This window comes from Flavobacterium sp. LC2016-12 (assembly GCF_015351595.1).
Taxonomy (GTDB): Bacteria; Bacteroidota; Bacteroidia; order Flavobacteriales; family Flavobacteriaceae; genus Flavobacterium.
Genome location: NZ_JADKPT010000012.1, coordinates 57,183 through 172,525, shown reverse-complemented (window position 1 = coordinate 172,525; position 115,343 = coordinate 57,183). Strand labels below are relative to the sequence as shown.

108 protein-coding genes, 4 tRNA genes and 1 riboswitch (1 of these 113 only partly in view) are annotated in these 115,343 nt (G+C 34.0%); of the genes, 66 read left to right on the top strand and 46 right to left on the bottom strand.

The genetic code is table 11. The features are described from left to right. The first annotated feature begins 439 nt into the window (after positions 1 to 439). The 11 genes from thrS to IRZ99_RS17540 all read left to right on the top strand — a co-directional run bounded on the left by thrS (position 440) and on the right by IRZ99_RS17540 (position 10,667). The gene (gene thrS, locus IRZ99_RS17590) at positions 440 to 2,386 is read left to right on the top strand and encodes a threonine--tRNA ligase (protein ID WP_194658490.1); all 1,947 of its coding nucleotides are present in this window, start codon (positions 440 to 442) and stop codon (positions 2,384 to 2,386) included. Between the two features lie 22 nt (positions 2,387 to 2,408). After that, a complete protein-coding gene (infC, locus tag IRZ99_RS17585) occupies positions 2,409 to 2,960 on the top strand; it encodes a translation initiation factor IF-3 (protein WP_072974136.1) in 552 nt (183 codons plus the stop codon). 115 nt (positions 2,961 to 3,075) lie between these two features. Further along, positions 3,076 to 3,273 carry a 50S ribosomal protein L35 gene (gene rpmI, locus IRZ99_RS17580; protein WP_007810722.1) on the top strand — a complete coding sequence of 66 codons (198 nt, stop codon included), beginning with the start codon at positions 3,076 to 3,078 and terminating at the stop codon, positions 3,271 to 3,273. 101 nt (positions 3,274 to 3,374) lie between these two features. Then, positions 3,375 to 3,719, top strand: coding sequence for a 50S ribosomal protein L20 (rplT, locus tag IRZ99_RS17575; protein WP_007810721.1), 345 nt, complete (start codon positions 3,375 to 3,377; stop codon positions 3,717 to 3,719). Positions 3,720 to 3,864: 145 nt separating this feature from the next. After that, positions 3,865 to 4,437, top strand: a complete 573-nt coding sequence (locus IRZ99_RS17570) for a Crp/Fnr family transcriptional regulator (RefSeq protein WP_194658489.1) — start codon at positions 3,865 to 3,867, stop codon at positions 4,435 to 4,437. A 79-nt stretch (positions 4,438 to 4,516) separates the two neighbouring features. Continuing rightward, the gene (locus IRZ99_RS17565; RefSeq protein ID WP_194658488.1) at positions 4,517 to 4,951 is read left to right on the top strand and encodes a carboxymuconolactone decarboxylase family protein; all 435 of its coding nucleotides are present in this window, start codon (positions 4,517 to 4,519) and stop codon (positions 4,949 to 4,951) included. Positions 4,952 to 5,119: 168 nt separating this feature from the next. Then, positions 5,120 to 6,844: a tetratricopeptide repeat-containing sensor histidine kinase gene (locus IRZ99_RS17560; protein WP_194658487.1), complete on the top strand. Its 1,725-nt coding sequence runs from the start codon at positions 5,120 to 5,122 to the stop codon at positions 6,842 to 6,844. Beyond that, complete coding sequence (locus IRZ99_RS17555; protein ID WP_194658486.1) at positions 6,845 to 8,611, top strand: tetratricopeptide repeat-containing sensor histidine kinase; 1,767 nt, start codon at positions 6,845 to 6,847, stop codon at positions 8,609 to 8,611. It begins immediately after the preceding gene. 8 nt (positions 8,612 to 8,619) lie between these two features. Continuing rightward, a complete protein-coding gene (locus tag IRZ99_RS17550) occupies positions 8,620 to 9,288 on the top strand; it encodes a response regulator transcription factor (protein ID WP_194658485.1) in 669 nt (222 codons plus the stop codon). Between the two features lie 143 nt (positions 9,289 to 9,431). After that, positions 9,432 to 9,599 (top strand): hypothetical protein, encoded by a 168-nt coding sequence (locus IRZ99_RS17545; RefSeq protein ID WP_157849277.1) that lies wholly within the window; start codon positions 9,432 to 9,434, stop codon positions 9,597 to 9,599. A gap of 264 nt (positions 9,600 to 9,863) precedes the next feature. Further along, a complete protein-coding gene (locus IRZ99_RS17540) occupies positions 9,864 to 10,667 on the top strand; it encodes an endonuclease/exonuclease/phosphatase family protein (protein WP_194658484.1) in 804 nt (267 codons plus the stop codon). A gap of 1 nt (position 10,668) precedes the next feature. Here IRZ99_RS17540 and IRZ99_RS17535 read toward each other — a convergent pair whose 3' ends face one another. The 10 genes from IRZ99_RS17535 to tgt all read right to left on the bottom strand — a co-directional run bounded on the left by IRZ99_RS17535 (position 10,669) and on the right by tgt (position 20,972). Continuing rightward, positions 10,669 to 11,928, bottom strand: a complete 1,260-nt coding sequence (locus IRZ99_RS17535) for an asparagine synthetase B (RefSeq protein WP_194658483.1) — start codon at positions 11,926 to 11,928, stop codon at positions 10,669 to 10,671. Positions 11,929 to 12,288: 360 nt separating this feature from the next. Continuing rightward, entirely contained in the window at positions 12,289 to 12,954 is a 666-nt protein-coding gene (locus IRZ99_RS17530; protein ID WP_194658496.1) for a response regulator transcription factor, read from the bottom strand. A 111-nt stretch (positions 12,955 to 13,065) separates the two neighbouring features. Continuing rightward, positions 13,066 to 13,857: a sensor histidine kinase gene (locus IRZ99_RS17525; protein ID WP_194658482.1), complete on the bottom strand. Its 792-nt coding sequence runs from the start codon at positions 13,855 to 13,857 to the stop codon at positions 13,066 to 13,068. Further along, entirely contained in the window at positions 13,854 to 14,492 is a 639-nt protein-coding gene (locus IRZ99_RS17520; RefSeq protein ID WP_194658481.1) for a hypothetical protein, read from the bottom strand. The genes IRZ99_RS17525 and IRZ99_RS17520 overlap by 4 nt, the downstream gene beginning before the upstream one ends. Then, positions 14,492 to 14,872: a hypothetical protein gene (locus tag IRZ99_RS17515; RefSeq protein ID WP_194658480.1), complete on the bottom strand. Its 381-nt coding sequence runs from the start codon at positions 14,870 to 14,872 to the stop codon at positions 14,492 to 14,494. Before IRZ99_RS17515 ends, IRZ99_RS17520 begins: the two co-directional genes overlap by 1 nt. A gap of 136 nt (positions 14,873 to 15,008) precedes the next feature. Further along, positions 15,009 to 16,553, bottom strand: coding sequence for a replicative DNA helicase (dnaB, locus tag IRZ99_RS17510; protein ID WP_072974159.1), 1,545 nt, complete (start codon positions 16,551 to 16,553; stop codon positions 15,009 to 15,011). 140 nt (positions 16,554 to 16,693) lie between these two features. Next, complete coding sequence (locus IRZ99_RS17505; RefSeq protein WP_026984040.1) at positions 16,694 to 17,647, bottom strand: acetyl-CoA carboxylase carboxyltransferase subunit alpha; 954 nt, start codon at positions 17,645 to 17,647, stop codon at positions 16,694 to 16,696. A 111-nt stretch (positions 17,648 to 17,758) separates the two neighbouring features. After that, positions 17,759 to 18,646: a DMT family transporter gene (locus tag IRZ99_RS17500; protein WP_194658479.1), complete on the bottom strand. Its 888-nt coding sequence runs from the start codon at positions 18,644 to 18,646 to the stop codon at positions 17,759 to 17,761. After that, positions 18,633 to 19,721, bottom strand: coding sequence for an LptF/LptG family permease (locus IRZ99_RS17495; protein WP_194658478.1), 1,089 nt, complete (start codon positions 19,719 to 19,721; stop codon positions 18,633 to 18,635). Before IRZ99_RS17495 ends, IRZ99_RS17500 begins: the two co-directional genes overlap by 14 nt. Before the next feature lie 120 nt (positions 19,722 to 19,841). Beyond that, a complete protein-coding gene (gene tgt / locus IRZ99_RS17490) occupies positions 19,842 to 20,972 on the bottom strand; it encodes a tRNA guanosine(34) transglycosylase Tgt (RefSeq protein ID WP_194658477.1) in 1,131 nt (376 codons plus the stop codon). 423 nt (positions 20,973 to 21,395) lie between these two features. Here tgt and IRZ99_RS17485 point away from each other — a divergent pair, with 423 nt between their 5' ends. The 3 genes from IRZ99_RS17485 (at position 21,396) to IRZ99_RS17475 (ending at position 23,824) form a co-directional block, all read left to right on the top strand. Then, the gene (locus tag IRZ99_RS17485) at positions 21,396 to 21,695 is read left to right on the top strand and encodes a hypothetical protein (RefSeq protein ID WP_194658476.1); all 300 of its coding nucleotides are present in this window, start codon (positions 21,396 to 21,398) and stop codon (positions 21,693 to 21,695) included. Between the two features lie 248 nt (positions 21,696 to 21,943). Further along, a complete protein-coding gene (locus tag IRZ99_RS17480; protein ID WP_072974172.1) occupies positions 21,944 to 22,795 on the top strand; it encodes a transketolase in 852 nt (283 codons plus the stop codon). A 75-nt stretch (positions 22,796 to 22,870) separates the two neighbouring features. Then, positions 22,871 to 23,824 (top strand): transketolase family protein, encoded by a 954-nt coding sequence (locus tag IRZ99_RS17475; RefSeq protein ID WP_194658475.1) that lies wholly within the window; start codon positions 22,871 to 22,873, stop codon positions 23,822 to 23,824. Between the two features lie 223 nt (positions 23,825 to 24,047). Here the strand turns inward: IRZ99_RS17475 and IRZ99_RS17470 are convergent, their stop codons facing one another. Continuing rightward, the gene (locus IRZ99_RS17470; protein WP_194658474.1) at positions 24,048 to 25,181 is read right to left on the bottom strand and encodes an FKBP-type peptidyl-prolyl cis-trans isomerase; all 1,134 of its coding nucleotides are present in this window, start codon (positions 25,179 to 25,181) and stop codon (positions 24,048 to 24,050) included. A gap of 79 nt (positions 25,182 to 25,260) precedes the next feature. Between IRZ99_RS17470 and IRZ99_RS17465 the strand changes: the two genes are divergently transcribed. Both IRZ99_RS17465 and IRZ99_RS17460 read left to right on the top strand, forming a co-directional pair. Next, positions 25,261 to 25,650: an RNA-binding S4 domain-containing protein gene (locus IRZ99_RS17465; RefSeq protein ID WP_099709257.1), complete on the top strand. Its 390-nt coding sequence runs from the start codon at positions 25,261 to 25,263 to the stop codon at positions 25,648 to 25,650. 76 nt (positions 25,651 to 25,726) lie between these two features. Next, complete coding sequence (locus tag IRZ99_RS17460; RefSeq protein WP_194658473.1) at positions 25,727 to 26,227, top strand: phosphoribosyltransferase domain-containing protein; 501 nt, start codon at positions 25,727 to 25,729, stop codon at positions 26,225 to 26,227. On the opposite strand, the gene IRZ99_RS17455 is transcribed toward IRZ99_RS17460, so the two are convergent. Next, positions 26,219 to 26,737, bottom strand: coding sequence for a shikimate kinase (locus IRZ99_RS17455; protein ID WP_194658472.1), 519 nt, complete (start codon positions 26,735 to 26,737; stop codon positions 26,219 to 26,221). The genes IRZ99_RS17460 and IRZ99_RS17455 overlap by 9 nt on opposite strands. A gap of 126 nt (positions 26,738 to 26,863) precedes the next feature. Between IRZ99_RS17455 and IRZ99_RS17450 the strand changes: the two genes are divergently transcribed. The 10 genes from IRZ99_RS17450 (at position 26,864) to IRZ99_RS17405 (ending at position 38,415) form a co-directional block, all read left to right on the top strand. After that, positions 26,864 to 26,936 (top strand) — tRNA-Lys (locus IRZ99_RS17450). A 40-nt stretch (positions 26,937 to 26,976) separates the two neighbouring features. Further along, positions 26,977 to 27,049: transfer RNA gene (locus IRZ99_RS17445), tRNA-Lys, on the top strand. A gap of 44 nt (positions 27,050 to 27,093) precedes the next feature. Beyond that, a tRNA-Leu gene (locus IRZ99_RS17440) sits at positions 27,094 to 27,176 on the top strand. A 1,009-nt stretch (positions 27,177 to 28,185) separates the two neighbouring features. Beyond that, positions 28,186 to 28,398 (top strand): hypothetical protein, encoded by a 213-nt coding sequence (locus tag IRZ99_RS17435; protein WP_194658471.1) that lies wholly within the window; start codon positions 28,186 to 28,188, stop codon positions 28,396 to 28,398. Then, the gene (locus IRZ99_RS17430; RefSeq protein WP_194658470.1) at positions 28,386 to 29,486 is read left to right on the top strand and encodes a phosphotransferase enzyme family protein; all 1,101 of its coding nucleotides are present in this window, start codon (positions 28,386 to 28,388) and stop codon (positions 29,484 to 29,486) included. The genes IRZ99_RS17435 and IRZ99_RS17430 overlap by 13 nt, the downstream gene beginning before the upstream one ends. A gap of 46 nt (positions 29,487 to 29,532) precedes the next feature. Beyond that, positions 29,533 to 31,398: a beta-galactosidase family protein gene (locus IRZ99_RS17425; RefSeq protein WP_194658469.1), complete on the top strand. Its 1,866-nt coding sequence runs from the start codon at positions 29,533 to 29,535 to the stop codon at positions 31,396 to 31,398. Between the two features lie 305 nt (positions 31,399 to 31,703). Next, on the top strand, positions 31,704 to 35,030 hold the full coding sequence (locus tag IRZ99_RS17420; RefSeq protein WP_194658468.1) for a SusC/RagA family TonB-linked outer membrane protein: 3,327 nt from the start codon (positions 31,704 to 31,706) through the stop codon (positions 35,028 to 35,030). A gap of 12 nt (positions 35,031 to 35,042) precedes the next feature. Next, on the top strand, positions 35,043 to 36,578 hold the full coding sequence (locus IRZ99_RS17415) for a RagB/SusD family nutrient uptake outer membrane protein (protein WP_194658467.1): 1,536 nt from the start codon (positions 35,043 to 35,045) through the stop codon (positions 36,576 to 36,578). Positions 36,579 to 36,604: 26 nt separating this feature from the next. Continuing rightward, positions 36,605 to 37,240, top strand: a complete 636-nt coding sequence (locus IRZ99_RS17410; RefSeq protein ID WP_194658466.1) for a fasciclin domain-containing protein — start codon at positions 36,605 to 36,607, stop codon at positions 37,238 to 37,240. 95 nt (positions 37,241 to 37,335) lie between these two features. After that, positions 37,336 to 38,415 (top strand): DUF5007 domain-containing protein, encoded by a 1,080-nt coding sequence (locus IRZ99_RS17405; RefSeq protein ID WP_194658465.1) that lies wholly within the window; start codon positions 37,336 to 37,338, stop codon positions 38,413 to 38,415. Positions 38,416 to 38,657: 242 nt separating this feature from the next. On the opposite strand, the gene IRZ99_RS17400 is transcribed toward IRZ99_RS17405, so the two are convergent. From IRZ99_RS17400 to IRZ99_RS17340, 13 genes are all read right to left on the bottom strand, one after another. Further along, the gene (locus tag IRZ99_RS17400; RefSeq protein WP_194658464.1) at positions 38,658 to 40,328 is read right to left on the bottom strand and encodes a RagB/SusD family nutrient uptake outer membrane protein; all 1,671 of its coding nucleotides are present in this window, start codon (positions 40,326 to 40,328) and stop codon (positions 38,658 to 38,660) included. A gap of 87 nt (positions 40,329 to 40,415) precedes the next feature. Continuing rightward, a complete protein-coding gene (locus IRZ99_RS17395) occupies positions 40,416 to 43,553 on the bottom strand; it encodes a TonB-dependent receptor (RefSeq protein WP_194658463.1) in 3,138 nt (1,045 codons plus the stop codon). 696 nt (positions 43,554 to 44,249) lie between these two features. Next, positions 44,250 to 45,902 (bottom strand): sodium:solute symporter family protein, encoded by a 1,653-nt coding sequence (locus IRZ99_RS17390; protein ID WP_194658462.1) that lies wholly within the window; start codon positions 45,900 to 45,902, stop codon positions 44,250 to 44,252. A 74-nt stretch (positions 45,903 to 45,976) separates the two neighbouring features. After that, positions 45,977 to 46,636 (bottom strand): bifunctional 4-hydroxy-2-oxoglutarate aldolase/2-dehydro-3-deoxy-phosphogluconate aldolase, encoded by a 660-nt coding sequence (locus IRZ99_RS17385; protein WP_194658461.1) that lies wholly within the window; start codon positions 46,634 to 46,636, stop codon positions 45,977 to 45,979. Between the two features lie 17 nt (positions 46,637 to 46,653). After that, the gene (locus IRZ99_RS17380; protein WP_194658460.1) at positions 46,654 to 47,652 is read right to left on the bottom strand and encodes a sugar kinase; all 999 of its coding nucleotides are present in this window, start codon (positions 47,650 to 47,652) and stop codon (positions 46,654 to 46,656) included. A gap of 10 nt (positions 47,653 to 47,662) precedes the next feature. After that, positions 47,663 to 48,553: an SMP-30/gluconolactonase/LRE family protein gene (locus tag IRZ99_RS17375; RefSeq protein WP_194658459.1), complete on the bottom strand. Its 891-nt coding sequence runs from the start codon at positions 48,551 to 48,553 to the stop codon at positions 47,663 to 47,665. Further along, a complete protein-coding gene (locus IRZ99_RS17370) occupies positions 48,554 to 49,327 on the bottom strand; it encodes an SDR family NAD(P)-dependent oxidoreductase (protein ID WP_194658458.1) in 774 nt (257 codons plus the stop codon). 18 nt (positions 49,328 to 49,345) lie between these two features. Then, complete coding sequence (locus IRZ99_RS17365; RefSeq protein ID WP_194658457.1) at positions 49,346 to 49,939, bottom strand: hypothetical protein; 594 nt, start codon at positions 49,937 to 49,939, stop codon at positions 49,346 to 49,348. A gap of 11 nt (positions 49,940 to 49,950) precedes the next feature. Next, on the bottom strand, positions 49,951 to 52,653 hold the full coding sequence (locus tag IRZ99_RS17360; protein ID WP_194658456.1) for a GH116 family glycosyl-hydrolase: 2,703 nt from the start codon (positions 52,651 to 52,653) through the stop codon (positions 49,951 to 49,953). A 40-nt stretch (positions 52,654 to 52,693) separates the two neighbouring features. Next, the gene (locus IRZ99_RS17355) at positions 52,694 to 53,860 is read right to left on the bottom strand and encodes a mandelate racemase/muconate lactonizing enzyme family protein (RefSeq protein WP_194658455.1); all 1,167 of its coding nucleotides are present in this window, start codon (positions 53,858 to 53,860) and stop codon (positions 52,694 to 52,696) included. A gap of 18 nt (positions 53,861 to 53,878) precedes the next feature. After that, a complete protein-coding gene (locus IRZ99_RS17350) occupies positions 53,879 to 56,188 on the bottom strand; it encodes a glycoside hydrolase family 95-like protein (protein WP_194658454.1) in 2,310 nt (769 codons plus the stop codon). A gap of 1 nt (position 56,189) precedes the next feature. Beyond that, on the bottom strand, positions 56,190 to 59,105 hold the full coding sequence (locus IRZ99_RS17345) for a glycoside hydrolase family 2 TIM barrel-domain containing protein (protein WP_194658453.1): 2,916 nt from the start codon (positions 59,103 to 59,105) through the stop codon (positions 56,190 to 56,192). A gap of 60 nt (positions 59,106 to 59,165) precedes the next feature. Further along, positions 59,166 to 59,858 (bottom strand): RraA family protein, encoded by a 693-nt coding sequence (locus IRZ99_RS17340; RefSeq protein WP_194658452.1) that lies wholly within the window; start codon positions 59,856 to 59,858, stop codon positions 59,166 to 59,168. Positions 59,859 to 60,043: 185 nt separating this feature from the next. Here IRZ99_RS17340 and IRZ99_RS17335 point away from each other — a divergent pair, with 185 nt between their 5' ends. From IRZ99_RS17335 to IRZ99_RS17250, 18 genes are all read left to right on the top strand, one after another. After that, complete coding sequence (locus IRZ99_RS17335) at positions 60,044 to 60,922, top strand: AraC family transcriptional regulator (RefSeq protein WP_072974362.1); 879 nt, start codon at positions 60,044 to 60,046, stop codon at positions 60,920 to 60,922. Between the two features lie 112 nt (positions 60,923 to 61,034). Beyond that, positions 61,035 to 61,107: transfer RNA gene (locus tag IRZ99_RS17330), tRNA-Lys, on the top strand. A gap of 227 nt (positions 61,108 to 61,334) precedes the next feature. Beyond that, positions 61,335 to 62,252 (top strand): hypothetical protein, encoded by a 918-nt coding sequence (locus tag IRZ99_RS17325; RefSeq protein ID WP_194658451.1) that lies wholly within the window; start codon positions 61,335 to 61,337, stop codon positions 62,250 to 62,252. A gap of 259 nt (positions 62,253 to 62,511) precedes the next feature. Beyond that, positions 62,512 to 62,835, top strand: a complete 324-nt coding sequence (locus tag IRZ99_RS17320) for a helix-turn-helix transcriptional regulator (protein WP_072974366.1) — start codon at positions 62,512 to 62,514, stop codon at positions 62,833 to 62,835. A 6-nt stretch (positions 62,836 to 62,841) separates the two neighbouring features. Then, complete coding sequence (locus IRZ99_RS17315; protein ID WP_194658450.1) at positions 62,842 to 63,309, top strand: SRPBCC domain-containing protein; 468 nt, start codon at positions 62,842 to 62,844, stop codon at positions 63,307 to 63,309. Positions 63,310 to 63,315: 6 nt separating this feature from the next. Then, on the top strand, positions 63,316 to 63,693 hold the full coding sequence (locus IRZ99_RS17310; protein ID WP_194658449.1) for a DoxX family protein: 378 nt from the start codon (positions 63,316 to 63,318) through the stop codon (positions 63,691 to 63,693). Between the two features lie 17 nt (positions 63,694 to 63,710). Next, a complete protein-coding gene (locus tag IRZ99_RS17305; protein WP_194658448.1) occupies positions 63,711 to 64,286 on the top strand; it encodes a YdeI family protein in 576 nt (191 codons plus the stop codon). Between the two features lie 29 nt (positions 64,287 to 64,315). Beyond that, positions 64,316 to 64,981 (top strand): DNA alkylation repair protein, encoded by a 666-nt coding sequence (locus tag IRZ99_RS17300; protein ID WP_194658447.1) that lies wholly within the window; start codon positions 64,316 to 64,318, stop codon positions 64,979 to 64,981. Between the two features lie 18 nt (positions 64,982 to 64,999). After that, positions 65,000 to 65,560, top strand: a complete 561-nt coding sequence (locus IRZ99_RS17295; RefSeq protein WP_194658446.1) for a DUF4256 domain-containing protein — start codon at positions 65,000 to 65,002, stop codon at positions 65,558 to 65,560. Between the two features lie 259 nt (positions 65,561 to 65,819). Then, positions 65,820 to 66,320 (top strand): tetratricopeptide repeat protein, encoded by a 501-nt coding sequence (locus IRZ99_RS17290; RefSeq protein ID WP_228519113.1) that lies wholly within the window; start codon positions 65,820 to 65,822, stop codon positions 66,318 to 66,320. 135 nt (positions 66,321 to 66,455) lie between these two features. Then, positions 66,456 to 68,525 (top strand): CotH kinase family protein, encoded by a 2,070-nt coding sequence (locus IRZ99_RS17285; RefSeq protein ID WP_194658445.1) that lies wholly within the window; start codon positions 66,456 to 66,458, stop codon positions 68,523 to 68,525. 15 nt (positions 68,526 to 68,540) lie between these two features. Next, the gene (locus tag IRZ99_RS17280) at positions 68,541 to 69,500 is read left to right on the top strand and encodes an ion channel (protein WP_194658444.1); all 960 of its coding nucleotides are present in this window, start codon (positions 68,541 to 68,543) and stop codon (positions 69,498 to 69,500) included. A gap of 75 nt (positions 69,501 to 69,575) precedes the next feature. Then, entirely contained in the window at positions 69,576 to 70,475 is a 900-nt protein-coding gene (locus IRZ99_RS17275) for a MerR family transcriptional regulator (protein ID WP_194658443.1), read from the top strand. Positions 70,476 to 70,511: 36 nt separating this feature from the next. Continuing rightward, entirely contained in the window at positions 70,512 to 71,978 is a 1,467-nt protein-coding gene (locus IRZ99_RS17270; RefSeq protein ID WP_194658442.1) for an NAD(P)/FAD-dependent oxidoreductase, read from the top strand. Between the two features lie 4 nt (positions 71,979 to 71,982). Beyond that, entirely contained in the window at positions 71,983 to 72,822 is an 840-nt protein-coding gene (locus IRZ99_RS17265; protein WP_194658441.1) for a phytoene/squalene synthase family protein, read from the top strand. An 85-nt stretch (positions 72,823 to 72,907) separates the two neighbouring features. Beyond that, entirely contained in the window at positions 72,908 to 73,348 is a 441-nt protein-coding gene (locus tag IRZ99_RS17260; protein ID WP_194658440.1) for a sterol desaturase family protein, read from the top strand. 9 nt (positions 73,349 to 73,357) lie between these two features. Then, entirely contained in the window at positions 73,358 to 73,834 is a 477-nt protein-coding gene (locus IRZ99_RS17255; protein ID WP_194658439.1) for an SRPBCC family protein, read from the top strand. Between the two features lie 47 nt (positions 73,835 to 73,881). Further along, positions 73,882 to 75,177 carry a deoxyribodipyrimidine photo-lyase gene (locus IRZ99_RS17250; RefSeq protein WP_194658438.1) on the top strand — a complete coding sequence of 432 codons (1,296 nt, stop codon included), beginning with the start codon at positions 73,882 to 73,884 and terminating at the stop codon, positions 75,175 to 75,177. 19 nt (positions 75,178 to 75,196) lie between these two features. Here the strand turns inward: IRZ99_RS17250 and IRZ99_RS17245 are convergent, their stop codons facing one another. The 4 genes from IRZ99_RS17245 to IRZ99_RS17230 are packed head-to-tail and all read right to left on the bottom strand — an operon-like array spanning position 75,197 to position 79,310. After that, positions 75,197 to 76,615: an SDR family oxidoreductase gene (locus tag IRZ99_RS17245; protein ID WP_194658437.1), complete on the bottom strand. Its 1,419-nt coding sequence runs from the start codon at positions 76,613 to 76,615 to the stop codon at positions 75,197 to 75,199. Between the two features lie 9 nt (positions 76,616 to 76,624). Beyond that, positions 76,625 to 77,308, bottom strand: a complete 684-nt coding sequence (locus IRZ99_RS17240) for an SDR family NAD(P)-dependent oxidoreductase (protein WP_194658436.1) — start codon at positions 77,306 to 77,308, stop codon at positions 76,625 to 76,627. Between the two features lie 38 nt (positions 77,309 to 77,346). After that, a complete protein-coding gene (locus IRZ99_RS17235) occupies positions 77,347 to 78,651 on the bottom strand; it encodes an AarF/ABC1/UbiB kinase family protein (RefSeq protein WP_194658435.1) in 1,305 nt (434 codons plus the stop codon). Continuing rightward, positions 78,648 to 79,310 carry a TetR family transcriptional regulator C-terminal domain-containing protein gene (locus IRZ99_RS17230; RefSeq protein WP_194658434.1) on the bottom strand — a complete coding sequence of 221 codons (663 nt, stop codon included), beginning with the start codon at positions 79,308 to 79,310 and terminating at the stop codon, positions 78,648 to 78,650. The genes IRZ99_RS17235 and IRZ99_RS17230 overlap by 4 nt, the downstream gene beginning before the upstream one ends. A 96-nt stretch (positions 79,311 to 79,406) precedes the next feature. On the opposite strand from IRZ99_RS17230, the gene IRZ99_RS17225 reads away from it, so the two are divergent. Beyond that, positions 79,407 to 80,318, top strand: a complete 912-nt coding sequence (locus IRZ99_RS17225; RefSeq protein ID WP_194658433.1) for a TIGR01777 family oxidoreductase — start codon at positions 79,407 to 79,409, stop codon at positions 80,316 to 80,318. Between the two features lie 2 nt (positions 80,319 to 80,320). Here IRZ99_RS17225 and IRZ99_RS17220 read toward each other — a convergent pair whose 3' ends face one another. The 4 genes from IRZ99_RS17220 to rmuC all read right to left on the bottom strand — a co-directional run bounded on the left by IRZ99_RS17220 (position 80,321) and on the right by rmuC (position 83,503). Continuing rightward, positions 80,321 to 80,890: a YceI family protein gene (locus IRZ99_RS17220; protein WP_194658432.1), complete on the bottom strand. Its 570-nt coding sequence runs from the start codon at positions 80,888 to 80,890 to the stop codon at positions 80,321 to 80,323. A gap of 235 nt (positions 80,891 to 81,125) precedes the next feature. After that, positions 81,126 to 81,518, bottom strand: coding sequence for a VOC family protein (locus IRZ99_RS17215; protein ID WP_194658431.1), 393 nt, complete (start codon positions 81,516 to 81,518; stop codon positions 81,126 to 81,128). 30 nt (positions 81,519 to 81,548) lie between these two features. Further along, entirely contained in the window at positions 81,549 to 82,097 is a 549-nt protein-coding gene (locus tag IRZ99_RS17210; RefSeq protein ID WP_026984070.1) for an acyl-CoA thioesterase, read from the bottom strand. Between the two features lie 32 nt (positions 82,098 to 82,129). Then, positions 82,130 to 83,503 carry a DNA recombination protein RmuC gene (gene rmuC, locus IRZ99_RS17205; RefSeq protein WP_194658430.1) on the bottom strand — a complete coding sequence of 458 codons (1,374 nt, stop codon included), beginning with the start codon at positions 83,501 to 83,503 and terminating at the stop codon, positions 82,130 to 82,132. A gap of 193 nt (positions 83,504 to 83,696) precedes the next feature. Here rmuC and IRZ99_RS17200 point away from each other — a divergent pair, with 193 nt between their 5' ends. The 4 genes from IRZ99_RS17200 to IRZ99_RS17185 all read left to right on the top strand — a co-directional run bounded on the left by IRZ99_RS17200 (position 83,697) and on the right by IRZ99_RS17185 (position 87,750). Then, positions 83,697 to 84,572 (top strand): protease complex subunit PrcB family protein, encoded by an 876-nt coding sequence (locus IRZ99_RS17200; protein WP_194658429.1) that lies wholly within the window; start codon positions 83,697 to 83,699, stop codon positions 84,570 to 84,572. 263 nt (positions 84,573 to 84,835) lie between these two features. After that, positions 84,836 to 85,390 carry an RNA polymerase sigma factor gene (locus IRZ99_RS17195; protein ID WP_194658428.1) on the top strand — a complete coding sequence of 185 codons (555 nt, stop codon included), beginning with the start codon at positions 84,836 to 84,838 and terminating at the stop codon, positions 85,388 to 85,390. Continuing rightward, entirely contained in the window at positions 85,387 to 87,129 is a 1,743-nt protein-coding gene (locus IRZ99_RS17190) for a hypothetical protein (protein ID WP_194658427.1), read from the top strand. The genes IRZ99_RS17195 and IRZ99_RS17190 overlap by 4 nt, the downstream gene beginning before the upstream one ends. 60 nt (positions 87,130 to 87,189) lie before the next feature. Continuing rightward, a complete protein-coding gene (locus IRZ99_RS17185) occupies positions 87,190 to 87,750 on the top strand; it encodes a MepB family protein (protein WP_370527670.1) in 561 nt (186 codons plus the stop codon). A 58-nt stretch (positions 87,751 to 87,808) separates the two neighbouring features. Here the strand turns inward: IRZ99_RS17185 and IRZ99_RS17180 are convergent, their stop codons facing one another. Next, the gene (locus IRZ99_RS17180) at positions 87,809 to 88,561 is read right to left on the bottom strand and encodes an SDR family NAD(P)-dependent oxidoreductase (protein WP_194658426.1); all 753 of its coding nucleotides are present in this window, start codon (positions 88,559 to 88,561) and stop codon (positions 87,809 to 87,811) included. A gap of 164 nt (positions 88,562 to 88,725) precedes the next feature. Next, positions 88,726 to 89,094, bottom strand: a complete 369-nt coding sequence (locus IRZ99_RS17175; protein ID WP_194658425.1) for a hypothetical protein — start codon at positions 89,092 to 89,094, stop codon at positions 88,726 to 88,728. A 206-nt stretch (positions 89,095 to 89,300) separates the two neighbouring features. Here IRZ99_RS17175 and IRZ99_RS17170 point away from each other — a divergent pair, with 206 nt between their 5' ends. From IRZ99_RS17170 to IRZ99_RS17160, 3 genes are all read left to right on the top strand, one after another. Then, positions 89,301 to 89,510, top strand: coding sequence for a hypothetical protein (locus IRZ99_RS17170; RefSeq protein ID WP_194658424.1), 210 nt, complete (start codon positions 89,301 to 89,303; stop codon positions 89,508 to 89,510). 47 nt (positions 89,511 to 89,557) lie between these two features. Beyond that, entirely contained in the window at positions 89,558 to 90,130 is a 573-nt protein-coding gene (locus IRZ99_RS17165; protein ID WP_194658423.1) for a pseudouridine synthase, read from the top strand. Between the two features lie 74 nt (positions 90,131 to 90,204). Continuing rightward, the gene (locus IRZ99_RS17160; protein WP_194658422.1) at positions 90,205 to 90,663 is read left to right on the top strand and encodes a tRNA (cytidine(34)-2'-O)-methyltransferase; all 459 of its coding nucleotides are present in this window, start codon (positions 90,205 to 90,207) and stop codon (positions 90,661 to 90,663) included. 186 nt (positions 90,664 to 90,849) lie between these two features. Here the strand turns inward: IRZ99_RS17160 and IRZ99_RS17155 are convergent, their stop codons facing one another. From IRZ99_RS17155 to IRZ99_RS17140, 4 genes are all read right to left on the bottom strand, one after another. Beyond that, positions 90,850 to 91,626, bottom strand: coding sequence for an ABC transporter ATP-binding protein (locus tag IRZ99_RS17155; RefSeq protein ID WP_194658421.1), 777 nt, complete (start codon positions 91,624 to 91,626; stop codon positions 90,850 to 90,852). 134 nt (positions 91,627 to 91,760) lie between these two features. Continuing rightward, entirely contained in the window at positions 91,761 to 92,141 is a 381-nt protein-coding gene (locus tag IRZ99_RS17150) for a GxxExxY protein (RefSeq protein ID WP_194658420.1), read from the bottom strand. A gap of 140 nt (positions 92,142 to 92,281) precedes the next feature. Further along, positions 92,282 to 93,310, bottom strand: coding sequence for an iron chelate uptake ABC transporter family permease subunit (locus tag IRZ99_RS17145; protein WP_370527669.1), 1,029 nt, complete (start codon positions 93,308 to 93,310; stop codon positions 92,282 to 92,284). Position 93,311: 1 nt separating this feature from the next. Beyond that, positions 93,312 to 94,454, bottom strand: coding sequence for an ABC transporter substrate-binding protein (locus IRZ99_RS17140; RefSeq protein ID WP_194658419.1), 1,143 nt, complete (start codon positions 94,452 to 94,454; stop codon positions 93,312 to 93,314). A 174-nt stretch (positions 94,455 to 94,628) separates the two neighbouring features. On the opposite strand from IRZ99_RS17140, the gene IRZ99_RS17135 reads away from it, so the two are divergent. The 7 genes from IRZ99_RS17135 to IRZ99_RS17105 all read left to right on the top strand — a co-directional run bounded on the left by IRZ99_RS17135 (position 94,629) and on the right by IRZ99_RS17105 (position 101,972). Then, positions 94,629 to 94,991 (top strand): DUF5522 domain-containing protein, encoded by a 363-nt coding sequence (locus IRZ99_RS17135; protein WP_194658418.1) that lies wholly within the window; start codon positions 94,629 to 94,631, stop codon positions 94,989 to 94,991. Positions 94,992 to 95,117: 126 nt separating this feature from the next. Further along, positions 95,118 to 95,624 (top strand): bifunctional adenosylcobinamide kinase/adenosylcobinamide-phosphate guanylyltransferase, encoded by a 507-nt coding sequence (gene cobU / locus IRZ99_RS17130; protein ID WP_194658417.1) that lies wholly within the window; start codon positions 95,118 to 95,120, stop codon positions 95,622 to 95,624. Positions 95,625 to 95,747: 123 nt separating this feature from the next. Continuing rightward, positions 95,748 to 97,427 carry a nicotinate-nucleotide--dimethylbenzimidazole phosphoribosyltransferase gene (gene cobT / locus IRZ99_RS17125; RefSeq protein WP_194658416.1) on the top strand — a complete coding sequence of 560 codons (1,680 nt, stop codon included), beginning with the start codon at positions 95,748 to 95,750 and terminating at the stop codon, positions 97,425 to 97,427. 51 nt (positions 97,428 to 97,478) lie between these two features. Beyond that, on the top strand, positions 97,479 to 98,276 hold the full coding sequence (locus IRZ99_RS17120) for an adenosylcobinamide-GDP ribazoletransferase (protein WP_194658415.1): 798 nt from the start codon (positions 97,479 to 97,481) through the stop codon (positions 98,274 to 98,276). Beyond that, complete coding sequence (gene cobC / locus IRZ99_RS17115) at positions 98,261 to 98,797, top strand: alpha-ribazole phosphatase (protein ID WP_194658414.1); 537 nt, start codon at positions 98,261 to 98,263, stop codon at positions 98,795 to 98,797. The genes IRZ99_RS17120 and cobC overlap by 16 nt, the downstream gene beginning before the upstream one ends. Positions 98,798 to 98,865: 68 nt before the next feature. Then, positions 98,866 to 99,072: riboswitch (cobalamin riboswitch) on the top strand. Between the two features lie 26 nt (positions 99,073 to 99,098). Further along, positions 99,099 to 100,934 carry a TonB-dependent siderophore receptor gene (locus IRZ99_RS17110; protein WP_194658413.1) on the top strand — a complete coding sequence of 612 codons (1,836 nt, stop codon included), beginning with the start codon at positions 99,099 to 99,101 and terminating at the stop codon, positions 100,932 to 100,934. A 3-nt stretch (positions 100,935 to 100,937) separates the two neighbouring features. Then, positions 100,938 to 101,972 carry a YncE family protein gene (locus IRZ99_RS17105; RefSeq protein ID WP_194658412.1) on the top strand — a complete coding sequence of 345 codons (1,035 nt, stop codon included), beginning with the start codon at positions 100,938 to 100,940 and terminating at the stop codon, positions 101,970 to 101,972. 73 nt (positions 101,973 to 102,045) lie between these two features. On the opposite strand, the gene IRZ99_RS17100 is transcribed toward IRZ99_RS17105, so the two are convergent. Further along, positions 102,046 to 103,518 carry a S41 family peptidase gene (locus tag IRZ99_RS17100; RefSeq protein ID WP_194658411.1) on the bottom strand — a complete coding sequence of 491 codons (1,473 nt, stop codon included), beginning with the start codon at positions 103,516 to 103,518 and terminating at the stop codon, positions 102,046 to 102,048. A gap of 219 nt (positions 103,519 to 103,737) precedes the next feature. On the opposite strand from IRZ99_RS17100, the gene IRZ99_RS17095 reads away from it, so the two are divergent. The 5 genes from IRZ99_RS17095 to yiaA all read left to right on the top strand — a co-directional run bounded on the left by IRZ99_RS17095 (position 103,738) and on the right by yiaA (position 106,338). After that, the gene (locus tag IRZ99_RS17095) at positions 103,738 to 104,247 is read left to right on the top strand and encodes an RNA polymerase sigma factor (RefSeq protein ID WP_072974436.1); all 510 of its coding nucleotides are present in this window, start codon (positions 103,738 to 103,740) and stop codon (positions 104,245 to 104,247) included. After that, the gene (locus tag IRZ99_RS17090) at positions 104,234 to 104,692 is read left to right on the top strand and encodes a hypothetical protein (RefSeq protein WP_194658410.1); all 459 of its coding nucleotides are present in this window, start codon (positions 104,234 to 104,236) and stop codon (positions 104,690 to 104,692) included. Before IRZ99_RS17095 ends, IRZ99_RS17090 begins: the two co-directional genes overlap by 14 nt. Before the next feature lie 26 nt (positions 104,693 to 104,718). Continuing rightward, positions 104,719 to 105,246 carry a DUF4252 domain-containing protein gene (locus IRZ99_RS17085; protein ID WP_194658409.1) on the top strand — a complete coding sequence of 176 codons (528 nt, stop codon included), beginning with the start codon at positions 104,719 to 104,721 and terminating at the stop codon, positions 105,244 to 105,246. Between the two features lie 2 nt (positions 105,247 to 105,248). Further along, entirely contained in the window at positions 105,249 to 105,794 is a 546-nt protein-coding gene (locus IRZ99_RS17080; RefSeq protein WP_194658408.1) for a DUF4252 domain-containing protein, read from the top strand. Between the two features lie 148 nt (positions 105,795 to 105,942). Further along, entirely contained in the window at positions 105,943 to 106,338 is a 396-nt protein-coding gene (gene yiaA / locus IRZ99_RS17075; RefSeq protein WP_059116403.1) for an inner membrane protein YiaA, read from the top strand. A 69-nt stretch (positions 106,339 to 106,407) separates the two neighbouring features. Here the strand turns inward: yiaA and carB are convergent, their stop codons facing one another. Then, positions 106,408 to 109,263, bottom strand: a complete 2,856-nt coding sequence (carB, locus tag IRZ99_RS17070; protein ID WP_194658407.1) for a carbamoyl-phosphate synthase large subunit — start codon at positions 109,261 to 109,263, stop codon at positions 106,408 to 106,410. A 147-nt stretch (positions 109,264 to 109,410) separates the two neighbouring features. Further along, positions 109,411 to 109,572, bottom strand: coding sequence for a 50S ribosomal protein L34 (gene rpmH, locus IRZ99_RS17065; protein ID WP_008464848.1), 162 nt, complete (start codon positions 109,570 to 109,572; stop codon positions 109,411 to 109,413). Positions 109,573 to 109,738: 166 nt separating this feature from the next. On the opposite strand from rpmH, the gene IRZ99_RS17060 reads away from it, so the two are divergent. After that, complete coding sequence (locus IRZ99_RS17060; RefSeq protein ID WP_194658406.1) at positions 109,739 to 110,254, top strand: DUF2892 domain-containing protein; 516 nt, start codon at positions 109,739 to 109,741, stop codon at positions 110,252 to 110,254. A 543-nt stretch (positions 110,255 to 110,797) separates the two neighbouring features. Here IRZ99_RS17060 and IRZ99_RS17055 read toward each other — a convergent pair. Then, entirely contained in the window at positions 110,798 to 111,457 is a 660-nt protein-coding gene (locus tag IRZ99_RS17055; RefSeq protein WP_194658405.1) for an alpha/beta hydrolase, read from the bottom strand. A 302-nt stretch (positions 111,458 to 111,759) separates the two neighbouring features. Between IRZ99_RS17055 and IRZ99_RS17050 the strand changes: the two genes are divergently transcribed. Further along, positions 111,760 to 112,044, top strand: coding sequence for a GNAT family N-acetyltransferase (locus tag IRZ99_RS17050; RefSeq protein ID WP_074659696.1), 285 nt, complete (start codon positions 111,760 to 111,762; stop codon positions 112,042 to 112,044). Between the two features lie 80 nt (positions 112,045 to 112,124). Here the strand turns inward: IRZ99_RS17050 and IRZ99_RS17045 are convergent, their stop codons facing one another. The 3 genes from IRZ99_RS17045 to IRZ99_RS17035 all read right to left on the bottom strand — a co-directional run. Continuing rightward, positions 112,125 to 113,759 carry an ABC-F family ATP-binding cassette domain-containing protein gene (locus IRZ99_RS17045; protein ID WP_194658404.1) on the bottom strand — a complete coding sequence of 545 codons (1,635 nt, stop codon included), beginning with the start codon at positions 113,757 to 113,759 and terminating at the stop codon, positions 112,125 to 112,127. A 228-nt stretch (positions 113,760 to 113,987) separates the two neighbouring features. After that, the gene (locus tag IRZ99_RS17040; RefSeq protein ID WP_194658403.1) at positions 113,988 to 115,163 is read right to left on the bottom strand and encodes a GlmU family protein; all 1,176 of its coding nucleotides are present in this window, start codon (positions 115,161 to 115,163) and stop codon (positions 113,988 to 113,990) included. Positions 115,164 to 115,336: 173 nt separating this feature from the next. After that, positions 115,337 to 115,343: the 3' end of a type B 50S ribosomal protein L31 gene (locus IRZ99_RS17035; RefSeq protein ID WP_026984106.1), read on the bottom strand. 248 nt of this gene lie beyond the right edge of the window; only the last 7 of its 255 coding nucleotides appear in the window; its start codon lies off the right edge, out of view; its stop codon occupies positions 115,337 to 115,339.

The following is a 115,343-nucleotide window of genomic DNA, read 5'->3' as shown; positions in this document are numbered from 1 at the left end:
TATCGCGTTACTCTTCTTTTTGACCTTTTACATCTGTATAAACCCTTTTTTGGTCTTTGCCACGAAGATTCTAAGACACAAAGTCTCTTTTCATGCCTTTGGTTACGTTATAAAATTTCATTCTATACTTATATATAAGAAACACCTCTCTTGAAAACGACTCCCCTAGCCCCGATAGAAGCGAAAATCCTTTTGTGGTGGGGTTCACCACAAAAGATTGTAGCGGATAGCGGGAAATAGCTCCTTATTAAAACACTAATTCTTCCCTAAAGAATCCTTGCTATATAATATAGTAGAAATTCCACCTCATATATATGTACAAAACAGCATCAGATTAAGAATCACATTTATTCCTAATACATATATAGTATAAACATTCATTTATATATTGTATGTATTTTAGTAATGCGCTATATTTGCATTCACAAAATTATAAACAATGATTAAGATTACTTTACCCGACGGGTCAATTAGAGAGTTTGCTTCAGGCGTAACTCCGATGGAGGTTGCTAAAAGCATTAGTGAAGGATTTGCAAGAAACGTGATTTCAGCATCCTTTAATGGTACAACAATAGAAACCGAAACTCCATTGACGACCGACGGTAGTCTTATTTTATATACTTGGAATGATGCGGAAGGTAAAAAAGCTTTTTGGCATTCTACTTCGCACGTAATGGCGCAAGCACTTGAAGAATTGTATCCAGGAATCAAATTAACTCTTGGACCTGCGATTGCTAATGGCTTCTATTATGATGTGGATTTTGAAGATCAAAAAATCGTAGAAGCTGACTTTAAAAAGATCGAAGATCGTGTTCTTGAGATTTCAAGAGAAAAACACGAATTTAAAATGCGTCCGGTTAGTAAGACTGATGCGCTAGAAATGTATAAAGATAACGTTTACAAGACTGAATTGATTTCGAATCTTGAAGACGGAACTATCACTTTTTGCGATCACGCTACTTTTACTGATTTATGTAGAGGTGGACATATTCCGAATACCGGAATCATCAAGGCTTTTAAAATCATGAGCGTTGCCGGAGCTTATTGGAGAGGTGACGAAAAGAATAAACAGTTGACTCGTGTTTACGGAACATCTTTCCCTAAACAAAAAGATTTGACTGAATATCTTGAACTTCTTGAAGAAGCAAAACGTCGTGATCACCGTAAATTAGGTAAAGAACTTGAATTGTTTGCTTTCTCACAGAAAGTCGGACAAGGCTTGCCTTTATGGTTACCAAAAGGTGCTGCACTTAGAGATCGTTTAGAGCAATTTTTAAAGAAAGCTCAGAAAAAAGCCGGATACGAACAAGTAGTTACTCCACATATTGGACAGAAAGAGCTTTATGTAACTTCTGGTCACTATGCGAAATATGGCGCAGATAGTTTTCAACCAATCAATACTCCAGCTGAAGGTGAAGAGTTTTTATTGAAACCTATGAACTGCCCTCACCACTGTGAGATCTACAACGTAAGACCTTGGTCATATAAAGATTTACCAAAGCGTTATGCTGAATTTGGCACAGTATACAGATATGAACAATCTGGTGAATTGCATGGTTTGACTCGTGTAAGAGGGTTTACTCAGGATGATGCGCATATTTTCTGTACTCCGGAACAATTGGATGAAGAGTTTAAAAAAGTAATTGACTTAGTACTTTATGTATTTGGTTCTTTAGGATTTGAAAACTTTACAGCTCAAATTTCGTTGAGAGATCAGGAAAACAGAGAAAAATATATCGGTTCTGATGAAAATTGGGAGAAAGCTGAAAATGCGATTATCAATGCTGCAGCAGACAAAGGATTGAATACTGTAGTAGAATATGGCGAGGCGGCTTTTTACGGTCCGAAGCTTGACTTTATGGTAAAAGATGCTTTAGGAAGACAATGGCAATTAGGAACTATTCAGGTGGATTACAACTTGCCTGAGCGTTTTGAATTGACATATAAAGGTGCTGATAATGAATTACATCGCCCAGTAATGATTCACAGAGCTCCTTTTGGATCTATGGAACGTTTTATAGCAATTTTACTAGAACACACAGCAGGAAATTTCCCACTTTGGTTAATGCCGGAACAGGCTATAATCTTGTCTTTGAGCGAGAAATACGAAATTTATGCTAAAAAAGTTTTAGATTTGCTAGAAAATCACGAAATTCGCGCCCTAATTGACAACAGAAGCGAGACAATTGGTAAGAAAATTAGAGATGCAGAAATGCAAAAAATACCATTTATGCTGATTGTTGGTGAGGAAGAAGAGAAAAACGGAACGATTTCTATTCGTCGTCACGGTCAGGAAGGAAAAGGGAATATTACAGTTACAATTGATGAATTTGTCGCAATTGTAGACGAAGAAATAAAAAAGACATTAAAAGTTTTTACAGTTTAACTTAAATTATAAAGTCATAGCAATAAGAAGCAACAGAGGTTATCAACCTCGAGTAGAAAAAAAGGATGCACACAGAATAAACAATAATATTCGTGGTGTACAAGAAGTAAGATTAGTAGGTGAAAACATCGAGCCAGGTGTATTTAAGCTTGCTGAAGCTTTACGTTTAGCAGATCAATTCGAATTGGATTTGGTTGAAATCTCGCCAAACGCTGAGCCGCCGGTTTGTAAAATCATGGATTACAAGAAATTTGTTTACGAACAAAAGAAACGTGATAAGGTTTTAAAAGCTAAGTCTACGCAAGTTGTAGTAAAAGAAATTCGTTTTGGTCCTCAAACTGATGAGCATGATTACGAATTTAAAAGAAAGAATGCCGAGAAATTCTTGAAAGAGGGTGCTAAATTAAAAGCATTCGTATTCTTTAAAGGACGTTCTATTATCTATAAAGATCAGGGACAGATTTTATTACTACGTTTGGCTACAGATTTAGAAGAACATGGTAAAGTGGAAGCTATGCCAGTTTTAGAAGGAAAGAGAATGATCATGTTCATTGCTCCGAAGAAAAAGAAATAAGTCTTAAAGTCGAAAGTCTTAAAATTGAAAGTCATAAAGTGACTTTCAATTTTTGACTTTTAAACTTTCAGACCAAGATATAAGTAAGTAAGAATAAATTAAAACACTAGGAAAAATGCCTAAAATGAAAACAAAATCTAGCGCCAAGAAACGTTTTAAAGTTACTGGTTCTGGAAAGATTAAAAGAAAGCATGCTTTTAAAAGTCACATCTTGACTAAAAAATCTAAAAAACGTAAATTAGCTTTGACTCACTCAGCGCTAGTTCACTCTACAGATATGAAAAGCATCAAACAACAATTAAGAATTATCTAATAATTCTTTAGGTTAAAAAATTATTTATATAACCTTGGAGTATGGCTTTTAAGTTCCTTTGATTCAATTCAGGACGCCTGCTACAAAAACACATTAAAATTATGCCAAGATCGGTAAATTCAGTTGCTAAAAGAGCAAGAAGAAAAAAAATAATGAAGCAAGCCAAAGGTTTCTTTGGTAGACGTAAAAACGTTTGGACAGTTGCTAAGAATGCAGTAGAGAAAGCAATGTGCTACGCTTACCGCGATAGAAAACAAAACAAAAGAAATTTCCGTGCATTATGGATTCAACGTATCAACGCTGGAGCTAGATTGGAAGGAATGTCTTATTCTCAATTCATGGGGAAAGTAAAAGCTAACGGAATCGAATTGAACCGTAAAGTTCTTGCAGATTTAGCTATGAACCACCCTGAAGCTTTCAAAGCAATACTTAATAAAGTAAAATAAACGTTTTATAAACTCAATTTAGATTACTTACTTATCATAGAAAAACCATTCGCATTGCGAGTGGTTTTTTGTTTTACAACAGCTTGTATTTTTTCATCTTTTATAAATTGAATTTTAAAGTACATTTGTATTAAATCAAATCCATATGCACGAAGCACTTTTTCGACATATTGAAAAATTCATCAACTTAGAACCTTCGGAGATCGATACTTTAGAATCGTGCTTACAACTTTCTAAAGTAAAAAAGAAAGAACATCTTTTAAAAGAAGGACAGGTTTGCAATACCATGTATTTTGTTGTCAAAGGCTGTATAAGACAATATATCATAAACACGAAAGGAAGTGAACAAACACTTCAATTTGCAATTGAGAACTGGTGGATTACTGATTTATTAAGTTATCATAATCACACGCCTTCTAATTTCTACATTCAGGCTGTGGAGAACTCAGAAATCATTGCAATAGAAAAACCTACATTGGAAGCCTTACTGATTCAAATTCCGAAATTAGAGCGTTACTTTAGAATCGTATCGCAAAAGTCATTTGGAGCTATGCAAATGCGAATTAAATTCTTGTTTACTATGTCAGCTGAGGAACGATACCATCATTTCAATGATCACTTTCCTGAATTTGTACAGCGTGTTCCACAATATATGATTGCATCTTACTTAGATTTTTCAGCCGAATTTATGAGTAAAATCAGAGCTGGAAAAGTATGACTTTGATTTCTTGAAGTAGTTCAAGTTTTTTTAAGCAGACATACAGGAACTTTGTATCAAACTTTTAAAAACACACAAAATGAAACCAAGAATCGTTATCCCAACAGTTGCCCCACAAGCTTATCAAGCAATGATGAATTTAGAAAAGTACATTTCTACAACTTCATTAACACCAGTCCATAAAGAATTAATTAAAATTCGTGCATCACAAATAAATGGTTGTGCCTATTGTATTAACATACATACAGCAGATGCCAGAAAATATGGTGTCAGTGAACAGCGTATTTATTTATTAAGTACCTGGCGTGAAGCTGATGTTTATTCTGAAGAAGAAAAAGCAATTTTAGCCTTAACAGAACAAGTAACAATGATCAGCAATCATGTTTCTGAAGAAGTTTATCAAAACGCCGCTAAATTATTTGATGAAAAATACCTTGCAGAAATCATTATGATGATCATTACCATTAACGCCTGGAATCAAATTGGAATTACCACAGGAATGCGAGCAGTATAATTTTATAAAGATAAATTTTACAACATTTTAGCTAATACATGTCCTCCTACCAGAGGACTTGTTTGTATCTACTTGTAAATGAGAGCCACAAAATCTTAATTCTTGCAATAATTTAAAATACCTTATTTATAGGTGTACGTAAGAACGAAAATTTTCTATTTTTGGTACATGACTACAAAAAGGCCTCAGATAAATCTATTTATTATACTACTATTTCTTATCTTATTTTCTTGTCAAAAAAGGAAAGAGACCTCTAATGCTGTACCTAAAAATACTAAGAGCCAAGTTATAAAACTTACTGTTATAGCTGACAGATTTTATGATGATAAAAAATTTGATAGCGCATTTTACTATTATAACAAAATAAAGTCAATATGTCATCCTATTACCGATTCTGAAAATTTTATCAGTACATTAAACAACATAGCCGAAATTCAGCGCTATCATGGAGATTATGACGGAAGTGAATTAACATTAACAGAGGCTATACCTTACTTAAAATATGTAAAAAAACAAAAACACATCTGGAACAATTATATAGAATTTGGAAACACTTACCTAAGTAAAGGTGATTATGGAAATGCCAATTTATATTATAATAAAGCTTTAGAATTAAAAACAAGCGAGTGGAGAAAATTAAGTGCAGAAAATAATATAGCCGTTGTTTTACTAGAACAACATAAATATAAGGAAGCACTTCAGATTTATCTTCGTTTAAGCAAGGAAAAGGAAATAATTGAAGTTACTGAAAACTATGCAAAAGTATTAGATAATATAGGTTTTTGCTATTTCAAAATTGGAGATATTCAGGCAGTTTCTTATTTCAACAAGGCTTTACAATTAACCAATAAAATAAACGATAATTGGGAGTCAGCAAAAGTTAATCTTCATCTTGCCAAATTTTACTATCCTAATAACGTTGACTCATCTACAAAATATGCCTTGGTCAGTTATGACAAATATACTTCTGTTCATGATGTTGATGGCAGAATGTCGGCACTAAAGCAATTAATAGCTAATACTAAAGATCATGAATTAAAAAAATACTCTCTTTTATACATTAAAGTAAACGATAGTATTACAGAAGTAAGACAAAAAGCAAAAAATCAGTTTGCAAAAATTAAGTATGACTCTAAAAAAGAAAAAGAAGAAAATTTAAAATTAAAAACCCATAAAGCTGAGAACGAATTACAGCTTGAAAGACAAAAAAATCGAAACATCATTTCTTACATTTTAATTGTTTTAAGTTTAAGTTTGATTGTTGTTCTATATTTCTACCTAACATCAAGAGGTAATAGAGAAAAAATTGAAGCCACTTATAAAAGTGAAACAAGAATAGCAAAGAAACTACATGATGAACTTGCAAATGATATATACCACACAATGGCTTTTGCCGAAAATAGAAATCTTTCGATAGTCGAGAATAAAGAACAGCTTTTAATTAATTTAGATGCAATTTATTCACGAACAAGAGATATTTCAAAGGAAAACAGTCCAGTAATAACCAATGAAAAATATACTTTCTACTTAAAAGAAATGATTTCTGGTTTCAATACTTCAAACATTAATTTTATCTTAAATGATATAGAATCTGTTCCATGGAACGAAATAGAAAAAAACAAAAAAATCACTATCTATCGAATTCTACAAGAGTTGCTTGTAAATATGAAAAAACATAGTAGTGCAACTTTAGTAGGTATCAATTTCAAAAAAACAGACAAAAGCGTTATTATAAATTATACTGATAATGGGAAAGGTATTGATATTAATAATATGATTTTCAAAAATGGCTTACATAATGTCGAGAACCGTATCCTTAGCATAAAAGGAGAGATCGACATTGATACTGAGCCCAATAAAGGATTCAAAGTTTTTATTAAATTTCCTCTATAGATGAGAGAACAATACTTAACTTTTTCTCATAAAAAAAAAATAAAATACCTAATAATAATACTTTCTCTATTATTAGTGTGCTTATTTATACATTTTTGTCAAAGCAAGACGATAACTAAATCTAAACCAGATCTCACCGAAAAAATAAAAAGATTAACTGACAGCGCTGATATCTATTTTGACAATAATAAACAAGATAGTGCTTTTTACCTTTATACTAAAGTTAAAGCACTTTGCGACCCTAAAACAAACACCACTGATTATGTATATGCTTTATCATGTATTGCTGAAATTCAGCAAGATCAATGCGATTACATAGCTAGCGAAGCAAGTGCAACTGAAGCTTTGCCTTATCTAAAAGAAATCAAAAATCCTCGTTATTCCTGGATTGTATACAATCTTTTAGGAATAAGTTATACTCATAGCTATGATAACAAAAATGCAATTTTATATTTCAAGAAAGCTATTAAGTTAAAGACGAGTACTTGGCGAAAAAGTCTTGCCATAAACAACTTAGTCGTCGTTTACATGGAGCAACACAAATACAGAGAAGCTGCAATTCTTCTTAATATTTTAGCATCTCAAAAAAGAATATCCAGTTATGATGCGGCAAATAATAATGACCATGCTTATATCATAGACAATCTGGGCTTTTGTTATTACAAACTTGGAGACTCAAAAAAAGCATTAGACTGCTATTATGAAGGATTGAAAATAAGATTACAATATAAAAACAACGACGGCTTATCGACCTCTTTAAAACATCTCTCTTTATTTTTTCAAAAAAGTAACCCAATCTTAGCAAAAGAATATGCCAAACAAGCATATAACAATGCTTTACAAATAAATAATGTAGGCGAAAAGATCAGTAGTTTAGCATTACTTGTAAAAACTAGTGATGGAAGTGATTTAAAAAAATATTCGTTAGAATATATACAACTTACAGATAACTTGCACATAGCGCAGAAAAAAACAAAAAATCAATTTTCTAACATTAAATATAATTTTAATAAAGACAAAGCAGAAAATTTACAGCTAAAAGCTTTAAAAACAGAAACTAAGATACAATTGGAAAGACAGAAAAACCGGATTATCATTTCCTATTTAATAATAGCATTTGTTTTAGGACTCTTTTTATTCCTCTATTTTTATTTAACCTCAAAAGGGAGAAAAGAAAAAAATGATGCCATTTTTAGCAGTGAGATACGAATATCAAAGAAATTACATGACGAACTTGCTAATGATGTTTATCAAACCATAGCTTTTGCCGAAACTAAAGATCTTGAACAAGATGAAAATAAAGAAAAATTACTAAACAATCTGGATACTATTTATTTCAAAACAAGAAATATTTCAAAAGAAAATAGCAATATCTGCACAGATAAAAATTACCCACAAGCAGTAAAGGAAATGATCCTGGGGCATAAAGCCGCAGAAATTAATATCTTGATAAATGGTTTTGATACTATTCGTTGGAATGAAATAGAAAAGAATAAAAAAATAATTCTTTACAGGGTTTTGCAAGAATTTTTTGTGAATATGAAAAAACACAGCGAAGCAACACTCGCTAGCATTTCCTTTAGCATAAAGAATAAAAATCTACACGTTACTTACATTGATAATGGAGTAGGAATTAAAAATAACACATTAATTTTAAAAAATGGCCTCCAAAATGTGGAAAGCCGTATTAAAACTATTAATGGAACTATTATTTTTGGTAATAATTCACAAAAAGGTTTTAAAATAAGTTTCACTTTCCCTTTATAAAATATAATATGTTTAAAAAAGTTTTAGTAGCCGAAGATTTAGATAGTATAAGTATTGCTGTTATTCAAGTACTTGAAGACTTAAAAATACCAACAATACATCATGTAAAATATTGTGATGATGGTATATTGCGCATAAAAAAAGCTCTTATTGAAGACGCTCCTTATGATCTATTGATAAGTGACTTATCTTTTAAATCAGATCATCGAAAAACGGATCTATCAAGTGGCGAAGAGCTTATTGAAGCAATTAACATTGTACAGCCTTCTTTAAAAAAGATTGTATTTTCAATTGAAGACAAATCCTACAGAATCAAATCATTGTTTCATGACTTGAAAATAAACGCATATGTTTCAAAAGGACGAAATAGTATAAATGAACTAAGAAAAGCGATTGAAGGAACTTTTAGAGGAGAAGAAAAAATTCTATCTTCAGATTTATCATTTAGTTTTAATGACAAAACATTGATTGAAATAGAATCTTACGACATTTCAATTCTGAAATTATTAGCTCAGGGATACATTTTAGAAAACATTTCAAGTGAGTTTAAATCCTCTTCTATTACTCCAAACGGAACAAGTAGCATCGAAAAAAGAATTAATAAATTAAAAATATATTTTAAAGCCAATAATAATGTCCATTTAATTGCTATTGCCAAAGACTTTGGCCTAGTATAAATTTTATTCGTATTTACGGGTTTCCGTAAGGAAATGTTTCTTTATCCTTATAAATTTGTTTTGAATCTATTAATCAACCAATGAGACCAAAATACAGAATTAATTTTATCTCAAAAATTAATACAACCAAAAACAAGATCATCATGAAAACTATGTTATTATGTATTTTTCTGTCCGTAAGTTTTGCTTTCGTTTCTGAGAAATCGGGTTGGCTTGAAGTAGACTGGAAAATTATTTTTATTCCGGCACTTCTTGTCTTGCAAATCATTATTATCTCTACTGCTTTAAAAAACAGATACAAAAAACATTAAATAGTTATTTTTCAGTCTTAAACTTCATTAGATATGAAAAGAAACGCCTTAATTATAGTGATTTGCATTCTTATTATATTGCATTGGTATAATTCAAGAACAGAAAGGATGGTTCTCAAGAAAGCTACCCAGGAAAATAATCAAAACAATACGACAAAAAAATTGTCTTAAAAAGATTTTGACTTAACCAGAATTTAAAACTTAGAGTGATTTAAGAATACCATCAAATTTTAAATTACTTATATTTGATTTTTTTAATTCTGCATGAAAAACATCATAAGTTTCCTTTTCTTATTTTTTAGTGTTCTCTCTTTTTCACAAACTAAAATTGTATCCTGGAATTTAGAAAATTTCGGGAAAACAAAATCTACGACTGAATTAAACTTTATTGCCAATATTATTCTTGATTACGACATAATTGCAATACAGGAAGTTGTTGCTGGCTACGGTGGCGCACAAGCTATTGCACAACTAAATAGAATATTGAACGAAAAAGGCTCAAAATGGGATTACATAATTAGCAATCCAACTAGCAGCAGCAGTTATAAAACGGAGCGTTATGCCTTTATTTGGAAAACGAAAAAGGCAAGATTAAAAGGGAGTCCCTGGCTAGAAAAAAAATACCATCTGGAAATTGATCGCGAACCTTATTTCGCAACTTTTGAAATTGATAAAAAGGCAATTACTTTAGTTAATTACCATGCCATTACTAAAAATAAACAACCAGAAACTGAAATTAAATACTTTAAATTTCTACCAGACGAATACCCTAATTTGAATTTAATTTTTATAGGCGATTTTAACTGCCCTCAATCACATTCAGTTTTTAATCCACTTAAAAAATCAGGCTATACTTCTGTTTTACAAAATCAAAAAACATCACTAAAACAAAAATGTAAAAACAACTATTGTCTGGCATCAGAGTTTGACAATATATTTTACAAAATAAATTCTCTGAATTATAAAAATTCAGGAGTCATCTCTTTCTACAAAACTTTTAATTCTTTGCAAGAGGCTCGAAAAATATCAGATCATATTCCGATTTGGTTTGAATTTTCGTTAAAGTAAATTATGTTTTAAGTTTTTTCTTCTTAGCCGCGGGAAATAATACATTATTTAAGATCAATCTATATCCCGGCGAATTTGGGTGCAGATCTAAAACTGTTGGCGGATCTCCAACCTGATGTTGAAAATCTTCGGGATCATGACCGCCAAAAAAGGTAAACATCCCCTTCCCTTTTTCTCCATGTATGTATCTGGCCTCTCCATTAAGCTCGCAAGAGCCCATGACTAATATATTTGATTTTATCAATGAGGAATCAAATGAAGTTGTTTGTCCCATAAAACCTTTCACCAATTGTGTATGATTTTGACACAGCATGCTAGGTATTGGATCCCATTTTGCAGAAAATTCCATCAAGGAAAAATAATCTTTTTCAACAGGAATTTTGCGTTTTAATGTCATGTCAATATCAGAAAACTCATATTGCTCCGGCCTTCTTTCCAGGGTGAAGTCTTTAAAAGCAAAGGAATTTCCGAAATTTAATTTTGACTGATAATTAGAATCACTCGCATCACCATCAAACATTGCCTCACAAATATCCACTCCATCGGCTGCCAGAGCAATATCAAAACTGTCCGTTGCAGAACACATGGCAAACATAAATCCTCCGCCAATAACAAAATCCCTAATTTTTTTAGCAACAGCACCTTTTTCCTGAGAAACTTTAGAATAGCCTAATTTTGCGGCTAAAGCTTCAGTATCTTTCTTCTGATCAATATACCAGGGTGTATTTTTATAAGCTGCATAAAATTTTCCGTACTGTCCCGTAAAATCTTCATGATGTAAATGCAACCAATCATAGAGTAATAATTGATCACTTAAGACTTCTTCATCATAAATTGGTGTAAAAGGAATCTCGGCATAAGTTAGTACAAGTGTTACCGCATCATCCCAAGGTTGTTTTCCTTTTGGAGTGTACACAGCAATTTTTGGTGCTTTTTCCAGAATAACAGATTCCATATTTTGAGAAGGACTCGAAATGTCGTTTAAAATAGAAGCTTCTTCACTATCTGATAGTATTTCAAAGCTAACCCCTCTAATTTGACATTCTTTACGAATCTCATCAGCATCAGGTAACAAAAATGATCCTCCACGATAATTAAGCAACCAACTTGCTTTATAATCCTTGCTTAAACACCAATATGTAATTCCGTATGCTTTCAGATGATTTTGCTGCGTCGTTTCATCCATCGGAAGTAAGATGAATGAAGCTTTTGCCGTAAAAGAAAGAAACAGTATGAAAATATAAACTAAACTCTTATACATTAGAAAATTATTTTAGTAAAGATATAAAGGAAGCTCTAAAAAACACAACAGATAAAGTTGTTTTATAAGAGAAAGAAATGTTAAACAAATAAACAGAGTATTTATCTAAATAAGTACAATTTATTTGGCAAAAAATTATTTGGCAAAAACAGGTAAAAACACCTATTCCACAAAACTAATTTCTACTTACATTTGGAAACCCAAATTATTGAACTATTAATCAAATGAAAACCACACCATGAAGTTTAATGAGAGCAATAACCAGCCAAAGGGGTTAAATTTAATACAGAAAATAGGTATCTGTTTACTTGTACTTACAATAATTTTGTATTACGTATTATCGATTCAATTTTTAACAAGTTAAATGCTTAAAAAAGCAATTTCGTTCTGAATCGCATACACTACAAGTCCCGCAATATTTCTTGATTCTGTTTTAAGTAATAAATTGTTGCGATGGCCTTCTACGGTTCTAGGACTTAAAAAAAGATGGTCAGCAATTTCAGAAGTTGTTTTTTGCTGACATATAAGCTGAAGGATTTCTATTTCTCTTGGAGAGAGAAAACTAGTTTCTAAATGCCCTTTTGAGTTTTTTGATGAAACAATAGTTTCCTGAATTGTTTTTAATACGTTCTCATTGTAATAAAATCCTTTTTTAGCTACTTCATTAATAGTATGAATTAAATCTTTAGGAGTTGTATTTTTTATTAAATAAGCAACTGCTCCTACCTGAATCATGTTTGCAATAAATGATTTAGAATCATAACTCGTTAAAGCAATTATTTTAATGTCGGGAAAAGATTTTCGGATAATTTTTGTAGCCTCTACACCATTTAAGACAGGCATTTTTAAATCCATGATAATAATATCAGGTTTTATCTCGTTAGCCTCTAAGTTCAAGAGAAGTTCTTCTCCGTTTGAAGCTTCAAAAATAATTTCGATATTATCTTCTCTTTGTAATAAAAAAGCAATTCCTTTTCGGAATAACACTTCATCATCGACTAAAGCAATTTTAATAGCGGGATTCATCATTTATTTGGTTTTGTCTTTGGTTTGCCGAAATTACAAAATATCAATTAAAAAACCGATCAAAATACTTTACTTAATGAGCTAAAAGCTTATTTATTCACGAAATTTAACTTAAAAAGTGAAAATCACAGAAATTCCTTTGTTGATCTGGGAGTTTACCCGGATGCTTCCGTTTAAAAAAGAAATCCGGCTGTCAATATTTTTCATCCCTAAACCTTTTTGATTTTCAGTATTTTTACTATCAAAACCAATACCGTTATCCTCATAATTACAAGTCGCAACATTTGAAATAGTATTAAAAGAAATCCAAATTTCGGTTGCTTTCCCGTGTCGTAATGAATTATTCATCAATTCTTGCAAAATTCTAAAAATATGTAAATGACGATCCATTTCACTTTCATCAAAATCAATTTCATTTTTATAATGAATTTTTACAGCTTTACTACTTTCAAACTCTTCGCATAATTCTTCAACTCCGGCATTAAGTCCAAATTTTTCAAAAACGGGCGGTAATAGATTATGTGCAATCTTTCTTGAATTATCTAGTGCTTTTCCAGTAAGACTGATGATGTTTTCGGTAATTTCTTTTGTTTCAGCTTCAGTCAAATTTGGAGCAGAAAGTAAATGGGCGTTTAAGGAAACAATATTTAGCTTAGAGCTTATATCATCATGTAAATCTTGCGCAATGCGCTTTCGTTCTTCTTCTTGTGTAAAAAGAATAGCATGCAATTGTTCTTTTTGATGTTGAATTTCCAGATTTTTCTTTTCAATTTCTTTTTGGATAATTTTCTTTCTTGAAAAATAAAAAAAGACCACTAGTGATACTGCAACAACCATTAGAAAACAGGAAGTGTATAAAATAATTGCAACTATTTCTTTTTCGTAATTTAGATTTTCACTCATACATCAGTTATACTATTCTTATTCGAAAAACTTTTTATCCATTCAAATAAAACAAAAAAGTAATATACTATAACTAAAACAGCGTTAATTCTCCAACTAATATATTTAAAGTCATCACTAAGCCCAGTAGTCAAATTACCGAGCAGCAATAAAACTGTAGCCCCAAACATATAGATAACGACTCCAACTGTAATATAGTAATATTGTTTTTTTTCTGTAAGGATATTATAAAAATGAATTAAGGCAAAAACTACAATTAATAGAGAAGTAACTGTAATTTGAGGTAAATTAAATTTAAATAGCAAATTTGGATCAAAAGCATTTTGCGCAATCAAAAGTACTAAAACAAGAGTTAGAGCTACCACAACAAATTTTTTCTGTACATCAAGGTTATACAATGACCTATAAAATAATCCCAAAATAACCATTTGACCAATAAAGAAAGAATTCATCACTAATAGATTGTTCTTTTTAAGATGATAAAGAAATTCCATTGTAAATTGCATGAGAAATGAAAATCCTAAATAAGCCACAAAAAAAACATTAGCTTTTCCCTTTTGGAAAAAGCTAAATGTATATAACACAAAATTGATTATCAAAATAAAATAACCAAAATATATTAAAAAATCATCCATTACGCCAATGGACTGTTTGGATCTCCATAAGGTGGGCAAGGACGGCTTGTATCATAAACGATTGGCCCATCAGTAACATTTTCTTTTCCTCCAACTGTTATTCCTTCTGGGAAAACATCTTCGAAAATTTTAGTTTCAGCATTGTATGTTGCTCCAACAAACATTAAAGTTTTTTCATTTTTATCATTAATACCAACGTAAGCACGCACCGCTTCTGTACCTAATTTTAAAACTCCTTCTAAAGCTGTACTGGGAATTAAATAAGCATTGATTCTGTTTTTAGGCTCTTCCACTGCCATGTGATCTCGATGCTTTTTAGCCCAAGTTTCTGCTGTTGATAATTCTATCCATACTTTTTCTGGGAATGTTTCATTTTCCATAATCTAAATTTGTTTTTGGTTAAAAGTTAATTTACACTTGCTTGATGCAATCGCTTTGCTAAACTACTGAATTTTATAAAAAAAATTAACAAATGTTCACAAAAAAAGCCTTACAAGAAGGCTTTTTAAATTTATATTAAAATGGAACATCGCTATCATCATCGTCATCATTCAGATTACTACCAAAAGCTTCATTCGGAGATGGAAGATTTTTAGTGATAAACGGATTATCATCATGATTCATTTTAGAAGGTAAATCATCATAACTACCAGAAAAATCGTCAAGATTATCAAATTTACCAAGGTGGCCCAAGAATTTCAAACGGACGTTTTCGATACCACCATTACGGTGTTTCGCGATCATAATTTCTGCCTGACCAGCAGTTGGCGAAGCCTCATCATCATCCCACTCATCAATTTTGTAATATTCCGGTCGGTACAAGAACGAAACAATATCAGCATCCTGCTCAATTGCTCCAGATTCACGAAGATCCGATAGCAAAGGACGTTTACTAGATCCACGTGTTTCAACCGCACGCGATAACTGAGAAAGTGCAATTACCGGAACATTTAACTCTTTTGCCAAAGCTTTTAAGTTTCGGGAAATTGTTGAGATCTCCTGCTCACGATTTCCTCCTCCTTTAGAATTTCCTCCAGCGGTCATTAATTGCAAATAATCGACAATTATAATTTTTATTCCGTGCTGCGAAACCAAACGACGGCATTTTGCTCTTAAATCGAAAATAGAAAGTGAAGGTGTATCATCAATAAACAAAGGCGCTTTTTCTAAGTTCTTAACTTTGGTACTCAACATGGTCCATTCGTGTGGTTCTAATTTACCAGTACGCAGTTTCTCTGATGATAATCCTGTTTCTGATGAAATTAACCTCGTAATTAACTGAACTGATGCCATCTCCAGAGAGAACAAAGCAACAGGATGTCCAAAATCGATGGCAATATTTCTGGCCATTGAAAGTACAAACGCAGTTTTACCCATCGCGGGCCTTGCTGCAATGATAATTAAATCACTCGGTTGCCATCCTGAAGTAAGTTTATCCAAATTAGTAAAACCGGTTTCAACACCACTTAAACCTTCTTGCTTTGAAATTTCTTCAATACGTTTCTTAGCCTGCAAAACTAAACTTTGTGCAGTTTCAGAACTACGTTTAATATTTCCTTGTGTTACTTCATATAATTTTGATTCGGCTTGGTCCAACAAATCAAATACATCTGTTGTTTCATCATAAGATGCTTCAATAATTTCAGATGAAATTCTAATCAAACTTCTCTGAATGAATTTCTGCAGAATAATACGTGAGTGAAATTCGATATGTGCCGAAGAAGCAATTTTTTGTGTAAGCTGGATTAAATAAAAATCTCCTCCTGCTAAATCTAATTTTCCATTTTTTTTCAGCTGAGCTGAAACAGTCAACAAGTCAATTGGCTGCGTATCTGTAAAAAGCTGAACAATTGCTTCAAAAATAAATTTGTGTGCATCTTTATAAAAAGCATCAGCTTGTAAAATATCAATTACATCATCTACCCCTTTTTTATCAATCATCATTGCCCCAAGTACAGCTTCTTCTAAATCAAGTACTTGCGGAGGTAATTTTCCTTTTTCTAAATTAATAATTGTGGTTTTATCTACCTTAACAGGGTTTATGTTTTTGAAATTTTCCATATAGCGAAAGTAACAAAATTTAAAAAAAAATTGCTATCGAGTTATAACTATTAATTGTTTATAAATAAGATTTTTTTGTTCATAACCAAAAAAAAATCCGAAACTGTAAGGCTTCGGATTTTAATTAATCTTGTAAGAATTTACTCTTTATACTCGCCCATATTACTGTATTTGTCCATTCTTTGGGCAATTAAGTCGGCTGTTGATAAGTCTTTCAATTCGTTATATCCTTTGGTAATGTATTCGGCAACTGTTTTGAAAGTAGTTTCGCGATCATAGTGCGCCCCTCCTAGTGGTTCCGGAATAACATCATCAACTAATTTTTGTCTTTTCATATCAGATGAAGTCAATTTTAAGGCATCTGCAGCACGTTCTTTGTACTCCCAGCTTTTCCATAAAATTGAAGAACATGATTCAGGAGAAATTACAGAATACCAAGTATTCTCTAACATATAAACTTTATCTCCAACACCAATTCCTAAAGCTCCTCCAGAAGCTCCTTCACCCACAATAATCGTGATAATTGGAACTTGCAAACGAACCATTTCAAAAATGTTTCTTGCAATAGCTTCTCCTTGTCCTCTTTCTTCAGCTTCAAGTCCTGGATATGCACCCGGAGTATCTACTAAAGTCAAAACCGGAATTCCGAACTTCTCTGCCATTTTCATCAAACGCAAAGCTTTACGGTATCCTTCAGGATTTGCCATACCAAAATTACGGTACTGACGTGTTTTTGTATTAAAACCTTTTTGCTGACCAACGATCATAAACGATTGCCCGTTTACTTTCCCTAGTCCACCAACCATTGCTTTATCGTCTTTAAAACCTCTGTCTCCATGAAGTTCTAAGAAAGTATCACCGCAGATCGCTCTGATGTAATCTAAAGTATACGGTCTGTTTGGATGTCTTGAAAGCTGAACACGTTGCCAAGCCGTAAGGTTTTTGTATATATCTTTTTTAGTTTGCTCTAATTTTTTGTTGATTTCCTTGCAGGTTGGTGTTACATCAACATCAGATTCTTTTCCAATTATAACACACTTTTCTAGCTGTTCTTCAAGTTCTTTGATTGGAAGCTCAAAATCTAAATATTCCATGGATTTTTGAATTTTGTTTGTAAATCGAACCGCAAATATAAAAATATTATATCATTGGCACAGTTAATTGTTAGTAAAGTATCAAATTGTGATTTAAAAATAAGTAAACTATTACACTTCTTTCTTATTTTTATAATGTTTAAAAACGCCATTTAAGATAACTGTAATTACAATTATAAGGGCACCAATATAAAATTCTGTACTCATTTTTTCTTTTCCTCCAAGTATAAAATAAGCTAACATAATTCCGTAAACTGGCTCTAAATTAGTCGTTAACATCACGGTATAAGGCGTTAATTTCTGCATTACTTTTACAGAAGCTGTAAAAGCATAAGCCGTACAAATAGAAGCCAAAATAAGTAGTAAAACCCAATTGTTTAATGACATTGTAAAGAAATCAGCATTGAATTTTCCCTGAACTAAAAAATAAATAGTAATAAAGAAAACTCCCGCACCAAATTCATAAAATGTAATTACAGATGGTTCATGATCTGAGATTAGTTTTCCGTTCATGAGCGTAAATAAAACTCCCAGAATAATTGCTGCTAATGCATAATAAACACCTGTGAGATATTTAATTTCAACTTGCAAAATAAGAGCAAGCCCTGCAATTATAACTAATCCGAAGAAAACTTCATACCATAATATTTTTCTTCCGTAAAAAAGCGGTTCTAATAAAGAGGCAAAAAATGCACCCAAAGAAAATATAGAAAGTGTAATTGAAACATTTGAAACATGAATGGCTTTAAAAAAGAAAATCCAATGCAGTGCAATAAGCAAACCAACAAAAATCAGTTTAAAAAGCTCTTTTATTGGAACTTGAAAAGATTGTTTTTTAAAAACAATAAATGCTCCTAAAAAAATCATCGCCAAAAGCATTCTGAACCAAACTAAATTTTCGGCATCAATTGTAATTAAAGCACCCAAAATGGCAGTAAAACCCCAGATAAAAACAATTAAATGAAGATTTAAGTAACTTTTTAAATTATCGTTTCGCATTACGTAATAGGTAAACTGCCAAAATTCCGAAAACCATATTCGGGAACCAGACAGCTAATAAAGGTGAGAAAGTAGATTTTTCGGCAAGTGTACCAAAGATTTTATCAAAAAACACAAAAGAGAAAGCAATTGCAATTCCAATGGCAAGATTCATCCCCATACCTCCGCGTCGTTTCATTGATGAAACCGCAACGGCAATAATAGTAAGGATAAAAGCAGAAACCGGTACACTATATTTTTTATAAAGAACAACCAAATAAGTATTAACGTTACCTGAACCTCTTTTTCTTTCCTTATCAATAAACTTATATAATTTACCAAGGCTCAAAGTCTCAGCTATATAAATTACAGGGGTCAGATCTTCTAATTCGAACTTAAAAGGAATGCTTTTTTCAGGATTCTTTTCGATTACATCGCCCAATTCGCCAACTGTTCTTTTTGTATAATCATACAAAATATAGGTTTTCTTTTTCGGATCCCATTTAATACGGCTGGCTGTAATTTTATATTTCAGTTTATCTTTTTCAAAATGTTCTAATGAAAAATTAAAAGCTGTTTTAGATTCTTCCTGAAAACTGTTTACAAAAATAAAATCGTTATCATTAATTTGTCTGTAGACGTTGGTATTTTCGCCCCGCATGAGCTCTTTCCCGTTTCCTTTTAAATAAGTATATCTAAAATTATTATACCCTTCACTGGCTGCTGGTACAATAAAAAATCCCATTAATGCCACAAAGATAGAAACGATTGTCGCTCCAATAATATAAGGCCTTAAAAACCTTGTAAACGAAATTCCAGAACTCAAAATAGCGATAATCTCTGTATTATTAGCCAATTTTGAAGTAAACCAAATTACCGATAAAAATAAAAATATCGGAAACAACGAATTAATAAAATAGATCGTAAAGTTGTAATAATAGAACGCAATATCCATAAACGGAATCTTGTTTTCCAACATTTTATTTACCTTTTCAGAAACGTCAATAACGATCCCAATCGGAGCAAATAGCAATAGCATCACCGAGAAAGTGGCTAAATATCTTTTTAAAATATACTTGTCTATTATCGTTAACATAGATTTCTTTTTGTTTTTTTTTGTTTGCTTCGCCAGTTCGGCTAAAGCCTTTTATCACGTTTCAAGTTTCAAGTTGCTAAAAGAACCTGAAACTTGAAACTAAAAAAACTTGAAACTTTTTTAAAGTCTTTGGCTCATATTTTTAACCATCACTTCTTTCCATGGTCTAAAATCGCCCGCTAAGATATGTTTTCTAGCTTCGCGAACCAACCACATATAGAAACCAAGATTATGAATAGTCGCAATTTGTTTTCCTAAATATTCATTGGCAGCAAATAAGTGGCGTAAATAAGCTTTTGTGTATTCTGTATCTACAAAAGTATGCCCCATTTCATCAATTGGAGAAAAATCAGCTTCCCACTTTTTATTCTTGATGTTGATGGTTCCGTTCGCTGTAAACAACATTCCGTTTCTTGCGTTACGTGTTGGCATCACGCAGTCAAACATATCAATACCTAACGCAATATTTTCTAATATATTTATTGGAGTTCCAACTCCCATCAAATAACGAGGTTTGTCTTCTGGCAAAATTTCGCAGACAACTTCCGTCATCGCATACATTTCTTCCGCTGGTTCCCCTACTGATAATCCACCAATAGCATTTCCTTGTTGCCCTGAATTTGCAATATATTCAGCCGATTGACGACGTAAATCCTTATAAGTACTTCCCTGAACAATCGGAAAAAATGTTTGCTCATACCCGTATTTATAAGGCACTTTATCTAAATGATTAATGCATCGATCCAACCAACGGTGTGTCATGTGCATCGAACGTTGTGCATATCTGTAATCACAAGGATAAGGCGTACATTCATCAAAAGCCATAATAATATCAGCACCAATTGTACGCTGAATTTCCATTACATTTTCTGGCGTAAAAAAGTGATATGAACCGTCAATATGCGATTTAAACTTCACTCCCTCTTCCTTAATTTTTCTATTATTGGAAAGAGAATATACCTGATATCCTCCAGAATCAGTCAAAATATTACGATCCCAGTTCATGAATTTATGTAATCCACCGGCCTTTTCAAGAATTTCAGTCTGTGGGCGTAAATATAAATGGTAAGTATTTCCAAGAATAATATCCGGATTAATATCGTCTTTCAATTCACGCTGATGCACTCCTTTTACCGAAGCAACTGTACCAACAGGCATAAAAATAGGCGTTTCAATTACGCCGTGATCTGTAGTAATACTCCCCGCTCTCGCTTTCGATTGCGGATCTTTTTGTAATAAATCAAACTTCATCTGTTTCTTTTTTCAGTCGGCAAAGATAAGCTAATTTCAGGGAAACTTAATTAGATAATTTGTCAATTAGAAAATTAGATAATGATTCTAACAAACTTGAAACCTGACACAAGACTTTGGTCAATAGATGAAATAAGTAAAATATGAAACTTCTAACTCATAACTTTATTTTGGGCGTTCCCTCCGGTCGGGCTATACGCTATATTCCCAATTAACAAAAACTACGGCTAAAAAGCCTTGTTTTTCTAAATCGGGAGATGCCGCTGCTATCCCTAACGCAAAGACCGAGAGGTTTTCATTAAACAATCAAATGTAAAAGTTACAACAAACCTCCTATTAATATATAACAAAGCGCCCGTATTGATTTCGTAATTTTAGTGAAATAGAAAAAAAGAAATTAAGATCAATTAAAATATAGAAATCATGATAAACTCAGAAGATAACAATCCAATAAAAGAAGATCAAATCGAAAGAAATCTTGAAAATTTAGATTACCCGGCAGATCAAGATATTTACAATCAGGGAGATAAACTAGAAGACATTGATCCGCAAGATATTTCTGGAGAACGAATCGTTAATCAAGACAATCATGAATGGAAACAAAACAGCGATAAACTCGGCAATGATCTTGATATTCCCGGCTCAGAACTAGATGACGAACAGGAAGAAATTGGTTCTGAAGATGAGGAAAACAACTTCTACAGCGAAAGCGACACCAACTAAATCCATTTTTAGATATGCTGCGAAAAGAAATTCAAGTCCCGAAAGGGGCTTTTTTATTTTAAATTTTCAATAAAAAAAGATCCGATTAGGTGGTCTCATTCAAGAAATCTAAAACATTTAAGTCTTTTTTTCAAGATCAATAAAAAAAGTGGTGGAATTTAACAATTCCGGCAAACTAAAGCAAAAAATCATTTGTCAGCCCGCAAAATAACAATTACTTTTGCGTCAGTTTAACTTTTACATATAAAATGAAGCCTAACACACAACAATTAAGCGATTTAACGATCCAAGTAAGAAGAGATATCCTTCGAATGGTACATGCTGTCAACTCAGGTCACCCAGGTGGCTCTTTAGGTTGCACTGAATTTTTGGTAACATTATACCAAAATATTATGGACCGCAAAGAAGGTTTTGATATGGACGGAATTGGAGAAGATATTTTCTTCCTTTCAAACGGTCATATTTCTCCTGTATTCTATAGCGTTTTAGCACGTAGCGGTTATTTCCCTATTTCAGAATTGGCAACTTTTAGATTATTAAATTCTCGTTTACAAGGTCACCCAACAACTCACGAAGGTTTACCTGGAGTTCGTATCGCTTCTGGATCATTAGGACAAGGTTTATCTGTAGCTCTTGGTGCTGCCCAGGCTAAAAAATTAAATGGAGACAATCATTTAATCTATACTTTACACGGTGATGGCGAATTACAAGAAGGTCAAAACTGGGAAGCAATTATGTATGCTTCTGCTAAAAAAGTAGACAACCTTATCGCAACTATCGACGTTAACGGAAAACAAATTGATGGAACAACTGACGAAGTTTTAGCAATGGGAAGTCTTCGCGCTAAATTCGAAGCTTTTGACTGGGACGTTCTTGAAATCAAAGAAGGAAACAGCATTGATGCTATCCTAGCCGGATTAACTGACGCTAAATCAAGAACAGGAAAAGGAAAACCAGTTTGTATTTTATTACACACTGAAATGGGTAATGGTGTTGACTTTATGATGCACACACATGCTTGGCATGGAAAAGCACCAAACAACGATCAGTTGGCAAGTGCTTTAGCTCAAAACTATTCTGCAGATCAAATCGATTACTAAAAAAAGCTATAAGCTTTAAGCAGTAAGCTTTATGCTTATTGCGTACAGCCTATTGCGTACAGCAAAAAGACAAAAATGAAAAAATATATAAATACAGGAAGTAAAGATACTCGTTCAGGTTTTGGAGCGGGAATGACTGAACTAGGTCAAAAAAATGAAAACGTTGTGGCATTATGTGCGGATTTAATTGGATCATTAAAATTTGATGATTTCAAAAAAAATCACCCGGAGCGTTTTTTCCAAATTGGAATTGCAGAAGCTAACATGATTGGTATCGCTGCGGGTTTAACAATTGGAGGAAAAATTCCATTCACTGGAACTTTCGCTAACTTTTCTACAGGAAGAGTTTACGATCAAATTCGCCAATCTGTTGCTTACTCTGATAAAAACGTAAAAATTTGTGCTTCTCACGCTGGTTTAACACTAGGTGAAGATGGAGCAACTCACCAAATCTTAGAAGATATTGGATTAATGAAAATGTTACCAGGAATGACAGTGATCAACACTTGTGATTACAATCAAACCAAAGCAGCTACTTTAGCATTGGCAGATCATCATGGTCCGGCTTATTTACGTTTCGGTCGTCCGGTTGTAGCTAACTTTACTCCTGCTGACGAGCCATTCGTAATTGGGAAAGCAATTTTATTAAACGAAGGAACTGACGTTACAATTGTAGCAACAGGACACTTAGTTTGGGAAGCGCTTATTGCTGCTGAAGCTTTAGAAGCAAAAGGAATTTCTGCTGAAGTAATCAACATTCATACAATCAAACCACTTGATGAAGAAGCTATTCTTAAATCATTGGCAAAAACTAAATGTGTGGTAACTGCAGAAGAACATAACATTCTTGGAGGTCTTGGAGAAAGCGTTTCAAGAGTATTAGCTTTAAATACTCCAGCTCCACAAGAATTTGTAGCTGTAAACGATAGTTTTGGTGAATCTGGAACACCGGAGCAATTAATGGAAAAATACAAACTAAACAATCAAGCGATTGTTGAAGCTGTAGAAAGAGTTATCAAAAGAAAATAATTTTTACATTTTCTTACTTTATAAAAAAAACCTCGAAATCACTTTCGAGGTTTTTTTATGCTTTGAAATGAGCTCTAATTATCAAGAAGAAACACAAAAATCAGATAGCTAGACCTGCTTAGATAATAAGGAAAAGTTACTAACAAGAGCGAACTCAGCTTTTTTAATCCAAAAAAAAACCTCGAAATGACTTTCGAGGTTGTATAATTTCATATAAATTAAATTAATTCTTTTGAAAAGGATATGCTTTATCTAAATGCATTCTTAAACGTGCAGGATCTGTGTAATCTGCCGGTATAAATGCTTTCGAATTCGTAATAGATTCAGGTTTTGTAGGATCCGCAAGCGCACCAGTTGGTCTTCTTGGAATACCCCAAATTTCAGATTCATCTGTGTTAGGTGTATTCGGATTATCTGCAATTGGATCATATGGATAATATTTACTTAAACCAGAATAGGTAGCATCCGTTGGTTTTGTAAGCTCAAATCTCGTTGTATAACCATCACCATCATCATCAAAATCTCTAAAATCAGCAATACCATCTCCATCAGTATCATCTATTAAATCAGCTGGAGGATTTGGATACCTTTGAGTATCTCTAAAATCATACATATAACCGTCTTTATTTTTACTGACATCTTCCTGATAATCTAAAACACCATCCTGATCGTGATCTAAGTGTTGTAAGTCATACAATTTAAAACTAAATGTAATACAAGTATAGGGTAAAATTTTACTACCTGATCCAGTAGCATAATATGCCAATCCAGAAGGCAGAAACATAACACCAGCACCAAAATCACTATATGTGATAGTTCCATCACCAGCAGTTGTATGAGTGCCTGTTTTAAATTTTGGAAAAATTTCTGACCAGCCTTCTATTACAGTACTTGCTTCTGTCGTGCTTGCATCATATGGAAATAACAATGCTGTAAATCTATTAGATGAATCAAAAACAGTATTATTTAATAGCGATCCTGAATAAGAAACAACCACTTTGTCTGTATTTGTAGGTGAAAGACCAACACCTTCGTTTAGAGTTAGATAATACACCTCATAAGTAATACCATTACTATAAACATCTCTGGTATCTAATTTATAAACATCTTGATCCCATATAGAAACCTGCGTGCCACCAGCAGGAATTTTCTCAATTACGATATCAAAATTAGCCGAAACACTTTTGATATAATTAGTCTTTAAATAGTTAACAATTGAATCATTGTCTGCTTTATATTGTTCGGCATAATCCCTTACAGGAACTACCACCGCATCGTCATCATCATCACTTTTATTACAAGAAACCAAAGATATACCGGCAAGCAATAAAATAAAATAATATTTAAATTTATTCATTATTGTTAATTTTTTAGGTGCGCAAGATACAATATTGATTTATTTTTGTAAAGAATTTAACTTTGATTTTAGAAAAATTATGAGAATAGATAAATACCTATGGTGCGTGCGTTATTACAAGACTAGAAACATGGTAACCGAGGCATGCAAAAAAAACCATATAACGGTAAACGGACAGGTTGCAAAACCATCTAAGGAAGTTTTTCCGACGGACAAAATTACTTTCAGAAAAGATCAGATTACTCAAATAATTACCGTACTTGACATACCCGAAAGTCGTGTGGGTGCAAAATTGGTTGATATATACAGAAAAAATGAAACACCAGCGGAAGCTTATGCACATTTAGAATTACTAAAGTTATCAAAAGAACATTACCGTAAAAGTGGAACAGGAAGACCAACCAAAAAAGACCGAAGAGATATCGATGAATATGGAAACGAGATTTTTGATGAGGATGAAACGGAGTAAAATTCCATTTCGAAAATCTGAAATGTAAAATATAAAATCTAAAATTCTTATTTGTACTTTAGCAAAAAAATAAATCATGAGCAAAAACATCATCTTAACCAATCAGGAAATCGAACACAAAATCAAACGTATCGCTTATCAAATATATGAGACTTTTGTTGACGAGGAAGAAGTTGTAATTGCAGGAATTGCTTCAAACGGATCTATTTTTGCCGAAAAAATTGCGATTGCATTGAGTACTATTTCGACACTTAAAGTTTCTACTTGCGAAGTTAAGGTTGATAAACAAAATCCACAATTGCCAATTCAGACTTCTTTAACTAAGGAAGAATACCAAAATAAAGGCTTAGTATTAGTTGACGATGTCTTAAACTCAGGCACGACATTAATCTATGCTGTTCGTCATTTCTTAGACGTTCCGCTTAAGAAATTCAAAACAGCAGTACTTGTAGACCGAAACCATAAAAAATACCCTGTAAAAGCCGATTTTAAAGGCATTTCACTTTCGACTTCTTTACTCGAGCATGTTCAGGTTGTTTTTGACAACAAAGAAGGAGATTACGCCTTTTTAAGCTAATAAAGCTGTAATATCCTCAACCGTTTCTTCGACCGTCTTATCATCAACCACAACTTTATATTGCGCATGGTTGTAATAAAAGCTACGATCGAATAAATGTTTTGCGATAAATTCTTTCATTTCTTCTTCATCCATATTCGCAATCAAAGGACGTTTACTTTTATTGTGCACTAATCTATTGTATAAAGTCTCTATTGAAGCCTTTAAATAAATCGACACAACGGCATCACTTTTTAATAATTCGTGATTATTGGCATAACAAGGTGTTCCTCCACCTAAACCTATTATACTATTTTCTGAAGATTGAAGTAATTCGACAAAAATTTCATGCTCTAATTTTCTAAAATAGATCTCCCCATGTTGTTCAAAAATTTCATTTATGGACAAATTTGCTCTTTTTTCGATGCATTTATCCAAATCTAAAAACGGAATATTTGTATTTTTTGAAAGATTTTGGGCAATAGTTGACTTTCCGCAACCCATATATCCTAATAAGATGATTTTTTTCATTCTAATAAAACCCTATAAACTAGGGCATTGTAAACATTGGTTAAAAAAAGACAAATTTATAATAAAAATGCTTGCAAATAATAAAATAAACTCCTTATATTTGCACCCGCATTCAAGAAACATAATGACTCGATAGCTCAGTCGGTAGAGCACATCACTTTTAATGATGGGGTCCTGGGTTCGAGCCCCAGTCGGGTCACAAAATATGTGATTAACAACATAAGTTTCTTGAAGGCAATGACTCGATAGCTCAGTCGGTAGAGCACATCACTTTTAATGATGGGGTCCTGGGTTCGAGCCCCAGTCGGGTCACAAAAGGTCGAGTAATTTTTATTACTTGACCTTTTTTCATTTTAGGCCATGTGGAGAAACGGTAGACTCGCCATCTTGAGGGGGTGGTGCTCGCAAGGGCGTGAGGGTTCAAATCCCTCCATGGTCACGATAAAAAAGAGAAAGCCTGAGAATCTATATTCTCAGGCTTTTTTTGTAGTTCGTAAACTCTTATGAGATATTTTCTATTTTGCAAGCTTTCGAAGTCGCGAAACAAAAAAACTACAGTTAAAGGCTCTGGCTTTGCAACACAAACATTACTCTTCCATCTGATAACACTTTAGCACATTATAAGCAATCGAAACCATTACATCTTTATTCTCACACTAAGTCATCACAAAACACAGTTAGATGTACCAAATCCTTTTTTTATCTCCTCTTACCTTTTAAATAGCTTTCTCGTCAGAATATCTTTTTTTTAATATCTAATACTCCTAACTACCCATAAAGATTTTCTCCTTCGTTCTGTAATTACTTACACAACAAAATTCGTTTTCAATAAATCAGCAAAAAAATAAGAAAAATCAACTTTTTTTTTCATTTCAATCAAACCTACTTCTTAGTTAATCTATTTCTTTTGAACTTTTCAACTCGAGTTAGATCTTTCAAGTGCAAAGAAAGTTTTTTCTTGTTATTTATAAAAAATCGTAAAACCATAAAAAAAAGCTAATAGTTGACATTTGGCGTGTTTAATGTGCTCGTGCACATAAATTTAATGTGTTCGAACACATTTTTTAAAATTTTCTTTTTTTATTTAAAAAAAATATATAGTTTAGTCATTGAATTACGAACAACCAACCCATATTTTTAATTTAAAAACAATTAAAATACCAATTCAGTAATATTTTTTAACTTTTTTATGAAAAGGCAACATTATTTAATAATGTCTTTTTGATCATTTTTTAAATCTTTGAAATAAACCTAAAAACGAGGTCTTTCCAAGAACTAATATTTGTTAAAAAAGGGTAAAAATTAGTATTAATTTGATTTACTTTTTTGAAGAATAATTTTCGGAATAAGCAAAGAGTAAACCTTTTAATAACAAGATTTTACTTCAAAAATATTCTACAGCTGAAAGAGCAATTGAGATTTATATTAATAAAGCATAACCAAAGTAGATGAAGCCAAAATTAGCAGAATTAGCCGTAGTTATTTTAACAAAACACGGTGCCTTTAAAAAGTTAAAGACTAGAAAATCAAATATTGAGATTTCAAAAAAACATTCCCAACTGGCTGAAATTAATTATACAACTTATATAGATTTGATTGAAATAGAGACGAAAAACACACATACTAACGACATTCATCAAATGATAGTATGGAAGAATTAATTCAAACAGTCTTTCAGGATTTTTATCCGGACAAATCTATAATTGCCTACACTGTCATCGATATTGGACTGATTAATAGTACTTATAAGATTAAGACTGCCGATGCCGACTATATTCTACAAAAGATAAACCAAACTGTGTTTCCAAACATAAAAGCTTTGTTGAACAATAAAATCAAAACAACTTGCTATCTGAATGCAAACGGTTTTTTTACATTGACATTTATTGAGAACAAAAATGGCCATTTTTATTCAGAACAAAATCAATCGATTTGGCAGCTTTCAACTTACATCCCTTCTTTGGTCCTGGACCGAATTGACTCGAATGTGGTTGCTAGTCAGGTGGGCGCTTATTTAGCAAAATTTCATACGGCATTGCTTAATTTTCCTGTTTCAGAATTAGAATACACTATCCCAGACTTTCATAATACTATAAAAAGATTCCACGATTTTAAGGAAAGTATTAAAAAAGCTTCACCGGAAAGGCTATTAGAAGCAAAAGAATCAATTGCGTTTATAGAATCTAATTTTAAGAATATTCAGGATGTCGCTATTGATATAAATACAGGAAAAATACCGCTGAGAGTAGTCCACAATGATACTAAAATAGGGAACATGCTTTTTGATGAAAACAAAAACATTCTATGCATAATTGATTTTGATACTATAATGCCAGGAAGTATTTTTCATGATATCGGTGATGCCTTAAGAACAGGGACTAACACCGCTACAGAAGAAGAAAAAGATCTATCAAAAGTATGTTTTGATATAGAAATTTATGAGGCCTTTATGAAAGCTTATTTTAATGTAGCCTCTTCTTTTATGTCTGAGAAAGAAGCTAAAAATATCCATCTAAGTTTACCCTTGATTCTTTTCGAACAAGCCTGTCGTTTCTTAGGAGATTACTTAAATAATGATCGTTATTATGCTACAACATATGAAAATCAGAATCTGGTAAGAGCAAAAACCCAAATTAAACTTATGGACAGTGCACAATCTTATTTGAAAACAAAAAAAACAGTTCCGTTTCAACACAAGACAATAACATTTCTCAAGGGAAAACTGTCTTTGATTCTAAATAAAAAATAAAAAACAAACAATGGTTCGTTGGTATCCATTAAAATTAAATAGTTACATGAAAAAAAATCTTTTTACTTTATTTCTCTTTCTTTTGCTGGCAGTAAACGCAAAAGGACAAACTAAACACAATTTTGCTATTACGGATGGCAATTTTGTTTTAGACGGAAAACCTATTCAGATTCATAGTGGAGAAATGCATTATGCGCGTATTCCCAAGCCTTATTGGCGTCATCGTTTACAAATGATGAAAGCGATGGGACTAAATGCCGTGGCAACCTATGTTTTTTGGAATTATCATGAAACAGCGCCTGGTGTTTGGGATTTTAAAACAGGGAATAAAGATATTGCCGAATATATAAAGATTGCTCAGGAAGAAGGATTGTATGTCATTTTACGTCCGGGACCGTATGTTTGCGCCGAATGGGAGTTTGGCGGATATCCGTGGTTTTTACGAAATGTTCCGGGAATGGTTATTCGTGGTAATAATCCTCAATATTTAGCTGCGACAAAATCTTACTTTACAGCACTTTATGGACAGGTTAAAAATTTATTGGTTAGTAATGGAGGCCCAATAATTATGGTTCAGGGTGAAAATGAGTTCGGTTCTTATGTAGCGCAGCGCAAAGATATCCCGTTAGAAGAGCATAAAAAATACAGTGCAGCAGTTTTTCAACAACTAAAAGATGTCGGTTTTAATGTTCCTTTCTTTACTTCGGATGGTAGCTGGTTATTTGAAGGCGGTGCCCTACCGGGAGCTTTGCCAACAGCAAATGGTGAAGATGACGTAGCTAAACTAAAAGAAATAGTCAATAAATACAACAACGGAAAAGGTCCGTATATGGTGGCTGAATTTTATCCGGGATGGTTAGATCACTGGGCTGAAGAATTCCCGAAAGTTTCTACCGAAAGTGTAGCAAAACAAACTCAAAAATATCTTGATGCAGGGGTTTCCTTCAACTATTATATGGTGCATGGAGGAACCAATTTCGGTTTTACCTCCGGGGCAAATTATGATGGAAATCACGACATTCAGCCAGATTTAACTACATATGATTATGATGCACCAATAAGCGAAGCAGGTTGGGGAACAGAAAAATATAATGCATTACGCGAGCTACTAAAAAATCCTAAAACACCAGCAGTTCCTGCAAAGATTCCGGTAATTTCTATTCCAAATATTAAATTAACAAAAGCCGTTAGTCTGGAATATTTAAAGAATAAAGTAAAACCAGTTAATGCAGATTCACCTTTAACTTTTGAGGATTTAAATCAAGGACATGGCTACGTTTGGTACAGTAAAAAATTCAAACAGCCTATTAGTGGAACACTTGAGTTAAAAGGGCTTCGTGATTATGCAATTGTATATGTGAATGGAGTAAAAGTAGCTGAACTGAATCGTTACTACAAAAAATACGATTGTACGATCGATGTTCCTTTTAATGCCACTTTGGATATTATAGTTGAAAATATGGGACGTATTAATTACGGAGCAGACATTATAAATAGTACAAAAGGAATTATTTCACCTGTAATCATCAACGGACAAACAATTACGGGCGATTGGAATATGTACCAGCTACCAATGGATGTCGTTCCTAATTTAACCGATGCTAAAAATAACGCAAAAGTTGGAGCGCCAGCAGTATACCAGGGGACATTTAACCTGAGTGCAGTTGGTGACACTTTCCTTGATATGCGCGATTGGGGTAAAGGAATCGTTTTTGTAAACGGAATCAACATCGGGCGTTACTGGAGTGTTGGACCTCAACAAACCTTATATCTTCCCGGATGCTGGTTGAAAAAAGGTGCTAATGATATTGTAATTTTTGAACAGAAAAATGACAAAGTACAAACTTCAGTAGGAACTTTAGAAACGCCAATATTAGAAAGTTTACAGCCCGAGAAGGGAGAACCTAAGTAAAAAAGATAGGTTTTCCATGAGAAAAATTAGGGCAATGAAAATTAAGAACGAGCCTAAATAGCCATCTCTATTTACTGTCTAATTTTAAGTAAGTTAAACCGAAAACCGGTTTACTTATTGTCCTTCCTATGCCTTGTTTTAAAATAATTAAACAAATAAATATCAAAAAATAGCAGTACTCACCATGCTTCTATTTTTTGATTTCAACCAAATTAAAATCGCCAACAACGAGCCAAGAGGGCGAACTGTTATTACATCAACCATTTAATTAAACCATATTTATAAACCACTTAAACAACCAATTTATGAGAAACCAATTTGACCCGGCTCCGGCTGGGCTATTAACCAAGCAAAAAAAAATATTTCTTTTGATGAAAAAGAAAGCGATATTCTTTTTTGCATTCTTATTTACTATTTCTTCATTTGGAAATACATTAAAATTCTCTCCTGATTCAAAGAAAGATATTTTAATGAAACTTCCTGAGAGATCAAAACCCGAAGGAAAACTAATCACATCCAAAATTGACAATCCCATCACTGGAAAAATTTTAGGTGAATTAGGCGAAAATTTATCAGGAGCAACCGTTAAAGTAAAAGGCACTACTACACAAGCTATTACTGATGTAGACGGAAGTTTTTCTATAGCCGCAAAAGAAGGAGATATTTTACTTATCTCATTTGTAGGTTATCAAAACAAAGAGATTACGGTTGGAACTCAAAAAAATTACAACATTAAACTTAAATCTGCTCAAAACGACTTAACTGACGTTGTGGTTATTGGATATCAAAAAGTCCATAAAAAAAATGTAAATGCAGCAGTATCCACTATTACCAGCAAAGACTTACAGGACATTCCGGTAATTAGTGTTTCTTCTATCATTGGTAGTCTGGCAACCGGAGTACAAACTCCTACTCAAACCGGTGCTCCCGGAGGAAGAGGTTCTTTGGTTATACGCGGAAATACAAGTATGTCTTCAGGCTACAGCAGCCCGCTTTATGTAATTGACGGAGTACAGACTTCTTTAGAAGATTTAGCGGGATACAATACTTCCAATACAGACTTTTTGGCTTCTTTGAATCCAAATGATATTGAAAAAATAGATTTCTTAAAAGATGCTTCTGCGGCCGCTATTTACGGATCACGAGGTGCTAATGGGGTTATTATCATTACCACTAAAAAAGGAGGAGCTTTAGATAAACCGGAATTTACTTTTTCATTAAACACAGGTTTATCTCCTATTCCAGATTTAGTACCAATGAATATTGGATCTGCTGAACGAAATGCCAAAATGGCCATGGTTTACAAATGGTGGAAATCAGATGATGTACAAACATCCCATATTCCGATGGTTCTCTCTGATAGTTTGAATCCGGCCTTTAATAACAAAGTAGACTATCAGGGTTTGTTTTATAGAACCGGGATTTCTAATAAGTATAATTTAGGTATGAGAGGCGGATCAGAATCGACCAACTATAGATTGTCATTAGGATACGATAATGTAGAAGGAGTTATTAAAAACTCAGGTTTTAAGCGTTATACTTTTTCAGGAAATATCAATTCTAAAGTTGGACAAAATTTTGACAATCAATTTCGTGTGAATTTAGTATTAACCGACAATCAAACGGGTCAGGGAAATCCGGACGGCGGAAATTTTCAATTTAATAACACATTACCTACTGACCCATCAAACTTAAATTCTTCTTTATTCTATATTTCTGACGCTAAAAGGAAATCATTACAAGGAGAATTATCAGAAAAACTGAATACTGATGAAGTGACACAAGTGACCTTTTCTGATTTTATGAAATATGATTTCACTTCTGCTTTTTCTGTTAATGCTCAATTTAATTATGTGTATAGTTCTGAAAAGAAAAATTATTATGAGCCTTCAACGGTGCGCGAAGATGGTGATGGTTTTGCCAGTTATGCTTTATATAACCGTAAAAATTTATCTTCAGATCTTTATTTTAACTATTTGAAAAAATTTGGTGAACATACTGTTACGGCTGTATTAGGGCAAAAAACGGACTATAACAAATACGAAGATATGTTCATTTATGCCAAAGGATTTGGTGTAGACGCTATCAAGGTTATCAATAATCGTTATACGCAGGATCAAATTAATGGTTACACAAGTATCGAATCCAATGCTTTGCTATCTTATTTTGGCCGTGTAGGGTATCGTTACAAAGATCGTTATATGGTTGATGTTGCTTTTAGTAGGGATGGTTCTTCTCGTTTTGGTGAAGATGTTCGTTATGCCAATTTCTCTTCTGTGGCATTAGGCTGGGTTTTTTCTGATGAGTCTTTCATCAAAAGTTGGGGAGAAAACATTATAAGTTATGGAAAATTAAGAGCCAGTTATGGTGTAAATGGAAATGAAATTGACGAGAACTTTTTAAGATATGGATCTTACCAATTAGGATATGGTGGAAATCCATTATGGTCTAACTTAATGAATGTTTCCACTTATGGAGGTACAACAGGAGTCGTAACAGATTATAATACTATTGGAAACCCTAACCTTTCCTGGGTAAGTGCAAAACAATGGGATATTGGTTTCGATTTGGATTTGTTTAATAATCGTATCAATGTAACTTTTGATGCCTACAATAAAAAAACAGAGAATCTATTATTCGAAACACCTTTCCCAGCTTATTCAGGCTTCAATCAGGCCAAATCAAATATAGCGGGAGTAATGAATTACGGATGGGAATCAATGGTTAAATTCCAAATCTTCTCAGCAACAAATCCTTGGAAACTGGAGGTAACTGCAGGGGTAAGTCAAAATAAAAATTACGTAACAAAGCTTCCTAACGGAAACAAAGATTATTACGGATATGATGCAAACAGAGGTAGAGATTATGGATATGTAGTTGGGATGCCATTAATTCTTCCTGTTCAATTCCAGAATGAGTATATTATAGATTATCTAAGCCAGTTACCAGTAAATCCATATACAGGAGAAGTGCTGCACGGCAAATCTGCCTGGGGAACTATTGCACCTGGTACACCAATATGGAAAGATTACAATGGTGATTATTTGTTAGATGAAGCTGGCGATTACAAATTAGATACTTCATTTAAGCCAACACCAGATTTCACAGGTTTATTTAATTTGAACTTAAGATACAAAGGATGGTATTTACAAGCCTACAGTCAATTCTCATTTGGTTCTGATATTATAGATTCATCTACACAAAGATATTTGGACAATTATGACAGAGGGACGGACTGGGCTACTACAGGACTACAAGATCTAAGTAATTTATCATTTTGGCAGAATCCCGGAGATGGTGCAGCGGGAGTACGCTACCCGGCTTTATACCCAGCTCTTCCTAATACTACTCCTTACTACAGATTTAGAAGTGGTCAGTCTTTATGGAAAGAAAGTGGTGATTATTGGAAAATATCAAATGCTACTCTTGGATATACAATTGACAAAAATCGTGTTTTAGATCAAATGCATATTTCTAGAGTACGTGTTTATGGAACAATTTTAAATCCATATCAATGGCAACGTTCTAAAGTAGTTGCAGATGCTTCTCAGGTAGATGAAATGGGGTATACTCTTGGAAACGGTTATCCACAATCAAAAACATTCACATTTGGATTGGATATTAAATTTTAAATAGAAGTAAAAATGAAAAAATATACATACAGTAAAATAACAGTCCTGATTTTTGGCTTTTTAAGCCTATTTGGCTGTACAGATATGCTGGATCAAGAACCATTAGGACTTGCTACTCCACAAAATTTTTGGGTTTCGCAAGCCAATGTTGAATCAGCACTAGCAGGAGATTATGCTTTACTTAAAGAAGCATTGACTAAAGATTCGAACTTCATGTTATGGGGAGAGTTTACCGGAATGACTTTTATGGATAGTCAATTCTGGATTGTAGATTATATCGAAGGAAGCGGTAATTATGTTTTAGCTTATCGTGATGATTCTCGTAACTGGAAAGGATTTTACAGAGCTGCAAACTGGGCACTTTCTATTGAAAAACACGTAAGCGAAATGCCGGACAGCGATTTCCAGTCGAAAGCCGAAAAAAACAGATTAATTGGAGAAGCGGCTTTTGTACGATCATTGTCTTATTTCTATCTGGCCCGTATTTGGGGAGATGCGCCTATTGTTGATGAAGTTATAGAAACTTCAGATCAATTAATTAAGGATGGTTATATCATTACAAAACCAAGAGAAAATGAACTTAAAGTGCTTGATTTTGCATTGGCAGCAGCCAATAAAGCAATTAGTTTATTGGACTACTCAACTCCAGGCGCTCCTAAATGGGCAATTACCGCCAATAAAGCAAGTGCTGAAGCCTTAAAAGCACATATTACGCTTTGGTACGCGAGTAGAGATCAAGGCAACCCAGCAATGTTGGCTCAGGCTCTGGCAGCTGCTAATTCTGTAATAGGAAACAGTAATGCTTCACTTATTGATTATGCAAATGAAGGCGTTGATGGCTTTAATGATATGTGTATTGGTCAATCTAAAACAGGGCTTTTTGAGATCAATATCAGTTCTGCCATGAATGAATCATATCGCGTTGACGGAGGAGATAATACTATGACAGGATTAACATTAACAGATCCATTTTTTCTAAATCCTAATTCAACTGCCCCAATTATTAGTGATGATTTTTATGGTAAGGATATGATGAATTCTGATTCTGACCGAGATAATGACAAGCGTAAAGAATTATTTTTTAGTGATTTTGATTCAAATGAACAATCTTCTTTAATGAAATATTCTCAGGCAACACGTGATGGTCAATCATCAGATCCTTATGCGAGATTTTCAGAATCCAATATCTTAATTTTTAGATTAGCAGACATCTATCTTCTAAGAGCCGAAGCCAATATGAAATTAGGAAATACTACAGCTGCTGTTTCTGATCTAAACACGATCAGATCCAAAGCAAATGTACCTAACTACACCGGTGCGACAGACAGTCAATCACTGACTAAAGCCATTTTTGACGAACGTGCTATTGAACTTGTAGGAGAAGGACAATCTGGATTTGACAGAATCAGAATGAATTACTACGCAGGAGTGAGTTGGATGAGTCCAAGCAGGCTCTCGCATCAGGGGTGTTTTTGGCCTGTTGATCCGACAATAATATCAATTAATCCTGCCATTGTTCAAACAGACTACTGGAAAGGAAAACTGTAATTTTTTAATTTTAAAGAACACAAAACATGAAATATATATCTATAATAATTGTACTGTTTACCTTGTATTCCTGTTCAAACGATGACTACCTTATAGATGGCGGCTTGGCAGATCAAAATGTTGGAAAGTCAACTTACGATTTTCTAAAATCACATAAACAATTAGACACATTAGCTTTATTGATTGAAAAAGCAGGAATGATTGATGTGGTTAATGCCAAGTCAACCACTCTTTTTGCTCCCAACAACTTATCTATAAAAAATTACATTTTTTATATGAAAAATGTAGAGGAGAATCAGGATTATGGAATCAATGACATACCCGTTGAAGACTTAAAAATGATGTTGGGCGGTTACATTTTTGATCAAAGTCTGGATCGAAGTAAACTTGTAAAAGAAGGAAAAATTTATACTGCACATAATGGTGAGGAAAGAATGCTTTCCCTTAGACCTGTCGATGAATATGGAGATCAGTTAGATGAATTTCCTGAGTATGTTTATTATACTTTTAAAGGGGAAGACGATTATTGGGGCGCTAATCCTGGTGAAGACGGCAACAATGACGACGTTAATACTGTTGTCAGAACTTCCAATTTAATTTCTACCAATGGAGTAATTCATGTACTTCAAGGGTCTCATCATTTTTCGAATTACACCGATTAAACCATCGTTTTTAAGGAAAAATGTCAGAACAAAAATGAAATGCCAAAATTAATTTTTTGAAGCTATTTCTAAGAAATTTAAAAAATAACATACATATGAAAAAGATAATTTATTTATTCGGGATTACCCTGCTTGTATTATCGTGTGAGCAGCCTGAAGTAGGATATATCAGTGATAATATACATTCACTACAAGACACAATAACCGTACCTCGTGGCGTCTTTTATTCTTCTACACCACCAGCTGTAGAAGGATCAACCTACCCTATGGAATGGTCGATCACTGGCATTACAGATAAAGATGGCAAACCAACAACTGAATTGCAGGATTTACATGAAATTCTAACCTGGACTGCCCCATTTGACCCTACTACGGACACTACGTTGGAGTTGGCCATGAAAAAATTAAAATTGAGTCCTCAGCCTTCTATTATAATGAATCCTGTAAGTGGTGAATTTGTCTTTACCCAGGCCTCTAAGAATGTTGTAAATAATGATTTCATTATTAATGTAAATGCAAAAAATGTTAGGGGTGAACGTCAATTAGACAAGTTTACGTGGGTAAAAATGGGACCTTTTGTACCTGTAGAATTCAAAACGGAGATGCGCTCAAGATTACAATTAGGTAAAGGAGGAGGAGTTTATGATACTGGTTATACCTACTCTGTTTTAAATGATAGTGATCCGAAAGTTGCAGGTGTTTTAGATGGAACCGATCCTTATATCACTATTGTAAAAATAAGTGATGAGCCTAAAATGGCTGTAAACGTAAAAATGATTATTGCAGATAGTCATGGAGCGGCTCTTGATCCGAATAAAGTAGTTTTTAACTATAGTGGATCACAACCTTTGCAAAATTATCATGACAATACAATAGGAACAGTACTTGATGCTGAAAGCACTACTTTTGGTTTGCCTGCTCCTCCATTTCCTCAATATGCAAGGAATTATAGTGGTAACGATGCTTACTTAATGTATTATTTAACAACAGCTGATGCTTTTACAGTAGATAAAGCAGCTTTTGAAGCGGATAATGGAGTTAAAGACTGGACTAATTATATCGATCCTGCTACTGGTCAAATTCGTAACAGAGCGTACATAAGATGGGGTGTAAAAATAAACGATTCTGGTACCTGGGAGATTAAAATGAAAATCCCTTACACCACTAAAAAATAACTTTAGTGATCTATAATTCATAAAGTTATTTAGGCTCATTTATTTGAGTTGCTATTAAAACAAATCCCTTTTTACTATGATAAGTAAAAAGGGATTTGTTTTTTAATATCCAGCTATTTGCTTTATTGTATCAGAAAAAAAGCACTGTCCCACCACAGGACAGTGCTTTTTACATAAACCACCAATTTATTGGAAACCAAAACCAATCAACAACAACTTACAAATTGTTGATCGTTTTTTCTTTAATACCCTTTTTCTGATTGTGCCGAACTCAAATTCGGGTTTTTATCTACTGCAGCCTGCGGATAGGGCAATTTCATAAATTTGGCCTGCCAACCACGTTCTTGTGCAATGTTACCTGTAATATCGTAAATAGTTTTAATTACCTGGTCAGCAATTCCCCAACGGCGAATGTCAAAATAACGCTGCCCTTCTCCTGCCAATTCAATACGTCTTTCATTTCGAATCAGTTCACGCATTTTTTCTTTCGTATTATACATCGTCTGATCTACTGCTGGCATTCCTGAACGATCTCTAATGTCATTAATTGCATTGTAAACAGAGCTATCCGGACCACTCACCTCATTTTTTGCTTCGGCATAAATAAGTAAAATTTCAGCATAACGCATAATAGGAAAATCCTGTGCACCATCCCATTCCGCAGAAAGGTATGCGGGATCTGTTAATTTTCTGAAATTATATCCTGTCATACTGCTGCTTGCACTCCAATCATAAATATAACCCGGTGAAGCATTTTCCCAAGGAGAAGTAGGAAACATTATGCTAGCGTATAAACGTGTGTCTCTATTATGAAATTCAGCAAAATAAGCAGCTGCAGGACTTCCTTCATTATAATTTGCAGCTCTAACTTCAGCTGATGGTGCTACAAAAGAATGCCCCGTTTTGTTCCAATATGAATTTACTAATTCAACCGTTGGTGTAATAGAACTCCAACCACCAATATCAACAGGTGCCAATAATGTGTTTAAACCATTACCCCACTCATAAGATGAATTATTGATCGCTTGAGAAGTTATGATAACTTCTGAATTGTTATCATTTACAGCCCAAAATAATTGTTCGTAGTTAGCAAATCCTTTATAAAATTTTTGTTCTTCAGTTGTTGATGCAAAATCAACAAAAGATGAAAAATCATCTTTAGTCTTGGATACATCTCCACCTCTAAACAACTGGTAAACACCTAATTCCCTAACCTTTTGAGCACTTGCTGCAGCATCTGAAAATTTATTATAATCTAATTCTACTCTGGCTTTCAATGCCCATGCTGCACCTTTTGTAAGTCTTCCTTTTTCATTTTTTATACCACCTGAATAAGTTAAAGGCAAATCGGCTTGGGCAGCTACCAATTCATTTATGATAAAAGTAACGATCTCTCCTTCTGGCGTTGGTGCTACAGCTGTTTCTTGAGGACTAACATAATCTGCTGTCAGCAATGGCACCGCACCATAAGAACGTATTAAATCAAAATAGGCCATCGCACGTAAAACCTTTGCTTCTGCAATAAAACGTTTCTTAAGATTTTCATCCATAGCGATTTTACCAACATTATCTAAGTAGCTGTTAAATCCTCGGATACTTTGGTATTTCCCAGAATAATTAGCTGCGTTTAATGAAGCAGGTGTTATATTTCCTTCACTAATGGTTGTAGCATCACTTTCCCAAGGATATTGGCAATAAGCATTATCAGCAGATCCGTCGTTATAAGCATTATTGTAGGCATATGCTAAATAGCCATAACAACCATTTAAAGCTAAACGGGCATCATTTTCTGAAGTCCAGAATGTGCTGCTTGAATTTGTATCTTGCGGCACTCTCTCCAATGGAGGTGCAGTACAGCTAAAAACGGTAGCTGCAGCAAACGATAGTACTATTTTATTAAATTTATTTTTCATTTGTATATACTATTTTATGTCTTGAAAAAGATAATCATGATCTTAAAACAAGCTGATTTAATCCGTTAAAAAGACAATTTGTTTAAATTAAAAAGAAAGATTTACACCAAAAGAATAGGTTTTCAATTGTGGATAAGAGGCTCGTTGCGAAGCTACTTCCGGATCAAAATCCTTCATTCGTTTATCCCCTCTTATTGTAAACAAGTTATTACCTGCCAGATAAAATCTTAAACCTTGCAGCTTTATTTTATCAAGTACTTGCTTTGGGAAATTATACCCCAGTGACATCGATTTAACACGCAGATAAGAAGTATCAAACAACCAGAAAGATGATTTTTGAAGATTTTGTGTATTATCCGGCGAAAGCAACATTCTTGGATACGCCGCATTTGGATTTGGATTTTCAGTTGTCCAACGGTCCAATGCATATTCTTTTACACCTGCACCGTTAAAAAATGCCTGAGATGCTTCATTTTCAAGATAAGCTTTTGTGCCCTGCACCCCTTGCAGCATAACGGCAAAGTCTACATTTTTATACTGTAGACTTGAGTTAAATCCATAAGTCAGTTTTGGAATTTCGCTACCCATAATGACACGATCATCTCCATTGATTTTTCCATCGCCGTTTTGATCTTTATATTTAATATCTCCCGGTTTTGTATTTGTTGATTGTGTAGCATGACCTGCAACATCATCAGCATTAGCAAAAAGTCCTTCAGCCTCCCACATATAAAAAGAACCCACCGGCGAACCTACTCTGTTAATATAATAACCATCTGGCGGAGTCTCTGTTACATCGCCCAAATCTGAAACTTTGTTCCAAATACGACTCATATTTGCTCCTACAGAATATTTTAATTCCCCTACTTTGTTATTATAAGATACAGCAATCTCAAGACCGTTATTGGTTACCTGACCTAAGTTGATTGGAGGAACAACACTTAATCCCGCTTCAGCCGGAATATAAGGATTAGGCAATAAAATACCATCCGTTAGTTTGTTATAAACATCAACCTGCAAATTGAATTTGTTGTTCCACAACGCAAGATCCAAACCTATGTTTGTCATATTTACTTTTTCCCATCCTAAAAGTGGGTTGTAAATTTGCCCTGGTATAACGCCATCCTGTTTTGTTCCGTCTAAAATAATTTGTGTCCCGGAAGTTAAGGTATTGTAATAATCATAATCTCCTACGTTACTCACACTTCCTAATTTACCCCACGAAGCGCGTAATTTTAGCTCTGATATCCATTCCGTCGATTTCATAAAATCTTCCTGCGAAATACGCCACGCTCCAGAGACAGAAGGAAATACCCCAAAACGATTTTCTACCGGAAACTTAGAAGATCCATCATATCGAAGACTCGATTCGAACAAATATTTATTATCATATGAATAGGTTACACGACCAAAAAAGGATTGAAAAGCATTTTGGCCTGGTTTTCCTTTAACTGTTGTGTTAATAGGATCTGCAGAACCGGCATCAATAGAACTAATATTATTAGTAACATATTCTTTTCTGGTTATATCGACATTTCTTCCGGAATTATCCTCATAAGAAAGTCCTCCTAAAACCTTGAAACTATGTTTTTCTAATTTTTTATCATAACTCACCGTTAAATCTGTTAAGAATTTTCCAAGGGTTGCCCATTTTTCATTATATGAATTTTGCACAACAGCTGATCCGGGTATTTCTACTTTTGTATCAAAATTAATAAGTGCCGGTAATCTGTTAACAAAGGCATTATTAAAATCATTACTTAAGTTATAAGAAACTGAACCCGTAATATCCAATCCTTTAATTGGAGTAAAAACGGCTCTTATAGCACCAGAGAATCGATCTTTAGTATATCCTGCTCTTCCTCCTTCTTTAAATACTCTATAAGGGAATTCCTGACTAACTCTTCCGCCAGTAAAAACACCCCAGCTACCATCAGATTGTGTTGGTACAGATATCGGAATAGCTCTGTCAATAGAGACAAAACTAACCTCTCCGTTTTCGTTCTCATAACGATCGTGGCTGTAAGAAATAGTAGTTCCTATTGTGAATTTATCACTTACTTTAGATTCTGTATTGGATCTGAAAGAATATCTGTTGATTTGTTTTCCCGGAAAAAGTGAGTTTTGCTCAAAAAAGGATCCGCTTATAAAATAACGTGTTGACCCTCCGCCTGAAACATTAATTTCATGCTCAAATATTGGTGCCGATTTTTTAAGAAATAAATCATACCAATCTGTATTACCATAATGATCGGGATCTGAATTATTTCTAATTTTATCAATTTCAGCCGGAGTATAAAATGCCGATTTACCTGCATTAAGTCTTGCTTCGTTATACAATTCAGCATATTGTAAAGCATTTACCCTGTTTGGCAATTGAACGGCCGACTGAACACCAAAATAGCTATTATAATTAAATTGGGCTTTACCCTCTTTTCCTTTTTTGGTCGTTACTACGATAACTCCATAAGCAGCGCGAGACCCATAAATTGCCGATGACGAAGCATCTTTTAAAACCGAAATACTTTCAACATCATTAGAATTTATTCTATTAAAAAATTCAGAAGTAGCAATTACGCCATCGATAATAAATAAAGGAGAAGAGGTTCCTAAATTTCCCTTTCCACGTAAATTAATTGTTCCGATATCTCCACCAACATCTCCCGGGCGCGCAATAACGGTAAGTCCTGGAACAGTTCCTTGTAAGGTATTTGTCAACGAGGATACGGGACGATTTAAAATCGTTTTTGTATCTACAACACTTACGGCTCCAGACAGATTAACTTTCTTCTGTTTGCCATAACCCACTACAACCACTTCTTCTAACTTTTGCCCGGTTTGTTTCAGGACTATAGTAATTGTATTTCCTGTAATCGAAACTTCTTGGTCCTGCATTCCAATATAGGTTACAATTAATTTGGTAACATTATCAGGTACGTTAATAGAAAAACTACCGTCCATATCTGTCTGAGTGCTATTTTTTGTGCCTTTTGCAGTAATATTTGCTCCCGGTACCGGCAATCCCTGTTCGTCTACTACTTTTCCTTTTATTACCTTTTGTACAAGAGAAAAATAATTTTTTGAAGCGCCTTCTTCTTTAGGTATTGCGGCTGCCGATGCGTGTAACACAATTGTACATAATACAATTGGAGTAAATTGAAAAAAGTTCGTAAACAAACTTTTTGGCCAAAAATTTCTTGGCTTGTTTTTGGTTAGTAATTTCATAGTTTTAATAGTTTTGATAATGGTTATTTAAGTCATGTTTTTTGTTTGTCCCCTTTTTTCATTCGAAAAAGTACTTTTTTACAGGTATGTAAGTCCTTAATCAGCAAATAATAATGGATGTAAATTTGAAATCTGCTTTTAAAAAAAAGGCTCTAAGCTGGGAACCAATGTATAATTTATGTCAGTGAGATTATTTTACTTTTTTAATAGATATAGAAACTATTTTAATCAAAATCACTGCTAACAAAGCATAGAATTATTGTTTCTGATTAAATATCATTTTACCAGAAATTAATTTAGAATTTTGATTTTCAGCAGAGTATAAAACAGAAAGCATCATTGAATCGGTCTGATTTATTTTTTCAACAAACAGACGCATTCAAGAATGCTTTAAAATAGTTTTAAAAATGCAACGCGAAATTTATAAGATCAAATTTCAGCTTTTATGACAGGAATTTATAAAGTAAAACTCCATTTAGTATAGTGGTTAATTACTTTTGTTTCTTTTCGTTTTTAACAAAAGCATTAATAAACCAAAAGAGGAAAATAGCAATCCGCAATAAAGATTAATTCTATTATTCTCTTCTAAAGAACCATCTGATAAAAAGGAATAACCCATTAAAAGAAAACCAATAATCAGAAAGAAAATCCCGATTACAATCCGTAAATCATACAATTTATTCATAGCTATTATTCTTAAAAAAAGATGATGTTAAATATAATGGTAACCAACAAAACGCCAACTCCCATCCAAAGCGGATTTTTATACCATATTTTGTTAGAATCTGTCTGTTTTGGAGTTAGACTATAAACCAATCCGACTAACTCTTCTTCCGGTTTTGGTTTGGTAACTAAACTAATTGCAATCGTCACAATAACGCACACTATAAAAGAAATCCATGCAATATTAAAAGCCTGACTGGTACCTGAAAAGTACTCATGTGTATTGGCGATCCAGCCTCCCTTTCCTTCTGCAACGGTAAGCCCGTGCGTGATTGTAGCTGTGGCAGTCCCACAAATTAATCCCCAAAAAGCACCATGTCCTGTTGTTCTTTTCCAAAACATTCCTAAAAAGAAGGTTGCAAAAAGCGGTGCATTTACAAAACTAAATACCAATTGCAGTAAATCCATTATATTATTGAAACCACGCGCTACATACGCCGTCATAATCGAAATTAATATTCCGGCAACGGTAGCAATTTTCCCTACATAATAATAATGTTTTTCCGAGCCATTTTTTTTGATATGCGATTGGTAAATATCAAAAGTCCATACCGTATTAAAAGCGGTTACATTTCCTGCCATTCCACTCATGAAAGAAGCAATAAGCGCTGTAATTCCAACTCCTAAAATACCATTCGGATATAATTTTTGCAATAAAATAGGCAGTACCATATTATAGTTAGCATCGCCATTGGCAGTTAGAGGAAGTTCAAATCCAGAAAATTTATTTTGAAGCGCCAGCATTATAATTCCCGGTAAAATAACAATCATCGGCATTAATATTTTAGGAATCGCCGCAATAATAGGCGTTTTTTGAGCATCACTCAAATTCTTGCTTATCATAGCTCTTTGTACTACTAAAAAGTCGGTACACCAATATCCAAAAGCCAATACAAATCCTAGCCCGAAGACCATACTAAAAGCATCAACTCCCATAGGATTATGTGAAGGATCATCTAATCCTTTCCAAACATGAAGTTTATAATCCTGTACGTTTGCAACGATTCCTTCCCATCCTCCAACTTTATATAAACCGAGAAAAACCAAAGGCGCAATTCCTAATACAATAAGAAAAAATTGAAGTACTTCGTTATAAACGGCACTGGTTAAACCTCCCATGAAAATATAGACAAATACCACTAAAGCGGCAACCCAGATGGACAAATCAAAATTCCATCCTAAAATTACTTCCATCAACATCGCTAAAGCATACAATGAAACTCCTGAAGAAAAAACGGTCATAGCTGCAAAACCAAAAGCATTGAATGTTCTTGTCTTTTCGTCAAAGCGAAGTTTTAAATATTCCGGTACACTCCTGGCTTTACTTCCGTAATAAAATGGCATCATGAATACGCCCAGAAATATCATGGCCAAAGCAGCTCCCAGCCAATAAAAATGAACCGTATACAATCCGTATTTTGCTCCATTGGCAGCCATTCCCAAAACTTCCTGCGCACCAAGATTGGCAGAAATAAAAGCAAGACTGGTAATCCATAACGGAATATTTCGATTACTCATTAAAAAATCATTCGCTGATTTTACTTGCCGTTTGAGCAAAAAACCAATCCCGATGACAAAAACAAAATAAATAGCAATAATGAGATAATCAATCAATTCCAATTTCATAATAAAAAATAGTTTATCTGATAATAGTATTAGGTCGTTAACTATTATCTAAGGTTTTGTGGTTAGTAAATTCTTTAATTTAAATGGCTGATGAGCTTAGCTAAGTGAGCACTCATCTTATCATATTCGTGGTTTTCTAACATTTCTTTTGGGAAAAGTTTTGCCCCTAAACCGACAGAAGAAACGCCGGCTTGATGCCATTTTTCAATATCGTCCTTATTAGGTTCGACACCTCCCGTGGCCATAAAAAACATTTTAGGAAAGACGGATTTTACCGCTTCTATATAGGAATATCCTCCTAATGGTTTTGCCGGGAATATTTTTACCAATGATAATCCCCAGTTTTCTGCGAGAGCAATTTCTGAAGGCGTGGCACAGCCCGGAATCCACAATATTTTTTTCTCCTGACATATTAGGTGAATTTCTTCTAAAACGACCGGCGAGATTAAAAAATCGGCACCAGCCTCAATAAATAATTTTGCCTGAGGACCATTTTTAATCGTGCCAACTCCAATCTTTAGTTGAGGTAAGGCTACATCTCTATAGGCCTTCAATTCCTTAAAAACAGCATAGGAGTTTTTGTTTCGATCAGTAAATTCAAATACATTTATACCATTTTCATAGCAAATACGCATAATGTTTTTACAAACCTCAGCATCCGTATTGGTAAATAAGGGAATGAATTTTTCTTTCAGAATATCTTCCTGCATTTTTAAAAGATTCGAAATGATCATATGTTTTCTGTTTTTAATTAGCGAATTATTCTTCCGCTTCCTTTTTGTTGAATGATCGTCTCAATTTCTTCCTTTGAAGCAATATTCATATCACCCGTTATATAATGTTTCATTACCCCACAGGCGGTGGCAAATTCTATAACTTGCTGTAATGGCTGTTGTTCCTGTAAACCATAAATCAAACCCGCCATAAAAGCATCACCGGCACCAATACGTTCCGCAATATTGTCTATTTTATAAGTTGTCGAAGAAACTACAGCACCGTTATTCCACAAATAACCAACATACTCATTTGAAGCATTGTTTTGATAGCGCATGGTCATCGCAATATACTTTACATTCGGCAATTTTTCCTTTAATAAAGAACAGGTACTTTCAACCAAGTTGTTCTCGTCCGGATGGATGTTAAAATACAATTTTGAGGCATCAACATCAGCCAGAATTACATCGCAATATTCCAGTAGTTTGGGCATTATTTCGCTACTCTGTTTTCCATATTGCCATAACGTTGATCGAAAATTAAAATCGGCCGAAATCATTATTCCTTTTTCCTTTGCAACCTTCAAAGCGTTCAGACAAATTTTGGAAAGATTTTCAGTTAAGGCCGGCGTAATGCCACTCCAATGAAACCATTCGGCATTATTAAAAATTTCATCCCAATTTATATCATGATCTTCCAGCATGCTAAAGCTCGAATATTCGCGGTCGTAAGTTACTTTGCCGGGTCTGGTTCCCACGCCGCTTTCGTAATAGTAAAGACCTTGGCGTCCTTTTTTTTCTATAACGGTAGTCGGAACTCCATAACGATGAAGCTGCGCGATACCCGCCTGACCGACAGTATTATTTGGTAAGGAAGTAACATATCGCGTACTTTTTTTAAATGTAGCCAACGAAACTGCGATATTAGCTTCAGAACCAGCCCAGTGCATTTCAAGATTTTCTGCCTGCGTTATTTTTTTGTTTCCTGGCGGAGTTAAACGTAACAAGTACTCTCCAAATAAAACTATTTCTTTCATTGTTACCCTTTTATATTTTATTTTGGATTTTAAATGGATTCATCTGTGTTCCTTTGATTCCAACATCAACTAAAAATAATGTACCACTTTCCGGAAACTGTTTTAGCTGCTCATCACTTAATCCTGCACTTGCCGTAGTAATTAATAATTGTGTCATAGTAGTTCCTCCAAATGCACAAGAGCTAACATGGGGAGCATTGACTTCCACTCTTCCAATTAATTCACCCGTAAGCGGATTGTATTTGTTTACCGTTCCTTCTCCCCACATGGCTACCCATAACATTCCTTTTTCGTCGATTGTCATGCCATCTGGTGTAAAACCGGATTCTTTCATTTCAACAATAATCCTTTCATTAGAAATAGCACCCGATTCTAAATCAAAATCATATACTTTAATATTGTAATCAAATGAATCGACATAGTACATTTTAGTATTATCGGCACTCCAGCAAATACCATTGGATACTTTGCGATTTGGAATCTTTTTTTTGATTTGTTCTCCATCAAAACAATATAAGGTTCCGACGGCTCCCTTTGCCTCTTTGTTCATTGTCCCAATCCACAGTCTGCCGGCAGCATCACATTTTCCATCATTAGATCGATTGGTTGGTATTTCTGCTTCTAATTTTATTAGCTCTTGTAATTCTTCTGAATCAAAATCAAATATTGAAATTGAATTTTCAAGACCTATTAGAAGTTGGCCATCTTCTGTTGGAACCACCGTTCCTACTTTCTCCTGAAGTTGTCGTTGTTTCGTCATCCCGGAAACAGGATCTACTAAACCAACCTTTTGTCCTTCGATATCTACATAAAAAAATAACTTACGTGACGAACTCCAGATTGCTCCTTCTCCAAGAACTAATTTTGTATTATTTAATGAGGTTGCTTTCCAAATTTCCATTTATTGATCTTGCATTAATGCGGTTCTTCCTCCATCGATTAAATAAGTAACGCCGCTGGCAAATGAGGCATATTCACTAGACAGAAATACACACCAGGCACCAATTTCTTCAGGAGAACCTATTTTTTTTACCGGATGTAAATCAATTGTTCTTTGTCGTTCTGTTTCAGGATCCGGAAAGGAATCAAACCATTTTTGATTTCCGGGAGTATCAATAAATCCTGGTGCAATACCTACAGTTCTTATTGTTGGTCCCCATTCAATAGCCAAACTGCGAACTAATCCTGTCAGAGCAGTTTTAGTCACATTATAAGGGAAACAACCCGGAATACTTGAATACGCGTGATTTGACGTCATGATAATGATAACACCATTATTTTTTTCTAAATAAGGCTTGCATAATTTTGTTAATCGCCAATGCGATGCCAGATTTAATTCCATGTTTTGCTGCCAATGTGCTTCATCACAATTCGCTGCTCCTTCAAAAACATTTTGTCCGGCATTGGAAACAAGCACATCAATTCTTCCAAATGTTTCTATTGTGTTTTGAATGAATTTCTGCAAATCTTCTTCCTTGGTTAGATCACATTGTGTGTACAGTGTTTTCTCTGGGGTTTCAGAAATAACTTTTGTAAAATCACCACCATCTGCCGATGTTGCGCAACCGGAAATATTTGCTCCGGCTTTGGCAAACATTTTTGCAATACTGGCTCCGATACCAGTAGTAACGCCAGTAATCACAACTGTTTTTCCTGTAAGATCTATCTGAAACATATTTCTTTTATTTTCTAATTATTTTTGACTTTTCATCATTTCTCTCAATTGTTTTTCCTTCTCTGCATTCCAATAGGAACAATCAAGTTGTAAAAAAACAGAGGTGTATGGAATTGTTTCATTGGTTTTTAATACCACTATTTTAAACAATTTTGATGCTTCGTCTAATTTAGTAAAAACGGAATCATGAAGAATACTTTGGGGTTGTAATTCTAAATTCATTTTTCCCATTTTCATCAATTTCTCTGATTCTATGCGGAATGCTGTTACACCTTTTGCCTGCGATTCAGTAATAAATTGTAATTCCTTATCACGATAAACAATCGGTTTTACATGTCCGGATGAATTTACCTGTTGCAAAACATATTTCAAAACAGGCAAAAGATTTTCGTCTGTTTTAATTACTTCTATACCCTCGGCATTCTGTTCCGGAAAAGCTTTATCTGCAATAACAATCCAATTACGATGTCCCAATAATGGAAGTTTTTGATCAAATTTGGGTTTCCAATTATTATCCGCTTCAATTATTTGCTTTGCATCATTTGTTTTAGATTGATTGCAAGACAGCAGCATTACCAAAGCCATCCATAAAAATATATTTCTTTTTAGCATTTATAATCGTTTTAGATCGTAATTATTAATGTTTCATTTGTTTGAATATGCAATGGCTTTGTAAGTTCTACTACGATATCATTTCCGTTTAGTTCGTATTTCAGTTTTACTTTTTGTCCGCCCACAGCTGCTGTCACTTTTTCTATTGACAATTCACTTATTCTTTGCAGGTTTATTTTTTGTAAACGGAGTGAACCATATTTTACTTCAAAACGATGAATTTGTTTCCCTTTTTGTTTTTTTTGAGAATAAGAACCCCAGCCTTTTGCTGTAACAAACGGTGCTTCAAAATTTTCTTTATTCCATTTAGGAGCAAATCGAATGAAGTTTTTTGGCCCATGATATTCAAAGCCACAAGCTGTAATAAATGTGCCGTAGCTCGCCATCGCTCTTCCGTAGTGATCGCTGCATTCGATTTCATTAAAAGGATTTCGCTTGTAGGCATGATAACGGTCGTGAACTGCTCTGGTGAGTATCAGCGCTTCATCTGTCATTTCTTCGGCCATAAGATGACTGGCAACCTGATGTTCAAATCCTGTCATGCATTCATGGAAATACCCCATTTGCCAGGTAACCGATTCCCCATAAGGATTGGCTTCCTTTTTAGGATTGGTATTCATGACCATACCACTTTCACCCGGTAAAGCATAAGGACGCCAGCCCGTGTGTTCTTTTAAATAAGGTCCCACATCCGGCATGAAATTATATTTCCACAAAGCCTTCAATGCACTGGCAGTTTTTTCTTTATCATTAATTCGGCCTAAGCCAACTTGCCACGCCCAACTTTGTCCTAAAACCTGATCGATATGACAAGTGTTGTAAGATCCTACTCCTTCTCTTCCTTTGATGGCATCAGGTTTATGGATATAGTATTCTCCATTAAATAAAACCTCATCCATGTTCTTAGAACCTTTTTCAACATATATTTTACATTGCTCAGCAAACGAAATATCGTTCATCTCTAAAGCCATCACACCGCCAGCTTTTACTGCTGCAATAGATAAACCGGCAATCCAGGCAATTTCTCCATCCCAGACCGCATCCAATGTATTTTCCATTGGAGTATCTGTAAGTCCATTGCCATTTTTATCCTGGTTGATTAAAAATTGAGTTGCTTTCTTTATGTTTGGCCAGTTTGTTCTTAAAAAAGTATCATCGGCACTCATTTGATGTTCTCGCAAACATCCTAAAACCCTGCCTGCCTGCCCATCAATGGCGGGACGTTTATCATATTCTGCCCTAAACCAGATTCCACCATCTTCCTGTAAAGCAATACCAAGATCAACTCGCTGACGATTGTCTCTTTCGATACCCGGAAATATTCTGCCTGTTGCCTGTGCGTAATGCCAAACATGCGTACAATTTCCTTCGCAGGCGCCGACACCTTCCCAAGCCCATGAACGACCTGTTTTAAAACGATGCGAAGTAGTCGTCGCCAATGCTGAAATATTAGAAAAAGTTCGCTCCATAAACCACCACGGCAACGTTGACTTATACCACGTATTCTTCCATAATTTTGTTTGTGACGATAAAAATGAAGAGCGATCGGCGACATAATCGGCGACAGCCAAAGCATCAGGGAATTTATTTAAATAATAATGTCCTGTTCTTGCATCTGGCACATCAATACGTTTTCCAACATTTGAAAAATGCCAACTGATAGCGAATTCTTTTTTTACCGTTTTTCCCGGTGCTAATTTTTCAGTTACAGCGATTCCTGCAATTATTTTTTCAGCTGCATTTACTGTGCTTTTAGCTTCTCTTCCCTCTTTTGAATTAAATGATGCTGCAGAAAAAGGAAGATTAAATGAAGAAATACCAATGGCATTTTTCCCTATAAATGACAGGCATAATGACCCTGAATCTCCTGCTTCCGCAAATTTTGTTTTATCATTTGGATTAAAAGTTGAAAAAACGGAGACATGATTCGGTTTAGTAATCACCGTATTTTCTCTTTTTCCATCGTTGCTTGCTGTTGCTGAGAATATATTAGCTGCATTTTCTAGCCAGCCAATTATTTCAAATTCAACAACTTCTTTTCCGGTGTTTTTAATTTCAAAAGACTGAATCGTAACGGGAATATTCGAATTGTCTTCGTCTAAGGGAATGAAAGGCGAAAATGCGGTTAGTTTTATTTCTAAAGGAAAATCGGAATCTATATAATGAATGACAGCTACGGGATAAGTTGCTTCAAACTTAATTTCGGCCCAATCTTCCTGATGAAAACGTTTTGTTATAGTGTTTCCTTTGTAATTGATTTTTATTGCAAATCCCTGTTCCAGAGGATGAATTTCAGTTGCCGGAAATACATAAGCGGCACCGTCACGCGGACGCAATTTAATTTGCTCTCCATTGCCTTTATTCCATTCTACAAGTTTTGGTTCAATACCTTCCTGATTTTTATTGAAGATATCCCAAAGCCACAAACGGCCATCACCTCCCAAATAAACGGTACCGCAGTTGATTCCTCCAACAGGCATACCAATATATTTTAATTCATTTTTACTTTTGAAATAAGTGGTAACCGTTCCTCTTTGGTACAATGATTTTATCCAATCCGGATCTGTTTTTTTATTGAGTAAAATATTTCCATCACCAAATTTATCAGTTCCAAAAGAACCTGCTAAAACATCCATTTGCATGGCAAGCAAACCGGCAGTAAAAATACTCGCCTGCTTTAAAAAATCACGTCTCTTTATTGATTCAATTGACATAGCTGCTTATAAATTGGTTGAAAATTAAACTCAAGAAAAATTAAACATAAAATCCTGGTCTCGGAACTACAATTCCCGGATGTTTTTCCATTTCTTCTTCCACTAAATCCACACCAAGACCTGGTCTGTCACTTAAATGCAAATGACCATTCTGAATCATATCTTTTATTGGATGTGTAATTACAGTATCTCTCCACGGCACGTCATTGAACATAAATTCCTGGCGGAAAAAGTTAGGAACAGAAGCACACACATGAGCCGATGCCAATGTAGACAATGGTCCATTAGGATTATGTGGTGCTAATAAAACGTTATAAGCTTCCATCATAGTGGCCATTCTTTTCATCTCAGATGGACCTCCGCAACGCGTAATATCCGGCATCATAATATCGCAAATATTCTTCTCCAATACAGGACGGATTCCGTGTCGGGTATAATGTCTTTCACCCACACAAATAGAAACATTCGAAGGAATACGTTCTCTCATGGCTCGCAGTGTATCAGCACTTTCTGGACCTGCAGGTTCTTCATACCAGGTAATATCAAGCGTAGCTAAACGTTGCGCCATTTTCACAGCAACTCTGTAATTCAGCATCGCATGCGTTTCGATCATAATATCAAAATTGGGTCCTACTACATCACGAACCGCTTTACTAACATTAAAAGCTAAATCTTGTTGTTCTGCAGTTAGTGTAAGATTTGAAGATAAATCTTCACCATACAAATAATTCGTATGGGCAAACGGATCAAATTTTAATCCTGTAAATCCTGCTTCTTTGACTTTTATAGCCTGCTTTGCATAATCCTCAGCATTGTGTCCGCCACCTGTAAACCAGTAATTGGCATATAATAAAATATCTTTTCTAAAAGCACCACCCAGCAATTCATAACAAGGCGTACCTAAAACTTTTCCTTTTAAATCAAGCAAGGCCATATCAATTCCGCTAATAGCGCATAAACTTGCTCCGTTTGGCCCTACCCAGTTTAAATCGCGGTACAACTTTGTCCAGATAAAATCGGTTTTCATAGGGTCAAGACCAATAATTCTTTCCCCAATATGCTTTGCTGCATGATAAACAATTGGACTTCCTGGCCAGTTCGTAGCTTCTCCAACACCGGTATGTCCAGTATCTGTATATATTTTTAATAGTGTCCAGTTGTATTTAACACCTTCAACCATCCATACTTTTACATCTGTAATTTTCATCTCTTTCTATTTCTTCTATTAATATCTTGTGTCTTTATTTTTTAAAATAATCGAACCTCCTTTATCAAATTGCAGTTCTATAAATTCCTCTGAAATTTCTTTAGTATTTACCTTCTCGCCTGATTCAATCTTCCAATTTTTAAACGGTAATTTTAATTTGGTTTTTCCGCCCTGCTCCGCTACAATTTTGATTTCGGTAATAATGCCCTCTTTCTTTGAAGCGCTAACTAAAAATGCTCCCTCCGCTCTTAACGTATTAAAAGAAATATCTTTCCACGAAACCGGAACAGCAGGCATGATTTCTATAAAACCGGCATAACTTTGCAATAACATTTCTTGTAAACCAGCGGCAAAAGCAAAGTTGCCTTCAAGTGTAAAAGGTTTGTATTGAAATTTTGAATAACCCGATTTCGTCTGATCTCCATTGACATGAAAACTATTTTTAAGGCAAAATGCTTTAGCAAAAATTTCCAGATCGTGGGCAGCGCCTTCTCCATCTTTTTCCCTTGCTTTTAGATTTGCCATCCAGGAATAAGAGTAACCGCACCAGTAATCTGGTCCAATTTTATCTACCAGATTGAGCGTATTTTTAATGGTCGATTGTGCTTTTTCTCCATCTTCCCATTTAATCAGACCCAGCGGATGTATGGCCATCAAATGTGAAAAATGTCTGTGAGATTCCGTATAAGGCATTGTTGGCGTAACCATCATTTCGTTATTTGCGGTACGCGCATAATCTGGAAATTGATCTCCTATTTTTTTCCAATGAAGCGCTTCCTCTTTTAATCCAAGTTCTGTTGCCAATTCTGCAGCAGCTTTGAAAGTAAAAGTCATTAAGGCCAGATCGTAATTGGTATTCTGATGGAACCAGGCACTAATATCATTGTCATTCATTTCCGGACTAGAACTAATGGGTAATTTCCGAAAACCTTTCTCGTCTATTACTGTAGTCTGTTCTAAATGTTTAGCCACATCTTTAATCCATGGATATGCTTTTTGTTCCAAAAATTTGCGATCCATACTATAGCGCCATTGCAAATAATAATGATGTCCGAGCCAGGCAGAAACTGTTGGAGAAAAAGAATATTGTATCCATCCTCCCATTTCAGTCCCATCAAGTGTTGTAACACCGGGAACTGCTAAACCATCATTTCCAAAATACATTTTGGTATATCGTTTATAATTGGCTTTATTTTTCTCGAGATCATCGATATATCCCATACCTTCTTCCAAATGATTTCCACTGTACGAAGGCCAATAGCTTAATTGCGTATTCAGATCATGATGATAATCTCCTTTCCATGGCGGGAGTCGTCCATTATCTGCGGTCCAAACGGCTTGCAGGGAAATTGTCGGAGCTCCTCTTCGGGCTGCTGATCCAAACTTATACTGTTCCAAATACCATTGTTTTTCTAATAAAGGATCAGGAACCTGAATACTGGATTTGCTCCAGAATTTCTCCCACCAGGCAATATGACTTTTCAGATCGGTACTATAACCGCTTTCTAAGTTTTTTTTTACAACACTCTCCGCAACAGGATTTATTTTAGTGTTCGGATATTGAGAAGTAATGCTCCAAACACCTTCAACAGTTGAATTGTTTATTTTCTTCCAGGTTACACTTATTTGATACTTAAATCCTCCCCATCCTTCCTGCTCATACGAAATTGTATTAGCCGTCTGTGTCACTTTGCCTTGCTTATATCCTAAGCGTGCCAAGTCATCACCTCCGACAGGATCTCCTGATACTTTAACTTCGCCCTGATATTTTGGTGCAATTAAATGCGGTATAAAATCACCTTTTAAATTCTCAAAACGAAACCATCCGACTGGTTTAACAGCATGAACAAATGTTTTTAAAACAATTCCATTTTGCCATTTCACTTCACACATCGCCTCCTTTGGAGATAGACGTACGGATGAAACTGCTCCCCAATTTTGAATTTCAAATTCCAATGCGCCACCCGGTATTTTACTCGGAGCGGGTTCAGTATCATACGGCTCGTCAAAATATTTTTGCACAATGCCATAATCCTTCTTTTCAACTTGTCCTTCTACCCATTTGTAACTAAACTCCTTGCGGTGCAAACCTTTCATTGGTCGCATATCCCATAAATCAGCCCGATCTAGTGACAAATGCAGATTATTTCCTTTTTGCCACACTAAAGCACCGACCATTCCATTCCCAAGCGGAATCCCTTCATCCCATGATGTTGAGAGTTTATCAAAATTAAGTTCGTGTTTAGAAACTGCTTCGTTTTTATCCCTTAATTGCTGTGCATTTAAAGTAAGAGAAGCAAAAATTAAAACCAGGTGAAGTACTTTCATTTTAATTAATCGTAAGCGTTAATTTTCCTTTTAGCGTTTTATTTTTAGTTTTTATTCTGCCATTGCTATGCGGACTTCCGTAAAAAGGTTCAGATCCTGAATTGCTGTAGTCAGAAATTAACCATTGTATTTGTTCATCTTGCAACCAGCTTCTTGAGGCTTGCGTTCCATCTGAAAGTACTTTTATAGCATTTCCTGTTTTATCCTGGAGCTGTGCCGATTCAATATGTCTTTTTGTTGACCGAAAATCATTGCTTCCTAAATCGTTAGCATCATCCTTCCAGTCTCCGGTTGGTGCAACGCCCGGCTCTTCAACCCCGTTTACATGTTTTGCATTTAACATTGTCGTTCCTTCAATTCTTGCAATATCATTTTCAGGATAGATTGTAAATTCGCCTTTGCGTTTCCAGCTTAACTGGTCAAATTGTTTTGGCAACTGCATTAACAGACCGTATTGATATGGGCTTTGATCCGTTTCACCATATTCCACCTCATAGGTTGTTTCTAATTTTCCGTCAGCAGTAAACAAATACGATTGTTTTCCTTTGACATCAATATAGGCTGTTTTCATGTCGACCATAATTCCTTTTTCGGTTTGTTTGGGTGTAAGGTCTGTCGCAAACAAAGTGTAAAGTGGATAATTTTTTACTGGGTAGATATTATTCTGATACGTTTCACCGGCCACATTTGGTTTTCCACCGTCTTCATCATTCATTGGAACAAAACAAAAAACCGGTCCTTGTATTGCTATCGTCTGATTGTTCTTTGTAATATTGGTGATGATTCCCGTTACTTTATTAATCAAATAACTGACCTCTCCTTGTTTAACTGTTATGGCCGACTCACTTTCAGAAAATGAAAGCGCTACTTTTGGCTCTTCTAATTTAGTTAAAATCTTGTGTTCATATTGTTCTTCCTCGACAATTGTCCCATTTGAATTAGTAAACGAAATATAAAATCCCGTTGTTCTTTTGTCCAGAGGAACTCTAATAATGCCTTCCCCTCTTGCCGGAATAACAGAAGAAATCAATTTAGAACTACCATTTGCTTTTACTTCAATTTTAATTTCTTTAAATGAGGTGAAATCAAATCGATTTTCCACACTTAATTCTACAAAGCCTTTTGCCAGTGTTCCCCAATTTACATTCGTAATTCTTATTGGAGAATAAGCCTTTTTCATACCGTAATATTCTGGTTTTGGTCTTCGCCACGCATCCAGAGGTCCCCATGGTCCGTAACCTACAATTCTTCCGTCAGGCATATGAAAAATATCATCAATACCACTCCATATTGCGCCGCCTAAATTTCCTTTATGTTTGTAAATCGAATCATAAAACTGTACAAGCGGTTCATTGTAAGCACTTCTAACACCCGGATCACTTAATAATTCTCTACGGTTGTAAGTCGATAAATGAGCATATTCTCCAAACAATGTTGGTCTTGACATGGTGTCTGTTGCTTTTGGTCCATTAATTCCGGGATAATGATAATTGGCTACATCGGCTTTGCTGCCTGCATTGTTGAAACCTCCCCAACACTGATCATGAAAACTTGTGGGTCTTGAAGGATCCATTTCTTTGACAATCTTATTTACTTTTTCCCAAAGCGGACTCCATTTCGATTCATTTCCTAATGACCAAATAATGATGGAAGGATGATTACGTCCCGCTAATACATTATCCATATTGGCTCTTACCATAAAAGGAAGGAATTTTTCATCTCTATAATTCCACAATTTCCAAATTGGTGATGCTCCATGCTGAATCCATGTCAATGATGCTTCACTTTCCACAAACAATCCTAATTCGTCTGCTGCATTCAAAAACTCTTCAGAAGGAGGATAATGTGATGTACGGATATAATTGCAATTCGCGACCTTAAATAATTCGGCATCTTTTCTATCCAATGTTGGCAAAATGCTCCGCCCCGTTAAAGGATGCACAGAATGACGGTTTACACCATGCAATTTGATTGCTTTCCCGTTAACAAAAAACTGATTTCCTTTAATAACGATTTGACGAAATCCTACTTTTTGCTCGTTTGTTTGTTTCTTAGTGTTATTTACAAATAATTCTGTTTGCAGTTTATACAAATAAGGATGCTCCGGATCCCAATGTTTTGGAGATTTTATTTCTAAAACTGTTTCAATATCAGCCGTAGTATTTGCAGTGATTTTTTTTACTGCTGAGGTCTTTTTTGCAACCACTTTTCCAGCCGCATCAAAAAGAGTAAATTGAAAATACGCCTCTTCAGAAGCTGATAAAGTACTTGCCACAGCATTCGTGATCGTCAGGGAAGCATTATTATAAGAAGCATCAAAAACAGTATTGTTATTTGCTGAAGCGATATAAATTGGGGCAACCGCAAATAAAGTTACTTTCCTCAAAAGTCCGCCAACTGTATGGCAGGCATATTGAGAAGTACACGCCAATCGATCACTAACGGTTAAAGCCTGAACCTCAACTTCCAGAACATCTTCTTTATAATTTAACTGATTTGTGATATCGACTTCAAAAGGAACAAAACTTCCCTCATGTTCTCCGACCGTTTTTCCGTTTATTTTAACCAAAGCATGAGAACTTACAGCATCAAACCTGATTTTAATTTGGTTTCCTTTCCAATTGGCCGGAATAGCCAACTTTTTAGTATACAAAGCTGTTTGACCTTCTTTTACACTGTATCCCTGCATTTCCCATTCTCCTGGTACCTGAATCTTTTTTGCTTTTTGAGCTTGTTCTTTTATATCAAAATCCCAACTCCCATTTAAAGATACTACAGGCGAAGAAACGCCGGCAATAGCAGCAGGAAATGGTGTAAGGACAGGAACTTCAAAATTTTGAATGCTTTTTGTTTGCGCAGCTGCGGGACAGATAAAAGCAACCCAGCATAAAAAGGTTATTATTGTTGTTTTTTTCATTTTGGTGAATTGATGTTTTATAAAGACTTAAATACAAGTCAGAAATTCAGTTTCAAAAATTTACATGATACCGTATTTGTCAAAAGCTTCTTTGGTGCTCATTCCTTCCAATATTTTCTTTTGAACCATTTTTTCGCCTCTTGCTTTTTCTATTGAAAGACGGAATACTTGTTCTTCAACTGCTCTTGGAACTATACAAACACCATCTATATCGCCAATAACAATGTCACCCGAATTAATTCTCACTCCTTTTATTTCTATTGGCACTCTAAAATCAATTACTTTTCCACGCGGTGCCTGATCCTGAGCATATCTTCCATAAGAAAAAGAAGGAAATTTTAATTCTAATATTCCTCTGGTATCTCTTGAATAACCGTCAACAACTGCACCGGCTGCTCCTAATATTTGTGCACGTGTTGCCATCAGCTCTCCCCATAAAGCATAAGATGGCGAAGAACCGGTACAGATGTAAACTTCATTTTTTTTCAAATCATCCAATGCTTCTAACATCAATCCAAAAGGTTTATTCAAAACTGGATTATTACTACTGGAATCTGAAACAACATCTGCTTCTAATACGGTCATCGCACGACCTATAATGAACATATCATCCTGCAAAGGCTGTATTTGTGGTGGCAGAAATTGGTTTAACAAACCTAATTTATCCATAACATCTCCTACTACAGCTGTATAAAGTTCGTTACGTACAATATCAAAAAGCTCATCGTCGTTCTTCCAAAATATAGTTTCCATTACCCTCGAATTTTTATTTAATTAATTACTGATTTAAACATATGTCAAAACTACGCTATAACCTATTTTCCTATTTACACTAACTTAACTAATACTTAAACTATTTTAATCACTTTAAGAATTCGTAAAACAATTATGTGTAATATTGTTTAAGTTAAGTTTTAATCATTAACTATGAATACAAGATGAAAGCGATATTAATTGAGTTACCTAAACAAAATTCGTCTTTGGTTAGTGTCAAAAAAGTTAAAGAACATGATTTTGATGCCACTTTGCACTTTCATGATTTTTGCGAATTAAGTTTTGTTAAAAAAAGCAGTGGAAAAAGAATTATTGGAGATAGTATCACCAATTTTTCTGATGGAGATTTAGTACTAATGAGTCCGAACTTACCTCATATGTGGTATGAAGACGTGCCAAATAATCAACACAATAGAAATAAATCTGTTGAAGCTATTGTAATTTATTTTCCAATTAATTTCTATGAAAAACTGTGCACGGAGCCCGAGGATTTATCCAAGAAAAAGAGTCTTTTTGAAAAAGCAGAAAGAGGCATGCGTTTTACCGGAAAAACCAGAACAAAAATAACCAAGCACTTAGAAAAAATGACAACGACGGAAGGGCTTCAACGAATAATTGAATTTCTCAAGATCGTAAATATTATGCTCAATACTGATGAATATGAGCTGCTTGCCGGCTTAGGATATTTCCATTCCTATAATGAAAAAGACACAGAAAGAATGAATCAGGTGTACAAATACATTATGATGAATTTTACCAAACCCATTTCATTAGAAACGATTGCATCTGTCGCTCACATGACACCACCGGCATTTTGCAGTTTCTTTAAAAAACGAGCCCAAAAATCGTTTACCCGTTTTTTAAATGAACTACGAACAGGACATGCCTGCAAACTTTTGCAAAATGAAAAGCTATCTGTTTCAGATGTATGCTATGAAAGTGGTTATCAGAATTTTGTAAATTTCAACAAGCATTTTAAACAGATAACAGGAAAAACGCCAAGTACCTACAGAAAAGAATTTGCTACGATTCGAAATTTCTAGTAAACAGCGAGTTAAAAAAAAATAGCTATTGCCAAGTTTTTTAAATCATATTTATTGGGTATTACCAAAAAAAACTTCCTATATTTGCACCCCCATTGAAGAATGGAATTATGACTCGATAGCTCAGTTGGTAGAGCACATCACTTTTAATGATGGGGTCCTGGGTTCGAGCCCCAGTCGGGTCACAAAAGGTTGAGTAATTTATTTTACTCAACCTTTTTTTATTTTAGGTCATGTGGAGAAATGGTACACTTGCCATTTTGATTGAGGGTTAAAATCTAATTCCCAACATGTTAATTATAAAATTCAGTTCAAAATCCCTCAAGGATCTAAAATTATAGAAGAACTTTTTATTTGCATTTTGATCATAAAGTTATTAAGTTCACTTGTTCAAATAGTAATTTGCAACATTTTGAAACAGGAAGTAATAAAAAACATATCGACGGAAAGCGGATTAAATGAATTTCAAGTTCGTTTGCTTAAAAATGAGGGAGTTGGACTTTTGACAACTAAAAAAGAAGAAAACTACCTTATTCTTGACAGTATAGATTACTGGTATGACTTAATACAAAGTGAATATCCTAAAAAGAAAAAATGTAGTTGTAAAAGCGAATGGTTTTATGTTGCATTTCATTACATACCAAGAGTTGGAACGGAAGATTTTAGGGAGGTAAGAATTATAACAACTTGCATCCTATGCAATAAAATTTCTAAAGCAATTTCAATAGATATTGATTATTCTCCAACTAAACAATTAATTGAAAATCCCATTACTTTTTGTTCGGAGCCAAAGATTAGATATAAGTTCCAAGAATTAACAAGTTATTGGTCAGGAGACAATTTAAAAGACCTTTTGGATTACATATTCAACGACTTAAATCTTAACGTTTATTGTTGGTTTTCTCAACATCCAGAAAACAAAAGGAGATTTGAAAAAGTATCATTTGAAAAAGCAATACAAATCATCACAGTCAATCATAGATACTTAAATTTCTATTTTTCTGAAAATGAATTGGAAACCTCGAGCTACATAAAGTTGATTGATGCTAATGGAATATATTTAAAAGATGAGATTTGGAGAAGAAACGAATTAATACAATTAACAGCTCCCTATGTAATGATGGGTTATGGTCTTTTGTATTACATAAATTTCTGTAATCAGTATCTTGAGAAAGGAAATGTAAAAGATAAGTCTAGTCAATTTGAAACAATAACAACTCAGCTTAAAAATTGGCTTAAAGAAAAATTTGTAACTAAACGAGGAGAAAATTGCTTTGACGGACAAGAAGCATACGACAAATTGATAGCCAAGAGAAATACCAAAGGATAAAATACCCACAAGTAATCCATAGTAATTGATTCGAATTCTGTACCACCAAGGTTACCAAAAAGGTATAAAAAGGGAAATTCTTCTTTATACCTTTTTCATTTATACCTGATAATGAATCGCTTTCTTCTTTTAGTATTTCAAAAATATCACCACACAACCACATTTATCACTCATTAACAGTTAATTATAAAAAAAAATATCTCAAAATATTTGCGTAGCCAAATAACTTCATATACATTTGTAGCCAAATAACTTCACAATGAATTTAAGACGAGATGTATTTCAGGCTATAGCCGATCCGACAAGAAGAGCTATTTTACTTTTGGTGACTTCGCATTCGATGACAGCCGGAGCGATCGCATCCAATTTTGACACCGCACGACCAACCGTATCCAAACATTTAAAAATCCTGACCGAATGTGAATTACTTCAGCAAACACAAAACGGTCGGGAAGTACATTACACTATAAATGCGGAAAGAATGAGAGAAGTTGCTGAATTTATCGAACCTTTCATAAAAATGTGGGATGATCGATTCAATAAACTTGAGGACATCATGAAAAACTATAAACCAGAAAACTAAACCAATATGGAATTAAAAACAAAAATAAATGCCGAAGACGGCAAACAGGAACTCGTCATTACCAGAGATTTTGATTTACCTGTTTCCTTGCTTTTCAAAGCGTATATAGAACCCGGAATTGTAGAACAATGGATGGGAACCAAAGTATTAAAACTGGAAAACAAAAAACATGGTGGATATCAATTTGAAACCAGCGATGCAAAAGGAAATGTGGTGTTGCAGATTAATGGCGCTATTCATGAGTATATTCCCAATCAAAAAATCACCAGAACATTTGAAATGGAAAATTCCCCTTTTGCAGTTCAATTGGAGTTTCTGGAATTTGAAGCACTCACAGAAAATACCAGCAAACTGACTATGCAAATTGTTTACAAATCAAATGCATTAAGAGATCAAATGATGCAGCTTCCGTTTAAACAAGGCATCAATATGGCCCACAACAGATTACAAGAAATCGTTAGTAAACTAAAATAAAATATCATGACAAAGAGAAACAAAATTATATACTGGGTTGCCACACTATGGCTGGCATTAGGAATGACTGCAACGGGAATCGTGCAGATATTACAAATTAAAGAAGAAGTGGATATGATGGCACATTTAGGCTATCCGCTTTATTTTCTGGTTATACTGGGAGTTTGGAAATTGCTAGGCGTTATCGCAATACTAATTCCGAAATTCCCGTTATTAAAAGAATGGGCTTATGCCGGTTTCTTCTTCGCGATGTCAGGTGCCATTATATCCCACTTTGCAAAAGGCGATGAAGCCATTGCTTATTTTGGCCCAACTTTATTACTTGTTTTAACTGTTCTATCGTGGTATTTTAGACCTGCGGATAGAAAAACAATTTCAGTTTAATCTATAAAACAAACAGCATGAATCCTAAAGTTGATTTTTATTTTAAAGACAAAAAGTGGCAGGAAGAATTGGAACAACTAAGAAAGATTGCGCTTGATTGTCAATTGACCGAAGAACTAAAATGGGGCACGCCGTGTTATACGCACCAAAAAAAAAATATTGTTTTAATACACGACTTTAAAGAATATTGTGCTTTTTTATTTTTCAAAGGCGCTTTACTAAAAGATACGGAAGGAATCCTGATTCAGCAATCTGAGAATGTTCAGGCGGCGAGACAAATTAGATTTACGAATCTTAAAGAAATTATCGAGCAAAAAAGCATTTTAAAAGCTTACATCTACGAAGCCATTGAAATAGAAAAAGCAGGTTTAAAGGTCGAATTAAAAAAGACCTCAGAATTTTCGGTTTCTGATGAATTTCAAAAGAAGTTAGATGAAGATTCTAAACTAAAAACAGCTTTTGAAGCTTTAACTCCCGGCCGTCAAAGAGGTTATTTATTACATTTTTCTCAGCCAAAACAAGCGCAAACGCGAGAGTCTCGAGTTGAAAAAGCTATTCCGAATATTCTTAACGGAAAGGGATTAAACGATTAATTATCTTTACAATACAAAACGAAATCAAAATGGAGACAAAAGATATATTAGCGCAACTTGAAGCTCTTGGCGACGAAAAAATGCGTGCGCAAAATAAGAAACGTGGCGCAGGAGATAATCAGTTTGGTGTTAAAATGGGTGATATTAGAACTATTGCAAAAAAGATAAAAACCAATCACGAACTGGCACTTGAACTTTGGGATACCGGAAACGTTGAAGCTCGCTTTTTAGCCACTTTAATTATCGATCCGAAAAAGCTTTCCAACGACGAAATTGCCAAAATAGTTTCATCAGAAAAATTCACTCATATCGCCGATTGGTTTTATTCGTATGTCATAAAAGAATACGCAGATAAAGAGACTTTGCGACAAAAATGGATGCACACCTCTGATGTTATGCAAGCACGTGCTGGCTGGAGCCTTACAAGCGGCTGCGTAACCCGTAATCCTGAATTAGTCAACATACCTGCTCTTCTTGACAGAATAGAAAACGAAATGCCAACAGCAGCGCCGGAAGTACAATGGACAATGAATAGCACCTTGGCACAAATCGGAATTAATCATCCGGAGTATCGCGAGCGCGCTCTTACCATTGGAGAAAAGCTAGGCATTTATAGAGATTATCCAACTTCAAAAGGCTGCACCTCACCTTTCGCCCCAATCTGGATTAACGAAATGGTTCGCAGACAAAAATAACCACACAAATAAAAAATCATGAGCAAAAATAACTTATCACCAGAATATCAGGAAGAAATCATTAGCATCTTAAAAACGCGTTTTGAAAAAAACAAAACACGTCACGAAGGTATTGAATGGAATAAAGTTCAGGAGAAATTAGAAGCAAATCCGTCAAAACTCTGGTCGCTTCTTGAAATGGAAAAAACCGACGGCGAACCAGATGTCGTGGGTTATGACAAAAACTCGAATGAATATGTTTTTTTCGATTGTGTAGCCGAAAGCCCAAAAGGTCGCAGAAGTCTTTGTTACGACCGTAAAGCATTGGATTCAAGAAAAGAACACAAACCTAAAAATAGCGCCATTGATATGGCCGAAGAAATGGGTATCGATATCCTGACCGAAGAACAATATAGAAATTTACAGGAATTAGGGAATTTTGACACCAAAACTTCAAGCTGGATCGCCACAACTCCGGAAGTTCGCAAACTGGGCGGCGCTTTATTTTCTGATTTTCGCTACGGCAGAACTTTTGTGTATCATAATGGTGCCGAATCTTATTATGCAGCAAGAGGTTTTCGTGGCTGTCTAAAAGTTTAGTTTTTTTAGGAGCTAATCCAGCTATCCGCTTGTATCTTTTCCTTGCTAAAGGAGCAAGAAAAAGGATACCGCTCCTATCTGGGCTAGGGCACTCATTTTCATAACAGGTTAATTCTAAAAAAAAGCCATGATTACATTCGTGAATTAATATTTTAAATTTAATTACCATTTTTTCACAAAAGAATTTCTCTTACAAAATAAAACTTTCATAAATTCGTCTCAGAATTAATCAACCTACTAACTAATCCCAAATTGGTTTATGAAAAAATTATTACTGGTATCATTTATTATGATCAGCTGCTCAACCTGGGCACAATCTTCAACGGCTTATTTTGACAAAGCCATGAAAAAAGCCGAAGCCGGCAACACTAAAGGCGCCATCGCCGATTACACCAAAGCAATCAACATGGATCCTAAATTTGTCGAAGCATATCAAAACAGAGGTGTGGCCAAATACAATCTCAATGATTTAAAAGGAGCTCTTGCCGATTTTAACAAAACACTTGAATTAAACGACATGAATACTGACGCTTACACCGGAAGAGCCAATGTCAATTACAAATTAATGAACTTTAAGGAAACCATTGCAGATTGTTCTTCATCACTCGAATTAAATCCAAAAGATTATGTTGCATACAACTTAAGAGGTTTGGCCTATAATAAAATTGGAGATAAAAAGAATTGTTGCAAAGATTTCGCTAAAGCCATTGAATTAGGGAGTCAGAGCGCCAAAAAAAACAAAGCAACATTTTGTAAATAAAACTAAAATACAAGCTTAATAAGAAACAATCTGCAATATAATTCTTTTGCAGATTGTTTTTTTTGCTTTTTCGCAAAAAAATATTCCTTTTTTTTTAATAATCTATTATGGTTACATTTGTTAAAAAATCTAACTATGCTAAACCATTACCTGTCAAAATCTTACCTGTCAAATACCATTTACATACTATTTATATTTCTTTTTTCAACTAATGTAAAATCGCAAACTTTTACTGATAGTAATTTGCCCATTATTATCATTAATACTGATATTAACCCCGCTACTAATTTACCTACAGAAATCCCAGACGATCCTAAAGTCCTGGCATCTATGAAAATCATCAAAAGACCAGATGGAACCAGAAATTATTTAACAGACAGTTCTAATGAATCGTATCTGGATTACAATGGTCGTATAGGCATTGAACTTAGGGGATCAACATCTCAATTGCTTCCAAAAAAACCATACGGATTTACCACTTTAAAAGCCAATAATACGAGCAACAACAATGTAAGTTTACTGGGAATGCCTAGTGAAAACGACTGGATTTTAAATTCATTAGCTTATGATCCTTCCTGCATTCGAGATTATATCTCTTATAATTTGTCACGTCAAATTGGTGATTATGCTACAAGGACTGTCTATTGCGAAGTAATAATTAACAACGTTTACCAGGGGCTTTACATTTTACAGGAGAAAATAAAATCGAATATCAATAGAGTCAATGTTATAAAAATGGCAGATTCAGACAATACGCTCCCCAATGTTAGCGGCGGGTATATTACAAAATCAGACAAAACAACTGGTGGAGACCCAATAGCGTGGACAATGGCATCTTACAATGGCACTGTTGATTTTATTCATGAATTACCAAAACCAGAAAACATCACAACACAACAAAATGCCTATATATACACTCAATTTAATAGTCTCGAGAGCAATGCCAGTTCGCACAATACTGATTTAGCAACAGGTTATTCCTCCATTATCGATGTGCCGACATTTGTTGATTACATGCTTTTATCCGAATTGGCATCCAATGCAGATAGTTACCAATACAGTACCTACTTTCATAAGGACAAGGAAGGAAAATTACGTGCGGGCCCAATTTGGGACTTTAATTTAACATATGGGAATGATTTATTTTCCTGGGGCTACGACCGTAGCAAATACAATGTTTGGCAATTTTCGAATGGAGATAACGAAGGAGCTAAATTTTGGCAAGATCTTTTTAATGACAGTACTTTTAAATGTTATTTTTCAAAAAGATGGAACGAACTTACACAAGAAGGGCAGCCTTTAAATTTCAATTATCTAACTCAGTTTATAGATGAAACAATTAGTTATATCAGTGAAGCAAAAATCAGAGAGAATCAAAAATGGGGTACAATACCAAACGATGAACGTGAGATCAACTATCTAAAATCATTTTTATTTAACCGAATAAACTGGATGACCAATCAATTAGGAAGTTTCAACTCTTGCGCTAATATTGAAATTCCTTCGCTTGCAATCACAAAAATAAATTACAATCCAGGTACTTCAACAACCTACCCAATAAGCAATGATCTAGAATTTATAGAAATTAAAAACACAGGAAATACCACCGTAAATTTAACCGGTATTTATTTAAGAGAACTTGGACTTTCTTATCAATTTCCAGCCAACTCAATCTTATTAGCAAATCAAAATCTTTATATTGCAAGCAATAAAACTTCTTTTGAATCTAAATATGGTGTAACTGCTTTTGGACAATTCTCTCGTAATCTATCTAACACATCTCAAAAACTTATATTAGCTGATGGATTTGGCAATACGATAGATTCTGTTGAATATTCCAACACAGCTCCCTGGCCTTCTGCAGATGGAAATGGAAATTACCTACAGCTTACAAATACTGATTTAGATAATGCATTGGCATCAAGCTGGGTTGCTGTATCAGATAGTAATTTATCTCTGCCAGAAAATAATGAATTAAAAAATCTAATTTTGTTCCCTAATCCGGTGACCAATTTATTAAATATTGAGGCAAGCCAACCTATTCTTACTTATAAAATGTACGATGTTCTGGGGCATTTGTTATATGAATCAAAACAAAATTCAAATACTATAAAAACAGACTGGAGTTCCTATCCAAAAGGAATATATTTTATTTCCATTTCAAATGAAACTGGATACAGCACCAAAAAAATAATCAAACAATAACTTGACAAAAAACAGATGTCACTCATAAAAAAAACACCCCGTATTGTCGAGACAGATAAAAATTCAGGATTCGGAACCAATGCAAACAGCTACGGTGGTAGATTTGTAAACAAAAACGGAACGCCAAATATCGAAAAAAGAGGAATGAATTTCCTGCGTCGCATCAGTTGGTACCATACCATGATCGACATGTCCAATTGGAAATTCATGCTTATTTTATTTACGTTCTATATTGCTATCAATTTTGTGTTTGCACTACTTTATTACGGCATTGGAATTGAACATCTTGATGGAATTGCACCAGCTCAAAGTGTGCTAATACAATTTGGGCAGGCTTATTTTTTTAGCGCACAAACTTTTACAACTGTGGGCTACGGGCATATTAGCCCAAATGGTTTTTTAACAAGTGCTTTATCAGCTGCAGAAGCTTTAATAGGTTTATTAAGTTTTGCAATTGCTACAGGTTTATTCTTTGGAAAATTCAGTAAACCAACAGCGTTTCTAAAATTTTCTCACAATGCCTTAATTTCTCCATATGGTGAAGGCAAAGGCTTAATGATTCGCCTTGTACCCTTTAAAAATACCAATTTTACAGATGCAAAAGCAAAAGTAACACTCGGAATGAGTGTGGAAGAAAATGGCGAACGCACAAACAAATTTTACGCGTTAGATTTAGAACTTGACAGAATCAACGCATTATCTTTAAGCTGGACCTTAGTTCACCCAATAACAGAAACCAGTCCGTTATATAATTTTAGTGAAGAAGATTTCAAAAAAATTCATGGCGAAATTTTAGTTTTCATAACCACATTTGATGATATGTTTAGTAACACGGTGGCAGCCAGAACATCGTACACTTTTAATGAAATTATTTACGGTGCAAAATTCGTTACCATGTACAACAGAAGTAAAGACGGCTCCAAAACAATCTTGTATTTGGACAAATTAAATCAGTATGATACTACAAACTTCTAATAATCTATCATTTTAATCAGGTTTTAAATGTAATCTCAGATTTTATTCTATTTTTGTTCATCCAAAATAGTAATAATGATAAACAACATAAAGACCGTTTTTAGCATAAAAGACCTTGAAAATTTATCAGGAATAAAAGCACACACCATTCGTATTTGGGAGAAAAGATATAACATTCTTGAACCCATGAGAACTGATACCAATATCAGGCTTTATAATGTACATAATTTACAAAAACTATTAAATATAACGCTACTACACGAGTACGGATATAAAATATCTAAAATAGCGACATACCCGGAAGAAAAAATCCCACAGCTGGTTCGTGAAATCATTTCAAAGAAGAATTCTCAAAATTATGCTATCACATCCTTTAAGATGGCGATGATGAATTTTGACCAGGAATTATTCTTCACCACCTTTGACTGGCTTATTTCAGAAAAAACATTTAGCGAAGTTTTCAAAGACCATTTTCTTCCTTTATTAAAAGAACTGGGATTGTTATGGCAATCTGAAACCATTAGTCCGGCAAATGAACATTTCATAAGTCATTTGATTAAACAAAAGATTTTAATTTATACGGAAAGTCTTCAAATCTTAAAACCAACCAAAAAAGATCGTGTTTTTGTTCTTTCGTTACCCTTAAATGAAATTCACCAAATTGGATTATTGTACATTCAATATGAAATCTTATTAAAAGGTTACAAAACCATTTATTTAGGAGAAAGTATGCCAATTGAAAACCTACAGGATCTTACCCGATATTTTGAGAATATTACGTTTGTCTCGTTCATGACCGTTCAGCCTGATCGTAGCGTAATTAATCAATATGTAAAATCAATGGGACAAAAATTACTGGAGAAAAACAACGAAATCTGGCTTATGGGGAGCATGATAGAACACATTGATCAGACTGTTTTACCTGAAAGAATAAAACTTTTCTACTCGATGGACGAGACTCTGGAAAGAATATAATTGTTTTGTTTAAAGTTTTTGTATATTTGTTAAACAATGACAAAAACTATCACAATAATAGGTTCAGGCTTCTCTTCGTTAGCCGCTTCTTGTTACCTGGCACAACAAGGTAACAAGGTAACTATTTATGAAAAAAACGAATCTATAGGCGGTCGGGCAAGACAATTTAAAAAAGACGGTTTTACTTTCGACATGGGACCAAGCTGGTACTGGATGCCAGACGTTTTTGAAAAATTCTTCAGCGATTTCAATAAAAAAACAGACGATTATTATGAACTCATCAAACTAAATCCGGCGTACCGTGTTTATTTTGGAATAAATGACTTCATCAATATTTATGATAATCTTGAAGCAATAAAAACCACTTTTGAAAGTATTGAAAAAGGAAGCGGATCAAAACTGGAAACTTTTATTAATCAGGCCAAAAGCAATTATGATATTGCAATTAAAGATTTGGTTTATCGCCCTGGAGTTTCTCCATTAGAACTAATCACGCCACAAACTGCATTAAAATTAAATCAGTTCTTCAGTAATGTAAGTACTGATATTCGGAAGAAATTTAAAAACGAGCGACTAATTCAGATTCTCGAATTCCCTGTTTTATTTTTAGGTGCCAAACCAACCAAAACACCATCTTTTTATAATTTTATGAATTATGCCGATTTTGGTTTAGGAACCTGGCATCCAAAAACCGGAATGTTTGATGTCGTTCGTGGCATTGAAAAACTGGCAACGGAATTGGGTGTTACAATTGAAACAAATGCATCAATTGAAAAAATTATAGTTGAAAACAAAACGGCAACCGCAATCATAATTAACGGAAAAACCATAAAAGCGGATATCATTTTAAGTGGTGCCGATTATCAGCATACTGAAACCTTACTCGACGAAACATATAGAAGCTATTCAGAAAAATATTGGGGAAGTCGTGTTTTTGCACCTTCTTCTCTTTTATTTTTTGTTGGTTTTGATAAAAAAATAGAGAACATTACCCATCACGCTTTATTTTTTGATGTTGATTTTAACCAGCACGCAGCCGACATTTATGATCAACCAAAATGGCCAGAAGCTCCGCTGTTCTACGCCAACTTTCCATCAAAAACAGATGCGTCTGCAGCACCAAACGGAATGGAAAGCGGCTTCTTTTTAATTCCCTTAGCACCGGGAATCAAAGATACAGAAGAACTTCGGGAAGAATATTTTGAAAAAATAATCACTCGTTTTGAGGAACTTACACAACAAAAAATTAAAAATAATATTATATTTAAAAGATCCTTCTGCAAAAATGATTTTGTAACAGATTATAATGCTTACAAAGGAAATGCCTACGGAATGGCTAACACACTTTTACAAACTGCTTTCTTAAGGCCAAAACTAAAGAGCAAAAAAGTTCGTAATTTATATTTCACAGGACAATTAACTGTTCCTGGCCCGGGAGTTCCGCCCGCTTTAATTTCGGGAAAATTAGTAGCTGAATTAATTCACCAATCTCTAAGATCGTAAAAAGATGAAATCACTATTTGACACCGTTTCTATAAAGTGCAGCAAATTGGTTACCCAAAACTACAGCACTTCTTTTTCGCTTGCCGTAAAAATGCTCTCGCCAAGTATTAGAGATGGCATTTACAGCATTTACGGCTTTGTTCGTTTTGCTGATGAAATTGTCGACTCTTTTCATGAGTACGACAAAGAAAACCTCATCAATGATTTTGAGAAAGAACACTACAAAGCCATGGAAATGGGTATTAGCCTCAACCCCATTTTAAACTCGTTTCAGCATACTGTAAAACAATACAATATAACAGATGATTTAGTTCAGGCGTTTCTTAAAAGCATGAAACTAGACTTAATAAAATCAACTTACAATACGCAAATGGAATACGAAGATTACATCTACGGTTCGGCAGATGTTGTGGGATTAATGTGTTTAAAGGTTTTTGTAAAGGGAAACAATCAAAAATACGACCACTTAAAACACGAAGCAATGCGATTGGGTTCTGCTTTTCAAAAAGTAAATTTTCTAAGGGATTTAAAAGACGATAATTTAGTTTTAAATCGAAATTATTTTCCCGGAGTCGATTTAAAATCTTTTGATGAAAATGCTAAAACGGCAATCATCAAAGAAATCGAAGAAGATTTTAAAATTGCCTATCAGGGAATTGTAAAACTTCCGATTGAAGCAAAATTTGGCGTTTATACTGCTTATATTTATTACAAAAAGCTACTTCAGAAATTAAAAAATACGCCTTATTATGAAATTGGAAATTCACGAATCAGGGTTTCAAATTACACAAAAGCGGGACTTTTAGCCCAATCTTTTGTAACTTATAAGCTAAAATTAGTCTGATAATTTATAGAGTCAATCTTTTATATTTTCAGGTTAAAATTTCAGTGATTTTAATTGCAACTTTAATATTTCAACAAATAAAAAAATGATTTCTTTCTTAATCTTTTTAGGTGTTTTTCTTTTTATGGAATGCGTTACCTGGCTTACGCACAAATATGTGATGCACGGATTAATGTGGTACTTTCACGCAGATCATCACCAACCAAAATACGATCACGCTTTTGAACGAAACGATATTTTCTTTGTCATTTTTGCCATTCCGAGTATTGTACTTTTTTATTTTGGCGTTCAGGGCGGATTCAATTATTTGTTTTTTATTGCCTGTGGCGTAACTTTATATGGCGTTTGCTATTTTTTAATTCATGATGTTCTGATTCATCAGCGTTTTAAATGGTTTAAAAACACCAAAAATAAGTACCTCATCGGGTTACGAAAAGCACATAAAATTCACCATAAACATTTAGGAAAAGAAGAAGGAGAATGTTTCGGAATGTTATTTGTTCCTTTTAAGTATTATAAAATGTAAATTGATTTTATGAAAGTATACAAAATAGAAACTGTTCAACATGTAAACATAAGTGTCGAAGAATGTTGGAATTTCTTTTCAAGTCCAAAAAATCTTCAAACCATAACGCTCGATAATATGAGTTTTGAAATTCAGGATTTTGACGGTAAACGTATGTATCCAGGCCAAATTATCACCTATACTTTAAAGCCTCTTTTAGGCATTAAAATTAATTGGGTAACCATCATTACAGTTTCAAAAGAAAATCAATATTTCATAGACGAGCAGCGTTTTGGGCCTTATGCCTTATGGCACCATAAACATTTTTTTGAACCAACAGAAGATGGAACAAAAATGACTGACATCGTACATTATGCACTCCCACTAGGATACTTAGGAAGAATAATAAATAGTCTTGTTGTAAGGAGCAAACTAAAAACCATTTTTGATTATCGTCACAATAAAATTGAAGAGTTATTCAATTCAAAAGTATTGGTTGAAAATTAAATCGATTAGCGCATTTAGATAAAAAAATATTTCTTCAGTAAATTAAAATGACCAAACAAAAAGTTACCCTTTTCTGGTTTAGACGCGATTTGCGTTTAGAAGACAATACCGGATTATTTCATGCTCTACAATCAGACTTTACTGTAATTCCATTATTTATTTTTGATGATGATATTTTAGAGAATCTTCCTAAAAATGATGCACGGATAAGTTTTATTTATGATTCGCTTCAAAAAATAGACAAACAACTTCATTCAATTGATTCTTCGCTTTTAATTAAAAAAGGAAAAACTATTGAAGTCTGGAAATCACTTATTGAAGAGTATGATTTTCAGCAGGTTTTCTTTAATAAAGATTACGAACCTTTTGCTATTAAACGTGATTTAGCCATTTCTTCTTTACTGAAAGAAAATAATATTGAAACTTTTCCCTTTAAAGATCATGTAATTTTTGAAGAAAAAGAAATCACAAAAGCAGACGGGCTACCTTATACCGTTTATACTCCGTACAAAAATAAATGGCTGGAAAAATATCATCTTTCAGGCGGCGTATCAGAATATAATTCAGAATCATTATTCGATAATTTTGCTAAAATTCAGTTTAATTTCCCTGAATTAAATGAAATAGGTTTTGAAAGAAGCAGTATAAAAGTCCTTCCTCATAATTTGACACAAATTGCCAATTACAAAGAAACCCGGGATTTTCCGGCTTTAGACAGCACTTCTTATCTGTCACCACATTTACGTTTTGGAACTGTGAGTATTCGGAAGTTAGTGAATTGGGCCAACCGAAAAAATCAAACTTTTTTGAGCGAATTAATCTGGAGAGAATTTTTTATTCAGATTCTTTTCAGCTTTCCAAATTGCGTTAATCACAATTTCAAATCGGCTTACGATGGCATTCAGTGGAGAAACAACGAAGACGATTTTAAACGTTGGTGTTCCGGAACAACAGGTTACCCGATGGTCGATGCAGGAATGCGTCAACTGAATGAAACGGGTTATATGCACAACCGGGTTCGTATGGTAGTCGCCAGTTTTTTATGCAAACACTTACTTATTAACTGGCAATGGGGCGAAGCTTATTTTGCAGAGAAATTATTAGATTTTGAATTGGCCTCCAACGTTGGGAACTGGCAATGGGCCGCTGGAACAGGTTGCGATGCAGCACCGTACTTCAGAGTTTTTAATCCCGAAATTCAACAGAAAAAATTTGACGAAAAAGGAATCTACATTCTTAAATGGATTCCAGAATTTGATTTGGGTTATAACGAACCTATGGTTGATCACGCTTTTGCACGAGATCGTGCTATTTCGACTTATAAAGCGGGGATTTTGAAATAAATCAAAATTCATATTTCAACTACTTAATCAATTTATGCAACATTCCGTTGAAGATAAAACCATGAAAGGGTAAAACAGAATACCAATAAAGCTTTCCTAAAAAACCTTTAGGTCTAAATGTCGCAGCCTGATACAAAGTATTGCGTATTATTTTGAATTCGAGCCAGGCTTCACCAGGCAACTTCATTTCAGCATACAAAATTAATTTTCCTTCCTCTTTATTTGCATATAAAACACGCCAAAAATCTAAAACATCGCCCGGATGAATATCATTTTTATTGGTTCGGCCACGACGAGATCCTACCCCACCAAATAACTTATCAATAAAACCTCTAAAACTCCAAAGCCAGTTACCATAATACCATCCGTTTTCACCACCAATTGACCAAATCCGATCAAGCGTATACTTATGATCTTGTATTTTCATTTTACGCCTATCGATATAACAATCTTTTTTAGGAACTTTTATGTGCTCTGAAATGTTATTGCTAAAACGTCCGCTTATAAGAGAATCTTTCCAACTTGATGCCACTTTATTTTCTTCCGTTTTTATTAAAGCTCTGGAAAGAGCTTCTTTATATCTCATAGGCTTAACATCTAGCAATTCATTAATGCGTTGATCTTTGCAGATGACTTCCACCTTCATGCTGCTGACAAGCGCAGTAGCCAATTTATATGAAGTTGAAGTAACAAAATAAAGCCAGTAAGAAGATAATTTCGGCGTCATTACCGGAATCGTAAAAATATATCTTTTTAGTTTTTTTGCCTCGGCGAAAGCCAATAACATTTCTTTATAGGTTAAAATATCAGGGCCGCCAATATCAAAACTTTGATCATAAGTTAGTGGATTTAAAAGAGATTTTGAGAGAAATTCCAAAACATCATTTATGGCTATTGGCTGGCATTTTGTATTGAGCCATTTAGGAGTAATCATTACAGGAAGTTTATTTACCAAATCACGAATGATTTCAAAAGAGGCACTTCCGGAACCTACAATAATCCCAGCCCTCAATGTTGTTAGTGGCACTGTAGATTTTCCTAAAATACTTTCGACATTTTTTCTGGACGATAAATGTTTTGAGAGCGATTTATCGTTTACTATTCCGCTTAAATATACGACTTGCAGTGCCGAAGTTTTATTTATTTCTAAAACGAAATTAGTTGCTGATATACTTTCAAGTTCATCATAATTCACATCAGAACCAGACATCGAATGAATGAGGTAAAAAGCAGCGTCAATATTTTTGGGAATCTTTTCCAAAGTTTCTTTCTTAAGAAAATCAACCTCTATAATTTGTATGTTCTCCCGAAATTCTTCTGGCACATAAAATCTATTTTTATCTCTTACACAGCATACAATATGGTGGCCCTGACTTGCCAAAACTAATAAAAGACGTTTTCCAACGTAACCAGTTGCACCTGTTAACAGAATTTTCATGAGATTAGTTTAAAGTTTAAAGCTTACCAAACCATAATCCATTTGAACAATTTGGCCTGAAATCGAATTTGCTCTCTCTGAAATTAAAAAATCGACCATCCCGGCTACTTCATCTGGTTTTAAATAACTTTTCATCGGATGCCGTTCTGCCATATTTTCTCTCATACGATCATTACGCAAAATAGAAGCTGAAAGTGACGTCTCTGTTATTGTTGGAGCAATAGCATTAATACGAATAAAAGGAGCTAACTCCGCACCTAGTGATTTCACCAAACCTTCAACACCAGCTTTTGCTGTTGCTATACTGGCATGAAAAGGCATTCCTAATTTTACAGCCACCGTACTAAACAATACTATTGAAGGCTTATTACCCTTTTTTAAAACAGGCAGGTATTTCTGGATTGCTTTAACTGCACCGATAACATTGATCTCAAAATCATTTCTAAAATCATCAACACTCAAACCAGAAATTGATTTTAGCGTAATTGAACCCGGACAATAAATTAAAACATCAACATTTTCAATATCGGGTAGCTGATCAGTAAGAACATCTAAACTAAAATGAGTTAAATTAACGTGTTTCAAATCTGTTAGACTACGGCTAATATTATAAATACGATTCGATTTTAATTGGTCTATCAAAATTGATCTTCCTATACCTCGACTTCCTCCAATAACTACAATGTTTTTCATGTACTTTGGTTTTTATTTTTATTGAAGGATATAAAAAGCTAATACTTCAAATAATTCGTAACGACAATTTTCGCTTTCAAATCAAACATTAAATTATACAAACCAAAGAAAGTTCGATTCATATAAATAAAGTGCTTAGAACCGCGATTTCCGTTCATTTTTTTGAGGGCAGTATCGTTTGAGAAACGTTCCCCTAATTTAGCAATGCTTTCGAAAAAACTTTCATCGGCAAAATCGAAGGTCTCATCTTTAAAAGGTTTTGTAAAAAGCGACAATAAATCATGAAACATCTCTGTAAAATATTCTATTTCTGAAGGTGTATCATCTTGACGTAGAATTTCTAATTCGAATAATTTCTGATTGAAAAGTGCTGGATCTGTAATTACATTTTTGTTAATTAACTCAAAATACGGCACATAAAAATCTTCAGGAATTTGTTTCATACAACCAAAATCTAAGGCAATTAACTGATTTTGATCGTTCACTAAAAAGTTCCCGGGATGCGGATCTGCATGTACTTTTTTCAAAACATGAATTTGATACATATAGAAATCCCAAAGCGCCTGACCCAATTTATCTCCTACTTCCTGATCTGTATTTTTAGCCGTAAACTCCGAGAGGTGAATTCCCGTCATCCAGTCCATCGTGATAATTTTCTCTGATGAAAACTCCGGATAATAATTCGGAAAGATTATATTTTCAATTTTACTGCAGGCTTCAACAACTTCCTGACTTTGTTTTAATTCTAATAAATAATTGGTTTCTTCAATCAGTTTGTCTTCAACTTCTTTAAAATATTTATCTGAATCTTTTCCCTGCAAATTAAACATTCTGATCGCAATAGGTTTCACCAAAGCCAAATCTGAAGAAATACTATTGGCAACGCCCGGATATTGAATTTTAACTGCCAGTTTTTTATCATTTTTCTTTGCCAAATGAACCTGACCAATACTTGCTGCATTGACCGAATTAGCATTGAATTCATCAAAGATTTCATAAGGTGTTTTTCCGAAATTCGTTTTAAACGTTTTTAAAACCAATGGTGCCGAAAGTGGCGGAACAGAAAACTGCGATAATGAAAATTTCTCGACATAAGCCTGAGGTAAAAAGTTTTTGTCCATGCTCAACATTTGAGCGACTTTCAACGCACTTCCTTTCAGGCTCTTTAATCCGTCATAAATATCTTCGGCATTGTTTTCGTTTAATTTATCTCTTGTTAAGTCCGGATTGACCATTTTTTCGGCGTAATGTTTAACATAGTTTACCCCTATTTTAGCTCCGGTCTGCACTAGTTTTCCAGCTCTTTCTATTTTTGATGTTGGTATATAATCGATTGTTTTCATTGTTTGCTGTATATTTTTTCTTTGAACAGAAATTTTCCAAAATCTATCAAATGATTTAGTGGCGCTACATTCATCAATTCGAATGAAGCATTAACTGATTTTTCGATAAAAATATCTGTTTTCTCAAAAGCAGCAGATTCATCATCCATCCAGAATTTTATGGTCATCATCAATTGTAGCCATGCACTCTCCTGAATTCCTTTTTCCTGGAATTTTTGAAATTTCTCTTGCTCCAATCTGTAATCGTCTGTCAGGATTTCAGAAACATATTCTTTAAACGATTCACGGAGCGAAGTAAGTTGCACTAAATTTTTTAATGGATTTCTATCGAGTTTTAATGACTGTAAAACATAGCTTCTGTTGGCTGTTAGAATCTCGAAGAATGTGAAATAAAAACTCAACATTTTATTCTTCATATCATATTCCTGATAATCCGAATTTTTATGAAGCAAATCAATGGTATTGACTAAAAAGAGTTTGAAGATCTCTTTTTCTAAACCTTCCAGTGTTCCAAAAAAGGCATAAAATTCCGCCTCTGTAAAATCATTTTCTTTGACAAAATGATAAACTGATTTTGGCTTTTGTCCCTTTTCTAAAACTTCATTCATGTACATTGAAACGATATCGTCCTTGGTGATTATCTTCTTTTTAGTAGCCATTTCATTTAAATTTAGAATTTGCCCTAAAGGTAAGGAATGTTTAAGTACCTTTACTTATCGTTAAACAAGATGCACTGTTAAATATATTATAATATAATGGCTAAGAATGTTTTACTCACTGGAGGAACTGGTTTTATCGGCAAGCATCTTACTGATGTTCTTATCGAAAACGGATTTACGGTATCTATTTTAAGCCGCTCTATCAGAAAAAATACGCCCGCTATCACTTACTATAAATGGAATCTAAAGGATAATTTTATTGAGAAAGATGCTATTCTAAATGCTGATTATATTATTCATTTGGCTGGCGAAGGAATTGTAGAAAAACGATGGACTAAAAAACGCAAAAAAGCAATTCTGGAAAGTCGTGTAAAACCAATCGAACTGATTTTTTCTATTTTAAAAGAAAACAATAAAACTTTAGACGCTTTTATTTCGGCATCTGCGGTTGGAATTTATGGCGCTATTACAAGTCAGGAAATCTGTACTGAAAAAACACCTCCTGCAAACGACTTTTTAGGAATTACCTGCCAGCAATGGGAACAGGCTGCTGATCAGATTACTTTATTAGGAATTAGAACAGTAAAAATCCGGACTGGAATTGTTCTTGGAAAAGATGAAGGATTTCTAAAAAAAATAATGCCCAGTTTCAAAGCTGGTTTTGGTGCGATTTTAGGCTCAGGAAAACAATATTTACCCTGGATTCATGTAGAAGATTTATGCCAGATTTACCTCAAAGCAATAGTTGACACTGAAATGCAAGGTGCATACAATGCCACTATTACTGATAATACTACCAATGCAACTCTATCAAGAATTCTGGCGCATTTATATGGGTATGCTATTTGGCTTCCTAATATACCAGAGTTTCTTATTAAGCTTGGATTGGGTAAAATGAGTATTGCTGTTTTGGAAGGACAAAGAATTTCATCTGAAAAAATAAAAAAAGCAGGTTTCGAATTTCAATATAATGATATTGAAGCAACACTTTCTACCAGCTTATCCTGATTTTATTTCAAAGTAATCAAGAAAGCATCTTCATTTCGTATTACTCCAATTAAATCCGTATTTGCCGTTTGTGAAATTTTCTCAGCTATCCGATTCGGTATTTGAATATTAAAATCAGATACAGCAATTGGAAAATCAGAATGAATCTGTATTCCCTCATTCACTCTTTTCAAATAAGCTTTCACTTCAATTTCCTTTGACTTACCACGAACAGTCAATTTACCCTTTATTACATATTCTTTTTCAGTTTCATTGATATCCTTCAAATCAAATTTTGCAATTTTACCTTTAAAAACCGCTTTAGGATAGCGATTACTTTCCATATAATTATCGTTAAAATGTTCTTGCATCAAGTCCAGTTTAAAACGAAAATCTTTGACAACAACGGTACAGATGAAAACGCTTGTTTTAGGTTCCAAAACAATCGCAACAGATCTATTAACTGCTTTTACTTCCTCAAATAAAGGCACTGAAGCCTCAAAATTTACAGTTGCCGTATTGGTCGTAAATTTTTCCTGAGCAAATAAAGAAAATGCAGAAAAAAGCAGGATTAATAATGTAGTTCTTTTCATAATCGTCAGCAATTAAACAATTATGTCATTCGGTTTTTTTTAGTGGGGATTAACTAAAAAAAGAATCTGATTTTTTTTAAAAAATCGAATGGCAATACTCCGTGAAATTTTAGTAACTTATCTATACTTAAAGTTACGAAATTTTCTAGCTATTAGTTGCTGCAATATGCTAAATATTTGTGAAATGTTTTACTGGTGTAAAATGTAAAATGTTGTTTGTGAAATGCTTTCTAAACTATTTTATTTCAGTACAAATCTCCACTAAAAATCCATCCAGATCCCTAACGTAAGCCACAACTTGCCCCCAAGGCTTTGCAGTTGGTTCTTTTACCAGCACTGCTCCAAAAGAAGTCGCTTTTTGAACCAACTCCGGAACATCATCAGTTATAAAACCAATTTCAATGGCAAAAGGTTTATTTTCTAAGCTACTTTCAACAAAACCATCTTTTAAATTTTCGCCTGCCAGTTTCTTTGATGCAAACGAAAGTGTCGTTTCACCTGTAATTAATTCACCATAATCATTGCCCGGTGCGATAAATTTTCTTGAAAAACCAAATACATTTTCATAAAATACAATTGACTCTTCTACATTTTCTACATATAAAATTGTATATCCAAATTTTACCATTTTGATCTGATCTAAATTAAACTTTCCCCTTTAACTAATTTCTAAAAGTACATTATATTGATCAAGACTTGCCAAATCTTCAATCGAATTTACTTTGGCAATTTTTTCATGTTCCTGAAATTCCTTTTTGGCTTCATTATGTTTAATTGCTTTTCTAAAACGACGAACCTCTTCTAAATTCGACAAAATAAGTCCGGGTACTTGCACGCTTTTACCTTCTTTATCTTTGGCAACCATTGTAAAATAAGACGAATTACAATGTTTAACAGCACCTGTCTGAATATTTTCTGCTTCAACGCGAATTCCAACCACCATCGAACTTCTACCCACATAATTAACAGAGGCTTTCATGGTAACCAATTCTCCCACTTCAATTGGTTTTAAAAAATTTACTGTATCAACTGAAGCAGTCACACAATAGTTCCCAGAAAATTTTGAGGCCGAAGCAAAAGCAATCTGATCCAGTAATTGAAGAATATAACCTCCATGAATTTTTCCGCTAAAGTTGGTGTGCGAAGGCAACATTAATTCGGAAATACTTATTTTCGATGAAGAAACGGATTTGAAATCTGCAGTCATATAATTGTGGTATTATTTAGTAGGTAAATATTTTAGTTTAGTAGCTGAGTTTCATCTGTATTTGAAGCTCTGGCAATAATATTTTCAGGAAGCGACTTTTTAGCCTTTGCTCCCATTTTCTTTAATTTTTCGACACTCGAAATCAGGTTTCCTTTTCCGTCTACCAATTTATTCATGGCACTGTCGTACTCATTTTTGGTGTCTTTTATTTTATTTCCAATTCTAACTAAATCAGCAACAAAACCTTCGAATTTATCGTATAAAGCTCCGGCTTGTCTTGCAATTTCAAAAGCATTTTCCTGCTGCTTCTGATTGGCCCACATACTGTCAATCGTTCTTAAAGTTGCCAGTAATGTGCTTGGCGTTACAATTACAATATTTCGGTCAAATGCTTTATTATATAAGGCTGAATCTTCATTTAATGCAATTGCAAATGCCGGCTCAATAGGAATAAAGAGCAAAACAAAATCAGGGCTTTCAATTTGATATAAATCGTGATAATTTTTATTTCCGAGTTGTTCTACGTGTCTTTTAATAGAATTGACGTGTTCTTTTAAATAATCAATTTTCAGAATTTCAGATTCTTCATTGATCCATTTTTCATAGGCAACCAAAGAAACTTTAGAATCTACAATCATTTTTTTGCCATCCGGCAGGTTGATAACGACATCCGGAAAAACACGAGCTCCTTCGCTGTTTGTAAAACTTTGCTGTACTTCGTATTCCCGTCCTTTCTCTAAACCTGATTTTTCTAAAACACGTTCCAAAACCAATTCTCCCCAATTACCCTGCATTTTACTATCCCCTTTTAACGCTTTGGTAAGATTCAACGTTTCCTTGCTCATTTGGGCATTCATTTCGCTTAAACCAACAATCTGCTGACGCAAGGCTGCATGATAATCGATACTTTCTTTGTGTGTTTGTTCTACCTTTTTCTCAAATCCCTGAATTTTATCCTGCAAGGGCAACAAGATGTTCTTCATATTCACACTGTTCTGTTCCGTAAATTTAGCCGATTTTTCTTCTAGGATTTTGTTGGCTAAATTTTCAAACTCTTTGGTGAATTTTTCCTGAAGTTCTGTGATTTCTGCTTTTTGCTCTTTATGGCGTTCCCACAAATTTTCAAAATCTACTTCTTTTTTAGAAAGCTGAATTGCCAGGCTATCTTTTTCAGTTCGGATACTTTCTTTTTCTGCATTATTTAATTGAAGTAACTTCTCAAAATTTCTTTTCTCACTTTCAAACTGTTCCTTTTGCAATTGCAATTGATTCGTATTGGCGTTTAATCTTTCTTCCAAACTGACCTTTTCTGATTGAAATCTAGCAGAAAACAACATTTTTCCTAAGTAAATCCCAAGAAATAAAGCCACAATAAAAGCCAATAAAAACGGAAGAAAATCAAACATAACTAAGTTCTTTTTTACGTAAAAGTACGCAATAATACGTAGTACTTAATTTTTAAAATTAAAATTTCACGAATTATTATCAATCTTAAATTAAACCAACATTCTCAAACAAAATATAGCTAAAAAAATAACTCCGTACGCAACCATTTAAAAAAAGCACATCTACTAAGTATAAACTATTAAAAATATTACCATGAAAAAATTAATGTTAAGCTTGTTCATAGCTTTTGGATTTAGTGCCTGTTCCCTTAGTAATGATGATCTTAATGTAGATTGCGGAGCAAGCTCAGATGTATCTTTTACAGGATTTCCACTATTATGCAATTATGCAGTAAAAACTTTACCAACTAATCCTTCTGCAATTGTAGTAAGCTCAACTGAAAAAATGGAGTACTACTTTACAAAACACGAAAATACTTGTACAGTTGCAAGTGATCCTAATATCGATTTTACTCAAAAATTCTTAGTTGGAATTTTTGCTGGAGCAAAACCTACAAGTGGTTATGCTATAAAAATTACAAATATTGTAGAAAACAACTGTCAGATGGTTATTAATTTTTACGAAAAAGGGCCACAAGCGGGAGAAACAATATCATCTTCTCCAACTTTTCCGTCAGATTTTATTTTGATACCAAGAACATCAAAACCAATCATTTTTAACAGAACAACAGAGACTTCTGACAACGTCGTAATTGGAAGCTACAACGATAAATGTACAGGAGCTGATTGTCAAAAATTCTTTCAGATAAACAATTACAATATCCAAAAATTCCTAAATGTAGTAGCTGGTAAGTATGATTTCAACCAATATAAATACTCTACAGTAACAAAAAGAGACGATTATACTTTATTCTTGAGTAAAGTACCAACCGAAATTTTAAACTTAAAAGGACAGACTAAAACATACGGAACACCAGGTTCAGCAGAGCAGGGAGGTATTTATTTCCAGTTGACCCAAGGTTCAGTAGTTACTAAAATTTTCATTGACCCAAACGATACTGCTGATCAAAGTTCAGAAGTAAAACTATTCAAAAAAACTATTCAGGATAAAATTACAAGTTTAAAATAATAAGATTACATTTTCAACTGACTTCTACGCCAATAAACGATGTAGGAATTTGAATAATATTCAGGTTAACCCAAAAAAGTATTGTTTTCCTGAAAACCAGACTACGGCCTGATTCTCTTGAAGACAATACTTATATCATTGAAAATACTGATAATCAAAACTTAACAATCGTTAAAATTAAACATATACTGCGCGTAGTATTTATAAAAGGTAGCTTTTTAAGTTTATAAAAACTATTTTTGCAAAACCAAATAAAACCATTTTTGAAAGACGATTTAGAAAAATATATTCGACAATGCATGCAAAATGACAGAGATGGACAGCTGAAAATTTATCAGTTGTTCTCTCCTGTCTTGTATGGTATTTGCCTGAAATATATGAAAAATGAAGATGATGCCAAAGATGTTTTCCAGGAAGCATTTGTAATTGTTTTTCAAAAAATAAGCCAGTACAAATTTGAAGGAAGTTTTGAAGGCTGGTTAAAACGTATTTTCATAAATAAACTTATCGAAACTTTAAATAAAAAGAAAAAAGAAAGTTTCTTTTTGGATGTTTTTGATCCTGACACTGATTTTATTGAGGAAGAAGAATTAGAGTCGATTCCGATAGAACACGAAAAACTGTTAGAATATATTCAGGATTTACCCGATCAGTATCGAACCGTTTTTAACTTATATGTTTTTGAAAAGATGAAACACAAAGACATAGCCGAATTATTAAAAATATCAGAAGGAACATCAAAATCAAATTTAAACCGGGCGAAAGGGATTTTGCAGAAAAGGATTTTGAGCATAAAAAAAAATTTTAAAATAGCATGAAAAAGCAGAATATAGAAGATATTTTTTCATCAATGGAAAACTTTTCAAGTATTCCGCCTCCTGAATTGTGGGCAAACATTGAAGAAAAACTGGACCAACCTAAAAAGAAAAAGAGAGCTATTCTTTGGTGGTCAGCAGCGGCATGCCTGTTATTGGGCTTGTTATTGCCTTCTGTTTTATATTTTAGCTCAAATAATGGAATCCAGACTATTACTAATGGTACCGGAGGAAATAACAGTGTTGTTATAGATGAGAATAAAAAAAATCTTAATACTACCAGAACAATTTCTACAGAAGAAAACAGCACCGAAAAGCAATCTGAAATTGTAGAAAGTTCTTCTGAAGAAAGTTCAAAAAACACCCCTAATAATACTGAAGAAAATCAAACAAAAGAAACCGCAGTTGCTCATGCTGATTCTAAAAATGATGCCGGGACTTCAAGCGTAAAATTAAATTCAGGAAAAATAAATGTAAACCAGACCGTTGCTGAACAAACAAGAATTTCTGAAAAAGAAAACCAAGTCATTTCAACTTTTTCGAAGAATAAAAATTTAAATTCTCAAAAGAGAAATGGAAATCAAGCCGTAGCTGAAAAAACGTATACGATTGGAAATCAAAATCAATTCAATTCTTTTTCAAAAAACCAAGGCTTTGGCCCTGAAAAAAGACAGGCAAATCAAGCTGTAGCGGAAAAAACTTTTAAGACCGGAAAACAAAATCAGTTTAATTCGTTCTCAAAAAATCAGCTACCAACTTCTATTTTTGAAAATCAATCGAATTCAACTTCAGCCAGTCTAGCTTTAGGAACTTCAAAATCAGATTCAAACAATAAACAAATAGCAGCAATTGCCAACAAAAAAGAAGCTGTACCAACAACAACTATTAAAACAGAAAAAGCGTTAGCTGATAATTCAAAAAGCAATTCAAAATTTAATACTGTTTTGAGCAAACAAGATTCTGTTCAATTAGCAGAACTTCAAAATTTAGAAAAAGGTATAACTCCTGAAGTTAAAAAAGGAAATGAAAAAAAATCAAAAAATGCCTCAACAGCTGAAAAATGGGCTCTTGAAGTTTTTGCAGGAATCGCCAATTCTGAAAACTATAAAAATGAAAAAACTTTAGGCAACGCAAACGACTCCAAACAAAGCAGTACGTACGGTGTTAAAACTAAATATAAAATCAATAAAAAATGGGCAGTTGGTTCTGGTATCAAAATCAACGAATTAGGCCAGAGTGTTGCTAATGTTTCTTATATAAAAACAGCCAACAATGCTTTCCTTACAACTGGTGATTATTTTATAAAAAACCCTACTGTTCCACAAATCGCAAGTAGCGAAGGCTATGTATTGGTTTCTAATTCAACTAAAAATGCATTGACCAGCAATAATGTTCAGAGTGGAAATTTAGATCAAAGCTTACGATATGTAGAGATGCCATTAGAAGTTTCCTATGCTGTTTTTTCTAAAAACAAAGCTTCTATTAGTTTAAACACAGGAGGTTTTGTAGGAAAACTAATTTCTAACAATGTTGCTATAGACGGAAATTCACTGGGAGAAAATATAAACGCGAATGATTTTGTATACGGCTCTACATTAAGCAGCACGCTACAATATCGTATTTACAAAAAAACAAATGTTTTTGTAGAACCAGCCATGAATTATTACGTAAATCCATTGAACAGTCAATCTTTTAATCAGTTTCAATGGGGCTTAAATTTCGGATTAAATGTTTCATTTTAAATAAAAAAACAATATATTTAACACCCAAAAACCTACACACCCCCTAAACCTACAATAATTTTGAAAACAAGCTTAAAAGCGAGTCTTCACAAAATGATCGTAAAAAACCATTGGACAAATCACAAATCTATACCCCGAGATTTGCTTTTGACAAAAGAACTGGTTTATGATTGTTTTGATTTTGACTGTTCGCAACCACAGCAGGAAAGTGAAAGCATTGATTATAATGCCTACCGTTTTTATCTCAATGAAAAATTTATTTGTTACCGTGAAGCCAAAATTACTCCCACAAAAACGGGTCAATTTGTGACTTTATGGAAACGAAGCAGATTAGGAACTATTGAGCCTTTTGATTCCTCTGATTTAATCGATTTTGTCTTCATCAGTGTTAGAAAAGGAAATCTTTTTGGTCAGTTTATTTTCCCAAAAGCAGTGTTATTAGAAAAAGAAATCTTTTCGACAGCAGCTAAAGATGGAAAAAGAGCCTTCAGAGTTTATCCTCCATGGGACGAAACGACAAACAGACAAGCCCAAAAAACACAGCGTTGGCAATTGGATTACTTTTTCGAAATAGCTCCAAAACCCGATTTTGATACTTTTAAAAAATTACTGGATTACTAGCATAAAAAACGGCTGTCATAAATAGACAGCCGTTTTTTATTCCATTTGATTGCTAATTTTAAACAGCAGTATAGCCACCATCAGCAATAATATAGCTTCCTGTTGTAAAAGATGATTTTTCAGAGCTTAGAAATACAACTAATTCGGCAATTTCTTCGGAAGTTCCTAATCGGTTCATTGGTGCTTTTGCAGCAATAGCCTCCATCATATCTTTATTCAAATTATCTTTTAGTAAAGCAGTTTCTATGTAACCGGGGCCAACGGCATTGCAACGAATGTTTTTTAATGCATATTCGGCAGCAATATTTTTTGTCAATCCCACAACTCCGTGTTTAGAAGCGGTATAGGCCGGACTAAGTGGGGCGGCAACCTGCCCATGAATCGAAGCGATATTAACAATGCTGCCTCCACCGTTTTTTTCCATTTGCTCTAACTGATAGCGACAAGCGTAAAAAACGCCGCTTAAATTCAATGCAATTACCTTATCCCATGCTTCTGGTTCATATTCTCCCGTTGGTTTCGCAGGGCCACCCATTCCGGCATTATTGCACGCAATGTCAAACCGTCCGTATTTTGAAACGGTTACTTCAACCATATGTTTGTTATCAATCGCACTCGATGAATCACCTTTTACAAAAAAAGCTTCTCCACCACTTTCCTTTATTGCTTTTACGGTTTCTTCACCATGTTCTACATTTATATCTGAAAGTACTACTTTTGCTCCTTCACGAGCGTAAGCTTCTGCCACTGCACGTCCAATTCCTGAACCTCCACCGGAAACAAAAGCAACTTTGTTTTCTAAAAGTGCCATATTCTTAAAATTTAAATTTGTTGCCACAATTTACGAAGATCCTGATGGCTTATGCGATCAAAAAGGAAGTTTAGAATAAGATTAACGCAGTATGCTAATCAAATGTTATTTCCGGAAAAATCGGATCATTTCTGCGAAAAAATCATTATTTAGAAGAATAGAAATTATTCATCCAGTTTCATATTTCCTCTATCTTCATGACTTTCCGGATTTGAATTAGGATAACGATTTGGAGTAACATCTGAATTACGATCTTTATTCTCAACTGTTTTTTTAGCTTCTTCTTCTGTCGAGACACCACGATTGGCATTTGGATTATCCGGATTGATTTGCTTTGAAGTTTCTTCAATTTTTTCATTTACATTTCTAGCTCGGTCTACGATTTCTTTATTTCCATCTGTATCTGCTACGACTTCTTTTTTCAATTCTGATTCATGTAATTCAGTATCGTGCGAAACATTTTTTCCTTTAGAATCGTCTATATTTTTTTGAGCTCCATTTATCTTTTTTGAGCCTAGATTATTATTTTCCATGACATTGTGTTTTTTCATTACTACATAATAGTACGAATTTTCGCTTTTAAAACTAAGTCATTTAACATAGCTTTTGGATTCTAAAAAATTATTTTCATTCTTATCCTATAGTTTGCAACAGTATAATTATCAAAATAATAGTAAATTAGTATTGAAGTTTAATATTTCATAAATCGCTTTTTAAAGCATTACTAGAATCAGGAATTATGAATTTTTTCAAAACAAAAACGAGTTGGTCAAATGCTGAGTTTATCCTAATAAAACTTTGCATCGCTTCTGCCTATATTTTAATTGGAAGTTATTTTCACGATTTCTTTAAGGATTATTATACTCCGTTATTAATCTTATTTGGTATAACTGTGATTTGGTTTGTGGCTTTATGGCTGAAGAAAATGAAAACCGAACTTAAGGATTAATTGGAAATACTCCTGAAACAAAACTATCTTTGCATAAAAATTACAATATGCATCAACATTTCATTCTTTTTAAACCTTACGGCTATTTAAGCCAATTTATTTACGAACTAAAAAGAAAGAAAAAGCTTTTGGGTGAATTATATAATTTTCCTGAAGGAACGATGGCAATTGGCCGTCTGGACGAAGATTCTGAAGGATTGCTTTTGCTAACGACAGACGGAAAAGTAAGCGAGCTGATAAGAAGCAAAAAAGTCGACAAAGAATATTATGTACAAGTTGATGGCGTAATAACTCCAGAAGCAATTGAAGAACTGCAAAAAGGAGTCGAAATTGGTTTTGATGGCGGAAAATACAAAACCAAACCTTGCAAAGCTTTTATTGTTACTGAAATTCCTGATTTTGGACCAAGAGCAAAGAAGATTAGAGATGAACGTCATGGTCCAACTTCGTGGGCTTCAATCACTATAAATGAAGGAAAGTTTCGCCAGGTTCGTAAAATGACTGCAGCGGTTGGTTTTCCGACTTTAAGACTGGTTCGCGTTCGAATAGGAAATGTATATTTGCAAAACTTAAAAGCTGGTGAAGTTTTGGAAGTTTCCGATTTTAAATTAGATAATTAGAAAATGTGTCAATTAGATAATTATTAAAAGCTTGAAACTCTTAACCTATAATTCATAACTCTTAACTCAAAAAAATGCTAAACGTTGTTCTTGTAGAACCTGAAATACCAAATAATACTGGAAACATTGGACGCTTATGTGTAGGAACTGAAAGTCGCTTACATTTAATTCATCCTTTCGGATTTGTGATTAACGATAAAAATCTGAAACGTTCCGGTTTGGATTATTGGGTGCATCTTGACGTTACCGAATATCAAAATATAGAAGAATGGATTCAGCAGATTCCGGATCAGTCGCGTGTTTTCTTGATGAGTTCGCATGCTGATAAATCCTACTTGGAAAATGATTTTCAGGATGGAGACTGGTTGGTTTTCGGAAAAGAAAGTGTTGGTTTAAGCAAAGAAGTTTTAGCTCGTTTCGAAAATCATTTAACGATTCCGATGTCGAAATTAATTCGAAGTTTTAATATTGCTAATTCTGTTGCTTTTGTGGTTGGTGAGGCTAAGAGACAGATTGGGTTGAAGAAAATTTAAGATTATAATTATAAGCTCCAGAGGAGCGTTATGTTTATAGCCCAATATTAAATCACCACTTGGAGCTCCAGCGGAGCGATATCTTAATTTTTGAATTTGAAAAATAAATATTTCACCCCTACAGGGTTGTATTAAACGTAAATTAACATTTCTATAAATATGACGTCCCGCTGGGACTTAGAACCTCTAAGTAATCACAAACTTCCCCTTCTCAGCATCAAAAATAATATGTTCGTCTTTGAACAAAGTTTCAAAACTTCCTTTTGAGATTAAATTACAAGGTTCATCCTGCACCACAAATTCTGGCGTCATGATGATCATTTCATCGCTTAACTGAATTGCCAAATCGATATCGTGAGTCGAAAACAAAATGCATTTCTGCGTTTCTTTTGTTAGCTTTTTTAGCAATTTAAAAAGTGAAACTTTATGTAGTAAATCAAGATGTGTTGTCGGTTCATCCAAAATAATCAAAGGCGTATCTTGTGCCAAAGCTCTCGCAATTAAAACCTTTTGTAATTGTCCGTCACTGATTTCAAAGTGTCTTTTTTGAGCCAAATGTTCAATTTGAGTCAACGCCATTGCTTCCTGAACTTTCTCTATATCTTCTGAGGTTAAAGTCCCAATCCAATTGGTATAAGGTTGTCTTCCTAACGCCACTAATTCAAAAACAGAAAGATTACTTGGTGGTAATTTTTCAGTTAAAACCAAACTTAAATTCTGCGCTAAATCTAACGGATTGTAAGCAGCTATGTTTTTTTCATTCAGGAAAACATTCCCTCCTAATGGATGCTGTATTCCGGTTAGAGTTCGTAACAAAGTAGATTTCCCTATTCCGTTTGCGCCAATTAATGAAATGAGTTTTCCTGAATTTAAACTCAAATTTAAATTTTCTGCAATAGTCACAATTGCTTTCTTGGACTTGTAGCCAATGCTTAGATTTGATGTGCTTAGTATGGTTTTCATTGTGGGGCTACTTTTTAAACACATAGAGAACATAGTTTTCTTTCTTTATGTGGAATAGTTGATTTTAAAATTTACTTGTAAATTAACACATAGCGTATGTTGCTAAAACTTTGGCAATAATTTGAAATATTCATTTACAAGGTTTTTTGGCCTTCTTTAAAAATATTATGGCAATTAAAGTTAACTATAATTCCTTTTGGAGCCTTTGATAGTTTCATATAAGTTAATAATTGTGATTCATGAATTGGACTTATTTCAGAAACCGTTTTTAATTCTACAACCAAACAATTTTCAACAAATAAGTCACATCTTAAATCTGCAGTCAATTCTTTATTTTTATAAATCAGCGGTACTTTCATTTCAGAGAAAAAATTCAATTTCCTATGTTGTAATTCTTCCTTCAAACATTGATGATAAACATTTTCTAATAATCCTTTTCCAATTATTTTATGTACTTCAATACAAGCACCAATTACATTATAAGTTAGTTCATCTAAATATTTTTGAGTAACCATTTAATATTAGTTAAAATAGAAACTCATTTTAATTTTCACTTCGCTATGTTTTTTGAGGAAAAGTGAAACGCCTTTTTTAAGGTTATAAAACTATGTCTCTATGTGTTTAAAAAACTAAGATATTAAATATTTGTAAGTTTTTACTGAAAACTTCTTTTTCTTATTAATAACCAAATGACAACCGGCGCGCCAATTATAGACGTAATTGCATTTATAGGAAGGGTAACATCAAATCCTGGCATTTGAGAAACTATATCACAGAATAATACAATAATAGCTCCATAAAGCAATGTACTCCAAAACAGAATCATATGATTACTGGTTTGAAAAGTTAGTTTTGCTATATGAGGAACTGCCAGACCAATAAAAGCAATCGGGCCTGCAAACGCAGTTATACTTCCGGCTAAAATACTGGTTGCAAAAATAATGATCAAACGTGCTTTTCTTAAATTCAATCCCATACTTCTTGCATAATTTTCACCCACCAGCAATGCATTCAAAGGTTTTATGCTTCCCGCACTTAAAACTAAACCAAAAAATACGCTGGCTGATAAAACAGTTATTGATTTCCAGGAAAGATTTCCAAGATTCCCTAACGACCAAAAAGTAAATTTCTGTAATTGTTCTGCAGTACTAAAATAAGTTAAAACACTAACAATTGCCGTCGTAAAACTTCCAAACATTAGTCCAACGATCAAGATTGCCATCGTGTCACGTAAGCGTTGTGAAACTACTAAAACCAACAATAAAACAAGTGTACTTCCTATAGTCGAAGCCAAAACAATTCCGTATGATGATAACGCAATAACTTTTAAAAAAGACGGCAAAAATCCGGCACCCAGAATTACAAAGGCTACACCCAGACTTGCGCCTGAACTTAATCCCAAAACATAAGGTCCTGCAAGCGGATTTCTAAACAATGTTTGCATTAATAAACCACTGATTGAAAGTCCGGTTCCAACTAAAATTGCTGTAATTGCTTTTGGCAAACGGTAGTTTATAATAATATATTCCCAAGTTGATTTGCTTGCCTGGCCTCCGGTTAAACTTGCATATACATCTCTAAACGGAATATTTACCGAACCTAAACTAAGGCTCGCAAAAAACATCAAAAGAAGTCCTAAACCCAGAACGATAAATAAAATGGTATTTCGTTTTTTGTTTGCCAATTTAATTCAGTTTAGATGCAAAAGTAAACTCATAACTAGGCAATAAATCAGGATGAAAAATTTTGATATAATCTTTCAAAACCAAATCTGGACGGCTTGGTGACAATTCATAATAAATAGTTCCGCCAGTTGCTCCAAACTTACTTTCTAAAGTATAAATGGATTTATTTTTAAAAGCGTCAAACTCACTGTAATGCGGATTTGCTTTTTCTAATTCGGCCAAAGTCAGAAAAGAACCTGACGCAATCCAAACATTCGCTGTTTTGGCTTTGTCTAATACTTTTTCGAAAGATAAACCTTCACTTCCGGTACCTTTTAAATCGGCCCATAAATAATTAGATTGTGCATCTTTCATAAATTTTGCTACCCAGCTATTCCCTTTTGCCACATACCAAACATCTTCGTACATTGAACCGTATAAAACTGTTGTTGTTGCGGGTTTATCAGCTACTAATTTCTTAGCCTGATTATAACTTTCAACAATCTTGTCAAACAATTCTTTGGCTTTGTCTTCTTTACCAAATAAGGCTCCGTATAGTTTAATCCATTCTGCTTTTCCAAGTGGAGATTGCTCCATCCAATCGGCCTGAATCATAACATTTAAACCACTTTTTTTCAAATTATCCAGCATCGGATTGTTGTTGTCTACTCCAAAAGTCACAATTAAATCCGGTGATAAATCTATTAATTGTTCAATGTTTAATTTTTCGTTTTGTCCAACGTTTTTCACAATCCCTTTATCAATTAATATTCTTGTTTTTTCAGAAGAAATATAATCGGTATGCGGAAAACCAACTAGTTTATTTTCCACATCCAGCATTTCAAGATACGGAATATTGGTCGTTGAAGTTACTACAACCGTTTCCAACGGAACATTGATTGTTGTATAGGTTTGAAGACTATCAGGAATTTTACCTTCTTTTTCTTTTAAAATATAAGTGAACTTTTTATTTGCGTTTGGCCACGGATTGGTAACCGTTACAACAGAATATCCTTCTTGTTTTACGATGGAAAGCCCTGAAGCATATTCGATACTATTTTTAGCAATTGGAGATTTTGCAACTTCGGTAGTTTCATTTTTTTTACAGCTTATAAGAAGAAAAAAAGACAAAACATAAAACGTTTTAGATAATAAATGTTTCATAAGTTAGTTATACTATTTTGAAAATTGAAATTGTTAACACCCAATATCGGCACAGATTTTGAATACTAAAATTTCAAAATTTAATTTTTTGATGAGGACAAAGGTAAGGCAATTTCTATTTTTTTTGTTTACCTTTATTCTTACAAATCTCAACAAACTCATTTTTTACAATATATGAATACCACAAAAACCAAAATTTGTTCGAGTTGCGAAACTATTTTTAGATGCGGGGATATTTCTGTTGAAAACAAATGTTGGTGTAATGATTATCCTCCCATTTTTAATCTTTCTGAAGGAGGAGATTGTCTTTGTCCGGTTTGCTTCAAAGAAGCCTGCATGGACAAAATTGATGCTTATGTAGAAACAATGACACCTAAAAAAGCGCTACAAAATAAAGCATTATCTTTACCAAAAACAGCAAAACTAATTGAAGATATTGATTATTACACCGAAGATGGCAATACTGTTTTCACTAGTTGGTTTCATTTGAAACGTGGAAGCTGTTGCGGAAATGATTGTCGTCATTGCCCTTATTAAATAAGCTGCGAAATGTGATTTGTAAAAAGTGAAATGTCATTATTGAATATCATTTTGTCCTTCACAATTCAACGCTTGCATTTCACATTTTACATTTCACAACTCACATTTTACATATCAAAAAAAATGATTTACTTAATTACCGGAGGCGAGCGATCAGGAAAAAGCAGTTATGCTCAAAATTTAGCATTAAAACTCTCAGACGCGCCGATGTATGTAGCAACGGCTCGAAAATGGGACGATGATTTCCAAAATAGAATCGACCGACATCAGCAGGAACGCGATGAGCGTTGGACGAATATTGAAAAAGAAAAACATTTAAGCGAAATTGATTTTTCAGGGAAAGTAGCATTGATTGATTGCGTAACACTTTGGCTTACTAACTTTTTTGTAGACACTAAAAATGATGTTGCTTCAAGTTTGGAAGAAGCAAAAAAAGAGTTTCTTGCGATGGCCAAGCAGGAGAATGCAACACTAATTATTGTTACAAACGAAATTGGAATGGGGGTTCATGCCGACACTCATATCGGCAGAAAATTCACAGAATTACAAGGCTGGATGAATCAGTTTTTGGCTTCAAATGCTGATGAAGTTGTCTTGATGGTTTCTGGAATTCCGGTAAAAATTAAATAAAATTCCAAATTTTAAATTCCAAATTCCAAGGCACTGCCTTAACTTTACATAAATTCAAACATTCAGATTGATTTTTTAAATTGGATTTTGGATTTTTTTTATTGGAATTTTAACCCCAACAACATGACTAATTTAGATGATATTTTAAAATCGCGTCGTGATACCCGACATTTTACTACTGATGAAGTTCCTGATGAAGTGATTGAAAAAGCTTTACAGGCCGGACATTGGGCACCCTCTGTTGGGCTTACGGATGCTACGCGCTATTATATCATCAAAGCTGCAGAAGTAAAAAGTGCTATCAAAGATTTATTTTTGGATTATAATAAAAAAGCCGAATCGCTAACCGATAATCCGGAACAAAAAGAACACTATAAATCCCTGAAACTTGAAGCTATTGAAGAAGCACCAATTGGACTTATTATTGCATACGACCGCTCTGTTTTAAATCAATTTACGATTGGAACTGTTGGCAGTAATGAAGCGGTTAAATTTAGTTCGGTTTGTGCGGCTCAGAATATTTGGCTTTCCCTTACCGATCAGGGTTATGGTATGGGCTGGGTTTCGATTTTAAATTATCATCAATTTAAAAAAATACTCGATTTACCAGAAAACATTGAACCTTTGGGTTATTTCTGCGTTGGAAAACCGGCAACGAATTACAACAATCAGCCCATGTTGCAGCAATTGCATTGGAAACAAAAATCGGAAGCTCCTATTTGTTCAGAAATCAAAAATGTAACAGAAAGTTATATTTCTGATTTGAAATTAAAAATTCAAACCGAAAGTGAAAACAAAAATGATTTCAGCAAAGCATTACAAGAAAAAATAGACTGTAAAACTAAACCTGTAGGTGCTTTGGGAACTTTGGAAACTTTAGCTTTTCAGATGGCGACGGTTTTTGAAAATTTAAATCCCAAAATTGTAAATCCGAATATTATTGTTTTTGCGGCAGATCACGGAATTGCAAATCATGGTGTGAGTGCTTATCCGCAAGATGTAACACGACAAATGGTTGGTAATTTTCTGGAAGGCGGTGCGGCAATAAACGTTTTCTGTAAACAGAATGACATTCAGTTGTCCATTGTAGATTCAGGCGTTAATTATGATTTTCCGACCAACGCTAATTTGATTAATGCTAAAATTGCAAAAGGAACTCAATCATTCCTACACGCTCCTGCGATGAGCGAAACCGAATTACAATTGTGTTTTGAAAAAGGAAAAGCCATAGTTGAAAATATCGCAAAAACAGGTTCAAACTGCATTGGTTTTGGTGAAATGGGAATTGGAAATACCTCAACGGCTTCTGTTTTAATGAGCCTTTTAACCGGTTTTTCGATTGAAGAATGTGTTGGGAAAGGAACCGGAGTTGAAAACCAAAAATTACTTCAGAAACAGGAATTCCTAAAAAGCGCCATTGAAAATTATTCCGGTCAAGCCAATTTAAAAGAACAACTGGCTTATTTTGGAGGTTTCGAAATTATACAAATGGCAAGCGGAATGCTGACAGCGTTTGAAAACAAAATGCTGATTTTAGTGGACGGTTTTATTTGCAGTGTGGCTTTTTTAATTGCTTCAAAAATAAATTCTTCCATAATTAAAAATGCAGTTTTTTGTCATTGCTCTGCTGAACAGGCACATCAAAAATTACTTCAATATTTGAATGCAAAACCAATTTTAAATTTAGATTTGCGTCTGGGCGAAGGAACGGGCTGTGCAATTGCTTTTCCTATTTTGAAATCGGCGGAAGCTTTTTTGAACGAAATGGCTAGTTTTGAGAGTGCCGGGGTTAGCAAGAAATAAATATAAATGGCAATAACAAATTTCAATGCCAATTAAAAATAACATTCTTAAATGAAAAAAGAACTACATATTTTCTTTACCTGCTTAATGTTTTATACCCGAATTCCATGTCCAAAAAACATCGATCATAATCCTGATTATTTAAATAAAGCTTCACGTTATTTTCCTTTTATTGGATGGATTGTTGGAAGCATTTCTTTTTTGGCTTTTTATATTTTCGCTCAGTTTCTTTCTGTTGAAATTGCAGTTATTTTAGCAATTATCGCTTCCATTCTAACAACCGGTGCTTTTCACGAAGATGGCTTTGCAGATGTTTGTGATGGTTTTGGCGGAGGCTGGACTAAAGAAAAAATTTTAATGATTATGAAAGACAGCGCCATTGGTGCTTATGGTGCGATTGGTTTGATTTTATTATTTTTACTAAAGTTCAAATTGCTTTCCCAATCGATTTCTCTTTTTCAGATGGAAAATCCAATGGGACTTCTACAAGTTTTTCTTTTGTTTATATCTGCTCATGCTTTGAGTCGTTTAGCTGCCATCAGTATTACTTTTACACACGAATACTCCAGAGATGACGCGACCAGCAAAAGCAAACCAATTGCAAAAAAACATACCTGGAAAGAAATTTTAGGATCCTTTATCTTTGGATTATTACCGTTATTAGTCCTCTCCTATTTTCATTACAATTTCCTTCTCGTTATAATTCCCGTTTTTATAGCACGTTACTTTTTGGCCCGTTATTTCCAAAAATGGATTGATGGCTACACTGGAGATTGCCTTGGCGCGACACAACAGGTGTGTGAAGTTGTTTATTATCTAAGCTTTCTTTTGATATGGAAATTTATTTAGTTCGTCATACCGAAACTGCTTGCGAAAAAGGCATTTGTTACGGACAATCTGATGTCGATTTAGCAGAACCATTCGATTCCATTTTTGAAACTATTCTTTCGCAATTGCCTTCAGAAGCAATTCTTTTTTCAAGTCCATTGAAGCGATGTGTAATTTTGGCTCAATATATTCAGGACAACATTAAAACGCTATCGTATCAGGAAGACAAGCGTTTGATGGAAATGAATTTTGGTGATTGGGAAATGAAAAACTGGAATGACATTCAGCCCGAACAACTCAATCCGTGGATGGAAGATTTTGTAAATGTTCCTGCTTCAAATGGAGAATCTTTTGTTTTATTGCACAAACGTACCGAGTCGTTTTTATCCGATTTGGTTTCAAAAAAAATTAAACAACCTATTGTTGTCGTTTGTCATGCCGGAATAATAAGAAGTATCTTATGTCATCATACTTCTTTGCCATTAAAAGATGCTTTTCAAAACAAGGCAGATTTTGGCGAAGTCATTAAAATTGAGCTCTAAGCCCAATTTTGTTCAGAATTTGACTTAAAAAGTAAAACAAATTTGATAATTCAATATTTTTAACTTTATCTTTGCCCGAAATTTAAGGTTGTATTTTTATATTAAAAATGCATTAAAAGGGAATCAAGTAAAATCTTGAGCTGTACCCGCAACTGTAAGCTAAGTTCTGAAAAGAATGCTTGTTGTTAACTACAAAACCACTGCTCGCCCCGGCGAATGGGAAGGTAAACAACAAGACGCAAGCCAGGAGACCTGCCTTTATAACAAATATCGAACTCTCGGGAAAAAGAGTGTAGAAATTATGACTTTAAAAAAACTTTTCGCTTTTTGCCTGCTATTGTTGTGCCAGATTATGTCGGCGCAGAATGACTCTATTAATAAACTGAAAGAAGTTATAGTTTCTGATTCAAATCTTAAAAATTTCTCCAATACACAATCAATACAAAGGCTGAACGATTCTATTATCAACAAGAATCAAGCTTCGCTAACCTCTCTTTTAAATTATAATACTGTTATTTATTTTAAAGAAAATGGTCTCGGTATGACCTCTTCTCCATCGTTTAGAGGAACTACTTCACAACAAACTGTTGTGGTATGGAACGGGATAAATGTAAATTCACAACTTTTAGGGCAGGCTGATTTCAATACGATTTCAACTCGTGGTTTCAACTCAATTGATGTAAAAGCCGGAGGAGGAAGTGTGGTTTATGGAAGTGGCGCAATTGGTGGAACGATTCACCTGAATAACGATTTGAAATTCACAGATACCTTCAAAAATGATTTTCAGATTTATTATGGAGAGTTCAATACTATAAGTGCAGTTTACGGCATTACAGCCTCCACAAAAAAATGGAGCGTTGACGCCAGTTTTACCAGAAACAGTTCTGATAATGATTTTAGATTTGTAGGCCAGGACGCATGGAACACAAATGGACAGTATTACAATAATACGATTGATGCCGCCATTGGATATAAAATAAACACCAAAAACAGCATTAAATTCTACAGCGAAATATTTGATGGCGAACGCCACTTTTCGCTTACCTCACCTAATGCTACCAAAACAAAATATCAGGACTACAATACTCGAAATTTATTAACCTGGAGTAGTTCTTTCAATAAGTTTGAATCTAATGTAAGGCTCGCATACATCACAGAACACTATAATTATTTTGAAGATATAAATCGGGACGGATATACTTCCGGAGGAGTTAAAAGTTTTATCGGAAAGTATGATCTTGATTACGCCTTGTCTTCTACGATGAAAATCAGTACGATTTTAGATTATACAAAAAATGACGGTCTTGGCTCCGGAATTGGAAAAAGCAGTCGTGAAATTGGCGGAGCAAGCCTTTTATGGAAACATACGCTGACTGAGAAATGGAATTATGAAATGAGCGCCAGAAAAGAAGTTTCAGATGCTTATAAGAGTCCTGTTCTTTTTTCTGTTGGTTCAAGATATAATTTTTCAGAGTTCTATCAGCTTAAATTTAATTTATCCCGAAACTACAGGGTTCCAACATTTAACGATTTGTATTGGGAAGGAAGTGGAAATCCTGATTTAAAACCTGAAAGTTCGTATCAGGCAGAAATAGGAAATGAATTTCATTATAAAGATTTTCGATTAACTCTAACAGCTTACGGAATGAAGATTAAAGATATGATTCGCTGGCTGCCTACTAATGGATCGATGTGGACTCCTGTAAATACTGACAAAGTCACTATTTATGGTGCAGAAGCACTTGTCGGATGGAAAAAATCATTCAACAAACATACTTTTGATTTTAGCGGAACGTATGCCTACACTGTTTCTCGTGACGATAAAAACGACAAACAATTGTTTTATGTCCCATACCACAAATTGACAGGTTCATTATCTTATTACTACAAGAAACTTTCGGCCTATTATCAGATTATGTATACGGGAGAAATTTTCACCACATCTGACAATAATCCAAAATACATTCTGGATGCGTACAATGTTTCCAATATTGGTGTAGATTACAATTTTAGCAAAAAAAACATTTTCAAAGTAGGTGTAAAAGCAGCCAATCTTTGGAACGAAAAATACGAAGCGTTGCCTAGTCGCTATATGCCAGGGCGAAACTTGACTATTTATTTAAACCTTAATTATTAAAACATGAAATTAAAAAATCTTTATTTAGGAATTATTGCATCGGCATTTTTATTTGCTTCTTGTAGCAGTGATGACAACAATGACAACATTGACACTCCGCTGGGTGCATATGATAACGGAATTCTTATTTTAAATGAGGGAAATTTTGGAAATCCTAATGCTTCTGTATCTTTCATTTCTAATGATTTAGCTACTTTTCAAAATGACATTTTCAAAGTGGTAAATACTACAGCAGTATTGGGTGATGTAGCACAATCAATGACTTTCAGCAATGAAAAAGCTTTTATTGTAATCAATAATTCTAATGAAGTTGAAGTTGTAAACCGTTATACTTTTAAAAGTCTTGGAACAATTACTGAAAAACTTGAAAACCCACGTTTCAGCGTTGTTTTGAATGATAAATTATATGTTACCAACGCAATTTCTCAGGCAGTAACTGTTTATGATGCTAAAACTTATGCTTACGTAGCTTCAATTTCTTTGGGCAAAACAGCTGAGAAAATCGTAACTGCAAACGGAAAATTATATATAACAAATGCTGCTTATGGCAGCGGAAGTGAAGTTACCGTAATTAACCCTGCAAACAATACTGTATCTAAAACGATAACACTAGAAGATGGAATAAACTCTATTGAAGAAAACAATGGAAGCGTATATGTATTAGCAGGAAACAGCAGCAAAAGTAAATTATTCAAAATCAATACTTCTACTGACACTGCAACATCTATAGAATCAACTACACTTAAAGGTGCTTTGAACATGGATATTGACGGAGATAAAATTTATTACACTAAAGGTACTGGTGTTTATGCTATAAACCTGAATGCAACAACTTTTTCTGACACGGCTTTATTCTCTGTTAAAGACAGCAGCTGGTCAACTTTTTATGGCTTTGGTGTAATTGATGGCAAAATATATTCTGGAGATGCAAATGCATTTACTGCAGATGGAACCGTTACAGTATATTCTGCAACTGGAACAGTAATAAAAACTTTAACCGTTGGTGTAGGACCAAATGGTTTTTATCCCAACAATTAAAATTACCTATTTTTAAATTTGTTTTTGGATTTTTTTTGGAAAAAAAAGGCTTTCATTTCTGAAAGCCTTTTTTTTATTTTAATGATTTTTGAAACTCTTTTGGAACAGTTTCTAAATACATTTCGTTTCTATAACCATTGATTTTCTTAGAGTCTGTAACATAAGGCAAGATTAAATTTTCGTCTATTCTAACCTTTTTAGCTGTAGCACCTGTAATTTTAGATATCGCCAAATTTAATAATGGCTCTCCCGGATCTCCTAAAACACCATAAGTACTAACAAACTCATTCTGTACATATGTTGGCGGCAACCCGGCTGTATAGTCTCCAAAATCAGCAGAATTTGAAATTTTAAAAACTAACGGCTGCATCGCATATTTATGATTTGGATTCACATTTGTTTTAGTGAATGTAGGTGAATCATAAACTGTAAACGAACCAACATTTTTACCAATTGTCGTTTCGCCAATCTGAACAACATTAATATATGGTTTTAACCCGTTTATCACCAATTCACTTGCTGATGCGGTATTAGAAGTTGTAATAACATAAACTGTATTTAATTTTAAACTGTTAAGAGCAGCTCCGTCGATATCTTTTACAAATCTTTCATTTAAAAACTCCAAATCATCAGCAGTCATTCCTGCCATTTGTTTCAAATTATACTGTCTTTTTGAAAATATTTTCCCTTCAAATTGCCCGGTAATCATACTTGCCAAACGCGTTGAAGAACGAACTGAACCACCACCATTATATCTCAAGTCTAAAATCAGGTCTGTTGCACCTTGTGCTTTTAGCTCTCCAAAAGCCTGATTTAATTTAATATCATAGTCAGCGTAAAAACCGTTATACATTACATAACCAATTTTATGCCCTCCTGAAGTTATTACTTTACTAATTAATATTGGATTTTCTTCTAAAACAGTTTTGGTTAAAGCAACTGATCTCCCATTTAAAACAAATCCGGAGCCAGTATAATCTGCAAAGTTTAAAGTGTAACTATCAGGGTTCAGTAATAACGATTCGTAGTTTGAAACCGTAAGTTTTGTACCATTTACACTCGTAAATAAATCACCCCTTTTAATATCTTTAGATGCAGCATCAGAATTAGGAATAATATATCGCACATAACCTACGACATCATTAGATCCCTCAGAGACTCTGCTTAATCTAAAATCTACTCCATTGTTTTTTGAAATTCCGTTAAGTTCTTGTTCCAAAACAGTATAATCATCTACAATCCAACTAAAACGATCAATTGCATTAATAGGATATTTGCTAACAGGTTTATTCAATAAATCTTCAAATAATTCCTCTGGCTTAGAATATCCGGACAAAAATGAGTTACGAGCTTCTTGATTGGCAAAACGATCATCAGCTAAATTAGGAACATCTGATTGCCATAAATAAACTTCATTTAATCCTTTCCAGACAAAATCATTTACTTGCAGATTTGCAGGCGCATCAACATCATCATTATCCTCGCAAGATTGCAAAGCGAATGCAAGCAAAAATACAAGCAATAAACTCTTTAATATTGTTTTCATATATTTAGGTGTAGTAGTATTCAATACTTTATTAACGTAAAAATACTACCTTTAGTTTTAACTCTATTATCTTTTCTTAAAAAAAATACAAATCCATTGTAACAAAAATAATAGTGCCTCGTCTTGACTATATAAGCTTACTTGTAAATACTGATTAATTAACTAAATCACAATAAACGAATAACTTATAACCGACCAAAAACCAACAAATAACCAATTATGAATCAAGTTGCGTTTATAGAATTGATTAATCCTTTTAAAGACAAAGTTTTTCGTCTGGCAAAAAGATTATTGACCAGTACTGAAGAAGCTGAAGATGCAACTCAGGAAGTAATGGTGAAATTATGGAACAAAAAAGAAAATTTAGACGCCTATAATAACATTGAAGCTGTTGCAATGACAATGACCAAAAATTATTGTCTGGATCAGTTAAAATCCAAAAGAGCCGGAAATCTAAAAATAGTTCATAATAATTATACAGATCGTGAACCACAATTAGATAAAAAACTGGAAGATTCTAATAGTCTGGAATGGGTAGAAAAAATTATAAATCAGTTGCCCGAGCAACTCCAAATATTAATTCAGCTTCGTGATGTTGAGCAATATGAATTTGATGAAATTGCGAAAATTGTCAACATGAATGAAACAGCTATTCGGGTAGCACTTTCGAGAGCGAGAAAAAAAATAAGAGAATCAATGGTTAATACACACAGTTATGGAATTAGATAAAATAGAAAATATATTAGAAAAATACTTTCAGGGAGAAACTACTATTGCCGAAGAAAACCAATTAAAAGAATATTTTTCTTCACCGAATGTTGCGCAGCATTTAGAGCAGTATAAACCAATGTTTGGTTATTTCTCTCAGGTAAAACAACAAAAAACGACGCAGGAAATACCACTACAAACTAAGAAACGAAATGTGGCGTGGTTATCAATTGCAGCTTCTGCTGTTGTTTTACTAGGAATAGGAACCTTTTATTTTGCAAGCCAAAAAACTACAGCTCCGGTTGTAGCGCAATCAGAATTAGGAACCTATGATAATCCGGAAGAAGCCCTTGCCGCAACGCAAAAAGCTTTGGCCTTATTATCAAACAATGTGAATGTAGGTATTGGAAGTGTACAATACATTCAGGAATATGAACAATCAAAAAACAAAATTTTTAAACAGTAATTAAATCAATCAAAAAAATAAACAAAATGAAAAATTTCATCATAACACTAGTTTTCGCATTCATTAGCACCGCTTTTTATGCTCAGGGAGCATTTGACAAATTTGATGGTCAGGACGATGTAACGTCAGTAATAGTAAACAAAAAAATGTTCGATTTAATGAGCAAAGTAAAGGTTGATGCTTCTGATAAAGAAATGCAACAATACATCAGTCTGATTAAAAAATTAGACTACTTAAAAGTGTTCACAACAAAAAATCCTAAAATCGAAGCTGATATGAAAGCTTCAGCAGATAAATATGTTAAAACAGCCGGTTTAGAAGAATTAATGAGAATCAATGATGGCGGCAGAAACGTAAAAATATCAGTGAAATCTGGAGCAACAGACTCTCAGGTAAGAGAATTATTGATGTATGTTGACGGCGCTAAAGGTGACGAAACGGTTTTATTATCTTTAACAGGTAATTTTGACATCAACGAAATTTCAGTACTAACAGATAAGATGAAACTTCCTGGTGGTTCTGACTTAAAAAAAGCCACTAAAGGCAAAAAATAATCATGAGACTTAACGTTTTTACCTCGGCCCTTTTAGTATTACTAACTTTAGTGAGTTGTAATTCTGAACCTTCATTGCAAAAATATTTTGTACAGAATACCGATAATAAAGATTTTATTGCGCTTGATGTTTCACCAAGTATTCTAAATATTGAAAAAACAAAATTATCAGCAGAGCAAACGGAAGCTTTAAATTCTTTTGATAAAATGAACATACTGGCTTTCAAAGCAAATGACAAAAATCAGGCGCAATTTGAAACAGAAAGAACAAAAATTAAAGCAATTTTGAAAGATCCAAAATACCAAAAATTAATGTCTTTTGGTTCAGGTAAAGACGGTGCTTCTATAAGCTACGTTGGTACAGATGACAACATCGAAGAGTTTGTTGTTTTTGCCAATAAAAAAGAAAATGGTTTTGCAGTAGTTCGTGTTTTAGGAAAAAATATGAACCCAAATAACATTATAACTTTAATGTCTGTTTTAAAAGAATCAAAAATTGACATGGAACAATTAAAGCCATTGCAGCAATTGATGAACACTAATAAATAATACATCTTACTTTTAATAGAAAAAGCTCCAAATAATTGGAGCTTTTTCTATTAAATATTGAAGGATTAAACTTACTAAAATAATGGTCGATTTATTTTAAAGTGAATTGAATTTAGCTATATTTGTTATCTAACCAAAAATAATAAATATGGTACAAAAAACATCGAATGCCTTTATTGCGGCATCTTGGGTAGCTCTTGGAGCTGGAACAGTTGGTTTTATAGTTGGACTTGCCAGAGCTGAAATGTTATTAAACGAAAAAGGATATTATTTCACAGTTCTAATGTTCGGATTATTTGCCGTGGTTTCGCTGCAAAAAAGCGTTAGAGACAGACTTGAAAAACTTCCTGTAACAGATATTTATTATGGCATTTGCTGGTTTGGTACACTTTTATCGATTGTATTATTAGTCGTTGGACTTTGGAATGCTACTATTCTCCCAAGCGAAAAAGGTTTTTATGCATTTGCATTTTTATTGGCGTTGTTTGGTGCTATTTCAGTACAAAAAAACACAAGGGATAATATGTCATTTTCTAATGAGTAATTTCCTAAAATCACAATAAGAAAAAAAAGCTCCATTTTCATGGAGCTTTTTTATATAAGAATCTGAGTTTTATTTACTCAAATACATTTTTCTTCTTGAGTACAACTCGTAGAATTGATCATCTTTTAAGTCATCAATAAACAAGATGCTTTCACCAGTCGATTTCATTTCTGGTCCTAATGCTTTGTTTACATTTTGGAATTTGCTGAAAGAGAAAACTGGTTGCTTGATCGCATATCCTTTTAATTGCGGATTAAAATCGAAGTCTGTTACTTTATTGTGTCCTAACATTACTTTTGTAGCGTAGTTTACATAAGGCTCTCCGTAAGCTTTTGCAATAAATGGTACTGTTCTAGATGCTCTTGGATTTGCCTCGATAATGTAAACCGTGTCATCTTTAATAGCAAACTGAATATTTATCAGACCTACTGTTTTTAAAGCTCTCGCAATTTTATAGGTATGATCTTTTATTTGTTGCATTACAAATTCTCCTAAGTTAAAAGGAGGCAATGTAGCATTACTATCTCCAGAGTGAACTCCGCAAGGCTCAATATGCTCCATAATTCCGATGATGTAAACATTTCCATCAGCATCACAAATTGCATCCGCTTCCGCTTCGATTGCTCCGGCTAAATAGTGATCTAAAAGCAATTTATTTCCTGGAATCGTTTTCAATAAATTGATAACATGCTCCTCTAATTCTTTTTTGTTGATTACAATTTTCATTCCCTGACCTCCTAATACATAAGAAGGACGAATCAATAACGGGAAGTCTAAAGTATCTGCTAATGCAGAAGCTTCATCAGCTGTCTCAGCAATTCCGAATTGCGGGAAGGGAATATGTAATTCTCTTAATAAGTCCGAGAAACGTCCTCTGTCTTCTGCTAAATCAAGTGCATCAAAACTAGTTCCGATGATTTTCACTCCGTATTTAGATAATTTTTCAGCTAACTTCAAAGCCGTTTGTCCACCTAACTGAACAATAACACCTTCTGGTTTTTCATGCTGAATGATGTCGTAGATATGTTCCCAAAAAACTGGTTCGAAGTATAATTTATCTGCTGTATCAAAATCAGTCGAAACTGTTTCAGGATTACAGTTGATCATAATTGTTTCGTATCCACATTCTTTTGCTGCCAAAACTCCGTGTACACAAGAATAATCAAACTCGATTCCTTGTCCAATTCTGTTTGGTCCTGAACCTAAAACGATGATTTTCTTTTTATCGGTAACAATGCTTTCATTATCTACATAACGCTCGCCGTTTGCTTTTTCAATTTCTGCCTCAAAAGTTGAGTAGTAATAAGGTGTCTGTGCTTTAAACTCTGCTGCACAAGTATCAACCAGTTTAAACACACGGTTGATGTTTTGGTCCATACGTAAAGTGTGAACTTCACTTTCAAGACAATTCATCATATGTGCAATTTGTCTGTCAGCAAAACCTTTTTGTTTCGCTTCAAGCAACAATTCTTTTGGAAGATTAGAAATTTTGTAGTTCGAAATTTCTTTCTCTAAAGTATAAAGCTCTTCATATTGTTTCAAGAACCACATATCGATTTTTGTGATTTCATGAATACGGCTCAATGGAATTCCCATTGCAATCGCATCATAAATTACAAAAACACGATCCCAGCTTGCAAAAGTCAGTTTCTCGATAATTTGCTCGTAATTGGTATATCCTTTTCCGTCAGCACCTAAACCATTTCTTTTGATTTCTAGTGATTGCGTCGCTTTGTGTAAAGCTTCCTGGAACGAACGTCCAATTCCCATTACTTCACCAACAGATTTCATCTGAAGTCCTAAAGTTCTGTCAGCACCTTCAAATTTATCAAAGTTCCAACGTGGTATTTTAACGATAACATAATCCAATGTCGGTTCAAAAAGAGCCGAAGTCGATTTTGTAATTTGGTTTTGCAATTCATCTAAATTGTATCCTAAAGCCAGTTTAGAAGCAATTTTAGCAATTGGATATCCAGTTGCTTTTGATGCTAAAGCAGAAGAACGAGATACACGAGGATTAATCTCAATCGCTACGATATCTTCTTTATCGTCTGGTGAAACTGCGAACTGTACGTTACAACCTCCAGCAAAATTTCCGATACTACGCATCATTAAGATAGCATAGTCACGTAATTTTTGGAAAGTTGTATCAGATAATGTCATTGCTGGTGCAACTGTAATCGAATCTCCGGTATGGATTCCCATTGGATCCATATTTTCGATTGAACAAATAATTACAACATTATCATTTTTATCTCTTAAAAGCTCTAATTCATATTCTTTCCATCCTAATAAAGCTTTATCAATTAGGACTTCGTGAATAGGTGACATTTCTAATCCGTAGGTTAGTTTTTCATCAAACTCTTCTTTGCTGTGAACGAAAGCCGCTCCCGTTCCTCCTAGAGTAAAAGAAGGACGAATTACTAATGGAAATCCAAATTCCTGAGCAATTTCCTTTCCTTCAAGGAAAGAAGTAGCTGTTTTTGCAGGTGCAGTAGGTACGTTTATTTTTTGAAGCAATTGTTTAAATTGCTCTCTGTCTTCGGTAATATTAATAGCATTTACATCAACACCTATTAATCTTACTCCGAAATCCTGCCAAATTCCTTTTTCATCAGCTTCCAGACATAAATTCAAAGCCGTTTGTCCACCCATTGTTGGCAAAACCGCATCAATTTGTGGATGCTCCTTCAGAATTTCAATAATCGATTTTGTAGTTAATGGTTTCAAATATACATGATCGGCCATAGTTGGGTCCGTCATAATAGTCGCTGGATTTGAGTTTATCAAGATAACTTCAATTCCTTCTTCACGAATAGAACGTGCAGATTGAGATCCTGCATAATCGAATTCGCAAGCTTGACCAATAACAATAGGACCTGATCCTATTATTAAAACTGATTTTATTGATGTGTCTTTAGGCATTGTATTTGTATTGTGTAGTTATATAATGTACTTAAAAAAACATTCGTAGTATATTCTAAACTAGAACGTTGCAGCTTTTTTTACCGACAAGGTATAAAAAAAGGCGATACTAAAAAAGTAATCGCCTTATGTATGTTTATACAAACATTATTTTTTGTGTCTAGGCTCGCTAGAAACAGTTAATTTATGTCTTCCTTTTGCTCTTCTACGCGCCAGAACTTTTCTTCCATTCGCAGAAGCCATTCTGTCCATAAATCCGTGCTTATTTCTTCTTTTTCTTTTCGATGGTTGAAACGTTCTTTTGCTCATTGCTTTGTATCTTTAAAATGGTATCTAATATCTCTTTTCTGTTTTTGAATATCGTTATTCTAAAACCGAGTGCAAATATACAAAGACTTTTTTTTCTGGCAAGTACTTTAATAAAAATATTTTTAATTCATTTTACTATATTTGCAAGCACAAATATACATCTATTATGTTTAACAAAAATATTAAGCTTATTTTGGCCGGACTTCTTGTAGTTGCTGGCGTTTGGCAATTTACGGAGAGTAATATCGGGAATGGAATCTTCCTTATATTATTGACGGCAATTCCTATTTTTCTTTATTTCAAAAACGAATTTATCCTTTTAGCCTTCCTAAAATTAAGAAAACAAGATTTCGAAGGAGCTAAAAACTGGCTGGCATACATCAAAAATCCGGAATCGGTATTAGTTAGAAAACAACAAGGATATTTTAATTACCTACATGGAATCATGTTATCTCAGACTAATATCAATCAGGCTGAGAAACATTTTAAAAAAGCAATCGAACTTGGTTTATCTATGGATATGGATTTAGCAGTAGCAAAATTAAACCTTGCGGGAGTTGCAATGTCACGCAGAAGAAAATTGGAAGCTACTAATTTATTGAATGAAGCTAAGAAATTAGACAAACAAGGCATGCTGAAAGAACAAATCACAATGATGAAAGAGCAAATGAAGAAAATCTAAACTTCTTTAAATTATAATCCCGAAGCCTCGGGATAAAATCCCAAATTCCAATTAATGGTATTTGGGATTTTTTTTATTTTAGATTTTTGAGTTTAGATTTTAGATTTTTTGAAACAAGGACGCGAGTGCTAGCGAACAAACGAAACTATTTTAAATTAAATATTAATAATTAGGAGCCATTCCTGCTATCCGCTTGTATCTTTTATGGCGAACCCCGCCATAAAAGGATACCGCTTCTATCAGGGCTAGGACACTCATTTTCAAAAGAAGATTTACCTCCTTCAACTATTAATTCTTATTTTTTTGTCAATTTTGACCCAAGAGAGACTTGAGCGATAGCGACATGCGAAGCAAATCACACTAGAAGCTACGCAATCAAAATCGTCAATCTTTGTCAAGCCACCCGTGTGATTTCTCCCTTCGGTCGAAATGACAATATTGCGTATAATCTTTGTCAAAGTTTTAAACTTTGACAAAGATCTCATAACGATGATCGTTTGGAATTTGGAATTTGGGATTTAAAAATTGGAATTTTACAAACTTCTAATCCTCCAATATAATCGAAGGCAAATTCTCATTCAGCCATTTATATTTATTGAGAATCATAACATGCGTACCGCCTTTTACAATAATACAGCTCTTAATATACTTTATAGGAAAAACATCATCCTTATCTCCATGAATATGAATTACGTTTTCATCACGCTGATTTCTATCCCATAAAATTACATTTTCAACAGCCCATTGCAAGTAATTAAGATCTCGCATCGCCAAAAACTTTTCGTACAGCTTAATACGTTTATTGATTTTTTCTCCAAAAGAATATTTCGCAAGATTTTCGATATTCAAAATTAACTTCATCGGAATCAACTTATACGCTTTTGTAGTTTTTCCAATTTTCATTCTTCTTGGAAATTCCGTATTACTTCTAACACTCGAAATAATGATAATTTTCCGAACCTGAATATGTTTCGCCATTTCCTGAACCAGAATTCCACCAAAAGAAACACCAATCAAAACCGGATTTTCATGTTTGATGTTTTTAGTAATTCGCAGTGCATAATCAGATAACGATTCTTTAGGGTGCGGAATCTCCCACTCCAACAAACACATTTCAAAAACAGCTTCATCTAATTTAATTCTTTCAAAAATACTTGAGCTGGCAGCTAAACCAGGCATAAAATATACAGGAATTTTACTCATTTGCCGGAAAAGGAATTTTAATTACAGATTTCAATTTCAAGTTAAATTTACTTTTTTTACTAATATGCACAGCAAATCTTACACCATAATTCAATATTAAAACAAATAAAATTACAAAAGCACGACCATAACCGCACTTGAAAAAATAATTTTATATTGAAAATCAAATGATTACCTTTGTATGCCAAATAATTCACATTCAATCTTCTTCAAAAGAATTTTGAACAAATTAAAACCCGAATCTATATTAACATTTTTAACCTACAAAAACATGTCAAATTATGGAACCTATTGAAACAATTATGGAAATCAAAGACAACACTTTTGCAAGACAATTTGAGACCATAACCCCTGAAGGACTAATTTCTGTTGAGTATTCGTTTCAGGAAAAGAAAATTTTCTTAACCAAGATCAACACTCCTGAAGGTTTTGAAAATCAAGAATTGATTAATGCATTACTAAAAAGCATCATGGAAATTGTGATCGAAAAAAAATTCAAACTAATGCCAATTCATCCAAAAATTGTACTTTTTATCAAGAAAAACCCAAAGTACAAAGAATTGCTTCCTCCGGGAATTAGAATTTAAATTTCGCGATTTTTTTTCCACCAAATAAAAAAGCACAAGAATTAACTTGTGCTTTTTCGTTTTTTATAAAGATTGAAAAATTATTTTTCGATTTCTCTCATAGAATCCATTTTTTTATGCGCCAAGAAACCGGCAACATCTTCAAAATGCTCTTTCACTCTTTTATTTCCAAACTCAAAAACTTTAGTTGCCAACCCGTCAAGGAAATCACGGTCGTGAGAAACCAAGATCAATGTCCCATCAAAATCACGTAACGCATCTTTAATAATATCCTTAGTTTTCATGTCTAAGTGATTTGAAGGCTCATCCAGAATTAATAAGTTAACTGGCTCCAACAATAATTTAATCATTGCCAAACGCGTTTTCTCTCCACCGGAAAGCACTTTTACTTTCTTGGTAATATCATCACCCTGAAACATAAATGCTCCTAAAATATTTTTGATCTGTGTACGAATATCTCCAACCGCAATAGCATCAATAGTTTCAAAAATCGTAGCATTTTCATCTAACAATGAAGCTTGATTTTGAGCAAAATATCCAATTTGAGAATTGTGACCAATATCTACACTTCCTTCATCGATACCAATTTCTTTCATGATCGCTTTGATCATAGTCGATTTTCCCTCACCATTCTTACCTACGAAAGCTACCTTTTGCCCTCTTTCAATAACAATATTAGCATCTTTAAAAACAACATGATCTCCGTACGATTTAGACAAATCTTTTACAACCACAGGATATTGTCCTGAACGTGCTGCTGGCGGGAATTTCAATTTTAATGCAGAATTATCTACTTCATCAACTTGTACAATAACAAGCTTCTCCAACATCTTAACACGAGACTGAACTGCATCTGTTTTAGAGAATGTCCCTTTAAAACGATCAATAAACGCTCTGTTATCAGCAATCATTTTTTGTTGCTCATCGTAAGCTTTTTGTTGATGAATACGACGATCTTTTCTTAATTCTAAGTAGTGAGAATATTTGGCTTTATAATCATAAATTCTTCCCATTGTAACCTCAATAGTACGATTTGTAATATTATCTACAAACGCTCTATCGTGCGAAATCACCACAACAGCCTTAGCCTGATTTAATAAAAATTCTTCTAACCACTGAATACTTTCGATATCCATGTGATTCGTTGGCTCATCCAGCAAAATTAAATCTGGTTTTTGCAATAGGATTTTCGCAAGCTCGATACGCATTCTCCATCCACCTGAAAATTCAGAAGTCTGACGCGTAAAATCTTCACGTTCAAAACCTAAACCAACTAAAATTTTCTCAACTTCAGCTTCGTAATTTACTTCTTCGATCGCATAATATTTCTCACTTAAGTCAGAAACTCTTTCGATCAATTTCATGTATTCATCACTTTCATAATCAGTACGAACCGTTAATTGTTCGTTGATTTCATCGATTTCAGCTTTCATTTTAAAAATCTCACCAAAAGCTTTTGATGCTTCTTCCATTACAGTCGAACCATCTTTAGTCAATAAATGCTGAGGCAAATAGGCCACTACAGCATCTTTTGGAGTTGAGATACTTCCGGTAGAAGGTTTGCTTTGACCAGCAATTATTTTTAGAAGTGTCGATTTTCCCGCACCATTTTTACCCATAAGGGCAATTTTATCATTTTCATTTATAGCAAAAGAAACATCGCTAAATAATGTAGTTCCACCAAACTGAACCGAAATATCGTTAACTGTAATCATTTAGATTTTTAGATTTTAGACTGCTTAGATTATTAAACTTCTTAGCAAGCGTTTTTTTGAAGGTGCAAAGATAGATTAATTAGATAATTTGGCAATTAGATAATTAGATAATTATCCTTAAAGTCGAAAAGCTTTTTAAACATAAAAAAACTCCGCAAAGCATATAAACTTTGCGGAGCAAATATTTTCAATTATCTAATTGACACATTGACTCATTATCTAATTAAATTAATCTTTTCTCCATTTTTTTGTTTCCTGAAAAATATGCTCCAGGATCGCAGATTCCGTTTCGTCGAATTCAATATTTCTGCGTCCCATAACCAATTTTGCCGTTTCAAAAGCTTTTTTGGTTACGTAAGTTGTAAACCCTGCAGCTCCACCCCAGGAAAAACTCGGAACAAAATTGCGAGGAAAACCGCTTCCAAAAATATTAGCGCTCACTCCTACTACAGTCCCAGTATTAAACATCGTATTGATTCCGCATTTACTATGATCTCCCATCATCAAACCGCAAAACTGAAGTCCGGTTTTAGCAAAACCTTCTGTTTCGTAACTCCACAACTTTACTTCTTCGTAATTATTTTTAAGGTTCGAATTATTACTATCTGCTCCAATATTACACCATTCACCCAGAACTGAATCCCCTAAAAATCCATCATGACCTTTATTTGAATTAGCAAAAAGAACTGAATTTTTTACTTCACCACCAATTCTTGATCCCGGACCAACAGTTGTCGCGCCATAAACTTTAGCATTCAGCTTTACTTGCGCATTTTCGCATAAAGCAAAAGGGCCGCGAATTACCGTTCCTTCCATAATTTCGGTATTCTTACCTATATATATAGGCCCGTTTGAAGCATTCAGCGTTACAAACTCCAATTTTGCACCTTCTTCAATAAAAATATTTTCCGGAGCAATAACATTTACACTTTTTGGGATTGACTGAGATTTTCTATCTTCTGTTAAGAAAGCAAAATCAGCACGAATGGCAGCATCATTTTTTGAGAAAATATCCCAGGTATGTTCAACTGTCAAACAATCATCGTTATATTGAATAATTTCATACGAATCGAAATCAACTTCTTCCTGGTTTTCTGTTGCAAAAAAAGCAATTACATCTTCTCCTTTAAAGATTGCCTGATTTTCTTTTAAATCTGAAACCATTTCAGCAAGCGTATCATTTGGTAAATACGCCGCATTTATCATCACATTTTCCTCCATTTCCACCATCGGAAACTTGACAGATAAGTAATCTTCAGTAATAGTTGTTATGGTTGAGCCCAAACGCGCTTCCCATTTTTGACGAATCGTCATAATTCCGATTAAAATATCAGCCACTGGCCTTGTAAAAGTAAAAGGCAATAAAGCATTCCGGACTGGACCGTCAAAAAGAATATAATTCATAAATAAAAAAATTTGGTACTTGTTAAAATCTTGATTTGGTTATCGAGGTCAAAGTTACAAATATTTTATTGGTTTAAATAAATGACACATTTACTAAATCAACACCAAAATTGAGAATAGCGCATAAAAAAAGCCTTCCGATTGGAAGGCTTTTGTATGAATAAAAACAGTTATTAGTTT

Bases quoted from the DNA above. Each gene is read 5' to 3' on its own strand.
- thrS (WP_194658490.1), top strand. From the start codon at position 440: ATGATTAAGATTACTTTACCCGACGGGTCAATTAGAGAGTTTGCTTCA.
- rpmI (WP_007810722.1), top strand. From the start codon at position 3,076: ATGCCTAAAATGAAAACAAAATCTAGCGCCAAGAAACGTTTTAAAGTT.
- rplT (WP_007810721.1), top strand. From the start codon at position 3,375: ATGCCAAGATCGGTAAATTCAGTTGCTAAAAGAGCAAGAAGAAAAAAA.
- IRZ99_RS17570 (WP_194658489.1), top strand. From the start codon at position 3,865: ATGCACGAAGCACTTTTTCGACATATTGAAAAATTCATCAACTTAGAA.
- IRZ99_RS17565 (WP_194658488.1), top strand. From the start codon at position 4,517: ATGAAACCAAGAATCGTTATCCCAACAGTTGCCCCACAAGCTTATCAA.
- IRZ99_RS17560 (WP_194658487.1), top strand. From the start codon at position 5,120: ATGACTACAAAAAGGCCTCAGATAAATCTATTTATTATACTACTATTT.
- IRZ99_RS17555 (WP_194658486.1), top strand. From the start codon at position 6,845: ATGAGAGAACAATACTTAACTTTTTCTCATAAAAAAAAAATAAAATAC.
- IRZ99_RS17550 (WP_194658485.1), top strand. From the start codon at position 8,620: ATGTTTAAAAAAGTTTTAGTAGCCGAAGATTTAGATAGTATAAGTATT.
- IRZ99_RS17545 (WP_157849277.1), top strand. From the start codon at position 9,432: ATGAAAACTATGTTATTATGTATTTTTCTGTCCGTAAGTTTTGCTTTC.
- IRZ99_RS17540 (WP_194658484.1), top strand. From the start codon at position 9,864: ATGAAAAACATCATAAGTTTCCTTTTCTTATTTTTTAGTGTTCTCTCT.
- IRZ99_RS17535 (WP_194658483.1), bottom strand. From the start codon at position 11,928: ATGTATAAGAGTTTAGTTTATATTTTCATACTGTTTCTTTCTTTTACG.
- IRZ99_RS17530 (WP_194658496.1), bottom strand. From the start codon at position 12,954: ATGAATCCCGCTATTAAAATTGCTTTAGTCGATGATGAAGTGTTATTC.
- IRZ99_RS17525 (WP_194658482.1), bottom strand. From the start codon at position 13,857: ATGAGTGAAAATCTAAATTACGAAAAAGAAATAGTTGCAATTATTTTA.
- IRZ99_RS17520 (WP_194658481.1), bottom strand. From the start codon at position 14,492: ATGGATGATTTTTTAATATATTTTGGTTATTTTATTTTGATAATCAAT.
- IRZ99_RS17515 (WP_194658480.1), bottom strand. From the start codon at position 14,872: ATGGAAAATGAAACATTCCCAGAAAAAGTATGGATAGAATTATCAACA.
- dnaB (WP_072974159.1), bottom strand. From the start codon at position 16,553: ATGGAAAATTTCAAAAACATAAACCCTGTTAAGGTAGATAAAACCACA.
- IRZ99_RS17505 (WP_026984040.1), bottom strand. From the start codon at position 17,647: ATGGAATATTTAGATTTTGAGCTTCCAATCAAAGAACTTGAAGAACAG.
- IRZ99_RS17500 (WP_194658479.1), bottom strand. From the start codon at position 18,646: ATGCGAAACGATAATTTAAAAAGTTACTTAAATCTTCATTTAATTGTT.
- IRZ99_RS17495 (WP_194658478.1), bottom strand. From the start codon at position 19,721: ATGTTAACGATAATAGACAAGTATATTTTAAAAAGATATTTAGCCACT.
- tgt (WP_194658477.1), bottom strand. From the start codon at position 20,972: ATGAAGTTTGATTTATTACAAAAAGATCCGCAATCGAAAGCGAGAGCG.
- IRZ99_RS17485 (WP_194658476.1), top strand. From the start codon at position 21,396: ATGATAAACTCAGAAGATAACAATCCAATAAAAGAAGATCAAATCGAA.
- IRZ99_RS17480 (WP_072974172.1), top strand. From the start codon at position 21,944: ATGAAGCCTAACACACAACAATTAAGCGATTTAACGATCCAAGTAAGA.
- IRZ99_RS17475 (WP_194658475.1), top strand. From the start codon at position 22,871: ATGAAAAAATATATAAATACAGGAAGTAAAGATACTCGTTCAGGTTTT.
- IRZ99_RS17470 (WP_194658474.1), bottom strand. From the start codon at position 25,181: ATGAATAAATTTAAATATTATTTTATTTTATTGCTTGCCGGTATATCT.
- IRZ99_RS17465 (WP_099709257.1), top strand. From the start codon at position 25,261: ATGAGAATAGATAAATACCTATGGTGCGTGCGTTATTACAAGACTAGA.
- IRZ99_RS17460 (WP_194658473.1), top strand. From the start codon at position 25,727: ATGAGCAAAAACATCATCTTAACCAATCAGGAAATCGAACACAAAATC.
- IRZ99_RS17455 (WP_194658472.1), bottom strand. From the start codon at position 26,737: ATGAAAAAAATCATCTTATTAGGATATATGGGTTGCGGAAAGTCAACT.
- IRZ99_RS17435 (WP_194658471.1), top strand. From the start codon at position 28,186: ATGAAGCCAAAATTAGCAGAATTAGCCGTAGTTATTTTAACAAAACAC.
- IRZ99_RS17430 (WP_194658470.1), top strand. From the start codon at position 28,386: ATGGAAGAATTAATTCAAACAGTCTTTCAGGATTTTTATCCGGACAAA.
- IRZ99_RS17425 (WP_194658469.1), top strand. From the start codon at position 29,533: ATGAAAAAAAATCTTTTTACTTTATTTCTCTTTCTTTTGCTGGCAGTA.
- IRZ99_RS17420 (WP_194658468.1), top strand. From the start codon at position 31,704: ATGAGAAACCAATTTGACCCGGCTCCGGCTGGGCTATTAACCAAGCAA.
- IRZ99_RS17415 (WP_194658467.1), top strand. From the start codon at position 35,043: ATGAAAAAATATACATACAGTAAAATAACAGTCCTGATTTTTGGCTTT.
- IRZ99_RS17410 (WP_194658466.1), top strand. From the start codon at position 36,605: ATGAAATATATATCTATAATAATTGTACTGTTTACCTTGTATTCCTGT.
- IRZ99_RS17405 (WP_194658465.1), top strand. From the start codon at position 37,336: ATGAAAAAGATAATTTATTTATTCGGGATTACCCTGCTTGTATTATCG.
- IRZ99_RS17400 (WP_194658464.1), bottom strand. From the start codon at position 40,328: ATGAAAAATAAATTTAATAAAATAGTACTATCGTTTGCTGCAGCTACC.
- IRZ99_RS17395 (WP_194658463.1), bottom strand. From the start codon at position 43,553: ATGAAATTACTAACCAAAAACAAGCCAAGAAATTTTTGGCCAAAAAGT.
- IRZ99_RS17390 (WP_194658462.1), bottom strand. From the start codon at position 45,902: ATGAAATTGGAATTGATTGATTATCTCATTATTGCTATTTATTTTGTT.
- IRZ99_RS17385 (WP_194658461.1), bottom strand. From the start codon at position 46,636: ATGATCATTTCGAATCTTTTAAAAATGCAGGAAGATATTCTGAAAGAA.
- IRZ99_RS17380 (WP_194658460.1), bottom strand. From the start codon at position 47,652: ATGAAAGAAATAGTTTTATTTGGAGAGTACTTGTTACGTTTAACTCCG.
- IRZ99_RS17375 (WP_194658459.1), bottom strand. From the start codon at position 48,553: ATGGAAATTTGGAAAGCAACCTCATTAAATAATACAAAATTAGTTCTT.
- IRZ99_RS17370 (WP_194658458.1), bottom strand. From the start codon at position 49,327: ATGTTTCAGATAGATCTTACAGGAAAAACAGTTGTGATTACTGGCGTT.
- IRZ99_RS17365 (WP_194658457.1), bottom strand. From the start codon at position 49,939: ATGCTAAAAAGAAATATATTTTTATGGATGGCTTTGGTAATGCTGCTG.
- IRZ99_RS17360 (WP_194658456.1), bottom strand. From the start codon at position 52,653: ATGTCAATTGAATCAATAAAGAGACGTGATTTTTTAAAGCAGGCGAGT.
- IRZ99_RS17355 (WP_194658455.1), bottom strand. From the start codon at position 53,860: ATGAAAATTACAGATGTAAAAGTATGGATGGTTGAAGGTGTTAAATAC.
- IRZ99_RS17350 (WP_194658454.1), bottom strand. From the start codon at position 56,188: ATGAAAGTACTTCACCTGGTTTTAATTTTTGCTTCTCTTACTTTAAAT.
- IRZ99_RS17345 (WP_194658453.1), bottom strand. From the start codon at position 59,105: ATGAAAAAAACAACAATAATAACCTTTTTATGCTGGGTTGCTTTTATC.
- IRZ99_RS17340 (WP_194658452.1), bottom strand. From the start codon at position 59,858: ATGGAAACTATATTTTGGAAGAACGACGATGAGCTTTTTGATATTGTA.
- IRZ99_RS17335 (WP_072974362.1), top strand. From the start codon at position 60,044: ATGAAAGCGATATTAATTGAGTTACCTAAACAAAATTCGTCTTTGGTT.
- IRZ99_RS17320 (WP_072974366.1), top strand. From the start codon at position 62,512: ATGAATTTAAGACGAGATGTATTTCAGGCTATAGCCGATCCGACAAGA.
- IRZ99_RS17315 (WP_194658450.1), top strand. From the start codon at position 62,842: ATGGAATTAAAAACAAAAATAAATGCCGAAGACGGCAAACAGGAACTC.
- IRZ99_RS17310 (WP_194658449.1), top strand. From the start codon at position 63,316: ATGACAAAGAGAAACAAAATTATATACTGGGTTGCCACACTATGGCTG.
- IRZ99_RS17305 (WP_194658448.1), top strand. From the start codon at position 63,711: ATGAATCCTAAAGTTGATTTTTATTTTAAAGACAAAAAGTGGCAGGAA.
- IRZ99_RS17300 (WP_194658447.1), top strand. From the start codon at position 64,316: ATGGAGACAAAAGATATATTAGCGCAACTTGAAGCTCTTGGCGACGAA.
- IRZ99_RS17295 (WP_194658446.1), top strand. From the start codon at position 65,000: ATGAGCAAAAATAACTTATCACCAGAATATCAGGAAGAAATCATTAGC.
- IRZ99_RS17290 (WP_228519113.1), top strand. From the start codon at position 65,820: ATGAAAAAATTATTACTGGTATCATTTATTATGATCAGCTGCTCAACC.
- IRZ99_RS17285 (WP_194658445.1), top strand. From the start codon at position 66,456: ATGCTAAACCATTACCTGTCAAAATCTTACCTGTCAAATACCATTTAC.
- IRZ99_RS17280 (WP_194658444.1), top strand. From the start codon at position 68,541: ATGTCACTCATAAAAAAAACACCCCGTATTGTCGAGACAGATAAAAAT.
- IRZ99_RS17275 (WP_194658443.1), top strand. From the start codon at position 69,576: ATGATAAACAACATAAAGACCGTTTTTAGCATAAAAGACCTTGAAAAT.
- IRZ99_RS17270 (WP_194658442.1), top strand. From the start codon at position 70,512: ATGACAAAAACTATCACAATAATAGGTTCAGGCTTCTCTTCGTTAGCC.
- IRZ99_RS17265 (WP_194658441.1), top strand. From the start codon at position 71,983: ATGAAATCACTATTTGACACCGTTTCTATAAAGTGCAGCAAATTGGTT.
- IRZ99_RS17260 (WP_194658440.1), top strand. From the start codon at position 72,908: ATGATTTCTTTCTTAATCTTTTTAGGTGTTTTTCTTTTTATGGAATGC.
- IRZ99_RS17255 (WP_194658439.1), top strand. From the start codon at position 73,358: ATGAAAGTATACAAAATAGAAACTGTTCAACATGTAAACATAAGTGTC.
- IRZ99_RS17250 (WP_194658438.1), top strand. From the start codon at position 73,882: ATGACCAAACAAAAAGTTACCCTTTTCTGGTTTAGACGCGATTTGCGT.
- IRZ99_RS17245 (WP_194658437.1), bottom strand. From the start codon at position 76,615: ATGAAAATTCTGTTAACAGGTGCAACTGGTTACGTTGGAAAACGTCTT.
- IRZ99_RS17240 (WP_194658436.1), bottom strand. From the start codon at position 77,308: ATGAAAAACATTGTAGTTATTGGAGGAAGTCGAGGTATAGGAAGATCA.
- IRZ99_RS17235 (WP_194658435.1), bottom strand. From the start codon at position 78,651: ATGAAAACAATCGATTATATACCAACATCAAAAATAGAAAGAGCTGGA.
- IRZ99_RS17230 (WP_194658434.1), bottom strand. From the start codon at position 79,310: ATGGCTACTAAAAAGAAGATAATCACCAAGGACGATATCGTTTCAATG.
- IRZ99_RS17225 (WP_194658433.1), top strand. From the start codon at position 79,407: ATGGCTAAGAATGTTTTACTCACTGGAGGAACTGGTTTTATCGGCAAG.
- IRZ99_RS17220 (WP_194658432.1), bottom strand. From the start codon at position 80,890: ATGAAAAGAACTACATTATTAATCCTGCTTTTTTCTGCATTTTCTTTA.
- IRZ99_RS17215 (WP_194658431.1), bottom strand. From the start codon at position 81,518: ATGGTAAAATTTGGATATACAATTTTATATGTAGAAAATGTAGAAGAG.
- IRZ99_RS17210 (WP_026984070.1), bottom strand. From the start codon at position 82,097: ATGACTGCAGATTTCAAATCCGTTTCTTCATCGAAAATAAGTATTTCC.
- rmuC (WP_194658430.1), bottom strand. From the start codon at position 83,503: ATGTTTGATTTTCTTCCGTTTTTATTGGCTTTTATTGTGGCTTTATTT.
- IRZ99_RS17200 (WP_194658429.1), top strand. From the start codon at position 83,697: ATGAAAAAATTAATGTTAAGCTTGTTCATAGCTTTTGGATTTAGTGCC.
- IRZ99_RS17190 (WP_194658427.1), top strand. From the start codon at position 85,387: ATGAAAAAGCAGAATATAGAAGATATTTTTTCATCAATGGAAAACTTT.
- IRZ99_RS17180 (WP_194658426.1), bottom strand. From the start codon at position 88,561: ATGGCACTTTTAGAAAACAAAGTTGCTTTTGTTTCCGGTGGAGGTTCA.
- IRZ99_RS17175 (WP_194658425.1), bottom strand. From the start codon at position 89,094: ATGGAAAATAATAATCTAGGCTCAAAAAAGATAAATGGAGCTCAAAAA.
- IRZ99_RS17170 (WP_194658424.1), top strand. From the start codon at position 89,301: ATGAATTTTTTCAAAACAAAAACGAGTTGGTCAAATGCTGAGTTTATC.
- IRZ99_RS17165 (WP_194658423.1), top strand. From the start codon at position 89,558: ATGCATCAACATTTCATTCTTTTTAAACCTTACGGCTATTTAAGCCAA.
- IRZ99_RS17160 (WP_194658422.1), top strand. From the start codon at position 90,205: ATGCTAAACGTTGTTCTTGTAGAACCTGAAATACCAAATAATACTGGA.
- IRZ99_RS17155 (WP_194658421.1), bottom strand. From the start codon at position 91,626: ATGAAAACCATACTAAGCACATCAAATCTAAGCATTGGCTACAAGTCC.
- IRZ99_RS17150 (WP_194658420.1), bottom strand. From the start codon at position 92,141: ATGGTTACTCAAAAATATTTAGATGAACTAACTTATAATGTAATTGGT.
- IRZ99_RS17140 (WP_194658419.1), bottom strand. From the start codon at position 94,454: ATGAAACATTTATTATCTAAAACGTTTTATGTTTTGTCTTTTTTTCTT.
- IRZ99_RS17135 (WP_194658418.1), top strand. From the start codon at position 94,629: ATGAATACCACAAAAACCAAAATTTGTTCGAGTTGCGAAACTATTTTT.
- cobU (WP_194658417.1), top strand. From the start codon at position 95,118: ATGATTTACTTAATTACCGGAGGCGAGCGATCAGGAAAAAGCAGTTAT.
- cobT (WP_194658416.1), top strand. From the start codon at position 95,748: ATGACTAATTTAGATGATATTTTAAAATCGCGTCGTGATACCCGACAT.
- IRZ99_RS17120 (WP_194658415.1), top strand. From the start codon at position 97,479: ATGAAAAAAGAACTACATATTTTCTTTACCTGCTTAATGTTTTATACC.
- cobC (WP_194658414.1), top strand. From the start codon at position 98,261: ATGGAAATTTATTTAGTTCGTCATACCGAAACTGCTTGCGAAAAAGGC.
- IRZ99_RS17110 (WP_194658413.1), top strand. From the start codon at position 99,099: ATGACTTTAAAAAAACTTTTCGCTTTTTGCCTGCTATTGTTGTGCCAG.
- IRZ99_RS17105 (WP_194658412.1), top strand. From the start codon at position 100,938: ATGAAATTAAAAAATCTTTATTTAGGAATTATTGCATCGGCATTTTTA.
- IRZ99_RS17100 (WP_194658411.1), bottom strand. From the start codon at position 103,518: ATGAAAACAATATTAAAGAGTTTATTGCTTGTATTTTTGCTTGCATTC.
- IRZ99_RS17095 (WP_072974436.1), top strand. From the start codon at position 103,738: ATGAATCAAGTTGCGTTTATAGAATTGATTAATCCTTTTAAAGACAAA.
- IRZ99_RS17090 (WP_194658410.1), top strand. From the start codon at position 104,234: ATGGAATTAGATAAAATAGAAAATATATTAGAAAAATACTTTCAGGGA.
- IRZ99_RS17085 (WP_194658409.1), top strand. From the start codon at position 104,719: ATGAAAAATTTCATCATAACACTAGTTTTCGCATTCATTAGCACCGCT.
- IRZ99_RS17080 (WP_194658408.1), top strand. From the start codon at position 105,249: ATGAGACTTAACGTTTTTACCTCGGCCCTTTTAGTATTACTAACTTTA.
- yiaA (WP_059116403.1), top strand. From the start codon at position 105,943: ATGGTACAAAAAACATCGAATGCCTTTATTGCGGCATCTTGGGTAGCT.
- carB (WP_194658407.1), bottom strand. From the start codon at position 109,263: ATGCCTAAAGACACATCAATAAAATCAGTTTTAATAATAGGATCAGGT.
- rpmH (WP_008464848.1), bottom strand. From the start codon at position 109,572: ATGAGCAAAAGAACGTTTCAACCATCGAAAAGAAAAAGAAGAAATAAG.
- IRZ99_RS17060 (WP_194658406.1), top strand. From the start codon at position 109,739: ATGTTTAACAAAAATATTAAGCTTATTTTGGCCGGACTTCTTGTAGTT.
- IRZ99_RS17055 (WP_194658405.1), bottom strand. From the start codon at position 111,457: ATGAGTAAAATTCCTGTATATTTTATGCCTGGTTTAGCTGCCAGCTCA.
- IRZ99_RS17050 (WP_074659696.1), top strand. From the start codon at position 111,760: ATGGAAATCAAAGACAACACTTTTGCAAGACAATTTGAGACCATAACC.
- IRZ99_RS17045 (WP_194658404.1), bottom strand. From the start codon at position 113,759: ATGATTACAGTTAACGATATTTCGGTTCAGTTTGGTGGAACTACATTA.
- IRZ99_RS17040 (WP_194658403.1), bottom strand. From the start codon at position 115,163: ATGAATTATATTCTTTTTGACGGTCCAGTCCGGAATGCTTTATTGCCT.